This is a genomic window from Methylobacterium litchii (assembly GCF_038442315.1).
Classification (GTDB): domain Bacteria; phylum Pseudomonadota; class Alphaproteobacteria; order Rhizobiales; family Beijerinckiaceae; genus Methylobacterium; species Methylobacterium litchii.
This window is the reverse complement of sequence record NZ_JBBXMY010000010.1, coordinates 57,672-170,786: the sequence shown is the minus strand read 5'-3', so window position 1 is coordinate 170,786 and position 113,115 is coordinate 57,672. Positions and strand designations below refer to the sequence as shown.

Genomic DNA, 113,115 nt, shown 5'->3' with positions numbered 1-113,115 from the left:
ACCTGTCGGGCCTCCACCCGCTGATCGGCGAGGCGAGCGACGCCCGCTTCGTGCCGATGACCGACGCCTACGACCCCGCCCTGCGCGCGCGGCTCGCGCAGGCCGCGCGGGGGGAGGGGATCCCGCTCGCCGAGGGGATCTACGCGTGGTTCTCCGGCCCGAGCTTCGAGACCCCGGCCGAGGTGCGCATGGCCGGAATCCTCGGAGCCGACCTCGTGGGCATGTCGACCGTGCCCGAGACCATCCTCGCCCGTTTCCTCGGCCTGCCGGTCGTGGCCGTCTCGGCGGTCACGAACCTCGCGGCGGGGATCGCGGGCGGAGCGCCCCACCACGCCGAAACCAAGGCGGTGGCCGCCGCCGCCGCCGGAGACCTCACGCGGCTGGTGCGTGCCTTCGCCGCCGCCCTGCCCGAGCCGGGAGAGACCCCATGACGACCGACGAATCCCGCGCCGTCGCCACGCGGGCGCTCGCCCTGCTGGACCTGACCGATCTCAGTGACACCTGCACCGAGACCAAGGTCGATGCCCTGTGCCGGGATGCCCGTGCCGGGGGCGTCGCCGCGATCTGCGTCTGGCCCTCCTTCGTGGCGCAGGGCGCGCAGGCACTGGCCGGCACCGGCATCCGCATCGCGACGGTGATCAACTTCCCCGCCGGGGACGAGGATTCCGCCCGCGCGGCCGACGATGCCGCCGAGGCCTGCCGCGACGGGGCCGGGGAGATCGATCTGGTGCTGCCGTACCGCGCCCTTTTGCGCGGGGACGAGGCCGTGGCGCGGGACGTGATCGAGGCGGTGCGCGAGACCTGCCCCGATTCCCTGCTTAAGGTCATCCTGGAGACCGGCGAGCTGCGCACCCCCGCCGCCATCCGCGCCGCCGCCGATCTGGCGCTCGCGGCCGGGGCCGACTTCCTGAAGACCTCCACCGGCAAGAGCCCGGTCTCGGCGACGCCGGAGGCCGCGCGCATCCTCCTCGACGCGGTGCTGGCCTCCGGGCGGCCGGCGGGGGTGAAGGTCTCCGGGGGCCTGCGCACTCTCGACGATGCCAGGACCTATCTGGCGCTCGCCGACCGGGCGATGGGCCCCGCCTGGGCGCGGCCGGCGACCTTCCGGCTCGGGGCGAGCAGCCTGTTCGGCGTGCTGATGCAGGTGCGGGAGGGCTGAGGATGCGCCTGCCGCAGGAGATCATCCGCGCCAAGCGCGACGGCGGCATCCTCTCCGACGACGAGATCGCCGCCTTCATCCGGGGCCTCACGGACGGGGCCGTCACCGAAGGGCAGGCGGCGGCCTTCGCCATGGCGGTGTTCTTTCGGGGCCTGTCCATGCCGGAGCGGGTCGCCCTGACGCGGGCCATGACTCATTCCGGCGATGTGCTCGCCTGGGACCTGCCGGGGCCCGTCCTCGACAAGCACTCGACCGGGGGCGTCGGCGACACGGTGAGCCTGCCGCTGGCGCCGATGGTGGCGGCCTGCGGCGGCTACGTGCCGATGATCTCCGGCCGGGGCCTCGGCCATACCGGCGGCACCCTCGACAAGCTCGCGAGCCTCCCCGGCTACGACGTCGCCCCCGATCCCGACCTGTTCCGCCGGGTCGTGGCCGAGGTGGGCTGCGCCATCATCGGCCAGACCGCGCGGATGGCGCCGGCCGACAAGCGGCTCTACGCCATCCGCGACGTGACCGGCACGGTCGAATCCCTCGACCTGATCACCGCCTCGATCCTGTCGAAGAAGCTCGCGGCCGGGCTCGGCGGGCTCGTGATGGACGTGAAGCAGGGCTCGGGCGCCTTCATGGAAGGGCTGCCGGAGGCCCGCGCCCTGGGCGAGAGCATCGTGTCCGTGGCGGTCGGCGCCGGTCTGCCGACGACGGCCCTCATCACCGATATGGACGCGCCGCTCGCCTCGGCCGCCGGCAACGCCGTCGAGGTCGCCTACGCCGTCGATTATCTCACCGGCCGGCGGCGGGAGCCGCGCTTCCACGCCGTCACCCTGGCTCTCGGCGCCGAGATGCTGGTGCTGGGGGGCCTCGCCGCGACCCGCGAGGAAGGGGCATCCCGGCTGGAGGACGCCCTCGCCTCGGGCCGGGCGGCGGAGCGCTTCGCCCGCATGGTCGCGGCGTTGGGCGGCCCGTCCGATCTCCTTGACCGGCCGGAGGCCCATCTGCCCGTCGCGCCCGTCCGCCGCCGGGTGGAGGCGCCGAGCACGGTCGCCTCGGTGGCGACACGGGAGATCGGGCTCGCGGTGATCGCCCTCGGGGGCGGGCGCACCCGGCCGCAGGACGACATCGACCCGGCGGTGGGCCTCACCGACCTCGCCCGGCCGGGCGATGCGGGGGGGCTGCTCGGGATCGTCCACGCGGCGGACGAGGCGGGCGCCGACCGGGCCGAGGCGGCCCTGCGCGCCGCCTACCGGATGGGCGAGGCCCCGCCGGAGCGCCCAGCGGTGATCGAGCGGGTCGGCGGCTGACGCGCCCAAACGAAAGGGCAGGCGTCGCTGCCGGCCCCTGATGCCGTTCCGCGTGGCGCGGATTAGCGCTGGACGATGACCTTCGTGCCCACCTTGGCGTGGGTGTAGAGGTCCATCACGTCCTCGTTGGTCATGCGGATGCAGCCCGAGGAGACGGCGGTGCCGATCGTCTCCGGCTCGTTGGAGCCGTGGATGCGGTACATGGTGCCGCCGAGGTACATGGCGCGGGCGCCGAGCGGGTTCTCGACCCCGCCCTTCATGTAGCGCGGCAGGTCGGGCCGGCGGCGGATCATCTCGGCCGGCGGGCGCCAATCCGGCCACTCGCGCTTCATGGTGATGGTCTGGACGCCGCCCCAGGTGAAGCCCGGACGGCCGACGCCGACGCCGTAGCGCAGGGCCTGGCCGCCGCCGAGCACGTAATAGAGGCGCCGCTCGGCCGTGGAGACCACGATGGTCCCGGCGCCGTAGGGGCCATCATAGGCCACCGTCTCGCGCTGGATCGCGGACATCTGCGGGACGGCCGCGCTCTGCTGGAGCGGGTCGGCGGTGGTGAGGGCGGTGTTGACCACCGGCACGGCGGCCGGCTCGGTGGCCTGGGGTCGCACGCGCACCGTCAGTACGTTGTCGATGGGCTGGCGAGTCAGCGGATCGATCTCGTAGGCGAAGGCGGGCGCGGCGAGAACGGCCGCGCCGGCAAGGCCGGCGAGGGCGGGAATAAAGCGACGCATCAAAGCCTCACGAGGGCAGGCGCAAATTGGCGGAGAACGCGGGAACGCTGGCGGACACGATGCCGTGCCGATCCTCACCAAGGCCTAAACGCTCCGGCCCCAAAGCCAAGCCTGAAACCCACGCCCCCGGCCATTCCGCCGCCCCCGTGATGTCATGGCAACACTGTGGCAGCGTGGCCATAAAGTGACGGGTGGGTGTCGGGCTGATGGTGTTTGTTCGGTGTGGGATTGACCGTGCTGTCGGCTGCAAACCCACACCCGTCATTGCGAGCGCAGCGAAGCAATCCAGGGATCCGCGTCGTCCTGAGGCGTCCCGCTGCCCTGGTTTGCTTCGCTGACGCTCGCAATGACGGGGAGGGTGTCACACCTCGTCGGCGGCGGGGATCCACACGGCGGGCTCGCGGGCGGTGGTGCGGGTCGGGCCGGCGGGGATGCCGCGGATTTGGACGAGCTCCGCCAGCTCCGGTGCCTGGGCGGTGTCGTCCGCCGTCAGGAACAGGCCCCGCGCCCGCGCCGCGCGGCCGAGGTCGGAGCGGCTGGTCCAGACGCTCTGGGCTGGGCTGGTGAGGAGCGCCAGGGCGACGGGGGCGAGCCACAGGCCGAGCCAGAGGTTGCCCGCCCAGGCGAGGCCGAGGAGCATCGTGGCCCCCACCACCACCGCATCCACCTGGAGGCGGAACGCCTCGGCCCAGGAGACCTGCCGGTCGTCGCGGGCCTGCGTTTCCCAGCGCACCACCTTGCCGAGGAAGGTCGCGCAGACGGCGCCCGCCGTGAACAGGGTCATCACCGGCCACAGGAACACCCAGACGGCCTGTTCCAGCGCCGCGCTCGCGAGCAGGCGTCCGGTGCCGCCGAAGGCGGCGCGGCGCTCGCGGGAGCCCAGCACGTGGACGAGGCTGAGGAGCTTCGGCGCCGCCAGCACCCCGACGGCAAGCGCCGCCAGGGCGTGGGCCGCCGGGCCCGCGCCGCCGAGCCCGTAGGCCAGGAGGCCGAGATCGCCGCTGCGGGCCGCCTGCCACGCACCGAGGCCGAGGAAGGCGATCCACAGGGGCAGCACGCCGTAGGAGAGGATGCCAACCACGATGTGCCAGCGGCTCGCCCCCCGCAGGCCCTTCCAGGGCAGCACGCGCAGGTGCTGCAGGTTGCCCTGGCACCAGCGACGCTCGCGGCCGAGCAGGTCGATGAGGTTCGTGGGCATCTCCTCCCAGGTGCCGCCGAAGTCCGGCAGGAGGCGCACCTCCCAGCCGGCGCGGACCATCAGCGCGCCTTCCACGATGTCGTGGCACAGGATCTCGCCGCCGAGCGGCGCCCGGCCGGGGAGCACCGGCAGGCCGGCATGGGCGGCGAAGGCCTCGATCCGCAGGATCGCGTTGTGGCCCCAGTAGCTACCCTCCGGCCCCTGCCACGTCTCCAGGCAGCGCAGGGCCAGCGGCGCGTAGAGCCGCACCGCGAATTGCTGCACGCGGGCGAACAGCGTGTCGCGGCCGGCGGCGTAGGAGACGGTCTGGATCAGACCGACCTGCGGGCTCGCCTGGATCAGCCGGACGAGGCGGGTCATCGCCGCGCCGGTCATCAGGCTGTCGGCGTCCAGCACGATCATGAACGCGTAGTCGTGGCCGTGGCTCGCGCAGAACTCCGCGACGTTGCCGGCCTTGCGCCCGACATTCTCCCGGCGCCGCCGGTAGCGGATGCGCGGCAGGGCCGGGTCCGCCGCCGCCCAGGCCTGGATGCGGGCGAATTCGTGCTCCTCCACGGCGGCGATGGCGCCGTCGCGGGTGTCCGAGAGGACGAAGATGTCGATGTCGGCCGTGCCCTCCCGCGCCAGGGACCGGGCCATCACCCGCAGCCGCGCGAACACCGCGACGGCATCCTCCGCATGGATCGCCACGATGGCCGCCGTCCGCCCCGCGCCCTGCGGCAGCGGGCCTGCCGCCTCGGCGGCGCGCTCCAGGGCGGAGATCGTCCGATCACCGAACAGGCCGGCGAGGAAGCCGTAGAGGTACTGCCAGGCGGTGAAGGCCTGCCAGCCCAGCACCAGGGAGAAGGTGACGAGCACTGCTGTCGAGAGCGCATCCACCGCCGGATAGGCGTGCGAGGCGAGCCACGCGATGGCCGCGGCGGTGGCGAGGCTCGGCACGGCCAGGGCGAGGCGCCGCCCCACGAGGGCACGCGGCGCTCCGTGCCACGCCTCGCGCAGGGGCGAGGTGGCGGGCGGGTCGCGGTCAGGAAGGGCGCTGTGGGACATGGGCGCGGATACTCGACCGAGGCGGGCATGCGGCGCACCAACCGGGCGGGCGCCGTGGGACGGAACGATCGGCGCAGGGCGAAGACCCCGCACCCCCGGCGCATCGCCGGAAGCCGACCGATCGATCCCCCCATGCCGCCGCCGCGATGCCTCGCACCGGGCGGCCGGTCAAACTTTGAGTAGCGGCATCGGCCTGAATATCGACAGAACGACGGCGCAAGCTGCCGTTCGGGCGGGACTTTCCGACGCGGGCGGTGGTTTTCAGGCGATCATGTCCTCGATGCGGATCGGAAGGCTGCGCTGGCGGTGCCCGGTGGCGTGGTACACCGCGTTGGCGATGGCCGCGTTCACCCCGATGACACCGAGCTCGCCGAGGCCCTTCACGCCGAGCGGATTCACCTTTTCGTCAGGGTCCGGGACGAGGATGGCCTCCACCGTCTCCGCGTCGGCGCTGGTCGGCACGAGATATTCGGCGAGGTCCGGGTTGCGATAGGCCGCCCCGTCGAGCACCGTCTCCTCCAGCAGGGCCGAGCCGAGGCCCCAGATCATCCCGCCCTTCAACTGGCTGAGGGCGGTGAGCGGGTTCAACACCCGCCCCGCCGCGAAGGCGCCGGTGAGCCGGGGCACCCGGATCTCCCCGGTCTCGGCATGGACATGCACCTCCGCGAATTGCGCGCCGAAGGCCCAGGAGAGGGCATCGTCCGGCAGGGTGAGGCCGATATGGCCCTCGCGCAACGCTTTCAGCGCATCCGGCTTGCTGCCGCGCGGCACGAACGCGGCCACGACCTCCACCGCCTCTCCCTCCGGCGCCCCAGCGAGCTTGTCGCGCAGCTGCGCGCAGCCGAGGGAGAGAGCGTTCATCAGGCTCGTGGTGGTGCTCGATCCGCCGGAGATGCCGGCCGGCGGCAGATCGGTGTCGCCGAGAAGGACGCTCACCCGTTCGACGGGGACGCCGAGCCAGTCGGCGGCGCCCATGGCCAGCAGCGTCGTGATGCCGTTGCCGATCTCATGGTGGGCGGCGGCGACCTCGACCGCGCCGTCGGCGTTGCGCCGGACCCGGATCGTCGCGGCGGCGATCTTCACCGGGCGCACCGAGGTGGCGCAGCCGAGGCCGACCCGCCACGGCCCCTCCGTCATGGCGCCGGGGCGCGGCAGGCGCCGCTCCCAGCCGAAGGCCTTCGCCCCGGCCTCGAAACAGGCCATCAGCGGGCGCGAGGTGAAGGGCTTACCGCTGACGGGATCGCGCGCCGTGTCGTTGCGGCGGCGCAGGTCGATCGGATCGAGGCCGAGACGCCACGCCATCTCGTCCATCGCGCTCTCGAGGGCGAAGAGATACGGCACCTCCGGCGGCGCCCGCATCGGGCCCGGCGTGTTGCGGTCCACCCGCACCGCCCGCTCCTCCGTGCGGATCGCCGGACAGGCATAGAGGCTCGCGGTGACGTCGGTGCCCTCCATGGCGAAGGGATCGAAGCGCGAGGTCACGACCTCCGCCTTGTGCACCAGGGCGGTGAGGCGCCCCTCCGCATCGGCGGCGAGGCAGATGTCGTGGCGCGATTCGGGCCGGTAATTGGCGATGGTGAAGCATTGCCGCCGGGTGGGCACCAGCGAGACAGGCCGTCCGAGGCGCCGCGCGGCGAGCGCCACGAGGGCGGTGTGCTGCGACAGGGCGAATTTCGAGCCGAAATGCCCGCCGATGAGCCCTGAGACCACGCGCACCTTGGCGGGATCGAGCCCGAGTTGGGCCGCAAGCCCGTGCTGGACCGCGCCGACGAAGCGCGTCGGCTCGTGTACGGTGAGCCGGTCGCCCTCCCAGGCGCAGCGGGTGGTGAACAACTCGATGGGGTTATGGTGCTGGATCGGCGTGGCGTAGCGCGCCTCGATCCGATGGGCCGAGGCCCCCAGCGCCGCCTCCGCATCGCCGACCCGGACATCCTCGTGGTAGGCCTTCAGGTCCGCGAGGCGGATGGTCTCGGCGCCGGGCGCATCGAACCCGGCCGAGGCCGGTGCTTCCTGATAGGTGACCCGCACGCCGGCGGCCCCGGCGGCGGCGGCCTCGGAGGTCTCGGCGACCACGAGGGCCACGATCTGCCCGGCATAGGCGACCGCATCGGACTCGAGCGGCCGGTGCGAGGAGTTGACGTAGCCGCCGGCCATCAGGTGCGCCACGGGGGCGACGTGGCCGGCGCACTCGCGATGGGTGAACACGGCGAGCACGCCCGGCACCGCCTGCGCGGCGGCGAGATCGAATCCGACGATCCGCCCCCGGGCGATGGTGCTGGTGACGAGGGCCGCATGGGCCATCGCGGCCCCGGTTTCCCGCCGCGGGGTATCGGAGGCATAGACGGCCGTGCCGGTGACCTTGGCGGCTCCCTCGACTCGGCTGTGGCTCTTGCCCAGCACCGCTTCCATCGCCGCCTCCCGCATCCCGTGCCGGGGGCAACCGGCCAGCCCCGCCGGACGCTCCGCCCTGCGGCGCCGGGACTCGGGACGGAACCCGCGCAGCAACCCCTTGCCCTCGGCGCCCCTGGCGATTATGAGCGCCTATCCGCAGAGTTCGACGGTCGCGCCCCGTGCCGACCCCGTCTCGGTGGCGCACGGTTCCGGTTGAGACACCCTGGTGTCCTGTCCGAGCCGGGCTGGAGAGGTGGCAGAGCGGTTGAATGCACCGCACTCGAAATGCGGCATGGGTGCAAGCCCATCGGGGGTTCGAATCCCCCCCTCTCCGCCAGTTACCCCCTAACTCACTGCAATAACAATATTTTTTGATATCGTGGGCTTGGTTCAGCGTTGCGGCATCTTCTATTTCCGCCGCCAAGATATTCAGCCAAAACCGAAGGGGTACGACATCAAGGGGTTAGACCCGTGATCATCCGTCTTAAATGACATCGGACCCTAGGAATGGACCATTGAAGTGCATCATGGTCAACGCATGGGCCGAGACCTTCTACAACCTGCAGACTTGGCGGCCAGTGAACAGCTTGTGATAACTGGAAACCAGTTGAAAACCTCGAAGCGGACGTTCCGTAGGCGACCCAGGCCGGACTAAGGGATAGGCGCTTGGCCTTCCTCAAAGCGGTCGTCCGCTACTTGCCTATAGAAAGCTCGGATCATCGGCCGCGGCGAGCCTCTGACACGGGATACCTACCGGGCGACGAGCAGCGGCAGCCAGGCCGCCAGCGCCAGAAGGGTGACCAGCAGCACTGGCGGGGTGATGACCAGGCCAACCTTCATGTACTGGCCCCAGGTGATCCTCTGGCCCTTGCTGTCGAGGACGTGGAGCCAGAGCAGGGTAGCGAGGCTGCCGATCGGCGTGAACTTCGGGCCGAGGTCGCAGCCGATGACGTTGGCGTAGACCATCAACTCGCGGGTCAGCGGAGAAAGGTCCGGGGCCTGCTGGATCGAGAGCGCCCCAACCAGCACGCTTGGCATGTTGTTCATGACGGACGACAGGATCGCGGCGGCGAAGCCGGTGCCGACGGTAGCGACCCACGGGCCGTACCCGGCGAGCCAAGTCAGACCCTTCGCCAGCTCGTCGGTCAGGCCGGCATTCCGGAGGCCGTAGACCACCAAGTACATACCCAGGCTGAACAGGACGATCTGCCAGGGGGCGCCGGTCAGCACCTTGCGGATCGGGATGATCCCGCCCCGGTTGGCGAGCAAAAGCAGCACCGCTGCGCCGGCGCAGGTCACGGCCGACACCGGCACCCCGAACGGCGCGGTGACGAAGTAGGCGAGCAGGAGCACGCCGAGCAGAGGGACTGCTACCCGGAACACCAGCGGGTCGCGGATCGCCTCGGCCGGACGTTCGAGGGCAGCGACAGAGTAGGCCGCCGGCACGTCGCGCCGGAAGTAGGCCCACAGCACCAGCAAGGTCGCCGCTAGGGAGACTAGGTTTACTGGCACCATCACAGCCGCATACCGGCCGAACGTGACGTCGAAGAAGTTGGCGGAGACGATGTTGACGAGGTTGGAGATCACCAGCGGCAGAGAGGTGCTGTCCGCGACGAACCCGCAGGCGATTATGAACGCCAGAGCCGCTGCCGGCTTGAAGTCCAGCCGGATCAGGATCGCCAGAACAATCGGGGTCAGCAGCAGCGCGGCGCCGTCGTTGGCGAACACCGCCGCGATGGCCGCGCCCAGCAGGATCACCAGCGGAAACAGCCGCCGGCCCCGGCCGCCCCCCCAGCGGGCGATATGCAGGGCGGCCCAATGGAAGAACCCGGCCTCATCAAGCAGCAGCGAGATGATGATGAGCGCGACGAACGTGAACGTGGCGTCCCAGACGATATGCCAGACCACCGGAATATCGCCCGGGTGGATCACCCCAGTAGCGAGCGCCACGCCCGCGCCGGCTAGGGCGCTCCACCCGATCCCGAGGCCCTTGGGCTGCCAGATGACGAACACGAGGGTGACAAGGAAGATGGCGAGCGCGAGCATCCAGGCGTTTTCTACTTATTGGTTGAGGTGAGGCTTAGGCGGTGGCGACGCGGCGGCCGTGCTCAACCACGACTCGCTCGCCATCTTCCTTGACGAACTCGCCCTGCTGCACCGGCAGAAGATCGAGCACGGATTCGGACGGCCGGCACAGGCGCACGCCCTTGGGCGAGACGACCAGCGGGCGGTTGATGAGGATCGGGTGCGCCTCGATGGCGTCCAGGAGTTGCGCATCGGTCACCGCCGGGTCGCCCAAGCCTAGCTCAGCGAACGGCGTTCCCTTCTCGCGCAGCACGTCGCGGACGCCCAGGCCGGCACGGGCGAGGAGCTGCACCAGCAGCGCCCGGCTCGGTGGGGTCTTCAGGTACTCGACCAAATGCGGTTCGAGGCCGGCGTTGCGGATCATCGCCAGGGTGTTGCGGGACGTGCCGCACTCGGGGTTGTGGTAGATCACAACGTCGAAAGGCTCAGGCACAGGCAGTCTCTCCGTTTGGGGGACAGCAATTGGCCAGTGCGGCCATCGCCGGGGCACAGACTTCCGGGTGACCCTGGCAGCAGTCGCGCATGAGGAAGGCAATCAGGTCGGACAGCACCGGGTAGACGGCGCTGTAGATGATCGAGCGGCCCTCGCGCCGCGAGGCGACCAGCCCGGCGTGGCTCAGTTCCTTGAGGTGATGGGACACGGTGGCAGCGGAAACGCCGACCGCGTCGGCCAGTACGCCCGAGGCCATGCCGTCCGGCCCGGCGGTCACCAGCGACCGCACCAGACGTAAGCGGTGTTCCTGCGCGAGAGCCGCGAACGCTGCGAGAGCTTGCGGTTCGTCCATTCTTGATACAATCTTCAAATTACCGTTTGATAGTACAAGAAAGCTGATCCTTGGACAAGCCCGCCCAGCCCTTCACCGATGGCCTGCCGAACCTGAGCATGGCGCACTTCGTGGTGCCGACCCACGAGAGCGTGCAGGCGGCAGCGCCGTTCACACACGCGCCCCGGTTCCTGATCCTCTACGGCTCCCTGCGCGAGCGCTCGTTCAGCCGTTTCCTGGCCTACGAGACGGCCCGCCTGCTGGAGGCGATGGGCGGCGAGGTGCAGATCTACGACGCGCACGGCCTGCCGCTGCCGGACGACAGCACCGCCGCCCACCCGAAGGTGCAGGAACTGCGGAAGTTGTCGATCTGGTCCGAGGGGCAGGTCTGGGTCAGCCCCGAGCGGCACGGCAACATGACCGGCGTGATGAAGAGCCAGGTCGACTGGCTGCCCCTGTCAGAGGGCTCCGTCCGGCCGACCCAGGGACGAACCCTTGCCGTGATGCAGGTCTCGGGCGGCTCGCAGAGCTTCAACGCGGTGAATAGCCTACGCCTGCTCGGCCGCTGGATGCGGATGATCACCATCCCAAACCAGTCGTCGGTGCCGATGGCCTACAAAGAGTTCGACGACGCCGGTCGGATGAAGCCGGGCCCACTCTACGAGCGCGTCGTGGACGTGTGCGAGGAGCTGATGAAGTTCACGCTCCTGACCCGCGAGCGGGCCGACTACCTGGTCAACCGCTACAGCGAGCGGAAGAAGCGCGAGCCGGAGCGGCTGGGCGCGGTAGCCGCTGACATCGGCTTCGTGAAGCGCTGAGAGAGGACATGGCGAACCGGCTAGTGAGGTCCGCTTCCATGCGCTTACTGTCCAGAAGCGGCTCAGCTGCAATCCACCCGACTGAGACGTTCGTGACGGCGCCGTTGGCAACTGGATTTGGCCGAAAGCAGACTACCTGCTTCGAGGAGAATAACTCAAAAAATCGAAAGAACTCCGCGGCCATGGCGTGCCTCAGTGAACCTCGCGTCGCTACGCGAAGTTCGCATGGATTGATGCACGATTCACATCAATCAATCCAATTTTGGCGTTTGACCGAATACATCTCTCCATTCACGCTCGTCCGAGCAATGGCCGCATCGGGGGAGTCCCTGAAAGAATGGCCAGGCGCGAAATGCGCGATATCGTGGAGAGAAACAGGCGATGATCCAGTGGAGGAACACGCTCAAGGGAGCTCTGCAGGGCGGCGAGCAGCAGATCGGTCTCTGGTGCAGCTTGGCCAACACCATCTCCACTGAGGTGGTCGCGGGGGCGGGCTTCGATTGGCTGCTCCTCGACATGGAGCATTCGCCGAACGACCTGCGGGATGTCTACAGCCAGCTTCAGGTCATGACCGGCGAGAGCACCCAGCCCATGGTGCGGGTGCCGAGCGCCGACCCGATCGTCATCAAGCGAATCCTCGACGCGGGCGCCCAGTCGCTCCTGATCCCGAACATCGACGATGCCGAGCAGGCCCGCATCGCCGTGGCGGCCACCCGCTACGCACCGCGCGGCGTGCGCGGTTTCTCTCAATCGCCCCGGGCCGCCCGGTTCGGGCGTATCCCGGATTACCACGCGACGTGTGAGGCTGAACTCCTCGTGGCCGTTCAGGTCGAGTCGCGCCACGCGCTCGACAATCTCGAGCAGATCGCAGCGGTGGACGGCGTCGACTGCGTCTTCATCGGGCCCGGCGACCTCTCGATGAGCCTCGGCTATCTCGGCCAGCAGAATCACCCCGAGATCGTCCGCATCATCGAAGAAACGATTCAGCGCATCGTGCGCACGGGCAAAATCGCCGGCATCCTGACCGCCAACGAGGATCTGGCCCGGCGTTACATCGCGGCGGGCACGCGCCTCACGGCGATCGGCTCGGATGCAGGTCTCCTGGCCCGCGCCTCGGAGGCCCTGGCGGCCCGGTTCAAGGATGACGCCTGACCCGTCGCAACGAAGAGGACGACGCGCATGAAGATCGGATTTATCGGGCTCGGCATCATGGGCCGCCCCATGGCGGCGAACCTGATGAAAGCTGGCCACGACCTCTTCCTGAAATCCGGATCGAAACCGGTGGCAGAGGATCTGGTCTCGGCCGGCGGCCGCGTCTGCGAGAGCGCCCGCGCCGTGGCCGAGCAGGCCGACGTGATCATCACGATGGTGCCGGACACGCCGCAGGTCGAGGCGGTGCTGTTCGGTCCCGCCGGTGTCGCGGAGGGCCTGAGCCCCGGCCAGCTGGTGATCGACATGAGTTCGATCTCGCCGATCGCCACCAAGGACCTCGCCCGGCGCATCAACGAACGCGGCTGCGACTACCTCGATGCGCCGGTCTCGGGCGGCGAGGTCGGGGCGAGGGCCGCTTCGCTCACCATCATGGTCGGCGGGCCCGAGGCCGCCTTCGCGCGGGCGATGCCGCTGTTCGAGGCAATGGGCAAGACCATCACCCTCGTCGGCGGGAACGGCGACGGCCAGACCACCAAGGTGGCCAACCAAATCATCGTCGCGCTGAACATCGAGGCCGTGGCCGAGGCGCTGGTCTTCGCCGCGAAGGCCGGAGCCGACCCGGCCCGCGTGCGCCAGGCCCTCATGGGGGGGTTCGCCGCGTCTCGCGTCCTCGAGGTGCACGGCGAACGCATGGTCAAGGGCACCTTCGACCCGGGCTTCCGGATCGAACTGCACCAGAAGGACCTGAACCTCGCGCTCCAGGGCGCCCGGACGCTCGGCGTGCCGCTGCCCAACACGGCGACCGCGCAGGAACTCTTCAACACCTGCGCGGCGCAGGGCGGCCAGGGGTGGGACCATTCCGCGATGGTCCGGGCCCTGGAGCTCATGGCGAACCGCACCCTGGCCGGCCCGCCCACGGTCGCCTGACCCCGCCGGGGACCTCAGTGTTCCAGCAGGATGCAATGGTCCGGGTCGGCCGACAGCGAGGCCGCCTGACCCTCCGACCAGGGTTGCATGCCGGTCTGGCGGACGACCAGTTCACGGCCGCCCCACTCCACATGAACCTGGGTGAGGTCGCCCAGGAAGATGGCCCGCTTCACCGTCACCGGCCACACGTTCGTGTCATGCGCCGGGGCCTGCGGCGTCAGCTTGAGATGGACCGTCCGGACGGAGAAGCTCGGCCGGTCGCCGACGGCGCGGCCGTGGGCCGATCCGTGGATGAGGTGGCCGCCCGGGGTCTCCAGGGTGATCGCGTCGCCCCGGGTCAGGTCCGGCCTGATCCGGCCCTGGATGAGGTTGGCTGAACCGACGAAGTCGGCGACGAACTCGGTGCGCGGATAGTTGTAGATCTCGGAGGGCGGGCCGCTCTGCTCGATCTGCCCGGCGCGCATCACGACGATCTTGTCGGACATCGCGAGCGCCTCCTCCAGGTCGTGCGTGACGTAGAGGGAGGTGACGCCGAGGCGGTGCTGGAGCTCGCGCAGCTCGATGCGCATGTCGCCCCGCAGCTTCGCGTCGAGGTTCGACAGTGGCTCGTCGAACAGCAGGACCGAGGGCGAGAAGGCGCAGGCCCGTGCCAGCGCCACCCGCTGCTGCTGCCCGCCCGAGAGCTGCGAGGCGTGGCGGTCGGCGTACGGCCCCATCTGGACGAGGTCGAGGGCGGCGCCCACCCGCTCGCGGATCTCGGCCGCCCCCTTCTTGCGCACGCGCAGGCCGTACGCGACGTTCTCGAAGACCGTCATGTGCGGCCAGATCGCGTAGGACTGGAACACCATCGACAGCCCCCGTGCCTCGGCGGGAACGTCGATGCCGCGCGCGCCGTCGTAGACGGTGCGGCCGCCGATGCGGATCGCGCCCGCGCTCGGCTTCTCCAGCCCCGCGACCGCGCGTAGCGTCGTCGTCTTGCCGCAGCCCGAGGGCCCGAGCAGCGTGAGCTGCTGGCCGGCAGCGACCGTGAAGCTGACCGGACCGACCGCAGCCACCGCGCCGTAGCGGATGACAAGGTCCTCGACCTCGATGTGCTGTCCCGGGTTCATGCTAGGCTCCGATCCGTCCGTAGCGGCGGGTGAGGGCGAGGAAGACGAGCATCGCGACCCCGACGAAGGCAGTCTGGATCAGCGCCATCGCCGCGGTGAGTTCACTCGAGGAGGAGAAGAACGCCTCCACGATGGCGGGGGTCAGCACCTTCGAATCGGGCCCCATCAGCAGGATCGAGGCGCCGAGCTCCCGCACGCTCGCCACGAAGATGAGCAGCCAGGCGGCGAACAGGCCGGGCTTCAGGAGCGGCATGGTGATGGTGCGCAGCCGCTGGCCCCAGCTCGCACCGCACACCTCGCCACATTCCTCCAGGCTCTTGTCGAGCTGGACCAGCACGCCGCTGATCGCCCGCACGCCGAGCGGCAGGAACACGGTGAGATAGGCGATCAGCAGGATCCAGATCGTGCCGTAGACCGGTATCGGGAAGACCAGCCATGCCCACATCATGCCGAAGGCGAAGACCAGCCGTGGCACCGCCTGCGGAAACATGACGATGTATTCGAGCATGCCCCGCCCCGCGAGGCGGGAGCGCTGGATCAGCCATGCGAGCAGCCCGGTCACGACGACACCGATCGTCGCGGTCAGCACGCCGAGGAACAGGCTGTTCCAGATCGCCTGCCGCACGGCGTTGAGCGAGAGCGCGGTGCGGTAATGCTCCAGGGTGAAGTTGTCGGCCGAGGGCAGCGCCACCGCGAGCCGCTGGACCGAAGCGTAGCCCAGCGTTGCGATCGGCAGGACGACCGAGAGGACGACATACGCGATGCACAGCGCGAACAGCGCCCAGCGCAGGCCCCCGACATCCATCGGGCGCGGCCGGAAGGCCTTGCCGGTCACGGTCACGTAGCTGCGGCCGCGGGTGACGCGCCGGTAGGCATAGAGCATCGCGAACATCACGACGAACAGCGACACGCCCATGGCGGCGGCGAGCGGCAGCTTCGGGGGGTATTGGGAGACGAGCTGATAGATCGCCGTGGTGATCACGTAGAAGCGGTTCGGCGTCCCGAGCACCAGCGCCGCCGCGAACGACCCGAGCATCTCGGCGAAGACGAAGAGCGCGGCCCCGAGCACGCCGGGGGCGACGAGCGGCAGGGTCACCTTCAGCATGGTGCGCAGCCGGCTCCCGCCGAGGATCTGGCTCGCCTCCTCCAGCGACGGATCCATCGACTTCATCACGGCGCTGATCATCACGAAGGCGACGGAGCCCTCGAACAGCGCCATCACCCAGGCGATCCCGACGGGCCCCGTGATGTCGACGATCGCCCCACCGCCGCCCAGCGCACGCCAGATCTGGTTGATGAAGCCGCTCTCGGGCGCGCCGAGGAAGTTCCAGGCCAGCGCACCGAGCAGCGGCGTGACGTAATAGGGCACCGCCATCAGCTGCTCCAGCGTGCCGCGGAACGGCACGTTGGTGCGCGTCAGGATCCAGGCGAACAGGAAGCCGAACACCATCGCCATCGCCGTCGCGGCGAAGGCGACGACGAGGGTGTTGAGCATCACCTCCCAGTAGTTCGGAAGCAGCGCGTAATTGTCGAGGCCGTAGGCGGTCGGCGGCCGCACGTTCGGGTCGCCGACGTCCAGGGAGGCCTGGATCAGGTAGTAGATCGGGTAGAGCACACACAGCGCGGCGGTGATCGCCACGGCATAGCCGACGACCTTCTGCGTCGGGAAATGCCGGCGGTGCGCGACCATCGGCAGGGGAGGGGCGTCCGTAAGCGCGGTCATGGCCGGCGGCTCACAGGCCCATCATCCCGTTCCATTCCTTGACGAAGGCGGAATGGGACTGGGCAAGCTTCTCGATGTCGGGAAACAGGAGCTTGTACTGGCGCAGGTTGGCCCCGCCGGGCATCGGCGGCGCGTCCCTGCGCAGGGAGGGATAATAGTAGAACGGGTTGTTCTGGTAGACGGCCTGCCCGCGCGGCGACATGAGCCAATCCAGGAACAGGCGGGCGGCTTGCGGGTGCGGCGCCTTGGTGGCGAGGCCGGTGGCGAGCGTCGCGGTCGGCGCCCCATCCTCCGGCACCACAAACCGCACCGGAGCGCCCTTGTCCTTGGCGAGTTGGTAGCCGGCCCATTCGGCCATGCCGCAAATCTTGTCGTCGCCCTTCGCGAGTCGGTCGAAGATCTGGGCGCGGGAATCGAAGCCGCGCGGGCGCTGCTTGGCGAAGTCCTTCCAGAAGCCGTCGCCGTAGAGCCGCCGCAGCTCGTACCATTGCACGAACTGCGATCCGCTCGTCACCTGCTTGGTGCTGATCGTGCCGCGCCACTTCGGGTCGAGCAGATCCTTCCAGTTCTTGGGCGCCTCGGCCTCGGGCACACGGTCGGTGTTGTAGGCGATACCGATGGGCAGCACGCCGGAATGGAAGAAGTAGCCGGGCGGATTGTCGAGCGCGGTCTCAGGATAGGCCTTCGCCTGCGGCGAGACGTAGAGCTCGAAGCCGTCTTTCTTGCGGAAGTCCATGGCGGTCGGGACTTCCGAAAACTGGATGACGTCGGCAGCGAACCGGCCGGCCGAGCGTTCGGCCAGGAGCTTGCTGTAAAGGGCACCGGTCTGGGCGCGCAGGTAGTTGCCCTTGATCTTCGGGAAATCGGTCGAGAAGGCCTTCATCAACGCCGCCGCCGCAGGATCGCTGTCGTGCGTGTAGAAGAGGATCTCACCCTCCTTCTCGGCGGCCGCGACGTCGGCGCCCGTCTCGAAGCCGTGGACCGTGGTGGTCGCTTGGCCCTGCGCCCAGGCCTGCCGCAGGAGCGCGGGCGCGAGCGGGAGGGCGAGGCCGCCCGCGAGCAGGCCGCGCCGGGACGGCCCGCCCTTCGTCAATTCCGTCATCATGTCCTCCCGTATCGTTGTTGTTTGGACGCCGCCTCCGGTCTTCGCCGGAGTTCGGCCCTTTGGGGTCCGTGCGGCGCGCGGCCTCGCCGACGGCCGACGGGCTCTATGCGGCCGTGCGCCGCCCGGCGGTTTCCGGCACCGGCGTCAGCGGTTCCTTCCCGGCGAACCACGCGACGAGGTTGTCGACGACGAGGCGGGCCATCGCGTCCCGGGTGTGATGCGAGGCGGACCCGATATGGGGGAGCAGCACCGCATTGGCGCAGGCGAGCAAGGCCTCGGGCACCTGCGGCTCGTGCGCGAACACGTCGAGCCCGGCGCCCGCGATGGTGCCGTCGGCGAGCGCCCCGGCCAGGGCCGCCTCGTCGATGATCGAGCCCCGGCCGACATTCACCACGATGCCGTTCGGACCCAGGGCTTCCAGCACCGCACGCCCGACCAGGCCGTCGGTCGCGGCCCCGCCGGGCGCCGCGATGACCAGCGTGTCGACCGCTCCGGCGAGGTCGAGCACATCCGCGTAATAAGGGTAGTCGACCTCGGGCTGGTTGCGGCGGCCGCAATAGCTGACGGGCAGGCCGAACGCCTCGACCCGGCGGGCGATGGCCTTGCCGATCCGGCCGAGCCCAAGGATGCCGACGGAACGCCCGCGCAGGCTCGCCGTGGGGGGAAAGGCGTCCGCGAGCCAAGCGCCGCTCCGCAGGAAGCGCTCGGCCTCGCCCGTCCGGCGCACGGTCGAGAGCAGGAGGGCGAGGGCGATGTCGGCGACGTCGTCGGTGAGGACATCGGGCGTGTGGGTGACGACGATGCCGCGCCGGGCCGCCTCGGCGGCGTCGATGTGGTCGTAGCCGACGCCGAAGCTCGCGACGATCTCGAGATGGGGCAGACGGTCGAAGAAGCGCGCGTCGATCGGGTCATGGCCGCCGCCGGCCGCGATGGCCCGGATCGCCGCCGCCTCGCTTCCGGCCAGCCCGGAATAATCCGTGTCGTTCGGGATCCGGACGGGCGTGAAATGCTGGGAAATCCCCGCATCGATCAGTGGCTTGGAGATGCCGTAATGCAGCACATGAGGCGCCGGCGAATGCATGGCGATAACTCCCCTCCCGGCCTATCCACTTGACGTGAGCGGATATTTGCTTAGATGACCAAGCCAACATTGTTGCTCGATCATGTCCAGTTCAAATCTTGCATCAACTGTTGCGCTTCGAGCATCAATCGCCGAAGACAGAACCCGGATTGCAACCTGGCACTGTCCTGTTCTTTCGCAGCGATCAGTGCAGGCTGCCGAACCCTGCCACGTCCCGCGTCCAGGCCAGCGCCTGTTCGCTGAGGCTGATGCCGAGACCGGGGCGGGTCGGCACGAGCATCCGCCCATCCTGCAATTCCAGGCGCTCGTTGAACAGCGGCTCCAGCCAATCGAAATGCTCCACCCACGGCTCCCGCTGCATCGCGGCGGCGAGGTGGATGTGCAACTCCATCGAGAAGTGCGGGGCGATGGTCATGCCGGCGAATTCGGCGAGCGTCGCGACCTTCAGGTAGGGGGTGATACCGCCGACGCGGGGGGCGTCCGGCATCAGGAAGTCGGCGCCGTTCTGGCGGATGAAGTCCCAGTGCTCGGACACGCTCGTCAGCATCTCACCGGTGGCGATCGGCGTGTCGAGGGCGGCGGCCAGCGCCGCGTGACCGGCGGCGTCGTAGCAATCCAGCGGTTCCTCGATCCAGATCAGGTTGAACCGCTCGAAGATGCGGCCCATCCGCATCGCGGTCGGCCGGTCCCATTGCTGATTGGCGTCGACCATCAGCGGGAAGGTGTCGCCGAGATGTTCGCGAACGCGGGACACGCGCTCGATGTCGAGGGCCCAGTCCGGCTGGCCGACCTTCAGCTTGATGCCGCCGATGCCCTTCTCGCGGGAGCGGTCGGTGTTCACCAGAAGCTCCTCCAGGGGCGTGTGCAGGAAGCCGCCGGAGGTGTTGTAGCAGCGCACCGAGTCGCGCTGCGCCCCGAGGAGCTTGGCGAGCGACAGGCCGGCGCGCTTCGCCTTCAGGTCCCAGAGCGCCACGTCGAAGGCGCCGATCGCCTGTACGGCGAGGCCGCTGCGCCCCACCGAAGCGCCCGCCCAGGCGAGCTTGTCCCAGGCCTTGGCGATGTCGCTCGGGTCCTCCCCGAGGAGCGCCGGGGCGATCTCGCAGGCATGGGCGAACTGCCCCGGCCCGCCGGCCCGCTTCGAGTAGCTGATCCCGAGGCCGCGATGCCCGCCCTCGGTCTCGACCTCGCAGAACAGGATCGCGATTTCCGTCATCGGCTTCTGCCGGCCGGTCAGCACCTTGGCGTCGCTGATCGGGGTCTTGAGCGGCAGGTAGACCGAGCGCAGGCGGATGCCGGAAACGGTGTCCTCGGCCATGGTGTCCTCCTTAGGAGTGGGGTTCGAGGCACTCAGGCCCGGGCGGTGCCGACGTCGCGCGAGAGGACCGGCCCTGCATCCACCGCGCGCCCGTCGCCGCGGATCTCGAGGCGGTTCAGCGGCCCGACGATGTCGAGGCCCGTCTCGTCGCTCACGGAGCAACGGCAGCCTTCGTTCAACGGAATGGGTGGCAAAGGACTGTTTTCGTGTCCAACGTCATTTTTGGATCGATTGTTGCGCAATTGGCATCAATGCAATGAAGCAACTTGGATTTCATGGATCTGAGCTGCTGGCGAACGTCTGGAATGCGCGGTAGCGAGCCAAGATTTGTTGGTCAATTTTGGATACAAAGCAGTCAACTGACCATTGTCAAAAATATTAAACTAGATAAATACAAATATCAATTAACGTACATTCTGCGAGACGTCATCGAATATTTCCGGAATGACTAAGACCGGAACTATCAGTATTTCTAAAGATGGGCGGATGAGGTCATCGCAGCCGGGTCCACGATCCGGTCATACTCGTCCTCGGTCATGTAGCCCAGGGCGACCGCCGCAGCGCGTGGGGTCAGCCCCTCGGCCATGGCCTTGCGGGTGATGGCGGCGACGCGGTCGTAGCCGAGCGTGGGATTGAGCGCCGTCGCGAGCAGCAGCGCGTTCGCCACGTTCTCGGCAAGCTGAGCCCGGTCGACGTCGAGGTCCCGCACCAGCTTCTCGGCGAAGACGTGCGCGGCGTCCGCCAGAAGCCGGATCGACTGCAGCAGGTTGTGGATCAGGACAGGCTTGGCAACGTTCAATTCGAACGTCCCGGACGCACCGGCCGCCGTGATCGTCGCGTGGTTGCCGACGACCTGAAAGGCGGCCTGGATCAGGGCCTCGGCGATGGTCGGGTTGCGCTTGCCGGGCATGATCGAGGACGACAGCCCGTCGTCGGGGATCGCCAACTCGCCAAGGCCGCAGCGCGGCCCCGAGCCGAGCAGGCGGATGTCGTTGGCGATCTTGATGAGGGACACCGCCAGCACGTTGAGCGAGCCCGAGACCTCGACGAGAGCATCGTGCGCACCCATCCCCTCGAACTTGCTCGGATTGGGCGAGACCGGCAGCCCGGTGAGGTCCGCGACCTCCTCGCAGAAGGCCGCGTCGAACCCGGCCGGGGCGTTGAGGCCCGAGCCCACGGCGGTCCCACCCTGGGCGAGTTGATATAGCCGCGGTACCGTGGCCTCGATCCGCTCGACTCCATGGCCGACCTGGCGCGCGAAGGCGTCGAAGGTCTGTCCCATCGTCATGGGCACGGCATCCATGAGATGCGTCCGGCCGATCTTCACGACGTCCTTGAACCCGTCTGCCTTGGCGGCGAGGGTGTCACGCAGCAGCCCCAGCGCCGGCAGCAGCCGGTCGCGCAGTTCCAGCCCGGCACTGAGGTGCATCACGGTCGGGAAGCTGTCGTTCGAGGATTGCGAGCGGTTCACGTGGTCGTTGGGGTGGACCGGCCGGCGCGTGCCCAAGGGCTGCCCCAGGATCTCGTTGGCCCGGTTGGCGATGACCTCGTTCGCGTTCATGTTGGTCTGGGTGCCCGAGCCGGTCTGCCAGACCGGCAGCGGGAAGTGCCCGTCGAAGCGTCCGTCCCAGACCTCCCGGGCCGCCGCCTCGATGGCCCTGGCGACGGGCTCGTCGAGGGTCCCGAGACGGCGGTTGGCACGGGCCGCCGCCAGCTTCTGGAGGCCGAAGGCGCGCACGAGGCAGGTTGGGAAGCGCTCCTCGCCGATCTTGAAGATACCGAGGGCGCGCTGCGTCTGGGCCCCCCAGTAGCGGTCGGCCTGGATCTCGACGGGACCGAACGCGTCGTGTTCGGTCCGAACGTTCGCAGGCTCGGTCATCGGCGTTGTCCTCGTCTGGATCCTGGCATCCCTAACGCCATCGCCTCGCATCGGGGCGATGGTGGCGGGTCACGCCGCCGCTGCGCGCTCCGCACGCAGGCGGGCCATCGCGTCATGGGCCATGCTGGCATCGAACTCCCCGGCGAGCTTGGCGGTCACCACGGTGGCGACGCTGTTGCCGATGACGTTCGTCGTGGCGATGGCGATGGACATGAAGCGGTAGACGCCGAACAGGATCGGCAGGCCCTCCAGCGGCAGCACGCCGGTCGCCGCCACCGTTGCGGCGAAGACCACGAAGCTGCCGCCCGACACCGTCGCCGCGCCCTTCGAGGTCAGCAGCATGATCGCTAGGATGCCGAGCTGCTGACCGAGGTCGAGGGGCACGTGGTAGGCGTTGGCCAGGAAGATCACGCCCATCGCCATGTAGATGGAGGTGCCGTCGAGGTTGAACGCGTAGCCGGTGGGCAGGACGAGGCCGACCGACTGGCGCGAGCAGCCGTAGGTCGGCAGCTTCTCGAGGAGGCGGGGCAGCACGCTTTCCGAGGAGGCGGTGCCCAGCACGATGTAGATCTCCTCGCGGATGAAGTTCAGGAACTGGAACAGGTTGATCTTGAAGATAGCCGAGATCGTCCCGAGCACCACGACGATGAAGATAGCGACCACCGCGTAGAAGCTCAGGATCAGGTAGAGCAGCGACAGGAGCACGTTGGTGCCGCTGGATCCGACCGCGAAGGCCACGGCTCCGAACGTCCCGATGGGCGCCGTCAGCATGATGAGGTGGATGAACTGAAAGAAGGCGTCCGAGATCTTGTTCAGGCCCGCCTCGATGGGCGCGCGCTTCTCGGCCGGGAGGTGGAGCAGCGCCGCCCCGAAGATCAGGGCGATAACCAGCACCTGCAGGAGTTCTCCCTTGGCGAAGGCGCCGATGAAGTTGTCGGGGAAGACGTTCAGGATGAAGTCGAGCGTCGAGTGCGGGGCGGCGGCGCCGGTGGGCGCCTTGCCCTGGGCGAGGTTGGCGCGGGTCGCGTCCGCCATGCCCTGGCCGACCCCGAGCAGGTTGCCCGCGAGGAGGCCGACACCGAGCGCGAGGGTCGAGACGATCTCGAAGTAGAGCATCGCGATCAGGCCGACCTTGCCCACCCGCTTGAAGTCACCCGCCGACGTCACACCGACGACGACGCACAGGAAGACCAGCGGGGCGACGGCGGTCTTGATCAGCCGCAGGAAGATGTCGCCGAGGATCTTCAGCGGGACGGCGACCTCGGGAACGAGAAAGCCGGTGGCGGCGCCGAGCACCATCGCGACGACGATCTGGAAGCCGAGATTGGTCCAGAGCGACTTTTTGTTCTTCACGGGGACCGAAGACGTCGAACTGGGGACGACGTGCGGGTCGGTGCTGGCGGTGGGCATGGCTTCCTCCGGGCAGGTTCGGGCGGCTGCGCACTCTCGTTGTCGTCGGGCGGGCGGTCCCGACGGTTCGGTGCGGTCAGCGGGTGGGGCTGGATCTCGGTGGGGAAACGGACGTGGCTCAAGCGCCGCGGGGGACCGAGGCCAGGACGCGGTCGACCATCTCGGGGGCGGCCCCGAGGTAGTGGGCCGGATCGGTCAGGCGTTCGATGGCGGCGCGGTCGAAGTGCGCCGTGACCTCGGGCACCTGCGCCAACGCCTCGGCCAGGGTGCCGCCCTTCTCGTTGACGACACGGCAGGCGGCGTAGACGAGGTCGTGGGCCTGCTGACGGCCGGTATGGGGGGCGAGCGCCATCATCACAGCCTCGGCGACGATCAGGCCACGGCTGATCCCGAGATTGTCGCGCATCCGCGCTTCATCGACGATCAGGCCGCCCAGAGCGAACTTCGCTTGGTGCAGGGCGCCGGCGGTGAGCACGAAGCTCTCCGGCAGGGCCATCCACTCGGCATGCCAGGGGCCGGTGGCCCGCTCGAAGTCCTGCACCATCGCGTCGAGCATCAGCCCGGCATGCTGGCGAACGCCTTTGGAGGCGGCGAGCATGAGCTCCGAGGAGATCGGGTTGCGCTTCTGCGGCATGGTCGAGGAGGCGCCGCGCCCGGTGACGAAGGGCTCATAGACCTCCGCGAACTCGGTCGAGGCCATGATCATGATGTCGAGCGCGATCTTGCCGAGCGAGCCGGTGATCAGCGCCAGCAGGTTGAGCGTCTCCGCGAACCCGTCGCGGGCCACGTGCCAGGTCGAGGCAGGCTGGCCGAGACCCAGCTCGCGGCAGAACGCCTCCTGCACCGCCAGACCGTCCTCGCCAAGCGAGGCCAGCGTACCCGCCGCACCGGCGAACTCACCGACCAGCACGCGGGGCTTCAGCTGCCCCAGGCGCTCGGCATGACGGTCGAACATCGCGAGCCAGATCGCCGTCTTGTAGCCGAAGGTGACGGGCAGCGCCTGCTGGAGGTGGGTGCGCCCGGCCATCGGCGTGTCGCGGTAGCGCCGCGACAGGTCCGCCAGGATCTTGCGGAGTTCAGCGATGTCGGCTTCCACGATCTCCAGCCCGGCCCGGATCTGGAGGGCGTTGGCCGTGTCCATGATGTCCTGGGTGGTGGCGCCCCAGTGGACGTAGCGGCCGGCCTCGCCGCACTGGTGCACGAGCTGGTGCACGAGCGGTAGGATCGGGTAGCCGACGTTGTCCGTCTCCCGGCGCAGCAGGTCGAAATCGAGGGCGTCGAAGTCACATTGGGCGGCGATGACCTCGGCGGCCTCGGCCGGGATGACGCCGCAGGCCGCCTCGGCTTTCGCCAGGGCGATCTCGGCCTCGATGTAGCGTTGGATTAGGGCATGGTCGGAGAACACCGCACGCATGGCGGGTGTGCCGAAGGCGTCGCGGAACAAGAGGGAGTCGAGGGCGGTGGTGGCGGTTGGGGGGATTTGGCGGCCCACAGTTTCCTCCTGGCGAACGCGCCCGCATCTTTTGTTCGGACATTAAGATTGGTACTCGATGTCCGGACATTATGTCAATCGGCATGGCATAAGGAGAGGACCGGCGGATGGGACGGTGCGATGGGTGAGACGCTTTGGGCGCAGGTGGCGCAGGACCTGACGGCGGGGATCAGCTCGGGGCGCTTCCCGGTCGGCTCACTGCTGCCGACGGAACTCGATCTCTGCGCGCATTACGGGACGAGCCGGCACACGGTGCGCACCGCCATTCGGCAGTTGCAGGAGCAGGGGCTGGTCTCACGAAACAAGAAGGCTGGGACGCGGGTCGAGGCCACCGCACCGACCAGCGGATACCGGCAGGCGTTGGCCTCCCTGGAGGACCTCGTCCAGTTTGGCGAGGCCTACGTCCGCGAGGTCCAGGCTACCGGCCCGGTGACGGCCGACGCCGAGCTCGCGGCAGAACTCGGGTGCGCACCGGGAACGCGATGGTTCCGGATCTCCAGCCTGCGCCTGGATGGCAGGCCGGGCAGCGCCCCGGTCGGCTGGACGGACGTGTACGTCGACCCGGCCTATGCCGATCTCGGCGAGATCGTCCGCGCGGCACCGCACCTTCTGGTCATCACCCTGATCGAACAACGGCACGGCCGAAGCTGCGTCGAGATCCGGCAGGACGTGGATGCCGTCGCCCTACCCCCCGCGCAGGCCGCGACGCTCGGCGCCCAACCCGGGAGCCCCGCGCTCCGAATCGTCCGGCACTACCTGGACCAGGCGGGCAAGGTCATGGAGATCTCATCGACCCTCCACCCGGCGGGCCGTTTTTCCATCTCGCAGCGCATGCGCCGGATGATCGACGCGAACGATGGAGAGCGGTCCGAGGCGACGTAGCCCGCACTGTGACGCCGATCTCAACCTGTTGGCTTGAAACCAATCTGCCAAAGTAGTGCTAGATGTTTGATCCCAGGGTTTGATGGGCCCCCCGAAACGTTGTTCGAAACACGAGCGCGGAGCGAGCAAAAGCCTTACATCTGCAACGGGATAGAGCATGCGGCGGTAAATCCCCCCTCTCCTTCGCCAATCACGCCCTCAGCACACCACCGCCTGTCCATCCCGGCGGGGATCGCTGGCCGCGACGTAGCCGTCCTCAGCCGGATCCCCCATCCGCCAGATGAACTGACCGGCCCCGAAATCCTGGTAGCTGTCGTTGATCACCTCGAGGTGGTGGCCGCGCTCCACGAGGGATTGGACCGTGGCGGCCGGCATCGTGGATTCGGTGTTCACGCTCAGCCCGTCGGCGACCCGCCAGCGCGGGGCGTCGCAGGCCGCCTGCGGGTTCTGGCCGTGGTCGATCATGCGCACCAGGGTCTGGACATGGCCCTGCGGCTGCATGTTGCCGCCCATCACTCCGAAGCTCATCACCGGGGTGCCCCCCTGCGTCAGGAAGCCGGGGATGATCGTGTGGAACGGCCGCTTGCCGGGGGCCACCACGTTCGGGCTCGCCGGGTCGAGGCTGAACCCGTGGCCGCGGTTCTGCATCGAGATGCCCCATTCGGGCACGACGATCCCGGAGCCGAAGCCCATGTAGTTCGACTGGATGAAGCTCACCATCATGCCCGAGGAATCGGCGGTGGTGAGGTAGATCGTGCCCCCGCGCACGGGGTTGCCCGCGCCGAAATCCTGCGCCTTCGTCCGGTCGATCAGCTTGGCGCGGGTGGCGAGATAGGCGGGGTCCAGCATCGCCTCCGGGCTGACGCCCATGCCGCTCGGGTCGGCGACGTAGCGGTAGGTGTCGGCGAAGGCGAGCTTCATCGCCTCGATCTGGATGTGCTGCGCGTCGGGTCCGTCGACGGGCAGGGACGCGAGGTCGAAATTCTCCAGGATGCCCAGGGCGATCTGCGCCGCGATGCCCTGTCCGTTCGGCGGGATCTCGTGAAGCGTGTAGCCCCGGTAATCCTTGGCCAGGGGCTCCACCCATTCCGGCGTGAAGGCGGCGAGGTCGGCCACCGTCATCGCGCCCCCATGCGCCGCCGCATGCCGGGCGATGGCCTGCGCGATCTCCCCCTCGTAGAAGGCCCGGCCCTTGGTCTCGGCGATGGCGCGCAGGGTCCGGGCGGCGTGGGGGATCGTCACCCGTTCCCCGACCTCCGGGGCCCGGCCACGGGGCAGGAAGGTCTCGGCGAAGCCCGGCTGGCCCGCCAGCGAGGGGAGGGCGGCGGCCGCCGCCCATTTCTGCTGCACGACGATGGGGGCGAGGTAGCCGCGCTCGGCGATCTCGATCGCGGGCTCCATCAGGTCGGCGAAGGGCAGGCGGCCGAACCGCTCGGAGAGCGCCGCCCAGGCCGCGACCGCGCCGGGCACGGTCACCGAATCCCAGCCGCGCATCGGGGGCGTGCGCGCCCCGCCGTGCTTGCGCGTGAAGTACTCGGGGGTCCAGGCCGCCGGGGCGGGCCCGGAGGCGTTCAGGCCGTGCAGGCGCTCGCCGTCCCACAGGATGCAGAAGGCGTCCGAGCCGAGGCCGTTGCTGCAGGGCTCGGTGAGCGTCTTGGCGGCGGCGGTGGCGATGGCCGCATCCACGGCGTTGCCCCCCTTCCAGATCATCCGCAGCCCCGCCTGGGCGGCGAGGGGGTGGGACGTCGCCACCACGTTGCGGCCGAAGATCGGCATGCGCACCGTGGGGTAGGCCTGGTTCCAGTTGAAGGCTGTCATGGTTGCGTCCTCATGGCCGCCTCGGCGCGCAGGCGCAGGGTGGCGCGGTCGATCTTGTTGGTCGAGGCGAGGGGCAGCGCCTCGACGAACCACACCCGGCGCGGGTGCTGGTAGGCCGGGGCGTGGGCGAGGGCGTGCGCCTTGATGCCCGCCTCGTCGAGGGTGGCGCCGGGCCGGCGGACGACGAAGGCGACGGGCTTCGTGCCCTTGATCGCGTCCTCCACCGGGACGACGCAGGATTGCAGCACGTCCGCGTGGCGTTCGAGGACGAGTTCGACCTCCCCGGGAAAGATGTTCTCGCCGCCGGAGACGAACATGTCGTCGGTGCGGCCCAGGAAATAATGGAAGCCCTCGGCGTCCCGGCGGAACACGTCCCCCGTGTCGTAGAAGCCGTCCGGAGTGATCGGAACGGGCACGTCCGGCCGGTTGTGGTAGCCGAGCATGATCGCGGGGCTGCGCATCTGGAGCACGCCGGCCCCGGGGGCATCGGGCCCGACGAGCCGGATCGCCACGTCGGGGCGGGGGGCGCCGACGGAGGCGATGGGCGTCGGCAGCCCGTCCGGATGGTCGCCGAACACGATCGGCCCGCCCTCGGTCGTGCCGTAGGCGTTGAGGATGCGGGCGTTCGGCAGCAGGGCGCGGATCTGGTGGGCCAGGGTGTCGTTGACCGGCGCCGAGCCCATCCGCACCGTCCGCACGCCCGTGAGGTCGCAGGAGGCGAGGAGGTCCTTCTCCCGCAGCATCATGGCGATCATCGGCGGCACGGCGGTGAGCCACGTGCACCGGTGGCGGTCGATGGCCGCGATGTAGCTGCGCGCCTCGAACTGGGGCAGCAGCACCATCGTGGCGCCGGCCGCGCAGACGAGCAGCGCCAGGGCCAGCGCGTTCATGTGGTAGAGCGGCGCCGCGACGAGCAGGCGTTCGCCGCGCAGGTCCGTCTCCGCCGCGCGGGTCCGCGCCACCCAGAGGTGGCTGGCATGGCTGAGGCGCACGCCCTTCGGCCGTCCGGTGGAGCCGGACGTGTACAGGAACAGGGCCGCCTCGTCGGGCTCGGGCGTGATCGGCACGAACGGGCCGGGATCGAGCCACGCCGAGAAGCCTTCCGGCCCCTCGCCGTCGAACGCGGCGAGGCCGACACCGGGTGCCAGCGGCGGCAGGGCCGCCCGGCGCGGGCCGTCGCAGAGCACGAGCCGCGCGCCGCAATCGGCCAGCACGGCGGCGACGGTCGCGGGCGGGAACTTGTGGTTCACCGGCACGGGCACCACCCCGGCCCGCATCGCGCCGAGGAGCGCCGCGAGGGTGTCCGGCCGGTTGGCGGAGAGGATCGCGATCCGCTCGCCCCGTGCGATCCCCCCGCGCAGGAGGCCCCGGGCGAAGGCGTCGGCGCGGGCGTCGAGGCCGGCGCGGGTCATCGTCTCGGGCTCCCCCGCCGGGGAGAACCCGACGAGCAGCGGCCTGTCCGGGGGGCCGGAGCGGTCCACGAGGTCGCCGAGATTCGTCGCCGCGCCCGTCATGAGGTCGCCTCGCACCGGAGGTGGAGGCCGAAGGCCGGCAGCGTCAGCGCGCCCGCCCTCTTCCCGCGCCGGGTCCATTCGGCCCCGGGGAGGGCGCGGGCGCGGGCCTCGATCCCGTCGAGGTCGGCGAAGCGCAGGGTCAGGGCGGCGAAGCGCCCGTGGGGGCCCGGCACCACATTGACGGAGGCGTCCCCGAGGCGGATGCGCCACCCGGCCTCGCCGGGCTCGGCCACCGCGCCGCAGGCGGCGGCGTAGAGGCGGGCCTCCGCCTCCGGGGTCGGGCTCTCGACGGTCACGCCGTCGAGCGCCGTGAAGCCGTTCGGATGGGCGAACCATTCGGGGCGCCAGACGAGGTCCGGCGTCAGGTGCTGGCAATGGTAGACGCGGCCCGCCGGGAACAGGCTCGCCGGCAGGCGCACGGTGCGGAACCGTGCTTCGGCCTCGCCCCCGTCCAGGGCGACGGGGCGGGAGAAGGCCACGGGCGATCCGACCTCGAACCCCGCCCCGGCGAGGCGGTCATGGGTCGTGTCCGCGTCGGCGCTCGCCACCACGAGGCCGTTCAGGCCGAATGGACTGTCCTTCAGCTCCTGCCGCTGCGGCCCGGTCTCGGGCAGGCCGACCAGTTCGAGATAGGCCCCCGGCACCATCATCAGGTGGTTGATCGAGCCGAGGGAATGGTGGCCGCGCGGCGTGAGCCGGAAGCCGAGGGCGGCGAACAGGTCCGCCGCCTCGTCCATCCGCCGCAGCACGTTGACCACGACGTGGTCGAGGCCGCCCGGTGCCGCGGCGCCGGTCATTTGGCCGGCGCGGTCATGTAGACGCCCCGGCCGCTCGCCAGCAGCCGGCCCTCGCCGTCGAGGATCTGTGCCTCGGCCACCGAGATCTGGCCGCCGAATTTCACCACCTTGCCCCGGCAGGTCAGGTCGCCCTGCATCGCGGCGCGGTGGTAATCGACCCGCAGGTCCACGGTCGGGACGCCCCGGCCGGTGCGGGAGACCAGCGCCCAGTCGGCGGTGAGGTCGACGAGCGTCGCCAGGATGCCGCCGTGGACGTAGCCGCGCTCGGCGTTGACGACCCATTCCGGCCGCCACGTCGCCTTCAGTTCGATCTCGCCCTCGCCGACGCTGACGACGGAGAGGCCGAGCCATTGGTGGAACGGGCCGCGCAGCAGCAGCGCCTCGACCTGTTCCTTGCTGAGGGGGGTATCGGACATCGTATCGGGGACCCTTCGTGGCCGGGAGCGGGATCAGGGGGTGACGACGATCTTGCCCATCACCTCGCGGTCGCGGATCATCCGCAGGCCCTCGGCGGCCTGTTCGAGGGGCAGGACCTTGTCGATGGTCGGCTTGAGGGTACCGGCCTGGATCATGTCCATCAGCGCCGACAGGTTGTCGTCGTAGAAGCTGTTCGAGCCGATCACCTTCAGCTCGAAGCTCCAGATGTAGCGGAGGTCTTCCTTCGGATCGTGCCCGGCGGTGGCGCCGCAGACGAGGAGCGTGCCGCCTCGCTTCAGGCACTTCAGCGAGGGCACCCAGGTGTCGCCGCCGGTGAAGTTGATCACCACGTCGACGCCGCCCTCGTAGGTCCGGCGCTGGGGCTTCCCGTATTGCTGGATCGCCCATTTCGAGAAGTCGGTCTCGCGGTAGTTCACCACGTGGTCGGCGCCGAGTTCCTTCAGCCGGGCCATCTTGTCCTCGCTGCCGGCGCAGGCGATCACCTCCGCGCCGAGCTGCTTGGCGAGCATCACGCAGCCGGTGCCGACGCCGCCGCTGGCGCCGAGGATCAGCACCGTGTCGCCGGCCTTCACCGTGTTGTGGGTGATCAGCATGCGGTGGGCCGTGCCGTAGGCCACCGGCAGGGAGGCGGCGTCCGCGTAGCTGACGTCCGGCGGCATCGCGATCAGCTGGCCGGTGGAGACGCGGCAATACTCGGCCATGCCGCCGTCGAGCATCTCGCCCATCAGGCCCTTGGCCTTGTTGAGCGGGTTGACCAGCACCCGGTCGCCGACCGTCCAGTCGGAGACACCCTCGCCGAGTTCGACGATCTGCCCGGCCATGTCGAGGCCGATCACCACCGGCATCGGCACCTTGATGCCGGGCATGCCCTTCACCGTGAACACGTCGTGATAGTTGAACGAAGAGGCACCGACGCGGATCAGCACCTCCCCCGGACCCGGCACGGGCTTCGGATAGTCGCTCGTGACCTTGAGCGCATCGATGTCGCCGTGCGCGTCGAGGACGAGGGCCTTCATCGTCTCAGTCATCGTGGGGTGTCCTTTTCCGGTGTGGGGCGGGCTACGGGATCGTCTTCGACCGCGCGTAGGGGCGGGGATCGAGGGCGGTGTCCGGCAGGGAGCCCTGGACGGCGCCGACCGCCTTGAAGACCTCGAACTCCCGCTTCAGCGAGGCGATGTCCGCCGGCTCCAGGCTCACGGTGTAGATGCTGTCCCAGAGGGCGGCGTAGGCGGTGGCATCGGGCCCGCTCAGGTTGGCGGAGGCCTGCAGGATCCTGGCGACCGCCGGCTTGTCGGCTTGGCCGAAGGCGTAGGCCTTGCGCATCGCGGCCACGACCTTGGCCGGCGCGTCCGGGTTCTGCGCCATCCAGGCGTTGCGCATCAGCCCGACCCCGAGGATGGGCGGCGCGTCCTGCTTGGTGAGGGTCTTCCATTCCTGGCGGAACGAGCCGATCCGGCGCAGCTTCGCATCGGGCAGGAGGGCGATCGTCACCGTGCGCAGGGCGGCGGCGTCGATGTCCTTCTGGACAAGGAATTGCGCGAGGCGTGGGTCGTTGCCCGGAACGCCCTGGTAGTCACCCGGCGTGAACTTGTAGTTGGTTTCGAGGATCGCTGAGGTGATCGCCGCCGTGGCGCTGCCGGAGGGCGAGGTGCCGATCTTCTTGCCCTTCAGGTCCGCCATCGCCTTGATCGGCGAATCCTCCGGCACCACGAAGTCGAGGTCGGCGACCTGCGTCGCCAGCACGATGCTCAGGGGCAGGCCGTCGGCGGTGACGCTGAGCGAGGTGCCCGCGCTGGCGGCGATGGCGAAGTCGATGGCGCCGGCGGCCATGGCCTTGGTCGGCGCGTTCACATCCGGGAACTTCACGTATTCGGGCGTCAGGCCCTCCTTCTCCATGAATTTCCCGGCTTCCAGCACGGCGCCGAAGCCGAGGCTGATCCCCGAACTCCAGTAGCCGATGCGAACGCTCTCGGCCTGCGTGGGGCCGGACAGGCCGAGGGCGCAGAGCGCGGCGGCGGCAAGGACACCGATCCGTTTCAAGGGTCTCTCCGTAAGCTTGGGTTGCGAACCGGCGTTTTCCCGAGCGGCGGCGCCGTCACGGCTGCGCCGCCTTCTTCCAGACGAACAGCCGCTGTTCCGCGGGCTTGAGGACGAGGGTTTCGAGCCCGATCATCAGGGCGACGAGGGTCAGGGTCCACGCGAAGACCTGATCGGTCTGGACAAGGTCCGCCGCCTGCCGCAGGCGGTAGCCGATGCCGCTGCTGGCCCCGAGGGATTCGGCCACGAGGACCACCCGCGCCCCGAACCCGATGGCCAGCCGCGCGCCCGCGAAGAACGAGGGCAGGATCGTCGGCAGGTAGATCTTGGTCAGCACCTTGCGGCGCGGCATCCGGAAGGTCCGGGCGAGTTCGAGGTGTTCGGCGCTGACGGTGCGCGTGCCCTGCCAGACATTGGTCAGGATCAGCGGCATCGCCGTCATGAACACCACGAAGATCGTGGTCCAGTTCGACAGGCCGAACCAGATCAGCGCGAAGATCGCCCAGATCGCGGAGGAGACGGTGTTCGTCACCGTGAGGACCGGCTCGAAGAAGCTCCCGAGGCGGCGGCTCGCGCCGAGCAACAGGCCGAGCGGCAGGCCGACCAGCGCGGCGAAGGCGAAGCCCGCGCCGATGCGCCCGAGGGTGATGCCGAGATCCCCGGCGAAGCTCGGCGAGGCGACGAGGTGCAGCCACGTGGCCCAAACCCGCGCGGGGCTCGGCAGCACGAAGGAGGGCGCGCGCAGGGAGGCGACCTGCCACACGGCCAGCGCCAAGCCGATGAGGGCGAGCCGCTGCAGGACGATCCCCGTGCGGCGGCCCGCGCCGGAGGGGCGCGTCCGGGGGACGAGGCGGTCAGGGGTCCGCACTAGCATGCGGCCCTCGCGCCCGAGAGGCCGATCCGCAGGCGGCGGACCTCCTCGGCCACCTCCGGGGAGAGGGGGTCGCGGGGATAGGGCAGGGCGATGTCGCGGACCTCGCCGATCCGGCCGGGGCGCGGCTGCAGGACGACCACGCGGCTCGCCAGCACCACGGCCTCCTCCACGTCGTGCGTGACGAAGACCAGGGTCATCGCCCGCAGGGCGGCGATGCGCAGCAATTCGCCGTGCATCTGCGCGCGGATCTCCGGGTCGAGCTTCGAGAAGGGCTCGTCGAGGAGGAGGATCCGGGGTTCGGTGACGAGGCTGCGCGCCAGGGCCACGCGGCTGCGCATGCCGCCCGACAGTTCGTGCGGATAGGCATCCCGAAACCCGTCGAGGCCCACGAGGCGCAGGGTCTCATCGACCCGCCGCCGCCGCTCCTCCCGCCCCATGCCGCCGGCTTCGAGCCCGAAGGCGACGTTCTGCGCCGCCGTCCGCCAAGGGAGCAGCCGGTCCTCTTGGAACATGTAGGTCATGGCCCGCCAGTCGCGGAAGGCGTGCGAGGGGATCCCGTCGAGCAGGACCGCGCCCTCGTCGGGCTCGATCAACCCGGCGATCATGTTGAGCAGGGTGCTCTTGCCGCAGCCGGAGGCGCCGAGGAGGGCGACGATGGCGTGCTGCGGGATCGCGATGTCGATGGCGTCGAGCACGTGGAGCGGCGCGCCCTCCCGCCGGTCGAACCACTTGCTCACGTGGTCGAGCTGGACGGCGTTCATCGCTCGCCTCCCTCGGCCTGGGACGCGCTGCGGGGCGGTATGACCGCCGTGTCGCGCAGGCTCGCGATGACCTTCTCCATGGTCATCTCGCGGAAGGTCTCCACATGGCGGCGGGCCACAAGCGCGGCGCTCTCGGCGTCTCCCGCCGCAAGGTGCTCGATCATCGCCGTGTGGTCGTTCTCGATGTTCGGCCGCACGCCCTGCACGCCGAAGCCGAGGGCGACGAGGCGCGTCATCTCATCGAGGAGGCCGGACAGCGTCCGGTACAGGCGCCCGTTCCCCGCCGCCGCCGCGATCGCCATGTGGAAGCTGCGGTTGGCTTCGAGGAAGAAGTCGATCTGGTTGCCGACATCCACCGTGATCCGGCGGCGGCAGGCCTGTTCCAGCCGTTCCAACTGCGCCCGGTTCACCCGGCCGGCGGCGCCCCGCGCGGCGAGGGGTTCGAGCTCCATCCTGAGGGCGAAGACCTCATCGACGTCCTTCACGGTGACGGGGCTGACCCGGTAGCCGTGCCGGGGCATCGAGCTGACGAACCCTTCCTGCGCGAGCCGCTGCAGGGCGATGCGGCAGCTCGCCTTCCCGATCTCGAACCGCTCCATCACCTCGGCCTCGGTGAAGCGGGTGCCGGGGAGCAGGCGGCAGGAGACGATTTCCCGCCGCATCAGGTCGTAGGCCTGGTTGGCCTTGCGCGTCGCGTCCGGGACGGCGAGCACGCCGGCCGGCCGGCCGCCCCGTCCGGTTTCCTCGTCGCTCGTCATGGCACCTCGCCATCGCGCTTGAGTTTCCCACAGCGTGCTGTGAGCGGCTCACCAATTGCAGGTCGCGTGCCAACACCGGCCCGGGGGGGCCGTTTTCACGATGGAACGCAGGCCAAGGGACGGATGCCCGACCGGAGTAACCAGAGACGGTCAGCCTCACGGCTTGATCATCTCAGCCCATTCGGTGAGCATCCCATGGCTCATTTATGCGCAAGTGCCACGATGTCTGTAAATAGAACCAGAATTCCAATTCGCCGAGATCGCGAGGACAATACGTCTTCATCATGCCGGGGCCGCAGAACATCCTCGCTGCGGCGGCGGATCGAACGGGCGATGCTGGGCGGAGCACGGGACAATGGATGAGATCGACCGGAAGATTCTGGACGTGCTTCAGGTCGATGCGACGCTGCCGGTGGCGACGATCGCCGAGCGGGTCGGCCTGAGCGCGGCCCCGTGCTGGCGGCGCATCCGCCGGCTGGAAGAGAGCGGCGTCATCACCCGCCGGGTGGCGCTCGTCGACCGCCGCAAGGTCAACGTGCCGATCACAGTTTTCGTGGCCGTGAAGGCGCCCCGGCATACGGCCGAATGGTCGGCGGCGTTCCGCAGGACGGTGGACGACTTTCCGGAGATCGTCGGCGCGTGGCGCCTCACCGGGGAGATCGACTATCTCCTGCGCATCGTCGTGCCGGATATCGAGACCTACGACACCGTGTACCAGCGCCTGACCGCGCGGCTCGAATTCTCGAACCTCTCCGCCTCCATCGCGATGGAAGAGATGAAGTACACGACGGCCGTGCCGACGATCTACATGGCGTGAGGGGCGGCTCAGCCGGCGACGATGCGGTATTCGCGCTCGATCGAGGAGGCGCGGATTTCGGGATCGAAGCCGTAGACGTGGATCGAGATCGCCTCGTCCGGCCCGGCATTGACCATCTGATGCAGGTTCGGTCCGCTCGGCATCATGCAGGCGACGGAACCGGGCTCACGGAGGGCCTCGCCGGTGGCGACGGCGTCGGTCTCATTGAGGGCGCGGAACCAGACCTCCCGCAGGGCACCGCTCCAGACCCCGAAGCAGCAGGAGCAGTGGTGATCATGCACCGAGGTGCGTGAACCCGGGCTCCAGGTGATCGCCCAGACGCTGATCCCGTTCTCGCCGAGCAACAGGGTGCGCGCGTAGCCGCCGGGCTTCCGCTGAAGGGTGATCCCGGCGAGGAGGTCGTCCCGCGCCATCAGGTCTTCCAGAGTCCTGCGCGCGAGACGGAGATAGTCGGAGGAGGAAGTGCCGGCGCCCCTGGCCAGGGCGGTCAGGCAAGCCTTGCGCGGGTCGGCAACCGGGGTGAGCATGGCGATCTCCTGTGCGCTGCGAAAAGTCTATTCGCGCAGCCGCACAAATCGCTCTCAATTTCCAACGGGATGACAGGCAAAGACGGCGGTGCCGTTTGACGAAAGCGCAGTCTCGCGAAATCTCATTTCAACGCACGCGTCGCGACGGCCCCGCCGGGGATCCCGGTTCGCCCGGGCCCGTCCCGGTCGAACCGGCTCTTGGCCAGGGCGTGGACGGCGAAGCCGAATCCAACTCCGATGCTGAGGACGATCACGTCGAAGGCGACCGATATGGTACCGCCCTCGCGCAGGCCGCCGACGAGGGGCACGAGGAGATACGCGACGGCGACCGTCGCCAGGGCGACGATCCAGGCGCGGCGCGGGGCGAGGCCCAGGCCGAGGAGAGCCACCACCACCCACCCGCCGAAGAACGCCTGGATCTCGGCCTCCGCGCGCCCCGGCATCGCAACGGGCAGGAGCCGGTTCGCCAGGAAGTAGCACGCCACCGCGAACGGCAGCCCGGCCACGGTGCCGACGTTGAGGGCGTGGACGAGCCGGTGGGACCACGGCATCCGCGAGGGGGCGGGCCCCTTCGGCAGTCGCGCCACCGACCACAGCACCAGACCCGTCGCGACCATCGCGCAGCCGAGGAGGCCCGACAAGAAGAACAGCACCCGCAGCGCCGAACCGGCGAAATGCGCCTCGTGCAGGCCGACCATCGTGGTGAAGGTCCTGGTCGCGGGGCGGAGGTCGCCCGCGCGGATCTCCGCGATCTCGCCGCTGGACCCGTGGAAGGCGACCTGCGGATGCTGGTGCGACAGGCCGTGGGGCTCCTCGAACACGGCGACCACCACGGAATGCGCATCCCGGGGATTGACGATCGTCAGCCGCTCCAGCGGCTGCGGGACGCGGCTCAGGGCCTGCACCACCATGGGGCCGACCGGGGCCAGCGTGCCGGCCGTGCCGGCGGGCGGGCGCGGCGCGGTGATCTGGCCGGATTCGACGTAATAGCGCTGGGCGTCGCCCCGGTAGGCGGCCTTCACGCCCCACGGCATGTAGAGGGACGCGAGGGTCACGAGCCCCGTGTAGGTGATCATCACGTGGAAGGGCAGGGCGAGGACGCCCGTCACGTTGTGCGCGTCGAGCCAGCCGCGCTGGTCGGCGCGCCGCCGGAACGTGAAGAAGTCCACGAAGAGGCGCCGATGCGTGACGATCCCCGAAACCAGGGCGACCAGCATGATCATCGCGCACAGGCCGACGATCCACCGGCCCCAGAGCGGCGGTAGGCTCAGTTCGAAGTGGAAGCGGTAGAGAAAGTCGCCGCCCCGGGTCTCGCGGACTTCGGCGGGCGCCCCGCTGTCGGGATCGAGCAGGACGTGGCCCGGCGGACGGCCGGGTCCCGTCCGCCAGAACAGCTCCAGCAGCGGCATCTCGGGCCGTGGCAGCGTGATGAACCACGTCCGCGCCCCGCCGGCATGCTCCCGGAGATAGGCCACGCCGCGCTCGGCGGTCGCCGCCATCTCTTCCGGGCCGAAGGACCGGCCATACCGCAGCTCGGGGCGCATCCATTGCGAGATCTCGGCGCGGTAGTAGCTCGCCGTGCCCGTCACGAAGACGGCGAACAGGATCCAGCCGACGACGAGCCCGGACCACGCGTGCAGCCACGCCATCGATTGGCGGAAGGTCTTGCCCACGTCAGAAGTTCACCGACGCCGAGAGGATGAACGTCCGGGGCGAGGCCACCGTCACGAAGGTCCCGGTCGTGAGCCAGTAGCGGTTGTCGGCGATGTTCTCGACGTTGAAGCGCAGCGTGACCGGCTGCTCACCCACGAGCGTCGCGTAGCGAAGGCCGAGATCGAACCGCGTCCAGTCCGGGAAGCGCAGCCGGTTGGCGGTCGTGAGATAGGAGCCGGACGTGTAGATCACCCGGCCGTTCAGGGAGAGGCCGGGAACCCACGGCGTATCCCATTCGAGGCCGGCGGACACGGTCAGATCGGGCACGCCGGGGGCGTCGTTGCCGCGCTCGGCCGGATTGGTCGGCTTGGTCAGTTCGGGGCGCAGGAAGGTGGCGCTGGCGAAGCCGCGCAGGTTCGGCAGCACCGCGCCGAACGCCGACACCTCCAATCCCCGGTTCCGCTGTTCGCCATCGTAGGCGAGGGTGTTCGCGGCTGTCCGGACCTGGCTCGGCCGGCTGATCTGGAACAGGGCCGCCGTCGTCGTGATGGCGCCCCAGTCGATCTTGACGCCGACCTCCTGCTGATCGGACTTGAAGGGGCTGAGGATCGCGCCGGTGTTGGTGTATCCGGGGCCTACGATCGTGCCCGAGGTGAGGCCCTCGGCGTAGTTCGCGTAGACGGCCACGTTCTGCCAGGGCTTCACCACGATGCCGGCCAGCGGCGAGGTGGCGTCGGCATCGTACTCGCTCGTCCGTGCCCCGGTCGTCGTGTTGTAGGCGAGCTGGTTCACCATCTGGTAGCGCACGCCGGCCGTGAGCAGGACGCTCTCGTCGAGGAACGACATCGTGTCCGCCACGGCGACGCTGGTGAGCGTCGTGTCCGCCGAGCGGCGCGGGTCGAGGCGGGCGCCGCGCACCACGGGCAGCGGCGCCGGCCGGTAGATGTTCGACGGGACCGATTCGGCGGCGGTGTTCGCGGTGTAGGCGAAGCCTTCCTCGCGGCTGAACCCCGTGAACACCACGTTCAGGGCGTGATTGATGAACCCGGTGTCGAAGCGCGCCTTCAGCCCGACATTGCCGCTGACGGAGCTGCTGTAGGAATCGTAGTATCCGTTGACGAGCCGGAAGTTGCCCAGGGCATCGGCCCCGCTCGTGAACCCCGCGACGCGCGAATCCGGGAAGGTCTGCCGGTTCGAGCCCGCGCGATAGCCGATCCCGCCGTAGGCCGTGAGCCAATCGGTGAGGTCGTATTCGAGGAAGGTGGCGACGGTGTTGTCCCGTTGCTGGAGCTGCGTTCCGGGATACCAGTTGCCGCGCGCATCCGGTGGGGACGGGATGAACGGGATGTCCGAACGCAGGGTGATCTGCGGGCGGAAGTTCTTCGTATCGTCGTTCTGGGTGATGATATCGAGCGCCCAGCGCAGCCGCTCGCCCTGGTAATCGAGCGCCACCGCGCCGAGGCCGGTCTGCCAGTTGCCGCCGTCGATCGAGGCTTCCCCGGTGCGGCCCAGGCCGTTGAAGCGGATGCCCCATTCCTTGTTCTCGCCGCCGCGGGTGCTGGCATCGACATGAACGCCGAAGTTTCCGGGGCTGATGTATTGCGGCGTGACCTGGAGGAGCGGCAGATCGAGGGCGCGCTTGGTGACGATATTGATGCTGCCGCCGACGCTGCCCCCCGGCGGAATGCCGTACATGAACGCGCCGGGCCCCTTCAGCACCTCGATCCGCTCGATGTACTGGGCCGCGACGCGGTTGGACGAGACCAGACCGTAGAGGCCGTTCAACCCGACGTCCTGCGCCTGGACCGGGAAGCCGCGGATCTGAAACGTGTCGTCGAACCCGTTGCTGCCGGTGGTGAGACGGACGGAGGAATCGTTGACCAGCGTATCGGCGGCGGTTCGCGCCTGCTGATCCCGGATGACCTGCTGGGTGAAGTTCACGGTGCTGAAGGGGGTGTTCAGCGCATCGCGCGTGCCGAGGATCCCGAGCGATCCGCCGCGCGCGAATTGTCCGCCGGCATAGGGCGCCGGCAAGTCCTTCTGAAGTCCAACGCCCTGGCCAGCCCGGCCATTACTGCCCGCCACGCTCGCGACGGACAGTTCATCGAGCACGACGGCCTCCTGCGCGGCCACGTCGAGAGCCAGACCTGCCCAACCCAGCCCCAGTGATGCCACGCCGATCGCGACACGCGTGGAAGTGTCGCCAAGGACAGACTCGAACTTACGCATCACCGTGCCCTGAAGAAATTCTTCGAACATCGCAGCGATCGCCAATTCGCCAGTTTAGAAACTGACTAATGTATCGCGGATATCGATCATCTCCTTCGGCGTTACGGCATCACGGAACCGTGAACAAGGCCAAACATCACGCTCGTGTGAGCAAGTGTTATGCAAGCAACAAAGAGGAATTATTCTAATATCAAACTGTAGTTCGGCCGCCGGGCTCACGGGGCCCGGCGGTGATCAGATGTTTTCGCGGGCCGCCTGTTCGGAGCAGGCCTTCGCCACCTCGGAGATCGGCAGGCTTCCGTGGCCGGTCGTCCTCGACGTGTCGTCGAGGCAGGAGCGCACGCGCTCACGGGCGGCATCCCCGCCGCTCGCCGCGTCCAGCTTGCGCAACAGGGCCTCCTTGTCCGCCGCGGAGGCTCCCGCCCAATCCTGCATCGAATCCCCCGCGCTCAAGGCGAGGGCGGGCGTCGCCATCAGGGCGAGGGTGAACAGGCCGACGGGAAGAATGCGCATGGCGTGAGCCTCGGACGACGAAGGATCGGGCGCCGGCTGGCCGAGAACGGAAGCCGGCCGGCAAACGGGTTTGCGGAGGGAACTAGGTCCGCAGGCGCCTCCGCAGATCGCCGGAGGCTTGGGGCAAAAACGCACAGCGCTTCGCCGCCGCCCGCGCCGTGGGGCCAACTGGCCATTCGTCGCACGGGAGCCCTTCGGCCGAACCCGGCCCGCGATCACCGGTTGCCGCGTGAGAAGAGGGGACCGCGATGGCGTGTCTGTCCCAGGGCGTGAAGACGCCGGCGGCCACGGCCCTCGTGGTGGCCGACATGATCGGCGTCGGGGTGTTCACCAGCCTCGGGTTTCAGGTGACGGACGTCCCGTCCGGCTTCGGGCTGCTGCTCTTGTGGGGCGTCGGCGGGCTCGTCGCGCTCTGCGGGGCGTTCAGCTACGCCGAGTTGGCGACCATGTTTCCCCGCTCCAGCGGCGAGTACAACTTCCTCACCCGCGCCTACGGCCCGGCCCTCGGCTTCATGGCAGGCTGGCTCTCGGGCACCGTCGGCTTCGCGACCCCCGTAGCGCTGGCCGCGATGGCGTTCGGCCAATACGCGAAGGCCTTCCACCCGGCGGCCCCGCCGCTCCCCCTCGGGCTCGCAGTCATCTGGGCCGTCACCGCCATCCGCCTGACGGGCGGGCGCTTCGGGGAGGCGTTCCAGACCGGCGCGACGCTGTTGAAGCTGCTGCTCATCGTGGCCTTCATCGGCGCCGGCTTCGCTGCGGAAGGCGGGGCGCCGATCAGCTTCTCGCCGCGCGCGTTCGATCCGGCGCAGGTCTTCACCGCCGGCTTCGCCGTCAGCCTCGTCTTCGTGATGTACGCCTATTCGGGCTGGAACGCCGCGACCTACATCGCGGGCGATCTGGCCGACCCGTCCTATACCCTGCCGAGGGCTCTGTTCCTCGGGACGGGCCTCGTGATCGTGCTCTACGTCGCCCTGAACGCGGTGTTCCTGCGCACCACCCCACTGCCCGAACTCGCCGGGCAGATCGACGTCGCGATGATCAGCGGGCGGCATGTCTTCGGCCCCGAGGGCGGCCGGGTCGTCGGCGCGGTGATCTGCGTCGGCCTGATCCCGACGATCGGCGCCATGATGTGGATCGGCCCCAGCGTGACGGTCACGATGGGCGAGGATGTGCGGCTGTTGCGCGTCTTCGCCCGCCGCACCCGCCACGGCGTGCCCGTGCGCGCGGTCCTCCTCCAATGCGGCGTGGCGAGCCTCCTGCTGCTGACGCAGAGCTACGCGGCGGTTCTGGCCTTCATCCAGTTCGGCCTCATCCTGTGTTCGTTCCTGGCGGTGCTCGGCCTGATCAAGCTGCGGATCACGCGGCCGGACCTGCCACGGCCCTATCGCGCCTGGGGCTATCCCGTCACGCCGCTCGTCTTCCTCGGCGTGACCGCGTTCATGCTGGCCTACCTCGTCACCGCGCGGCCGATCCAATCGCTCGGCGGCCTCGCCGTGATGCTCCTCGGCCTGGCGCTGTACGGCGTCTCCCGCCGCGCCGAGCGGCGGTGATCGATCAGGCCGGCTTCGTCACCCGCAGCACGTCGAGGCGGTACTCGGCGGTTCGCGATTGCGTCAGGACCCGCGCGAAGCCGCGTGCGCCCGCGATGAAGCCCTCGGCCGCGTCGTCGCCGGAGAGCGGGTAATGGGTGACGCCGAGCCAATGGACCAGCACGATGTCCGCCTCGGGCAGGACCGCGCCCTCGACCCGGGCGACGAGGCGGGCGAGGTCGGGGCGGTCGAGATAATAGGCCACCTCCGAGATCACGATGAGGTCGAAGCGCCCGTCTGGCCATGTGCCCGGAACGGCGGCGAGGCTGAAATGCGCGTTCGGGCAATCGGCACAGCGCGCCCGCGCCTCCGCCAGCACCGAGGGCACCACGTCGAGCCCGATCAGCGCATCGCAGCGCGGGCAGAGCTCATGGGTGAACACGCCGATGGAGCAGCCGACATCCAGGGCGGACGTGTAGTGGGGGCGCGGCAGGGCCTTGAGAGTGGCGGCGTATTTGGCGCGCTCGTAGGGGCTCGTGGCGAACTTCCACGGGTCCGATTCGGTGGCGTACATGCCCTTGAAGTAATCGGGATCGAGAGTCGTCGGCCGCCGACCGGTCGGCGCCTCGCCTGCGGCGCCGCGTATCCCGAGGAGGGTGCCGGTGGCGGCCACGCTCGCGGACTGGAGCAGGACGCGCCGTGAGAGTGGTTCGCGGTCACGCACGAGACACCCCCACGAGACACAAGATGGCGCCAGCCACGGTCCGAGAGGGCAACCCCAGGTGAGGGGGACAGTTCCTGCCGCCCCCCTCGGTGCCTCAGGCCCCCTGCACGGCGGGGGCGCGGGCGGGCAGGACCCAGTTCGGCCGGACGAAATGGCAGGTGTAACCGTCGGGCCGGCGCTCCAGGTAATCCTGATGCTCCGGCTCGGCCTCCCAGAACGGCCCGGCCGGTGCCAGCTCGGTCACGACCTTCCCCGGCCAGAGGCCGGAGGCATCGACGTCGGCGATGGTCTCCTCGGCGACGCGGCGCTGCTCGTCGTCGGTGAAGTAGATCGCCGAGCGGTAGCTCAGGCCCCGGTCGTTGCCCTGGCGGTTCGGCGTCGTGGGATCGTGGATCTGGAAGAAGAATTCCAGCATGCGCCGGAAGCTCGTCCGGGCCGGATCGTAGACGATCTCGATGGCCTCCGCATGGGTGCCGTGGTTGCGGTAGGTCGCGTTCGGCACGTCGCCGCCCGTATACCCGACGCGGGTCGAAACCACGCCCGGCTGGCGCCGGATCAGGTCCTGCATGCCCCAGAAGCACCCACCGGCCAGCACGGCCCTCTCGGTCTGCATGGTCATGTCCTCTCCTCGCTCTGCACGTCCCCGTTATATGGGGTCGCCGGTCAGGCTTTTCCCCGGTCGGAGACGAGGCGGAGCCCGGCCACCGGACGCGCCTCCAGCGCCGTGGCGACCTTGCGTTCGAGCTCGCCCTGCCGGAACGGCTTGAGGACGACCGCGTCGGAGCCGCTGGCGCCGGCCAGCGTCAGGGCCGTCGTGTCTGCGAACCCGGTGACGAACAGCACCGGCATCCCCGGCCAGCGCTTGCGGATCTCGATGGCGACCTCGGCCCCGTTCATGCCCGGCATGGCGAAGTCGAGCACCACGAGGTCGACGCACGGGTCGGCCTCCAGGGCGGCCAGGGCCTGGAGCCCCGAGGCCGCCTCGCGCACCGCGTACCCGACCTCGGTGAGGCGCGTCACGGTGACCTCCCGCACCTCCGCGTCGTCGTCCACGACGAGGAGGGTCGGGCGGCTTCCCGGCGGGTGAGCCAGGGCGCAATCGACGGCCTTGGCCTTCTCGGTGGCGGCCGAGCCGCCGCCTTCGACCCGGGGCAGGTAGACCTTGATCGACGTGCCCTCGCCGAGCACCGTGTCGATGCGGATGCCGCCGCCCGATTGCTTCACGAACCCGAAGACCTGCGCGAGCCCGAGGCCCGAGCCCTTGCCGACCTCCTTGGTGGTGAAGAACGGCTCGAACACCCGCGCGAGCACCTCCGGCCGCATGCCGGTGCCGGTGTCGCTCACCGCCACCATCACGTACTCCCCGGGCTGGGGCTGCTCGGGACGGCTCGGCGCGCCGGTGACGGTCACGTTGGCGGTCTCGATGGTGAGGCGGCCGCCCACCGCCATCGCGTCGCGGGCGTTGATGGCGAGGTTGAGGATGACGAGTTCGATCTGCGTCGCGTCGACCAGGGCCGGCCAGAGGTCGGCCTGCAGCGTCGTCTCGATCTGCACCGCGCCGCCGATCGAGCTCTGCAGCAGGTCGCGCATCGAGGCGACGGTGTCGTTCAGGCCGACCGGGGTCGGCTCCAGCCGCTGGCGCCGGGAGAAGGCGAGAAGCTGCGCCGTGAGCCTCGCGCCCCGGTCCGCCGCCCCCTTCATCATCGCGAGCCGGCGCTTCGACCGGTCGTCGGAGACCGCGCGCTCCAGGAACTCGATGTTCCCGGCGATCACCGTGAGCAGGTTGTTGAAGTCGTGCGCGACGCCGGAGGTCAACTGCCCGACGGCCTCCAGGCGCTGGTTGAGGCGCAGCGCCTCCTCGGCCCGCTCCCGTTCGCCGATCTGGCGCTGAAGCTCGGCGTTCGTCTCGGCCAGTTCGCGGGTGCGCGCGACGATGCGCGCCTCCAGGGTCTCGTTCAGCGCCTGCAGGGCCTCCTCGGCCGCCCGCTTGTCGGCCCTGGCCCGCGCCTCGGCGAGCGCCCGGACAATGGTGCGGGACAACCGGTCGAGGCGCTGCTTGCCCACGTAGTCGGTGGCGCCGTTCTTCAGCGCCTCGACGGCCACGTCCTCGCCGAGGGTGCCGGAGCAGAAGATGAACGGGATGTCGGGGCATTGCTCGCGAGCGATGCCGAGCGCGCTGACGCCGTCGAAGGTCGGCAGGACGTAATCCGCCAGGATGATGTCGTGGCGCCCCGGCCAGGCCGTGGCCGCGAACTCCTCGCGCGTCATCACCCGCTCGATCACGAACGGGTGGCCGAGGTTGTCCAGTTCCGCCTCGATGAGTTCCGCGTCGAGGTCGCTGTCTTCCAGGTGGAGGATACGCAGCGGACCGGCGGAAGGTCCGATTACGCGTTCGATGGCCAGCCTCCCCGGTGCGGCGGCGGCTCGTTCAGGAGCGCCCAGAACACCCCGATATCCTTGATCGCAGCGAAGAACTCATCGAACCCGACCGGCTTCACCACGAAGGCGTTCACCCCGAGGTCGTACGAGCGGACCACGTCGGTCTCCTCCCGCGAGGAGGTGAGCATCACCACCGGGATGCCGCGCGTGGCCGGGTCGCCCTTGATCTTGGCGAGCACTTCCAGCCCGTCGACCTTGGGCAGCTTCAAGTCGAGCAGCACGACCGCCGGATCCTGCGCCTGCCGTCCCTCGTGGGAGCCGCGCCGGTAGATGAAGTCGAGCGCCTCCGCCCCGTCGCGGCAGATGATGATCTCGTTGGCGAGGTTGCTCGATTCCAGCGCGGCGAGCGTCAACTCGATGTCGTTCGGGTTGTCCTCGACGAGGAGGAACGGCTTCAGTCCGGCCATGTCAGTGCGCCTCCTCCCGAAGCGGTAGCGTGAAGTAGAAGGTCGCGCCCCGACCCAGATGGCCCTCGGCCCAGGTCCGGCCACCGTGCCGCTCGACGATGCGGCGCACGTTGGCGAGCCCGATGCCGGTGCCCTCGAACTCCTCGACCCGGTGCAGGCGCTGGAACACGCCGAACAGCTTGTCGACATAGGCCATGTCGAAGCCGGCGCCGTTGTCGCGCACGAAGAACACCGCCTCGCCGTCCTTCGGCGGAAGCCGCCCCACCGCGATGACCGCCTCGGGCTTGCCGCGCGTGTACTTCACCGCGTTCGAGAGCAGGTTCTCGATCACGAGGCGCAGCATCACCGGATCGGCATAGGCCCGGCCCAGGGGTTCGATCTCCCACCGCACGGCCCGGTCCGCCGGGACGTCGCGCAGGACCTTCCGCTGCACCTCCTCGACCAGGGCGTTCATGTCGCCCGTGACCTTCTTCAGGGCGTTGCGACCCATCTGCGAGAACGACAGCAGGTTGTCGACGAGGGTGCCGGCCGAGAAGGCCGCCTCGATGATGGTGTCGACGTAGTGCCGGCCCTTCTCCGAGAGGTTGGCGCCCTCCCGCGTCTTGAGCAGGTTCGAGTAGCCGACGATGTGCCGGAACGGCGCGCGCAGGTCGTGGCTCACCGAGTAGGAGAACGCCTCCAGCTCCTTGTTCGAGCGCTGCAACTCCTCGCTCATCGCCGCGAGTTCTTCGGCCCGGCGCAGCACGATGCCGAGCACCGAGGCGCGCAGGTCCTTGGCGGCCTCGACCTCCGGGATCGACCACGGCAGCGAGCGCCCCTGCACCGTCTCCTTCCAGATCTCGAAGGACTTGCGCGGGTGCAGGCGGTCCGGCCCGCCCGCCGGATCCGGCACGGCGGGCTTGACCGGGTTGCCGCCCCACTTGACCGTGCGCACCACCTCCGGCCTGAACCAGAGGATGTAGCTCGCGTATTTCTTGGAGACCGAGATCGCCAGCAGCCCGCTCGCGTGGTCGGCATAAGACGCCGCGCCGGGGATGGCCTCGGACAGGGACTCGGACACGAAGACGTCGTCGGTGTCGCCGCGGGCCGACAGCCAGTCGTACATCGCGCGCACGTCGCGCTCTTCCGGCGTCGCGCCCATCAGCCGGCACCGGTCGGCGGTGACGACGGCCGCGCCGGAGGCGTTCACCAGGGCCAGGACGTCGTCGGGATGCTTGAGCAGGCCATCGACGAAGCTGTCCTCCTCCGCCATGAATCCGAGGAGACGGGCCTGCACCTGCCCGAGCGCCAGCCTTTGCTCGGCTTGGGCGCCGCGCTCGCGGGCCGAGAGCTGGAGGGCGAAGATCTGGGCGAGCACGTCGCAGGCGTTGCGGGCGTGCAGCGGCACGCGCTTCGGCGCGGCGTTGTGGCAGGAAATCAGGCCCCAGAGCGCGCCGTCGATCAGGATCGACACCGACATGGACGCCATCGTGCCCATGTTGCGCATGTACTCGACATGGACCGGCGAGACGGAGCGCAGGACGGACTGGCTGAGGTCGAGGGGTTTCCCCGAGGGCGTCGCCGCCGGCAGGATCGGCACGGGGGCGTAGCCCGCGTCCGGGATGATCCGCATGCGGTTGCGGCGGTAGAGCTCGCGCGCCTGCGCCGGGATGTCCGAGGCGGGGAAGCGGAGGTCGAGGTAGCTCGGCAGCGCGCCGTTGCCGTCCTCGGCCAGCACCGTGCCGTGCCAGTCCCGGTCGAACCGGTAGACCAGCGCCCGGTCGAGGCCGGTGACGGCGCGGATGTCCTGCGCGACGAGGTGGCAGAGTTCCGCGATGTCGTGGGCGGCGTGCAGGCGCTCGACGAAGGAGCGCAGGCGCGGGGTGAGCACGTCGAGGCCGAGATCCGCCGCGGCGGCATCGACCTCCTCCAGTTCCAGCACCACGAGGCCGTCGACCCGGTGCGCCGCGACCTCGTAGGTCAGGCGGGCGGCATCGGAGGTGAGCGTCACGGTGCGGAGGTAGGACGCGCCCGTCTGCGCGCCGGGCTCGTCCAGATGGCGGCGGACGATGGCGGCGAGGTGCGGGAAGACCGCGTCCAGGGACGTGCCGACGGCCGCCTCGGCCGGGGCGTTGGCGCTGGCCTGCACGACGGTCAGGGACGGCGGTTCGAGGACGAGCAGGAATCCGTGCGGCTGGACGCTGCCGACGATGTGGATGGGCTCACGGTCGCAGGCGGTGAGGTCGATCCTCGGTTCGGCGTCGTGCGATGGCTTCAAACCGACATTCCCATCTCGGATGGGCGCCCAGGGGGCCACGCCATTTAACGGGCATTAACATCGGGCCGGCGGCCTGACCACGCCGAACCGGGCCGGCCGGGCGACGACGCCTAGGCCCAAAGGTCACAGGTCCGTCCGTACCGGCGCAGCCCAGGCGTGCGGGGCCGGCATGTGTCCCCGCTCCCGGCGCGGGGGTTATGATGGCGTCTTCGATCTCACATGGGCCTTATGCACACCGTGTTCGACGTCATCATCGTAGGGGGAGGGGCCGCCGGCATCGGCGCCGCGCGGCGGCTGGCGGACCAGGGCGTGTCGGCCGTGCTGCTCGAGGCGTCGTCGCGCCTCGGGGGCCGCGCCCATACGCAGGATCTCGGCGGGTATCCCCTCGATCTCGGCTGCGAATGGCTCCATTCGGGCGACCGCAACGCCTGGGTCGGCATCGCCGAGGCGGCGGGCTTCCCGGTGGACCGGGGCGATCCGCCCTGGGCCAAGGCCCATCCCAGCATCGCGCAGGACCGGGACGACCAGGAGGCGGCCCAGCGGGCGTACGGCGCGTGGGAGGACCGGCTCCGCGTCGTCGCGGCGGGTAGCGACCGGGCCGCCGATGCCCTGGAGCCCGGCGACCGCTACAACCCCTATGTGCGGTCTATCGCCGGCTTCATGAGCGGCGTCGGGCCCGAGGCGATCTCCGCCGCCGACTACCTCGCCTACGACGACGCCTCGACGGGCCGGAACTGGCACCTGCCCCTCGGTTACGGGACGCTGGTCGCGGCCAGCCTGCCGGCCGCCACGGCCCTGCGCCTCGCCACCCCCGCCGAGGGGATCGACCTCACGGCGGACGGGGTCGCCGTCGCCACGCGCGCCGGCACCCTCCACGCCGGGGCCGCCATCCTGACGGTCTCGACCGCGATCCTGGCCGGCGACGCGATCCGCCTGCCCGCCGGGACAGACCCCTGGCGCGAGGCCGCCGCCGCCCTGCCGCTCGGCCACAACGAGAAGGTGTTTCTTGAGATCGCGCGCGATTCGGCGTTCGCGCCGGATTCGCACGCCTACGGCGACATCCACGATGCGCGGTCGGCCGCCTATTCCATCCGGCCCAACGGATGGCCGGTGATCGAGGCGTTCCTCGGGGGCGAGGGCGCCCGCATGGTGGCGGAGGAGGGCCCGGCCGCCGGCTTCGCGTTCGTCGCGGCCCAGCTCGCCGCCCTGTTCGGCCACGACGTGGCCTCGGCGATCCGGCCGCTGGCGGCGACCGCGTGGAGCCGGATGGGCACCATCGGCGGGGCGTATAGCTGCGCCCTGCCGGGCCGCTCCGGGGCGCGGGCGCAACTCGCCCGTCCCTTCGAGGAGAGGCTGTTCTTCGCGGGCGAGGCGACGCATTTGCACGACTTCACCACCGCCCACGGCGCCCACGACAGCGGGCAGAGGGCCGCCGACGAGGCTATGGCGGCGCTCCGGCCGCGCCGCGCGTTCACGGCTCGGCGATGAGGTCCTTGATGCGGGTGGCGAGGGTTTCCAGCACGAACGGCTTGGTCAGGACCTGCATGCCCGGCCGCAGGTAGCCGTTTCCGAGCACGGCGTTCTCGGCGTAGCCGGTGATGAACAGCACCTTCAGGTCCGGCCGCCGCTCGCGGCCGGCATCCGCCATCTGCCGCCCGTTCATGCCGCCCGGCAGGCCGACATCCGTGACGAGCAGGTCGATGCGCACGTCCGATTGCAGCACCTTCAGGCCGGCGACGCTGTCGGCGGCCTCGATGGCCGTGTAGCCGAGGTCTTCCAGCACCTCCGTGACCAGCATGCGCACGGACGGCTCGTCGTCCACAATCAGCACCGTCTCGCCCTGGCCCGCCAGCTCCACCTCGGCGAGCCGGCGCGCGACCTCGGCCTCGTCGGCCTCGCCGTAATGGCGGGGCAGGTAGAGGCACACCATCGTGCCCTCGCCGACCTCGGAATAGATCCGCACCTGACCGCCCGACTGGCGGGCGAAGCCGTAGACCATGGACAGGCCGAGGCCCGTGCCCTCGCCGGTGGGCTTGGTGGTGAAGAACGGCTCGAACACCTTGTCGATCAGGTCCGGCGTCATGCCGGTGCCGGTGTCGCTCACGCAGACGCTGAGATACTGCCCCGGCGGCAGGTCGTGCTGCCGGCCGCCGACCTCGTCGATCCACCGGTTGGCAGTCTCGATGGTGATGCGCCCGCCCTCCGGCATCGCATCGCGGGCGTTGATGCACAGGTTGAGCAGGGCGTTCTCCAACTGCCCCGGATCGATCAGCGCCGGCCACAGCCCGGCGAGGCCGACGACCTCCAGGTGGACGGAGGGGCCGACCGTGCGCCGGATCAGCTCCTCCATGTCGGTGACGAGGCGGTTCACGTTGGTGGGCTTGGGGTCGAGGGTCTGGCGCCGGGAGAAGGCGAGGAGCCGGTGGGTCAGCGCGGCGGCGCGCTTGGCCGCGCCCTGGGCGACCGCCATGTAGCGGTCGAGGTCGCCCATCCGGCCCTGGCTCATCCGGGTCTGCATCAGCTCCAGCGAGCCGGAGATGCCGGCGAGCAGGTTGTTGAAGTCGTGGGCGAGGCCGCCGGTCAGTTGCCCCACCGCCTCCATCTTCTGCGATTGCCGCAGGGCCTCCTCGGTCCTGGCGAGGGCCTCGGCCTGCCGCTTGATCGCGGTCACGTCGCGCACGGAGGCGTAGATCAGCCCGTCGCGGGGCACGGCGTTCCAGGACAGCCACACATGGCCGCCGTCCTTGTGGAGATAGCGGTTCTCGAAGGTGAGCTGGGCCTCCCCGCGCGCCAGCCCGCCCGCCGCCGCCACGGTCGCCGCGATGTCGTCGGGATGCACGAAGTCGAGGAACGGCCGCGCCTTCATTTCGGCGTCGGTCCACCCGAGGGTCCGGGGCCAGGCCGGGTTGAGGCTGACGAAGTAGCCGTCGAAATTGGCCACGCACAGCAGGTCGGACGACGCCTGCCAGATCTGGTCGCGCTCGGCGGTCCGGGCGGCGACTTGACGGGCGAGGTCGGCCTCGGTCTGCGCGCGGACAGTCACGTCCTGCACGAAGACGTGGAAGCCGTCCACGCGACCGTCGGTGTCCCGGCGCGGCAGGTAGCGGATCTCGGCGATGCGGGGGCGCCCGTCGCGGTGGGGCCAGTCCATCTCGAAGGTGACGGGATCGCCGCCGAGCGCCCGGTCGATGAACGGCCGTCGCGCCGCGTAGCCATCCGGCCCGAGCAGGTCGCGCACGTCCCGGCCGACGATTTCCCGGGCGGGGACGAAGAACCAGTCGTCGTAGGCCTCGTTGGCGAAGCGGTAGACGTGGTCCGCGCCGATGAAGGCGATGAGCACCGGAAGGGCGTCCGCGATCAGGCGGAGTTCCCGTTCCCCCGCCTCGGCGCGCCGCTCGACCTCACGGCGCTCGGTGATGTCCGAGAAGAAGATCGCGACCCGGTGCGCGGACGGCTCGCCGATGCGCAGGGCCCGCACGTCGAACCAGCGGCCGAACACGTCGGCGAAATGCTCGAAATGCGCGGGCTCGCCGGTCAGGGCGACGTGCCCGTAGGTGTCGAACCAGTGCCGTTCGAGATCGGGCGCGAAGTCGCTCACCCATTGTCCGGCGACGTCGGCGCCGGTCTGCCGCACGAAGGCGGGATTGGCCTCGACGATGCGGTAATCGACGGCCCGGTCGCCCTCGAACTTCATCGCGATGATGCAGAACCCGACCTCGATGCTCTCGAACAGGGTGCGGTAGCGCGCCTCGCTCTCGCGCAGCGCGGCCTCGGCGCGGGTGCGCTCGGTGACGTCGTGGCCCTCCACGAAGATGCCCTCGACCCGGCCGTCCGCGCCCGCGACCGGCTGGTAGACGAAGTCGAGGTAGCGCTCTGTGACCGGACCCCCCGGCACGCGCTGGAGATCGAGCCGCGCCCCCATCGCCTGGTGGGGCCGTCCGGTGCGGAACACCTCGTCGAGCAGGGCGACGTAGCCCTGGGCGGCGGCCTCCGGCAGCGCCTCCGCGACGGTGCGCCCGGCCACGTCGCGGTCGTCGACGGCGCGTTGGTAGGCGGCGTTCGTCAGGGTGAAGCGGTGCTCGGGGCCGCTCAGGAGGGCGATGAAGCTGGGGGCCTGCTCGAACATCTGCGCGAGGGAGGTCGAATGCCCCCGCAGGCGCCGAACCTCGGCTTCCAGGTCCGCGCGGGACATCGTTCCCGGGTCGAGTGGGGGTGTGTGCATGATGGCTAGAAAGGAGCGGGCTTCCTCAGCGCGCCCGGCGGGCGACGCACGTCAACGCGCGCGATCCCCGGCGGATGCGCCTTGGCCGGGGCTTTACACCATCAGCCGAAGGTCAGCGCCAACCGCTCCCGCAGGGCCTTGCGCAGGGCCCGGCTGAGGTCGGCCACGGAGTAGGGCTTGCCGAGCAGCGGAAAGCCGTCCGTGCCCTCGGAGGCCAGCACGTGGCTGTACCCGGAGGTGAGCACCACGGGCAGGTAGGGCCAGCGCCGCCGGATCTCCCGGGCGAGGTCGACCCCGTTCATGCCGGGCATCACCACATCGGAGAAGACCACCTCGAACCGCTGGCCGGACGCCTCGATCTCGGCCAGGGCGGCCTGCGCGTCCTTCACCCAGACGGCCTGATAGCCGAGCTCCCCGAGGGCCTGGGTGGCGAAGGCGCCGACCTCCACGTTGTCCTCGACGACGAGGACCGGCGTGCCGTGCCCCTCGGCGAGCGGCCCCGGATCGTCCCGCGCGGGCTCCCGCGCCCCGGCGTCGGCCGAATGGGGAAGGAACAGGGTGAAGGTGGTCCCGACGCCGACCGCGCTGTCGACCGCGACGTCGCCGCCCGATTGCTTGGCGAAGCCGAACACTTGGCTGAGGCCGAGCCCGGTGCCGTGCCCCACGCCCTTCGTCGTGAAGAACGGCTCGAAGATGCGCTCCAGCAGGTCCGCCTCGATGCCGGCGCCGGTATCCGAGACCGACACGGCCACGAAGTCCCCCGGCACGGCCGGGTGCGAGCGCAGGGGCGGGATGCGGTCCGCGCGCCGGACCGCGATGCGCAGGCGTCCCTCGCCCTGCATGGCGTCGCGGGCGTTCACCACGAGGTTCACGAGCGCCGTGTCGAACTGGCTCGGGTCGGCGTCGACGTGGCAGGGCAGCGCGCGCCCGGCCTCGTCCGTCCCGGCATTCGTATCGGTCTCGACGTGGATGCGGGCGCCGGTGAGCGTGCCGACCATGTCGGCGATGGCCGCCACCGACTGGGCGGCGTCGAACACGGCGGGGCGCAGCGCCTGCCGGCGCGCGAAGGCGAGCAACTGGCTGGTGAGCCGGGCCGCACGGTCCACCGTGTCGGAGATGGCGTCGATGTAGCGGGCGCGCCGCTCCTCGCTCAGGCTCGGCCGCTTCAGGAGGTCGGTCGAGGACTTGATGACGGTCAGCAGGTTGTTGAAATCGTGTGCCACGCCCCCGGTGAGCTGCCCGACCGCCTCCATCTTCTGCGACTGGCGCAGCTGCTCCTCCAGGGCCCGGCGCTCAGTCACGTCCCGGCCGGTGGCGTAGTAGCGGTCCCCCTGCAGGATGGCGTTCCACGAGATCCAGCGGTGCGCGCCGTCGGCGGTCCTGAGGCGGATGTCGATGTTGGAGACGTTCCGGCCGGTGCGCACCATCTCGAAGCCCTGGGCGGCGGCGTCCTGCTCGTCCGGGTGCATCACGGCGTCGATGCCGGTGCCGACGAGGCTGCCCGCCGGCCAGCCGAGCAGGTCCGTCCAGGCCGGGTTCACCGCGTGGATGGTCCCGTCGAGGCTGCAGACGACGAGGAGGTCGCGGCTCGTCCGCCAGACCAGATCGCGCTCCACGAGCCGGTCGCGGTCCTGCGCCTCGCGGCGGCGCTCGTTTTCCAGCCGGACGGTGGCATCCTCGAACAGCACCGCGACGCGGTTCTGCGCCTGGCTTCCGATTCGCACGGCGTGGATGTCGAACACGCGCCCCCGCTGCGAGGCCGCGCCCCGGAACCGCGCGTCGCGGCCGGTGCAGGCGACCTGCCCCAGCGTGTCGAACCAGTGCTGCTCGTGCTCCGGTTCGAGCTCGCGCATCCAGCGGCCCTCCGCGTTCGCCAGTCCCGACTGGCGCTCGAAGGCGGCGTTGACCTCGACGAAGCGGTAATCCTCGGCCCGTCCCCGCGCGTCGAATCGCATCTCGACGATGCAGAAGCCGGCCTCGCCGTCCTCCAGCAGGCTGCGGAAGGAAGCGCCCCGCCGCACGGCCATGCCCTCCATCTCCCGGAAGCGCGTCAGATCGAGCTGGCTTCCGAAGAAGTACAGCAATTCGCCGTGCGGGCCGAAGACGGGGCTGACGTAGAGCTCGTTGACGAAGGGGCTGCCGTCACGCCGGTAGTTCAGCAACTCGACGACCACGTCCCGCCGCGCCGCGACGGCGTCGCGGATGCGGGCGACGTGGGCCGGGTCGGTGCCGGGCCCCTGCAGGAAGCGGCAATTGCGGCCGATCAGCTCCTCGGCCGCGTAGCCGGAGAGTTCCAGGAACGCGCGGTTGGCGAAGACGATGGGATTGTCGGGCAGGTTCGGATCGGTGACGATCATCGCCATCCGGGTCTTGTCCGAGGCGGTGAACAGCAGGTCGGACCGGAGGGTCCCGACGCCGGCCTCGCTGGCGGTCGAGGGGGCATCCGGCTCCCGGCCAGCGCGGAGGCGCCCGACCTCCGCCACCAGTTCGCTCTCGCGCTGGCGCAGCCGCTCGACCTCGTGTCGAAGATCTCCGTCGGTCATGCGCCTCTCTACCCGCTGCGGCGGCCGGGACCAACGCCCTCCGGCGCTCGGCGGACAATGTCGGCTGCGGCCATGCGTCCGGCATCGGGGCCGGGCTCCCCGCGCCATGCCGGCCGCGCGGCGTATTCAAGTCTGGAACGCGCCGCGCCGGGACCGCCGCAACCGACTTCGATGCCTCCGAAATAGGTCCGAAGCCGGATAAGTTACTCAAACATCAGCAGCAATTCAATTCACGTCGAAGCACGCAGCGATTAAGTCATCTCAGAGATTTACAACGTTAAGTCGTCAACAAAAATAAATAATGACCGCGGATCGAAAGTAATCTACGTTGCCTCACGTGAGGGACAACATTGAATACAACGATCTCATGGTGTCGTGCCATCCGACCCAATTTCGCGGGCTACCTCGAACATCATTTCGATATGGTGGGGCCGCAGGTCGTCTTGATTCATGCGTGGCTCGTCGCTGACAACAAGGACCACAGCGAGTGGCGGCTGAGCCCTCGGGGAACCGAGCATTTCGAGATCTGGGCCAAGTTCAGGGACACCGGGGCGGTCAACCGGGTGGAGGGGCACATCGCCCGCTTGAAGGCGGCCTGGGGCGCGCCCGAGCATCTCGTGCAGTGGCAGCAACGCGACCGGATCTCCTAACCGCGCGGCCCCCTGCGATCACGCGAAGAGGGGCCGCTCCAGAAACGTCAGCCCGGCGGGAAGCGGGGACTCGACCGGCCGGTAGCGGCCGGTGCCCCCCGAGGCGAGGGCCGCCCTCAGCGGGACGGCTTGGCCGCGACGTCGCCCCAACTCGCGAGGGGGAAGGCGTGGTCGTAGGCCAGATTGAAGACGAAGGCGTAGGCCACGTAGAAGGCCGCGATCGCGAGGTCCATGAAGAAGGCCTCGACCAGGCCGATGCCGAGATACCACGCGATCGGCGGCAGCAGGATCATGAGCAGCCCCGCCTCGAACAGGACGGCGTGCGCCACCCGCAGCACGACGCTCTTGCGCGTGTGCCCGGCGAAGCGCTGCATCGCCTGGTCGAAGCCGAGATTGTAGACGTAGTTCCACGTCGTCGCGACCAGCGCGCTCCCGACGCCGATCACGCCCATGTCGGCGGCGTGCAGGCCGAACACCGCGGTCCCGAGGGGAATGATGAGCAGGAGGCCGATCACCTCGAACAGGATGGCGTGACGGATACGGTCTCGTGTGCTGCGCATGATCTCCTCTGCGGACGCCGAATGGGTTGCCCGGTGTCTATCTGTGATAAGCCGATCCACAAGTTAGGACGTATCTGAGAATCAGATAGATGGCCGTGTCGCTGGATCAGCTTCAAGCCTTCGTGGCGGCGGCGGAGGCCGGCTCCTTCTCCGGTGCGGCGCGGGTTCTGCGGAAGGCGCAATCGGCCGTCAGCACGCAGGTCGCCAACCTGGAGACCGATCTGGGGCTGGCCCTGTTCAACCGGACGGGCCGCAATCCGATCCTCACCCCGGCGGGCGAGCGGCTGTTGCTCGAAGCGCGCGTCGTCCTCGACCGGCGGGAGCACCTGATCGGCGTCGCGAGCAGCCTGGAGCAAGGCGTCGAGAACCGGCTGGTGGTCGCCATCGACGAACTCTACCCGGAGCACGCCCTCGGCGCGCTGTTCGCCGACTTCGCCCGGCGCTTCCCCTTCGTGGAACTGGAACTGCTCTTCCCCCTGATGGAGGACGTCAGCCGCATGGTCCGGTCCGGGGCGGCCGACCTGGGCGTGATGTGGCGCCAGGAGGCGCTTCCCACGGAACTCGGCTTCCAGACCATCGGCTGGGTGCCGCTCAAGCTCGTCTGCGGCCGCGATCACCCTCTCGCGAAGGAGCGGGTGGAGTGGGAGGAACTGAAGCGGCACCGCCAGATCCTCGTGGCCGCACGGGGCGACGGCGCGGAGAAGCGCCGCCTGCGGGTGGCCGCCGAAGTCTGGTGGGTGGAGAGCCACTGGGTCATCCTGGAGATGGTGAAGCACGGGATCGGCTGGGCCTTCGTCACCGACCACGTCATCGCCGCGTCCCTCACGGCGCCGTATCTCGTGACGCCCGAGCTCCATTTCGATCAGGGCGATTGGCCCATCGCCCTCGAACTCGTCTGGCACAAGCAGAGGCCCTGCGGCCCGGCCGCCGCGTGGCTGCGCGCGCGCTTCGCGGCGGAGCGCGTCGGTACGAATGCGCAGATTGCGCAACTGCGTTGACGGAATGCGCGATCTGCGCAAAGTTGTCCGCGAGCACCGGCCTGCGCCAGGGCCATCAACGAAAGTGCTCGCGATAGGCAGGGAGGACGCGGCGATGCAGTTGCCGATCAAACGGACCATTGACCGCGTTCCGGGGGGCATGATGGTCGTGCCGCTGCTGGCGGGCGCGCTGATCGCCACCTTCTTTCCCGGCACGCCGAAGTTCTTCGGCTCCTTCACCGGGGCCCTGTTCTCGGGCGCCCTGACGATCCTCGCGGTCTTCTACGTGTGCATGGGGGCGAGCATCGATTTCCGCGCCACGCCGTACATCGTGAAGAAGGGCGGCACGCTGCTGATCGTGAAGATCGGGACCGCGCTCATCCTTGGATTGATCTTCGGGCGCGTCCTCGGCGAGGCCCCGGTCGCGGCGGGCATGTTCGCCGGCCTGTCGACCCTGGCCGTCGTCGCCAGCATGAACGACACGAACGGCGGCCTCTACATGGCGCTGATGGGCCAGTACGGCCGCCCCCGGGATGTCGGCGCCTACACGGTCATGTCGCTGGAAAGCGGCCCGTTCCTCACCATGGTGACGCTGGGCGTCGCCGGCCTCTCGGCCTTTCCCTGGCAGACCCTGGTGGGCGCCGTCCTGCCCCTCGTCGTCGGGATGATCATCGGGAACCTCGACCGCGAGATGCGCGCCTTCCTGAGCAAGGCGATCCCGGTCATGATTCCGTTCTTCGCCTTCGCCCTGGGCGCGGGCCTCGATCTCACCAAGGTCTGGCAGGCGGGCCTGTTGGGGCTCGCGATGGGGGTCGCGGTGGTGGTGCTGACGGGCATTCCCCTGTTCCTGGCCGACCGCCTCACCGGGGGCACCGGCGTCGCGGGCGTCGCCGCCGCCTCGACGGCCGGAAACGCCGCCGCCGTCCCGGCCATCGTCGCCGCCGCGAACCCGGCCTATGCCGATGCCGCCGGCCCCGCGACGATCCTGGTGGCGGCCTGCGTCGTCGTCACGGCCATCCTCGTCCCGATCGTCACGGCCTGGACGGCGAAGGTCGTCGGCCCCGGCGAGCCCGAGGCGGAGGACGTCGTGGCCGAACCCGCTCCGGTGGGCCGCGCCTGAGATGGACGCGCGCTGGCTCATCCTCGCCGACGACCTGACCGGAGCCGCTGATTGCGCCATCGCATTCCGTCGGCGGGGGCGCGCCGCCGCCGTCATCTGGGGTGAGACGGCCTGGGACGAGGAGGTCCCGGTCCTGTCCTACGATGCGGACAGCCGGGGGCTCTCCGAGGCCGCCGCCGCGCAGCGCCACGCCGCGCTGCTGCAGCGGTTCCACACGGCCGGGCGCCGCCTGTTCAAGAAGATCGACTCGACCCTGCGGGGGCACCCCGCCGCCGAGATCGCGGCGAGCCTGGCCCCGCTGCGGGCCGTCCACGGCCACGCCTTCGGCATCCTGGCGCCGGCATTTCCCGGCACCGGCCGCACGACGGTCGATGGCCGGGTGCGGGTGGGCGGTCGTCCGCTGGAGGACACGGAGGTCTGGCGGCGCGACCACCGCTACGAGACCGCCGAACTCGGCGCGATGCTGGCGACGGCCGGGCTCGCGTCGCGGGTGCTCCCCCTGGAAACCGTGCGCGGCGGCGGGCTGGCCGGGGCGCTGGCGGAGGCCGCCTCCGTTCCCAACCGGATCGCCGTCTGCGACGCCGAGACCGACGACGACCTGTGCCGGATCGCCCAGGCGGGCTTGGCGATGGACGCCGCACCCTTCTTCATCGGCAGCGCCGGGCTGGCCCATGCCCTCGCGGCCTCCGCGCCGCCGCAGGGGCTGGACCCGGTGCGCATCGGGCCGGACGGGCGGGGGGCATTGTTCGTGGTCGGCTCCATGGCCGATATCTCGCGGGTCGGTGCAAGGCGCCTCGTGGCCGACGGTGCCGTCCTGCATCTGCCGGTCACGCCGCACACCCTGCTGGCGGATGCGGACGGGCGGGCGGGTCTCGCGGCCCAGGTCGCGGAGCGGCTGGCGGCGGGGGGCGACGTCCTGGTGGAGATCGTGCTCGCGGGCGAGCCCGACATGAGCCTCGGCCTGCGGCTGGCGCATGCCCTGGCCGACGCGCTGGCCTCCGTCGCCGGGCAGATCGGCGCGCTCGCCGCCACGGGGGGCGAGACCGCCGCCGCCCTCCTGACGCGCCTCGACATCCGGGGCATTCACCTCGCGGACGAGATCGAGCCCGGCGTGTCCCTCGGGCTCACCCTGGGGCGGCTCTCGATCCCCATCGCGACCAAGGCGGGCGCGTTCGGCGATGCCGACAGCCTCGTCCGCATCCGTGACCGCCTGCGCAAGGCGCGAACCGAAGGAAGTCTCACATGACCCGTCCGACCATCGCGATCACCATGGGCGATCCCGCCGGCATCGGGCCGGAGATCATCATGAAGGCCCTGGCCCACCCCGAGGTGAACGACCTCTGCCGGCCCCTGGTGATCGGCGATGCCGAACGCCTACGGCAGGCGGGCCGCATCGTCGGGTCCGGCCTGACGGTCGAGGCCCGCGCCGAGGCGGGCGAGGCGACCTTCGGCACGGGCGCCGTCCAATGCGTGGACCTCGCTTGCGTCCCGGAGGACCTGCCGTTCGGGCGCGTCTCGCCCGTGGCCGGCGAGACCGCGTACCGCTGCATCGCCAAGGCGGTGGAGATCGTGCAGGCGGGGCAGGCGCAGGGCATCTGCACGGCGCCCCTGTCGAAGGAGGCGCTGCACGCCGCCGGCCACAAGTTCCCCGGCCATACCGAGATGCTGGCGCACCTCACCGGCACGCCGGAGGTCTCGATGATGCTGGTCTCGCCCAAGCTGCGGGTGATCCACGTCACGACGCATATCGGCCTGATCGATGCGATCGCGCGGATCGAGCCGGGCCTCGTGGAGCGGGTCATCGGGCGCGGCCACGCCGTCCTCGTGAAGGCCGGGATCGTCAACCCGAAGATCGGCGTCTGCGCCATCAACCCCCATGCCGGCGAGAACGGCCTGTTCGGCCATGGCGAGGAGGCGGAGAAGATCACCCCGGCGGTGGAGGCCTGCCGCGCGAAGGGGTGGGACGTCCGGGGGCCGCTGCCGGCCGACACCCTGTTCTTCCTCGCGGGGCGGGGCGATTACGACATGGTCGTCGCCATGTACCACGATCAGGGCCACGGCCCGATCAAGGTGCTCGGCCTCGAAGCCGGGGTGAACATCACCGTAGGTCTTCCGGTGATCCGCACCTCGGTCGATCACGGCACCGCCTTCGACATCGCCGGCACCGGGGTGGCGGACGAGCGCAGCCTCATCGAGGCGCTGCGGCAGGCAGTGGGTCTGGCGCCGAAATCGCTGGCGGCCTGACGCCTCCCCTTGCATACAGCGCCGGCCCCCTGATCGGGGCGGAGGGAGATGGCACGGGCATGCGGGGGACGGAACGCCGTGCGCGGCTGCTGGCGGCGCTCGAACTCGGGGAGATCGACGTGGACGATCTCGCCCGGCGGTTCGGCGTCTCGGCCTCGACCGTCCGGCGCGACCTCCAGCACCTGTCGGACACCAAGGCCGTGCGCCGGACCTATGGCGGCGCCATCCTGGCCGGAGGGCCGCCCGAGACCACCCTGGACCAACGGCTCGCGATCGACGGCCCGGAGAAGCAGGCCATCGCGCGGGCCGCCCTCGCGCTGATCGCGGACGGCGAAACCCTCATCCTGGATGCCGGCTCGACCGTGACGGCCTTCGGCCGCCTCCTGGTGGACCGCCGGCTGCGGATCATCACCAACAACCTCGCGCTGCTTCCCTGCCTGGCCCGCGCGCCGGACATCGACCTGATCGTCCTCGGCGGCGGGCTGCGGGCGACGAGCATGAGCACCGTCGGCCCCCTGGCCGTGGAGGCGATGCGGCGACTGACGGCGAACCGCCTCGTGACGAGCGCGGACGGCGTCGTCGCCGGGCGGGGCCTGTGCGAGGCGAGCCTCGATCAGGTCGCGCTCAAATCCGCGATGATGGCGCAGGCGGAGGACACGATCGTCCTCGCCACCGCCGGCAAGCTCGGCCGCGCGGAGCAGATGGCCTGGGCCCCTCTACCCCGCCGCTGGACCCTGGTGACGGACGCCCGCGCCGCGCGGGACCAGCGGCAGGCCCTGGCCGAGGCCGGCGCGCAGGTCGTGGTGGCCGAGGCCTGAGCGGCGGCTACGCGATCCGCCGTTCGACGACGACGGTGTCGACGATCTTGCCGTCGTCGTAGAGCCACTTCGCCAGGGTGCCGGCGATCATGGCGCCCGCGATGGGGGCGAGCCAGAACAGCCAGAGCTGCCCCACGTACTCGCCGCCGGCGAACAGGGCGACGCCGGTCGAGCGGGCCGGGTTCACCGAGGTGTTCGTCACCGGGATCGAGACGAGGTGGATCAGCACCAGCGCGAAGCCGATGGGGATGCCGGCGAAGCCGCTGGCGGCGCCCTTCGAGGTCGAACCGATGATGATGAGCAGGAAGAAGAACGTCGTCAGCACCTCGATGGCGAGGCAGGCGCCGAGCCCGTATTGGCCGGGGCTGAGGTCGCCGTAGCCGTTCGATGCGAAGCCCTTCGGCACCCAGCCCGCCTTGCCCGAGGCGATCAGGTAGAGGGCGCCCGCCGCGACGACGGCGCCGACGAGTTGCGCGACGATGTAGGGCCCGACGTGCTTGTTGGCGCAGCGCCCCGAGGCCCACAGACCGAGGGTGACGGCGGGGTTGAAATGCCCGCCCGAGATGTGGCCGACCGCGTAGGCCATGCTGAGGACCGTCAGGCCGAAGGCCAGGGCGACGCCGACGAAGCCGATCCCGAGTTCGGGGAAGGCCGCTGACAGGACGGCGGCCCCGCAGCCGCCGAAGGTGAGCCAGAAGGTGCCGAAGAATTCGGCCGCCGTGCGTCGTTTCATGTCATGGTCCATGGTCGTCCTCTCTCGGGAAATCTCTGAATTCAGGTCATTGTGAGCTTTCGAAATGGGTCCTTGAGGCCCGATCCGGCCTGGAACTACCGAAGAATACCGAATCATTGGGGCCGTTCAGCGCGGACAGCTTAGGCTTCCCCGCGTTCGACGGCGAGCCGTTTCCGGAAACGGCCGATCGGGCGCCTTCCGACAAATTTTGGAACTGCCTTGTGCGCAACCGGTTCATGCGTGCTGCCGACCGGCCGAGGCGAATTGAGCGCATGAATCATCACCACAGGCCGACGCTCCATGTCGTGCTCTCGAACTTCGGCAGTCTCGGCGATGTCATCCCCTTCCTGGATCTCGGCAGGGCGTTGCGCGCGCGCGGCCACGCCGTCACCTTCGCCACGACGTCCAACTTCCGGAAGCGGGTCGAGGAGAGCGGCCTCGCCTTCCGCGCCATCGGCTCGACGCGGCGCATGGAAGCGCTGCACGCCGACCCCGCGCTCTGGCACCCGAAACGCGGCATGAAGCTGATGTTCGACCTCGCGGTCGAACTCGCCGAGCCCAGCCGACGCATCGTCGAGGAGGCCCGGTGCCGGTCCCTGGCGGAGGGAGCGCCCTTCGTGGCGGTCGGCGGAATGCTGAGCTTCGGCTTGCGCCTCGCGCGGGACCTTCAGGACTTTCCGCTGATGACGGTCTTCCTGTCGCCCTTCCTCATGCGCAGCCGCCATTGGCCGCCGGTCCTGCCGGGCCTGCCCCTGCCGGCCTGGATGCCCGGCGCGGCGATCCATCGTCTCCAGCGCCTCGCGGAGCGGTACGTCGTCGATCCCGAGCGCCTTCCGGCCCTCAACGCCCTGCGCGCCGACCTCGGCCTGGGGCCGATTTGCAATCTCTCGGATTGGCTGCCCTCGCCCGACCGGCTGTGCCTGATGGTGCCGCCCTGGTTCGCGCCCCCCCAGCCCGACTGGCTGCCCCAGACCCGGCAGACGGGGTTTCCCCGCGTCGAGACCGGGGGCTTCACGGGCGAATTGAGCGCGGATCTCGCCGCCTTCCTGCGGGCGGGGGCGAAGCCGGTCGTCGTGACCAACGGATCGACGATGCGGCATGGACGCGACTTCTTCCGCACGGCCTCGCGGGTCTGCGCCGAAGCCGGCCGCCGGGCGGTGCTCGTCATGGGGGATGCGGAGCCCGGCGCCGGCCCCCTGCCGCAGGACCAGTTCGCCATCGGCCGCGCGCCGTTCGATGTCCTGCTCCCCCAGGCGGCGGCGCTCGTCCACCATGGCGGGATCGGCACGTGCTTCGAGGCGCTGGAGGTCGGGATTCCGCAGATGGTCGTCCCGAACGCCTTCGATCAACCGGACAACGCCACGCGGGTCGCGCGGCTCGGTCTCGGCGTCCACCTCTCCCGAAAGGCGTTCGCCCGGCACGGCGCCGCCGCGCTGTCGCGGATGATGAGCGATCCGACGATCCTCCAGACCTGCGTGGAGGCACGGCGGCGGTGCGCGCGGGAGAACGGGATCGCTGACGCCTGCGCCCTGGTCGAGGCGATGGCCCATGGCGACGGATCGCCGGCCGGGGCGTACCGGCGGCTCGCTGCCCCGATCGCGTAGGGCGGGCGCTCTACCCTCCGGCAACCTGTCCGGCGATGCGGGGTTGCACCGGCCGGAGGTGTCTCTTGCATGGCCCGTCGCATCCTGATCACCGGTGCCAGCATCGCCGGCAACGTCGCCGCATGGTGGCTCGGCCGCAGCGGATACGACGTCACGGTCGTGGAGCGCGCGCCCGCGTTCCGGGACGGCGGGCAGAACGTCGATGTCCGCGGCGTCGGGCGCGAGGTGCTGCGCCGGATGGGCCTGGAACGCGCCGCCCTCGATGCCGGCACCGGCGAGGAAGGCACGGCCTGGATCGACGGGGAGGGGCGGATCGCCGCCCGGTTCGATCTGGCGGGTTTCGAGAGCGGCGGCCCGACCGCCGAGATGGAGATCCTGCGCGGCGACCTGGCCCGCCTCCTCTACGAACCGGCCCGGGAGAGGGCCCGCTACCGCTTCGGCGAGAGCGTGGTGGGCGTCGCGGAGGAGCGGGACGACGTGGCCGTGACCTTCGCGGGCGGGGGGACGGAGCGCTACGACGCGGTGATCGTCGCCGAGGGCGTCGGCTCATCGACCCGCGAACTCGTCTTTCCCGGCGAGAACGACCCGCGCTGGATGGACCTGACCATCGCGTACTTCACCATCCCCCGCACCCCCGACGACACCCGGATGTGGCGCTGGTTCAACGCGACGGGCGGGCGCGGCATCTCCTTGCGGCCCGACCGGCACGGGACGACGCGGGCGATGCTGACGCTGCGGCAGCGCCCCGGCGCGGAGCAGGATTGGGACGTCGCCCGGCAGAAGGCCCTGCTGCGGGAGCGCTTCGCCGATGCCGGATGGCAGGCCGACCGCGTCCTGGCGGGGCTGGCGCAGGCGGACGATTTCTACTTCGACGTCCTGCGGCAAGTGCGGATGAAGCGCTGGTCGTCCGGCCGCGTGGTGCTGACGGGCGACGCGGCATGGTGCGCCACGCCGCTCGCGGGCATCGGCACGACGCTGGCCGTCGCCGGGGCCTACGTGCTGGCGGCAGAACTGCTGCGGCAGGACGACGTCGCCGCCGCCTTCTCGGCCTATGACCGGGCGATGCGCCCGTTCGTCGAGAGGGGCCAGGGTGTCCCGAAGATCGCCCCGAAGCTGATGAATCCGCTGACACCCCTCGGCATTCGCCTGCTGCACGGGGTGTTGAATGTCGCGAGCCGGCCGGCGGTTCGGCGCCTGGGCACCGCCCTGTCCTTCGGAGGCAGCGCCGAGCCGGATCTGTCGCGCTACGCCGAACGGCCGATTTGAGATCGTATCTCAGAACACGGCGTGGTCCCCACGCTCGGCGGCGGCCTCGCCCCGAATCACGCGGGCGTAATAGTCGAACAGCGTCTCCGACCCGGTCGAGGGGGTAGCCTGCGCGTCGTAGCGCCCGGTCGCCGGGTCCAGGACCAGCATGGATTCGGTCGCGTAGTAGCGGCCGATCCTCGCGAGCTCCGCCTTGGCCGCCAGGGACGGCACCCATCGCCCGAGGGTCGACAGGACGGCGACGATGCCGTCGAGGAGCGCCACCGGAACGTGCCTGAAGCGCGGTTCGCGCCCGAGCAGGGCGAAGAGCCGCTCGCCCTGCGCCCGTGGCGTGATCGCCTCGCCGGGGCCGCCGATCGGCAGCACGCGGTTGCGCCGCCCCTTGGCGTCGAGGCAATCCGCGAGGTAGCGGCCGAGGTCGTCGTCGCTGATCGGCTTGCAGGCCGTCAGGGTCCCGTCGCCGAAGACGAGGAACGGCTTGCCGCGTCTCACCCGCTCGATCTGCCCCGAGAGGGATTTGAAGAACGCCGTCGGCCGGACGATCGTGTAGTCGAGCCCCGACGCGATCAGCTCCGCCTCGAAGGCGAGCTTGGCGTGCTGGAAGGCGAGGAGGGGCTTCTGGACGCAGATCGCCGACAGGAGCACGACATGGGTCACGCCGGCCGCCCGGCCGGCGTGGAGGGCGTTGACCTGCGCCCGGTGATCGATCGCCCAGGCGTCGTCGGGCAGGCCGGTGCGCGACGCGAGGCAGGACACCAGCACGTCGAAGGTCTCGCCCCGCAGGCCGTCGCGCGCCACCGAAGCCGGATCGGTCAGATCCACGATCCGCGTGGCGGTGCCGGTCTCGGCGGGGCGCCTGACGAGGCAGGTGACGTCGTGGCCGCGCGCGGCGAGCGCCCGCACGGTCGCCCGGCCGATCGTGCCCGTCGCCCCCAGGACGAGGACGCGGCGGGGCCTCGCACCGTCCGGCCGATCCGAGATCATGGACGCCTCATCCCAGCGCTCCGCCCGCCCGTAGGGTGATCCGCGTCAGCTCGGAGGGGCGGCCGAGGCGCAGGGCGAAGCCCGGCCACAGGGCGGTCCCGTTGCTGACGTAGAGCACCATGCCCCCGACCCGGTATGCCCCGGAGACGAACCCGGCATTCCCCCGCGCCACCAGCCGGTCGAGGCCCCGTATCATGCCGCCATGGGTGTGCCCCGACAATTGCAGCCGCACTCCCTGCGCGGCCGCCTTCGCGGCGTTGCCGGGCTGGTGATCGAGCAGCACGACCGGCGCCTCGGCCGGGGCGCCCGCCAGCGCGGCGGCGAGGTCGGGCCCCGGATGGCCCGTGGCGGGGGCCGAGCGGTCGGTCACGCCCGCCAGCACGAGCGCCCCGCCCTCCCGTTGCAGGACCGTATGGGCGTTGACGAGCATGCGGATCCCCATCCCGCCGAGGTGGCGCATCCAGGCCTCGTAATCGAAGAAATATTCGTGGTTGCCGGGCACGGCCCAGACCCCGTCCGGGGCCGTCAGGGCGCGCAGCGGCGCGACGTCGTCCCGCCGGGAGGAGAGGGCGCCGTCGATGAAGTCGCCCGTCACCACGATCAGGTCGGTGCGGAGGGCGTTGGCGCGGGTGACGACGGCCTCGGCCCAGGGCGCCGGGAACAGCCGGCTGAGGTGCAGGTCGGAGAGGTGAAGGAGCGTGTAGCCGTCGAAGGCGGGGGGCAGGTCGGGGATCGCCACCGTCACGTCCTTCAGCGGCGGCACGCGCACGGCCTGGGCCACGGCCAATGCCGCCAGGACCAGGGCCGCGAGCACTGCCGCGTAGCGCCAGGCCAGGGGGACGGCCCATCCGCCGCCGGGCACGGCCCAGCCCACCAGCGCCACCGCATCGAGGGCGAGGAGCATCGGCGCCGCCAGCGCCAGGGCGCCGAACGCCCCGTTGAACAGGATCACCACCGGGCGGGGGAATTCCGGCGCGAAGACCGATCCCGACGAGAGGCGGCTCCACAGGTGGTACTGGGACGCCGCGATCAGCAGGACGGTGGCGGCGAGCTTGACCGCGAGGGGCCAGGGGCTCGGCCACACGACCCGCGCGGCGACGTAGAGGGCGGGCAGGCTGGGGATCAAACGGATCATAGGCCGCTACATGGCGGGCGGCCCGTGCAAAGCAAAGCTTGCCGCCCGGCCGTCACTTCCGCAGCGGCACGCCCTTGGTGGTGAAGACCGGGCGACCCGCGTGGCGGCCCCGGCCCCCGGGCTTGCCCAGGCCCGAGCCCGCGCCGGTCCCCGGCGGCTGCGAGAACGGCACCAGCTGGTCCGGCCTCGGGCCGATGAGGTCGGCCCGGCCCATCTCCCGCAGCGCCTCGCGCAGGACCGGCCAGTTCTCGGGGTCATGGTAGCGCAGGAACGCCTTGTGCAGCCGCCGCTGGCGCATCCCCTTGATCGCCTCCACCGGCTCGCTGCCGCCCCGCCGCACGCCGCGCAGCGGGTTGATCTCGGTGTGATACATGGCGGTGGCGGTCGCCATGGGGGAGGGCAGGAAGGTCTGCACCTGGTCGGCGCGGTAATCGTTCTTCTTCAGCCAGAGCGCGAGGTGCATCATGTCCTCGTCGGTCGTGCCGGGATGCGCCGCGATGAAGTACGGGATCAGGTAGTACTTCTTGCCCGCCTCCTTCGCGGCGGCGTCGAACATGGCCTTGAACCGGTCGTAGGTGCCGATCCCCGGCTTCATCATCTTGTCGAGGGGGCCGCGCTCGGTGTGTTCGGGAGCGATCTTGAGGCGCCCGCCGACATGGTGGGTCACGAGTTCCTTGACGTATTCGGGGCTCCTGACGGCGAGGTCGTAGCGCACGCCGGAGGCGACCATCACCTTCTTGACGCCCTCCACCTCGCGGACCTTCCGGTAGAGCCGGATCAGGTCGTCGTGCGAGGTGTTGAGGTTCGGGCAGATGTCCGGGAACACGCAGGAGGGCAGGCGGCAGGCGGACTCGATCTTCGGGTCCTTGCAGGCCATCCGGTACATGTTCGCGGTCGGCCCGCCGACATCCGAGATGACGCCCGTGAAGCCGGGGGTCTTGTCGCGGATGCGCTCGATCTCGCGCAGGATCGAGCCCTCCGAGCGGTTCTGGATCACCCGGCCCTCGTGCTCGGTGATGGAGCAGAAGGTGCAGCCGCCGAAGCAGCCGCGCATGATCGTCACCGAGAACTTGATCATGTCCCAGGCGGGGATCTTCGCATCGCCGTAGGACGGATGGGGGGCGCGGGCGTAGGGCAGGTCGTAGACCGAATCCATCTCCTCGCTGCTCAACGGGATCGGCGGCGGGTTCAGCCACAGGTCGCGGTCGCCGTGGCGCTGGACCAGCGGGCGCGCGTTGCCGGGGTTGGCCTCCCGGTGCAGCACCCGCGAGGCGCGGGCATAGGCTTCCTTGTCGTCCTTCACCTGCTCGTAGGCGGGCAGCCGGATCACGGTCTCGCCGGGCTTGCGCGAGGCGGCCTCATCCGCGGAATCGAGGTCGTCGGCGGGCAGCTCGGTGTAGTGGGCGGGCACCCGGCGGAACAGGGCGACGCCCCGCACGGCGTCGAGCTCGTGCGGCGCCTCGCCGGCCGCGAGGCGGTTCGCCACCTCGATCACGGCGCGCTCGGCGTTGCCGTAGAGAAGCAGGTCGGCCTTCGCGTCCGCCAGGATCGAGCGGCGCACCTTGTCGGACCAGTAATCGTAATGGGCGATCCGGCGCAGCGACGCCTCAATGCCGCCGAGCACGATCGGCACGTCCTTGTAGGCCTCGCGGCAGCGCTGCGTGTAGACGATGGTGCAGCGGTCCGGCCGCCGGCCGCCCTCGCCGCCGGCCGTGTAGGCGTCGTCGTGGCGCAGGCGGCGGTCGGCCGTGTAGCGGTTCACCATCGAATCGAGGTTGCCGCCGGTCACGCCGAAGAACAGACGCGGCTTGCCGAGCGCCTTGAACGGCTCCGCCGACTGCCAATCGGGCTGCGCGATGATGCCGACCCGGAACCCCTGCGATTCGAGCAGCCGGCCGATGATGGCCATGCCGAAGCTCGGATGGTCCACGTAGGCGTCGCCCGTCACCAGAACGATGTCGCAGGCATCCCAGCCGAGGACGGCCATCTCGGCGCGGCTCATCGGCAGGAACGGCGCCGCCTTTCCGGCACGCGGCGGCATGCAGGCGAGGGGCGCCACGGGCCGTTCGGGAGAAATCTGGAGTTCCATCGGCACTGCATAATGCGCCCGGCTCAAGACCTCAACGAATGGCAGACACGCAACACCGGCTCCTTTGCGGCCGGCGCGACACTCAGACTCCCGTTCGAAGGGCGGGCGATAAGCTTTAGCGGAGCTGCCTAAATGGGAAGGTGATGCCACCGCCGCCACAAGTGCCGAGGAAGCTTGGCGGTAGTATGCGCGGAAACCGAACGCGTGAGCTGTGCAGCGATTTTCAATTTACCCTGCACGTTTAATTCCCCGTAAGTCTTCGAACCTACGGTAACCCTTCCCAAAACTGCGCCGTTACCGAGTGGCGCATCATGAAGCGGAAGTCAGGGCTCCCGATGGTACCGGTGCATCCTCGCGAAGCCGCCCGGCTCGAAGCCCTGCTCGATCTCGACATCCTGGATACGGCGCCCGAGGACCACTTCACCGCGATCTGCGAGACGGCCCGCGACCTCTTCCAGGCGCCCATCGCCCTCGTGTCCCTCGTCACCGAGACCGACCAGTGGTTCAAGGGCCGCTGCGGCATCGGCCTGCCGGGCACGGAACGCGGCGAATCCTTCTGCACCCACACGGTTGTGTCGGACGAAGTCCTCGTCGTCGAGGATGCGGCGCGGGATCCGCGCTTCCGCGACAGCCTCCTCGTGGCGGGGGCGGAACGGGTCCGGTTCTATGCGGGCGCCCCGTTGGAGGTCGCCCCCGGCCTTCAGGTCGGCAGCCTGTGCGTGATGGACCGTGTCCCGCGCCGCTTCACGGACCGGCAGCGCGGGCAGTTGCAGAACCTCGCCCGGATCGTCACCGCGCAATTGCGGCTGCACAAGACGGAGCGCCTGCTGCGCGAGCGCGAAGCGCGGCTCGCCCATCTGGCGCGGCACGATCCATTGACCGGCCTGCCGAACCGCCTGCAATTCCGCGAATGCCTGCAGGGCGAGATCGCGCGGGCGCAGCGGGGCCATGACGGCTTCGCCCTGCATTGCCTCGACCTCGACCGGTTCAAGGCGATCAACGACAGCTTCGGCCACCATGCCGGCGACCGCCTGCTCCAATCCGTCGCCGACCGCCTGCGCGGGGCGGTCCGGGACGAGGACGTGGTGGCGCGGCTCGGCGGCGACGAGTTCGTCGTGATCCAGCCGGGGGCGGACCGGGCGAGGGCCATCACCCTGGCGCAACGGCTGATCGCCGCGCTCTCCTCGCCCTTCGACCTCGACGGCCATGAACGGCAGATCGGCGTGAGCATCGGCATCGCCCTCGCCGCCGCCGGGCCGGTCCACGGCGAGGCGCTTCATACGCGGGCCGACAAGGCGCTCTACGCGGCCAAGGCCTCCGGCCGCTGCACCTTCCGGTTCGCGCAAACCGTCGAGGACAGCGCGCGCGAGCCCGTCCTGCGCCGGAGGGGCGCCGCGTGAGCGGCTGATCGCCCTCAGCGCGGCGGCCGGCGGCGCTCGTGCGTCACCCGGTCGACGGTGTATTCCGCCGCGATGCCGATGGCCGCCCCCGCCAGTACGTCCGCGGGGAAATGGGCCCCGCGCAGGACCTGCGCCGCGACGATCCCGGCGGCGACGGCATAGGCGGGCCCCGCGACCTCCGGATAGGCGCGGACGGCGGCGCAGGCGACGGCGGCGCTCAGGGCGGAATGGCCCGATGGGAAGGATTGCCACGGCCCGACATTCGTCCCCGGCCATCCCCGCGCGTAGTAGCCCTCGTCCAGGACGACGTTCGGGCGGGTCCGGTGCACCGTCCGCTTCAGGCTCGACTTCACGAGGCTGGCCAGGATGCCGGCCTCCAGCATGTGCCGCCCCGCCGCCGCGAGCCGGCGGTCCCGCGTCGCGAGGCCCAGGGCGAGGGTGCCGGCGGACAGTGCCAGCAGCGATTTCCAGCTCCCGATCTCGCTCGCGCTCCCGAGCTTGCGCACCACGGGATGATCCTTGCCGCGCGCCAGCCGGAGGCCGGCGGCGACGTCCGCCGCCTCGAACCGGTTGGTGGGGTCGGCGGGGCTGATGTGGGGGGGACGGTCGGGGGTTCGCGCAAGCATGGCCATGAACGCGCAGGGCCAGCATTCGTTCGGTGCGCGCTCGCCGCCCGCGAACCCGAGGGCCCGAACGGCGTTGCCGAACGCAATCGAAGGGCGAAGTTCATGCACCAGCGCTGGCCGAGCCGGCTGTGGATCGTGCGGCACGGTGAGAGCGCCGGGAATGTCGCGGCGGAGGCCGCCCACGGCGCGAGCCTCGCCCGGATCGACATCGCCGAGCGCGACGTCGACGTGCCCCTCAGCGCGCGCGGTACGCATCAGGCCGACAGCGTGGGGCGCTGGTTCGCGGACCAGCCCGAGGGAGCCCGCCCGGAGATCGTGCTGGCTTCGCCCTATCTCCGGGCGCGGCAGACCGCCGACCGCATCCGGGCCGCAGGCGGCCTGTCGCCGGGGGCGCCCGCGTCGCACATCGACGAGCGGCTGCGCGAGCGGGAACTCGGCATCCTCGATCGGCTGACCCGCACCGGCGTCGAGCAATTGCATCCCGAGCAGGCCGCCATGCGCCGCCGCCTCGGCAAGTTCTATCACCGGCCGCCATCCGGCGAGAGCTGGTGCGACGTGATCCTGCGCCTGCGGAGCGCGCTGGACACCGTGTCCCTGCATTACGCCGAGCGACGGGTGCTGATCGTCGCACATCAGGTCGTGGTCCTGTGCCTGCGCTACCTGATCGAGGACATGACCGAGGCGCAGATCCTGGGCATCGACGCCGAGGGCGACGTCGCGAATTGCTCGGTGACCGAATACGCCTTCCGCCCGTCGGGAGACGGCGCCGGCCACCTCGCCCTGGACCGCTACAACTTCGTCGCGCCGATCACCGAAGGCGGCGCGACGGTGACCTCCGAGCCTGACGCGAACGTGGCGGCCCGATGACCCTCAGCATCCTCACCCCCTCCCTGCTCCGGGAGCACCCGCTCCCGGTCCCCCGGGAGGGCAGCAAGGACGCGCGCGGCAGCGTCCTGGTCATCGGCGGCTCGGCCTCGGTTCCGGGGGCGGCCCTGTTGGCCGGCGTCGCGGCCCTGCGCGTGGGCGCCGGCAAGCTCAAGATCGCCACCGTCGCGAGCGCGGCCGCCGGCATGGGGCTGATGGTGCCCGAGGCGATGGTCGTGGGGCTGCCCGAAGACTCCGACGGCGGCGTGGACGCCCCACGCGCCGCCGACGACCTGCTCCGCATGGCGGGGGGCTGTCAGGCCGTCCTGATCGGGCCCGGCATGATGGGCGACGACGCCTCCGCCTCGCTCACGGCCGGGCTGCTCCGCGCGGAGGGATCTCCCGCCTTCGTCCTCGACGCCACCGCCCTGTGCGGCCTCGCCGTCCATGCGGAGGCGGTGAGGGCGGTCGGCGGGCGGGCGGTGATCACGCCCCATGCCGGCGAGATGGCGCAGCTCCTCGACCGCAGCCGGGACGCGGTCGAGGCGGACCCCCTCGACGCGGCGCGGGCGGCCGCCGACCTGCTCGGGACGGTGGTGGTGATGAAGGGCGCCGCGACGACGATCGTGGACCCGCAGGGCGGCCACTGGCTCTACGAGGGCGGCGGCGTCGGGCTGGCGACCTCGGGCTCCGGCGACGTGCTTGCCGGCCTCGTCGTCGGGCTCCTCGCCCGTGGGCTCGAACCCCTCTCCGCCGCCCTGTGGGGGGTGTTCCTGCACGGTGAGGCGGGCCGTCGTCTGGCCGGCTCGATCGGTCCCATCGGCTTCCTGGCGCGGGAGATCTCCGGCGTGGTGCCGGGCCTGCTGCGGGAGACGATGGGCTAGGCCCCCTCCCGCCTGCCAGCATGCCGCACGCATACGCGCCCCCCTTCGGGGGTTGGTGCTAGGCATCGCACCCTCGCGCTCCGTTCCGCTCGCCGAGCCCGCCCGAGGACCCCCATCGCAAAGGCAGAATGTGGCCCCCGACCGTCCGACCCCGCGCCTGCTCGTCGCCGAGAGCGAAACCCCGGAGGCGCGGGACGAGCGCCGCGCCAGCGTGGGCCGCTCCTCCGGCGAGACCTATCTCGACGTCCTGAACCGGCTTATGCCCGGCGCCGTCTGCGACCGGGTCTTCCCCGCCGACGCGGATGCCGCGCTCCCGGCCGGCACCTCGCCCGCCGATTACGACGCGGTGCTGTTCAGTGGATCGCCCCTCCACCTCTACGACGAGACGCCCGAGACCCGGCGCGCCATCGCCTTCATGCGCGCCGTCTTCGACGCCGGCACGCCCTCGTTCGGCTCCTGCGCCGGCCTGCAGGTCGCCACCGTGGCGGCGGGCGGCAGCGTCCGCCCGAACGTCCGCCGGCCTGAGGCGGCCTTCGCGCGGCGGATCACCCCGACCGAGGCGGGCCGCGCGCACCCGCTCCTGGCCGGACGGCCCGCCGCCTTCGACGCGCCGTCGATCCACACGGACGAGGTGGAGGCGCTGCCGCCCGGCGCCGTGCTGCTGGCGGAGAACGGCCTCACCACGGTCCAGGCCGCCGAGATCCGCTTCGGACGGGGCACGTTCTGGGGCGTGCAGTACCATCCCGAGATCGGCCTGGACGAAGTGGCCGGCGCCCTGCGGCGGCAGGCGGACGGCCTCGTGGAGGCGGGGCTCGGCCGCGACCGTGCCGACATCGAGGGCTATGCCGGGCAGATCGACGCGCTCCACCGGGCGCCGGAGCGGCCCGACCTCGCGTGGCGCCTCGGCCTCGACGAGCAGGTGACGGACGAGCGGCGGCGGCTGACGGAGCTGCGCAACTTCCTCGAAAGCCTTCGCCGGGTCGAGAGCCGGAACCCGCACTGATGCCGCGGGCTTGCCCCCCGTGCCGACCTCTCGTCGGCCAGGAGGAGTGTCATGTCGAGCGACACCGAAACGCACCGTCAGTTGCTGAACGCCCTGAAGGTTGCCCAGGACAAGCGTGACGGATCCTTCGAGAAGGCCGTCACGGCGGCCTTCGAGCATGTGTTCGAGCACCTGACGCGGCTGAACGACCACGTCTCCCCCGGCGGCCCCGATGGGGGCGAGCCGCATCTGAAGCCGGGCGAGCCGGCGACCCTGCGGTAAGGTCGGGGCACGCACGATCCAGCGGCGCGAGATCCGATTTGCTGTCGTCAGCCACCGAACGGCTCCGCCGCGCCGCCGCGACACGGATCGGCCCCCTGCGGCACCTGCCGGCCCTGTTCCGGCTCGCATGGTCCACGAGCCGCGCCCTGACGCTTCTGAGCGTCGGGTTGCGGCTCGCCCGCGCGGCGGTGCCGGCACTGATGCTCTACGTCGCCAAACTCGTGGTCGACACGGTCGTGGCCGGGCGGGCCGACCCCGCCGGGGCGGCGGACGCCGGGGCGTGGTTCTCCGCGCCGCTCCAGCGGCACGTCGAACTGCTGATCGGGATCGAGTTCGCCCTGGCCCTCGCCTCCGACCTGCTCGGGCGGGCGACGACCCTCGTGGACGGCGTGCTGGCCGAGAGGACCGGCAACGCCATCACCCTGCGGCTGATGGCCCATGCCGCCACCCTCGACCTCGCGCAGTTCGAGGACCCCGCCGTGCAAGACGGGCTGGAGCGCGCCCGGCGTCAGGTCGCGTGGCGCGCGAACCCGATGGGCCAGCTCCTCGGCCAGCTTCAGGACGGCCTGACCGCCCTCTCCCTGGCCGTGGCCGTCGTGGCGTTCCTGCCCTGGCTCGTCGTCCTGCTCGTCCTCGCCCTGATCCCGGCCTTCCTCAACGAGCTTCACTTCAACCGGCAGGGCTATCGCCTCGCCTACCGGCGCTCGCCGGAGCGGCGGGAGGGCGACTACATGCGCCAGCTCGGAGCCGGGGCGGAGACCGCCAAGGAGATCAAGCTGTTCGGCCTGAGCGGCTACCTCGCCGCGCGCTTCGGCATCCTCGCCGACCGCGCGCTGCGGGAGAACACCCGCCTCGCCCTGCGCCGGGCCGTGGCGGGCGGGCTCTTCGCCAGCCTCGGCACGCTCGCCTACTATCTCGCCTACCTCGTGATCGCCCTGCGCACGGCCACCGGCACGCTCACGCTCGGCGACCTCACCTTCCTGACGGGCGCCTTCCTGCGGCTGCGCGGCCTCGTCGAGGGGCTTCTGCTCGGCCTCTCCCAGCTGTCGGGGCAGGCGCAGTATCTCGACGACCTGTTCACGTTCCTCGCCCTCGCCCCCCGTGTCCGCGCGCCCGCCGAGCCGGCCCCGTTCCCCACGCCGATCCGCGACGGCTTCGTGTTCGAGGCGGTGGGCTACCGCTATCCGGGTGCCGAGCGCTGGGCGGTGCGCGACCTCTCCCTCACGATCCGGGCCGGCGAGGTCGTGGCGCTGGTGGGCGAGAACGGCAGCGGCAAGACCACGATCGTCAAGCTCCTGGCGCGTCTCTATGACCCGACCGAGGGGCGCATCCTGCTCGATGGGCGGGACCTGCGCGACTACGACCCGGACGTCCTGCGCACGCGCATCGGCGTGATCTTCCAGGACTTCGTCCGCTTCGACCTCACGGCGGGGGAGAACATCGCGGTCGGGCGCATCGAGGCGCAGGACGACGCGCCCCGCATCGAGGACGCGGCGGGCCGCGCCCTGGCCGACACCGTGGTGGAGCGGCTGCCGGCGGGCTACGGCCAGCGGCTGGGGCGGCGCTTCGAGGACGGGGTCGATCTCTCCGGGGGCGAGTGGCAGAAGCTCGCCATCGCCCGCGCCTACATGCGCGAGGCCGAGGTGCTGATCCTCGACGAGCCGACCGCCGCCCTGGACGCCCGCGCGGAGGCCGAGGTGTTCGCCCGCCTCCGCGCCCTCGCCCTCGGGCGCACCGCGCTCCTGATCTCGCATCGGTTCTCCAGCGTGCGCCGCGCGGACCGGATCGTCGTGCTCGGGGACGGCCGGGTGCGGGAGGCGGGCACGCACGAGGAGCTGGTCCGCGACGGCGGGCGCTACGCCGAACTGTTCGAGCTGCAGGCGGCGGCCTACCGCTAGGCCGGGGCATCGCCGCAGGCTCGGCCGTTTTCGCGTCTTCACCCCGCCCGTGCTAGCCTCACCCCGACGCCACGGCGTCGTCTCTGGGGGATTCATCATGGAACGGCGTCGGTTCATCGCGGCGGGGATGATGGCGGGTCTGGCGACGAGCGTCGCGGCCCGCGCGGAGGAGGCCGGGCACCATCACGGCCACGACCACGGGGCGGCGGCGGACGGCGCGCACGACCACCCGCCGCTCTACGCGGCGCTCAGCGCGGCGAGCGCCCATTGCGTCGAGACCGGCAACAACTGCATGCGCCATTGCTTCGGCATGGTCGCGATGAAGGACACCAGCATGGTGTCGTGCATGGCCTCGGTCCACGACCTCATCGCGGCCTGCGACGCCCTGCAGGCCATCGCGGCGGTGAACTCGCCCCACACCCGCGTCATGGCCCGCGCCGTCGCCGAGGTCTGCACCGCGTGCGAGACCGAGTGCGGCAAGTTCCCCGACATCGCCGAGTGCCGCGCCTGCCGCGATTCGTGCAAGGCGTGCGCCGCCGAGTGCAGGAAGATCGCGGCCTGAATCAGGGCCGCACGGCCGGCGTCTCCACCGGCAGCGGCGCGGCCCGCGTCGCGAGGTAGAGTTCGAGGGCGACGAAGTCCGGCGCGCCGTAGGCGAAGGGCTCCGCCCGCATGCCGGTGAGGCAGTTGCGCAGGCGCCGCTGCAGGGAGCCGAGCCCCTGCCATTCGAGGCGGTAGAGCGGGTAGCCGGTCGGCTGCCCCTGCGGGATCACCGCCGCGCCGAGGCGGCGGCCCCAATGGTCGTCGTGGCAGATCGCGCAGGACAGGCCGAGCTGCCCCTGGCGGGCCTCGAACAGCGCGCGGCCCTGCCGCCGCGCGGGCGTGAGACGCTCATCGTCCGGCGGGGCGATGGGCAGGCCGCGCGATTGCGCGGCGACGAAGGCCGTCAGCGCCAGCAGGTCGGGGCTCTCGTAGGCGAGGGGCTCCACGCCCTGGTGCTCCCGGCGGCAGGCATTCACCCGGTCCTGCAGGTCGATGGGCCGTTCCGTCCGCGCGTCCCAGGCCGGGTAGCGCGCCGCCACCCCGCGCAGGCTCGACGCGGCCTCGCCGTGGCACCCGGAACAGGCCGGCCGGCCGGAGGGGGGACGCGCCGTCCAGAGTTCGGCCCCGTCCGCGACCGCGAGCAGGCCGGGATTGGCCTCGTCGTCCCGCTGCATGGCCTGGATCGCCGGGCTCATCTGGTCGAAGCCCGAGCGCCGGTCGGCCGGGGCGATGGGTTCCGCCCCCGCCAGGGTGCCGGAGAGCAGGATGGCCAGGAGGGCGGCCGGCGGCGACGTCCCGGAGCGGCGCGGCATGGCCGGCTCAGGCCACGGTGATCGACGCCGACTCGGTCTGGTCGAACCCCCCGTCGCCGCGCCACGTGAAGCTGAAGCGGCCGCTGCGCGTCGCCACCCAGGTGAAGGTCAGGAACGGGTTGGCCGCCGAGGCGGGGAAGAGTTCGGCCCGGAAGATCTCCTCGTCCTCGAAGCGGCAGACGAACTCCGTCACGATGTTGCGCGGCAGGATGCGGCCGTCCGCGCCGGGGCGGAACCCCGTCTCCATCGGATGCGCCATCAGCGTCTTGATCGCGATCACGTCGCCGGCCTTGGCGGTCTTGGGCAGGTTGATCAGGGCGCGGGCCATGCGGGTTCAGCCCTCCAGGCAGGCGGCGAGGGTCACGATGGCGTCCGCGCTCGCCGACCAGTAGGTGCCGTCGCTCATCTCGGCGATGGCGGTGATGCGCTGCGTGTCGGCGAGACGGATCCGGGTCGAGACCTGCGCCCGGCCGGCGCCCGGCCGCAGATGCACCGTGACCACGTTCGGCTGCGGGTTCTTCTCGTTGAACACGCCGATGCGGCGCACATGGTCCTCGGAGGTCATCGGGCTCTCGACGCTCACAGAGAGCGGCACCGTGTTGCCGTTCTCCACCAGCGGCGGCAGGTCCAGCGTCACCCGTCCCGGCCGGATCGGGTTGTCGCCCGCGAAACGCCTGATCGCGGATTCGGTGGTCTCGGTGCGCGGCAACGTCGCCGCCTTGGCGGGGCGCAGGGCCACCGCCAGGGTGGCTCCCGCCGCCCCGGCGAGCACCCGGCGCCGGTCCACCGCGTTCCGTCCGCTCCGCGTGCTCATCGGCTCTCCTCGCGCAGGGTCGCCAGGAAGGCGACGATATCCTCGATCTCGCCCGCGCCGAGGATCGGGCACCCCTGCCACGCCTTGCCCACGCGGGCGAGCCCCGCGAGGCTGTAATAGGATGGCATGATCGTGTCGGGGTTCAACGCCCGCCCGTCCACCAGCCGCAGGCGCAGCTGCGCCGGGCTGCGGCGCGCGCCGACCCCCGCGAGGTCGGGGGCGAGGTTGCCCTGGAAGCGCTCCTCCGGGAAGGGCCCGGCATGGCAGAGCAGGCAGAGCCCCCGGGTCCGGTCCGCGACGATGGCCCGCCCCCGGACGGGATCGCCCGGCGCGCCGGTCAGGGATTCGGGGATCGCGTCGCCGACGACGGTGTAGGGCACCATGCCGTCCCCGGCCCGCGTCGGCGCGGCGGCGAACCCCAGCAGCGCCGCGAGGAGGCGCGCGGCCCGCTCACACCGCCTCACCCGAACACGTCCCGGGTGATCGTCCGGTACCAGCTCTCGCCATAGGCCGCCTCCTGCGCCTGGACGTCCTCCGGCGCGTCGAGGGGGCTGATGCCGCCGGCGCCGGGCACGTCCGCGAGGAGGCCGTCGGCCGGGTGGAAGACGCCCGCGATGGAGATACCGTGGCCCGGCGCGACGAGGCTCCAGCAGGTGTTGATGAGCTTCGGGCTCTCGGGCTCCCGCCCGGCTAGCAGGTCGATCACCGCCTGGGCGCAGACCTTGCCCTGCGAATTCGCGGAGAAGGCGGATTTCGGCATTGCCCCGGCGATGGCCGCGTCGCCGATCACGTGGATGCCCGGCACGAGGCGCGATTCGAAGGTCACGGGGTCGATCGGGCACCAGCCGCTGCGGTCGGCGCAGCCGGCCTGCGCCGCGATGCGCCCGGCCCGCTGGGGCGGGATGATGCAGGCCACATCCGCCTTGTACTCGGCGAAGTCGGTGCGCACGACCATCCCCGCCGGATCCACCTCCGTCACCGCGCCACCTGCGGCGAGGGGCACGTACTCGATCACGTCCGGGTAGAGCTTTGCCCAGGCCGCCTCGAACAGCTTCTGCTTCGAGAACGTGTCCTTGGCGTCGAGCAGGACGAGCTTCGCCCGTGGCTTCCGCGTCTTGAGGAGGTGGGCGATCAGGCTCGCGCGCTCGTAGGGGCCGGGCGGGCAGCGATAGGGGTTGGCGGGCGCCGAGAGCACCACCGTGCCGCCCTCCGGCATGGCGTCGAGCTGGCGGGCGAGGCGCAACGTCTGCTCCCCGGCCTTCCAGGCATGGGGCATCGCCTCGGCGGCCTTCGCGTCGTAGCCGGGTATGGCGTCGAAGCGCAGGTCGATGCCCGGCGAGAGGATCAGGCGGTCGTAGGGTAGCGCCGTCCCGTCGCCGAGGCTCACGCGGCGGGCGGTGGCATCGATTCCCGTCGCGGTGGCGCGGACGAACCGGAGCCCGGCCCGGCCGAGGGACTCGTAGCCGAAGGTCTGGGCGTCGATCCCGCGCAGGCCCACGACGACCGCGTTGCTGCCGGTGCAGGCGATGTAGCGTTCGGACGCCTCGACCAGGGTGACGTCGACGCCCCCGGCGGCGAGGCCGCGCGCCGCCGTGGCGCCGCCGAACCCGGCGCCGATCACCACGACGCGCGGGGGCGTGCCGCCGAGCGCCGGGCGCGCCAGCACGCTCGCGGCGGCGGCGCCGATCACCGCGCGGCGTGTCGGCTTAGGCGAACCCTCGCGCCTCATCGGGGCGCCTGCGCCGCGAACCAGGCGGCGATGGCCTGGGATTCCCCCGCGTCGAACCCCTTGGCGATGCGGTTCATGATCGTCGCCGGGCGGGTGCCGCTGCGGAAGGCGTCGAGGGCGCCGGCGATCTCGGCTTCCGGCCGCCCCGCCAGCACGCCCATCGCCGAACCCTCGGCATGGCAGCCGGTGCAGGACGAGGCGCCCGGCGGCGGGCGCGTCTCGACGGCGCCCGCGCCCGTGGTGAGGACGGCGAGGAGCGCGAGCCCCGGCAGCGGCGCCCTCATGCCCGGCGCAGGTCCGTGTCCTTCAGGGGAAGGTGGCGGACCCGCTTGCCCGTGGCCGCGAAGACGGCGTTCAGCACGGCCGGCGCCGCCACGGCGATGGTCGGCTCGCCGACGCCGCCCCAGAACCCGCCAGAGGGCATCAGGATGGCCTCGACCGCCGGCATCGCGTCCATCTTCATGACGGGATAGCTGTCGAAGTTCGTCTGCTCGATCCGCCCGTCCTTCACGGTGCAGGCGCCGTAGAGGGCCGCCGACAGGCCGTAGACGAAGGAGCCCGCCACCTGCGCATCGATTTGCTGCGGGTTGACCGCGTGGCCGGGATCGGTGGCCGCCACGATGCGGTGGATCTTCAGCTCGCCCTGGTCGGAGACCGAGACCTCGGCCGCACCGGCCACGTAGCTGCCGAACCCCATCGTCTGGCAAAGGCCGCGGAAGACGCCCTCCGGCGGCTTGCTGTCCCAGCCGATCCGCTCGGCCACCGCCTGCAGCACGGCCCGGTGCTTCGGGTGTTTGTCCATCAGCTTCAGCCGGAAGGCGAGGGGATCCTGGCCGGTGGCATGGGCCAGCTCGTCCATGAAGCATTCGAGGTAGATGGCGTTCGGGTTCAGGTTCACGCCCCGCCAGAAGCCCGGCAGGATGTGCGGGTTGCGCATGGCGTGGTCGATCAGGAGGTTCGGGATCGTGTAGCCGATCGCCGCCTCGGGCCCGCCGGGGTTGAGCCCCTGGAAGGTGACGGGATCGCGGCCCTCCACCATGCGCTGGGGGGCGACGGAGGCCAGGATCGACTGGCCGGAGATGCGCATGTGCAGCCCGGTCAGGGTGCCGTCCGCGTCGAGGGCGGCGCGCATCCGGCACTGCGTGACCGGGTGGTACCGGCCATGCGTCATGTCCTCCTCGCGGGTCCAGATCAGCTTGACCGGCGTGCCCGGCATCTCCTTGGCGATCAGCACGGCCTGGCGCACCCAATCGTGCGTGGCGCCGCGCCGGCCGAAGCCGCCGCCGAGATGGATCTTGTAGACCTCGCAGGACGTGGCCGGCAGGCCGGCGGCGTCGGCGGTGGCGGCCAGCGCCGCCTCGCCGTTCTGCGTCGGCGTCCAGACCTCGCAGCGCTCCGGCGTCCAGAGCGCGGTGGCGTTCATCGGCTCCATCGTGGCGTGGTTCTGGAACGGCACGCCGTAGACGGCCTCCACCACCTTGGCGGCGCCCTTCAGCGCGCCTGCCACGTCGCCGGCCTTGTTGCCGACGAAGGCCTCATCGGCGTCGAGCCCGTCGCGCAGGGTCGCCGCGATGGTCTCGCTGGACACCGCCGCGTTCGGCCCCTCGTCCCAGACGATCTGCAGGGCGTCGAGGGCGGTCTTGGCCCGCCAGAACGTGTCGGCCACCACGGCGACGGCGCTGTCGCCGACCGGGATCACCCGCTTCACGCCGGGCATGCCCGCCACCGAGGCCGCATCGAAGCTCTTCACGGTGCCGCCGGTGACGGGGCAATCGCGGATCGCGGCGTTGAGGAGGCCGGGAAGCTTCAGGTCGAGGCCGTAGACCTGGCTGCCGTCGAGCTTGGGCAGGGTGTCGAGCCGCTTCAGCGGCTTGCCGGCGATGGTCCAGTCCTTCGGGTCCTTGAGCACCACGTCCTGGGGCGGGGCGATCTTCGCCGCCTCGGCGCTGACCGCGCCGAAGGTGGTGCTGCGGCCGGACGGGCCGTGGGTGATCACCCCGCGCTCCACCCGGCACTCGGCTTCCGGCACCCCCCAGCCCTTCGCGGCGGCGGCGACGAGCATCATCCGGGCGGCGGCACCGCCCTTGCGCACGTACTCATGGGAATCGCGCACGCCCCGGCTGCCGCCGGTGGAATAGTCGCCCCAGACGCGCTTGCGGGCGAGGTTCTGGCCCGGGCTCGGATATTCGGTGGTGACGCGGGCCCAATCGCAGCCGAGTTCCTCCGCGACGAGCTGGGCGAGGCCGGTGAGGGTGCCCTGGCCCATCTCCGAGCGGGCGATGCGGATCACCACGGTCTCGTCGGGCTTCACCACGACCCAGGCGTTCACCTCCGGGGCCAGGGGCGCCCCGTCGAGGGTCGCGGCCGTGGCCTTGAACGGGATGTGGAAGCCGAGGGTGAACAGGCCGGCACCGGCCAGCATCGCGCGGCGGGAGGGGCGGGGGGCCTTCTGATGGACGCTCATGCGGAAACCCCTCAACCGGACTGGCCGCGCTCGGCGGCGAGCTTGATGCCCGCCAGCACGCGGTTGTAGGTGCCGCAGCGGCAGATGTTGGTGATCTCCTGGCGGATCTGCTCCTCGCTCGGGTGCGGCGTCTGCGCCAGCAGGGCCGCCGAGGCCATGATCATGCCCGGCTGGCAGAAGCCGCATTGCGGCACGTCGAGTTCGGCCCAGGCCTGCTGCACCGGATGGGCGGCGCCCGCCGCCAGCCCCTCGATCGTCACGATCTTCTGCCCCGGCTCTACCGCCGAGAGGGGCATCGAGCAGGAGCGCACCGCCGCCCCGTCGATATGCACGGTGCAGGCACCGCACTGGGCGATGCCGCAGCCATACTTGGTGCCGGTCAATCCGATCTGCTCGCGGATCACCCAGAGGAGCGGCGTGTCGGGCTCGGCATCGACCTCGCGGACGACGCCGTTGACGTTCAGACGCGCCATCGGATTCTCTCTCTGGAACAGGCGTAATGTATACCGTATCCTCAGAGCAGCCTTCGCCTCAAGGGGCAAGGGCGCAAGTAACGGCATGGACACCTTGGCGGACGGGCACCGTTCCAGGGCCGAGCGTACTGGCCATGGAAGGCGCCCGCTGTCTGTCGTTGCTTAGTGGAACACGCCGAAGAACCACAGAAGCAGGATGATCGGCAGCGGTATCCCCAACAACCAAAGCAATCCACCACGCAGCATATTTGCCTCCTCGCTGTCGTTTCATCCCCCCGTGAGCTGATGCTCTGCTTGCGAGAACGCACGATGCGCGGAAAACGATGCGCGGTTTTCGCCCATCATCGCGGATCGCATCTCATGCGCCCCGATCCGCCGCGACAGGCTCCTCTTTTTCCGGGCCCGCAGAGATCATTCGTCCTTGCGGGCGAAGATCTTTGGAATGTCGGGCGGCACCCGGCCGATCTACACAGTCGCCGACGACAACAGCCTGCCAGAGCCTTCCACCGATGCGCCTTCCGAGAGTGTTCGCCGCCGCCCTTCTCACCCTCGGCGCGACGTTGGCCCAGGCCGAGACCCTGAAGGTCGGCACCGTGCCGGGCGCCTACAGCGACGCCGTCAACGCGCTGATCCCGGAGGCCAAGGCGCAGGGAATCGATATCAAGGTCGTGGAGTTCAGCGACTGGACCACGCCCAACGTCGCGCTGGATGCCGGCGACATCGACGTGAACTTCTTCCAGCACCGGCCCTTCATGGAGAACGCCTCCAAGCAGAAGGGCTACGCGTTCGACATCGTCGGCCTCGGCATCCTGCAGAATGTCGGCCTGTATTCCCTGAAGCATAAGAGCTTCGACCAGATCCCCGTGGGCGGGAAGGTCGCCATCGCCAACGATCCGGTGAACCAGGGGCGCGGCCTGCTGCTCCTGCAGAAGGCGGGGCTCGTCAAGCTGAAGGACGGCGTCGGCTTCCTCGGCACGGTCGACGACATCACCGAGAACCCGAAGAAGCTGAAGTTCACCGAGGTCGAGGGGCCGCAGCTCGTGCGGATCACCGGCGATGTCGATCTCGCGCAGGGCTACCCGCACTTCATCGTCGCCGCCGGGACCTTCGACCCGACGAGCGCGCTCATCTATTCCGGCATCGAGGACAAGCTCTTCACGGTGAGCTTCGTCACCAAGGCCGCGCGCAAGGACGATCCGGTCGTCAGGAAGTTCGTGGCGCTGTTCCAGAACTCGCATGCCGTGAAGCAGCAGATCCACAAGTCCTTCGCCGGCAGCGACAAGCTGTACGTGCTGGCGTGGCAGAAGTGACGATGGACGGCTTGGCTTTCGTCGGCCTCCACGACGCGGAGGGCTGGGCGGCCCGCGCCGCCGCCTCCCGCCCCGTCGCGGCCGCCCCGGCGCCCGCCGCGCCCCGGACGGGTGGAACCGTGCGGTTCGAGGGCGTCTCCAAGACCTACCGATCCGCCGGGGGCGAGGTCCGCGCCCTGGAGGACATCTCCCTCGCCGTCCCGGCGGGCGCGATCGTCGGCATCATCGGCCGCTCGGGGGCGGGGAAGTCGAGCCTGCTGCGCACGGTGAACCGGCTGGAGGAGCCGACCTCCGGCCGGGTGCTGATCGACGGCGCGCCCATCGCCGGGCTCGGCACGGCCGGGCTCGTGGCCCTGCGCCGCCGCATCGGCATGATCTTCCAGCACTTCAACCTGCTCTCCGCCAAGACCGTCCGGCAGAACGTGGCGCTGCCCCTGCGGGTCGCGGGGGTGGACCGGGCCGAGACCGCCCGGCGGGTGGAGGAGGCGCTGCGCCTCGTCGGGCTTGAGGGGAAGGCCGAGTCCTATCCGTCGCGCCTGTCGGGCGGGCAGAAGCAGCGGGTCGGCATCGCCCGCGCCCTGGTCAGCGACCCGGAGATCCTGCTCTGCGACGAGGCGACCTCGGCGCTGGACCCCGAGACCACCCTGTCGATCCTCGGCCTGCTGCGGGACATCAACCGGCGGCTCGGTCTCACCATCATCCTCATCACCCACGAGATGAGCGTGATCCGCGAGATCTGCTCCGAGGTCGTGGTGCTGGAAGCGGGGCGGGTCGCCGAGACCGGGCCGGTCTGGCGGGTGTTCGGCGCGCCGGAGCACCCGGCCACGCGGGCGCTGCTCGCGCCGCTCACCCGCGCCCTGCCGGAGGATCTGGCGGGGCGGGTCTCGCCGCATCCCGTGCCCGGCGCGTGGGCCCTGCTGCGGATCGCCCTCGCCGGGCGGGAGGCGCCGGACCTGTCGGCCCTGGTCGCGGCGGCGGGCGGGCCGGTGCGGCTGCTCCAGGCGGAGATCGAGCGCATCCAGGGCCACGCGGTCGGGCGGATGCTCGTCGCCGCCGAACGGCCGGAGGCGGAGGCCCGCCTGCGGGCCATCGGGCTGAACGTCGAGGGGATCGGCCATGTCGCCGCAGATGATTGACCGCCTCTGGCAGGCGGCGTTCGACACGCTGTTCATGGTCGGCGTGTCGGCCTCGGTCGCGGTGGCGGCGGGCATCCCCCTGGCGCTGTTCCTCGTCACCTCCGGGGCGGGCGGCATCTTTCCGGCACCCCGCGCGAACCGCGTGGTGGGCATCGTGGTGAACGGCTTCCGGGCCGTGCCCTTCATCGTGCTGCTCGTGGCGCTCATCCCCTTCACCCGGCTCGTGGTCGGCACCACCATCGGCGTCTGGGCGGCCATCGTGCCGCTGGCGGTGAGCGCCACGCCGTTCTTCGCGCGGATCGCGGAGGTGTCCCTGCGGGAGGTCGATCCGGGGCTGATCGAGGCGGCCCAGTCCATCGGCTGCCGCCGCCGCCACATCCTGCTCCACGTGCTGCTGCCGGAAGCCCTGCCGGGGATCGTCGGCGGCCTCACCATCACCCTCGTCTCGATGATCGGCGCCTCGGCGGTGGCCGGGGCGGTGGGGGCCGGAGGGCTCGGCGACGTCGCGATCCGCTACGGCTACCAGCGCTTCGACACCACCGTGATGACGGTGGTGATCGCCATCCTGATCGCCCTCGTCTGCCTCGTGCAGTGCGCGGGCGACAGCGCGGTGCGGAGGCTGCGCGCGCGATGAAGCCCCCCGCCAAGCAGATCCGGCTCAACGCGTTCAACATGAACTGCGTCGGCCACATCAACCACGGTCTGTGGACCCATCCGCGCGACCGCTCGCCCGAGTACAACACCCTCGCCTACTGGACAGATCAGGCGAAGCTCTTGGAGCGCGGCCTGTTCGACGGCCTGTTCATCGCCGACATCATCGGCGTCTACGACATCTACGGCGGCGGCATCGATGTGACCGCGCGGGAGGCGGTGCAGCTTCCCGTCAACGACCCGACCCTCATCGTCCCGGCCATGGCGGCGGTGACGGAGCATCTCGGCTTCGGCGTCACCGTGAACGTCTTCGCCGAGGCGCCCTACACCTTCGCCCGGCGGATCTCGACCCTCGACCACCTGACCAACGGGCGGATCGGCTGGAACGTCGTCACCGGCTATCTCGACAGCGCCCATCGCGGCCGGGGCGAGGTGCTGCCGCCCCATGACCGCCGCTACGACTACGCGGACGAGTATCTGGAAGTGCTCGGCAAGCTCTGGGAAGAAAGCTGGGACGATGCCGCCGTGCGCCGGGACAGGGAGGCGCGGGTGTTCAGCGATCCGGCGCGGATCCGCAAGATCGCCCATCGCGGGGAGTTCCTGTCGGTGGAGGGCACCCATCTCTGCGAACCTTCGCCCCAGCGCACGCCCGTCCTCTACCAGGCGGGCGCCTCCGGCCGGGGCCGGGCCTTCGCCGGGCGCCACGCGGAATGCGTGTTCATCTCCGCCCGCGACAAGGCGACGGCCCGCGACTCCGTCCGCGCCATCCGCGCCGAGGCGGCGGCCGCCGGGCGCGACCCCCAGGACGTGAAGGTGTTCCTCGGCCTCGCCGCAATCCCCGGCCGCACCCGCGCCGAGGCGGAGGACAAGCGCGACGAGTATCGCCGCTACGCCAGTTCCGAGGCGGGGCTCGCGCATTTCTCCGCCTCCACCGGCATCGACTTCGCCCGCTACGGCCTCGACGAGCCGATCCCCTACGCGCCGGGCAACGCGATCCAGTCGGCCACGGCGGCCGCCGCCCAGCGCGGCCTGACCAAGCGCGATCTCCTGGGCGAACTCGGGCTCGGCGGGCGCTACGCGGTGCTGACCGGCGATGCCGTGTCCATCGCCGACGAGCTGCAATCCTGGGTCGAGGAAGGCGAGGTCGACGGGTTCAACCTCAGCCGCATCGTCGTGCCGGAAAGCTTTTCGGACTTCATCGACATCGTGATCCCCGAATTGCAGGATCGCGGCCTCTACAAGACCGCTTACGCACCGGGCACGCTCCGCAACAAGCTCTTCGGCGCGGGCGACCGCCGCCGCCGGGTCGCCCTGGGCTGAGTGCCGGGGCGCACGCCCTGCGTCCCGACGGGCTTTGCGTGGGTAAAATTCCCACTTATACCGGAGGGCAAGCTTGAGGGCTCGGGCGACGTGATGTCGTGTCCGGGCCAAGTGGGAATTATGCCCACACAGGAGTTGGCCCGATGCGCCGCGCGATCGTTACCCTCGGTTTGCCGCGAACCGGCGCGACTTCGTTCCACGAGGTGCTGACCCGGCTGCGGCCGAGCCTCGGCGAGGTCGGGCTTTGCGCCCCGAAGCTCGCCCCGCCCGTCCTGCACGCCTCGGCCGACGTGACCCAGCACCGTCTCGCCCGCCTCGCCACGATCCTGGCCGAGACCGACGCCGACACGGTGATCGTCGCCTGCGAGGATGTTTCCGTGCAGCGGCCCGATCCCGGCGGCCCCGCGCGCCTCGCCGCTGTGTTCGGCCGGTTCGGCTTCGCCATGGAGGTGGCCCTGGTGGCGACGCCGCAGGCCGAGCGGCTGGCCTGCGCCTATGCCCAGAGGACGCAGGTCCTCGCGGAGGCGCGGACCTTCCGGGGCTTCGTCCGGCGCGAGGGCTTCTCGGATCGCTACGATCCCCTCGCCCTGCTCGACCCCTGGCGTCGCGCCGCCGGGGAGCGGATCCGAATCGTGCCGGTCCGCGACCGGCGCTCGCCCGCGCCGCTGCTCGTGCGCCTCGTCGCGGAACTGGGACTGACGGAACGGCTCGATCCGCTGCTGGCGCCCGGCGACCTGCTGGAGCGGGTCAACCGCAGGTCCGGCCCCTTCGCCGTGGAGGCGTCCCGCCGCCTGCACGCGCTGGGGCTGCATCGGCGCGCCGCCGGCCAGAGGCGGCGGCTCGGGCATCTCCTCGACAACCTCGCCTGGGCGCGGGGCCTCGATGGCGAGGCGTTTAGGGGCGAGGCGCGCGAGGCGGTCGCCGCCGTCGAGGCCTATCACGGAGAGGCGAACGAACGCCTCGCCGCCCTCGCCTGGGGACGCAGCTGGGATGCGGTCGTGGCCCGCAGCCCCGCCCTCCCGCCGAACGAGCTGGCGGGCCGGACCCTGCCGCCGGAGAGCGAGGCGGAGGTCGAGGGGCTGGTCGCGGATGTGATGGCCCATGCGGGCCATCGGGCGCCGCCCCGGTGGCTGCGGCGGGTCGATGCCATCGTCGAGGACGGGATCGAGCGCCTGACCGACCTGATCGGGCGTCCGACCTGGCGGGTGCGCTAGCGCCGGGCCGCCACGGGGCCGCCGGCCGTCGCGGCGATTTCCTGCGGGCCGCCGACGAGGGCGTCGGGGCGGCTGACCGTGCCGAGGTCGCGCTGGCTGTATTCCTTGGCGCTGTAGGGGAGGGCGGCCTCCTCGGCGGGGGGCGCGAAGTTCGTGCTGAAGACCGGGTTCTGCCCGCCGTCCTTGTAGACGAGGCGCTTGGCCGCCACGCCTGCGGCGAGCTCCGCCACGCGGCGCTCGTCGGCCGCCTGCTTGGCGGCCACGGCCGGGTCGATGACGGGGGCGCAGGGGTTGGTCGCGATCTCCGGGCCGCCGAAGCTGTAGCGCAGGCCGCAGACGCCCACCTGCGGCTCCTGGCCCGTCACCTCGAAGATGTCCGAACCCTCCTTCAGGTTCTTCCAGAACGGCATGTTCGGGTCGTTGCGGAAGGTGGCGAGGTTCTGGGCGTTCATGCGGAACGGGAGGGCCTGGAACTGGAAGCTCCGCTGCCCGCCCGCGAAGGCCTCCCGGGCCAGGGCGTAGATCTCGGAGATGGTCTGGTCGGTCATGGCGAAGCAGCCCATGGACGAGCAGGTGCCGTGGACCATCAGGTAGCTGCCCGTGCGGCCGTTGGCGCGGTCGAACTCGTTCGGGAAGCCGGTGTCGAAGGAGAGGTAGTAGGACGAGTTCGGGTTCATCTGCCCCGGCGTGATCGTGTAGAACCCCTCCACCGTCTGGCGGTCGCCCTCCTTCACCTTCGGGCCGAGCTGGCCGGACCAGCGGCAGACCGGATAGGTCTTCAGCAGCGCGTAGCGGCCGTCCGGCCCGCGCTTCCACACCTCCATCTCCGATTCCTTCTTGTAGGCGCGGATCAGGATCGGGTCGGCCGGGCTCATGCCGGCCTTGGCCATCAGCGAGAGCGTCCGGGGCGGGATCGGGTCGAGGTGGCGGGTGGAGGTCTCGTGGCAGCCGGCGAGCCCGGTCAAGCCGATCAGGAGAGCTGCCGTGGCGCGGATGCGGATCATGCCACCTCCTGTGTCCCAAGAGATTGGCCAGACCGGGGCAGCCGACGAACCCCGTGGCCCTGGTCCGAACCGCCGCCAAGCGCTACAGCGCCCGCCTCACGGTGCGGAAGGCGAGGGGGCGAGATGACGTCGGTGAACCAGCTGATCGCCGGGGAACTCGGCGTGCGGGAGGCCCAGGTCGAGGCCGCCGTCGCCCTCCTCGACGGGGGCGCGACCGTCCCCTTCATCGCCCGCTACCGGAAGGAGGCGACGGGCTCGCTGGACGATTCGCAGTTGCGCCTGCTGGAGGAACGCCTCGGCTACCTGCGCGAGCTCCGCGACCGGCGGGCGAGCGTGCTGGAGAGCATCCGCGCCCAGGGCAAGCTCACGCCGCAACTCGCCGCCGCCATCGCCGCCGCCGACACCAAGGCGCGGCTTGAGGACATCTACCTCCCCTACAAGACCAAGCGGCGGACCAAGGCGCAGATCGCCCGCGAGGCCGGTCTCGGCCCGCTGGCCGAGGCCCTGCTCGCCGACCCGACGCAGAGCCCGGCGGGCCTCGCCGCCCGCTACGTCGCCCCGGACAAGGGCGTGCCCGGCGCCGAGGCGGCGCTGGAGGGCGCGCGGCACATCCTCGTGGAGCGCTTCGCGGAGGATGCCGACCTCGTCGGGCGCCTGCGCGAGGATTTCTGGCGCGCCGGGCAGGCGGTCTCTCGCGTCCGCAAGGGCAAGGAGGCGGCGGGCGCCAAGTTCGCGGATTACTTCGATTGGAGCGAGCGGCTGGAGCGCATGCCCTCGCACCGGATCCTCGCCCTGTTCCGGGGTGAGAAGGAAGAGATCCTCGATCTCGACCTCGCCGCCGAGGGCGAGGACATGCCGGCGGGCACCCCCGGCCCGTTCGAGCGGGCGATCTGCCACCGTCACGGCGTCGCCGCCCAGGGCCGCCCCGGCGACGCGTGGCTGCTGGAGACGGTGCGCGGGGCGTGGCGCACCAAGATCCGCACCGGCATCAAGACCGACCTGCGCACCCGCCTGTTCGAGAAGGCCGAGGCCGAGGCAGTGAAGGTCTTCGCCGGCAACCTCAAGGACCTGCTGCTGGCCGCCCCGGCGGGGGGCCGCGCGACGATCGGGCTCGATCCCGGCTACCGCAACGGCGTGAAGGTCGCGGTGGTGGATGCCACCGGCAAGGTCGTAGCCGTGGAGACCACCTATCCGCACGAGCCGCAGCGCCGCTGGCGCGAGACGGTCGAAATCCTCGGCCGGCTCTGCCGCACCCACAAGGTGGACCTCGTCGCCATCGGCAACGGCACCGCCTCGCGGGAGACCGACAAGCTCGCCGCCGAGGTGCTGGCCGCCAACCCCGACCTTCGGATGACCAAGGTCATGGTCTCGGAAGCCGGCGCCTCGGTCTACTCGGCCTCCGAGATCGCGAGCCGGGAACTGCCCGATCTCGACGTCTCCCATCGCGGCGCGGTCTCCATCGCCCGCCGGTTGCAGGATCCGCTGGCCGAACTCGTGAAGATCGACCCGAAATCCATCGGCGTCGGGCAGTACCAGCACGACGTGACCGAGGCGAAACTCTCGCGCTCCCTCTCGGCGGTGGTGGAGGACGCGGTGAACGCGGTGGGCGTCGATGTGAACACCGCCTCGCCCGCCCTGCTGGCGCAGGTCTCGGGGCTCGGCGCGTCGCTCGCCGCCAACATCGTGGCCTATCGCGACGGGAACGGCCCGTTCCGCAGCCGGGTGGCGCTGAAGAAGGTGCCGGGCCTCGGGCCGAAGACCTTCGAACTCTCGGCCGGCTTCCTGCACATCCAGGGCGGCGAGAACCCGCTGGACCGGTCCGGCGTCCACCCGGAGGCCTATCCGGTGGTGCTGCGCATCCTGGAGGCCACGAAGAGCGACATCCGCGCCCTGATCGGCGACGGCGCCAAGCTCAAGGCCCTCCAGCCCGCCGCCTTCGCGGACGAGCGCTTCGGCGTGCCGACCGTGCGCGACATCATCGCCGAACTCGAAAAGCCCGGCCGCGACCCGCGCCCCGCCTTCAAGACGGCGACCTTCCAGGAAGGCGTCGAGACCCTCGGCGACCTGAAGCCCGGCATGCAGCTCGAAGGCGTGGTGACGAACGTCGCCGCCTTCGGGGCGTTCGTGGATATCGGCGTCCATCAGGACGGGCTCGTCCACATCTCGGCCATGGCGCGGCGGCGGATCTCCGCCCCCTCGGAGGTGGTGAAGGCCGGGGACGTGGTGCGCGTCCTCGTCCTGTCGGTGGACGTGCCGCGCAAGCGGATCGCCCTCTCGATGCGCCTCGACGATCCGATCGACCGCGCGGCTCCGAATGCCGGGTCCCGGCCCCCGGCCGCGCGGCCCGCACCTGCGCCCGCCCCCGCCAGCCAGCCGGACGGCGCCCTGGCCGCCGCCCTCCGGCGGGCGACGACCCGGCCCGGCCGCTAGCGCCTGCTTGACAGGCCCGGCCGCGCGGGCCCTCCCTTGGGGTCATCACGAGAGCGGTGACCCATCGGCGCCGCCGAACCAGGGACGCGACGCGCATGGCATTCTCGGCGGCGGAGGCATTGCCGGCGGATTGGCGCGAGGGCCTGTTCCTCGGCCGGGCGCACCTGCCCGAGGGGCCGTCCCCGATCCTGATCGAGGGCGGGCGCGTCTACGACATGGCCGCCGTCGCGCCGACCGTGTCGGCGCTGGTCGAGGCCCGGCACTTCACCGGGGCGGGCGGGCGCCCTCTCGACGGGCCGGACGGCCTCGCCCTGCTCAGCCCCATCGACCTGCAATGCGTGAAGGCCTCCGGCGTCACCTTCGCGGTCTCGGCCCTGGAGCGGGTCATCGAAGAGCGCGCGGACGGCGACCCGGCCGCCGCCGCCGCCATCCGCGCCCGCCTCGAAGTGCAGATCGGGGGAAGCCTGCGCGCCGTCGTGCCCGGCACGGAGGACGCCGCCGCCCTCAAGCGCGCCCTGATGGCGGACGGCCTGTGGTCGCAATATCTCGAAGTCGCCATCGGGCCGGATGCGGAGATCTTCACCAAGTCCCCCGTCCTCTCGACCCTGGGCTGGGGCGCCGAGATCGGCATCCGCTCCGATTCGACGTGGAACAACCCCGAGCCGGAGATCGTGCTGCTCGTCGCCCCGGACGGCACGTCGGTCGGGGCGAGCCTCGGCAATGACGTCAACCTGCGCGATTTCGAGGGCCGCTCGGCCCTGCTCCTCGGCAAGGCCAAGGACAACAACGCCTCCTGCTCCCTCGGCCCGCTGGTGCGGCTGTTCGATGACCGCTTCACCATGGACGACGTGCGCCACGCCGAACTCGAACTCGTGGTGGAGGGCGAGGACGGCTACCGCCTCGCGGGCGCCAGCGCGATGGGCCAGATCAGCCGCGATCCCCTCGATCTCGTCCGCCAGTCCCTCAGCGAGCACCAGTACCCGGACGGGTTCGTGCTGTTCCTCGGCACCCTGTTCGCCCCGATCCAGGACCGCGACGAGCCCGGCCGGGGCTTCACGCACAAGGTCGGGGACCGGGTGACGATCACGAGCCCCCGGCTAGGCCGGCTCGTGAACCGCGTGACCACCTCGAAGGACGCGGCCCCCTGGAGCGAGGGCATCGGCGCCCTGATGCGCAACCTCGCCGGGCGGGGGCTGCTCTCCCGCCCGACATAGCTCGCGGCACGGAGCGCGACGGCCTCTCGGACGCGACCGGCCCAAGGCCGCGCCCCGCCGACCGTTTGGTGCGCTGATAGCGAGGATCGCTTCGCGGAACCGGCCGGTTGATGCAGCGGGATGCCCCGGTACACGCGAGGCTCGGATGGACTCCGACACGTCGATCGCCGCCCTGATCGCGCGCAACGCGGAACTCGAGGCCGACAACGCGCGCCTGCGCCGGCTCTTCGACCGGCGGGACACTGCCGCCGACCTGCGCCAGCGCCTGCGCTCGACCCTCGGCCTGCTGCGCGAGGTCATCCAGCGCTCCGCCGAGGCACGGGAGGAGGCCGCCGAATACGCCGCGCACCTGCGCGACCGGCTCGATTCCATCGTGCGGATGCATGTCGCCATCGACCATACCGGCGACGTCGACCTGCACGCGGTCATCGCCGAGGAATTGCTGACCTACACGGTGCAGGAAGGCGACCGCCTGCATCTGAGCGGGCCCACGATCCGCCTGCGGGCGCGGGCAGCGCAAGTCCTGGGGTTGGCGATCCACGAACTCGCCGTGAATGCGGTGGAGCACGGCGCGGCGATGCAGGCGGGGCGGATCGCCGTGTCCTGGCACGTGGAGCCGGCCGATCCCGATCCGCTCTTCACCCTCGCCTGGACGGAGACCGGGCTCAGAGGGCTCGCCACCCCGGCCCGGCGCGGCTTCGGCGCGGAGGTGCTGAGCCAGATGGTCGGCCACGACCTCGCCGGGCGGACGATCCTCGCCTTCGCGCCGGACGGGCTGCACTGGACCCTCCGCTGCCCGTTCCCGCCCGGCATGGGCTATCTCGCCGGGAGCGACTGAGCCCCGCCTTGCCGAACTATCCGGTCAGATATAACGCTCGCCGGATCGCCGCCGCGAGGATCGCCCGATGAAGCTCGTCACCGTTGCCGCCCTCGCCGGGCTCCTCGCCACGGGCGCGGCCCATGCCGCCGGGACCGGCTGCGGCGGCTTCGCGTGGTCCCTCGACGCCGAGCGGGCGCTGCTCGCCGCGCCGGAAGCCGGGGACACGACCGCGCCGCCCACGTTCCGCCGGCTCGCGATGACGCCGCTGGCGCAGGCGGCCCTGCCCATGCCGCCGGAGCGGGCGCCGCGCGAGCCCGGCAGCGCGCTCGCGGGCGCCACGCGGGTGAGCGTGCCCGAGGCGGGGCTCTACCGGGTGACGCTGCCGGCGGAGGGCTGGATCGACGTCATCCAGGGCGGGGCCTATCGCCGCCCCGAGGCCTTCACCGGGGCGAAGGACTGCCCCGGCCTGCGCAAGAGCGTGCGCGTCCGCCTCGACGCGGGCGAGGCGGTCATCCAGGTCACCGGGACGACGCCCGTACCCGGCCTCGCCTTCACCCGCGAGCCGTGACGGGCGGTTGCCAAGAGCCGGCGGCGCTGCCACTTGCGGGGTGAGCCGGGTGCGCGGGAACGGGAATGGTCACGATGCTTGCCGACCTCGTCGCCCGCGCCGCCACCACGGCCCGCCGCCATGCCCAGCGCTTTCCGGGCGTGCTGGCCAAGGACCGGCTGCCCTGGGCGGTGATCGAGGCCTACGATGCCGACGTGCGCGGCCATCTGGAGCGCGACCCCCGCATCGAGGACGAGCGCGACCGGGTGCTCATCGCCGCCGTCAAGCTCGCGGAGACGCCGCTCGACGAGGAAGACGAGATCGACACCGCCCGCGCCGGCCTCGTGGACGCGATCGACTATCTGGAACAGGCGGTGCTGCGCTTCGGCCTCGCCAACCGGCAGGCGGTGAAGCTCGGTCTCGGCGAGGCGGGCCGCCGGGTCGGGGATGTCGCCCCGGCGCCCGGCGCCCCGCATTAGCGCTCAGCGCGCGGCGGCCTTCACGGCGGCGGGCAGGATCACCTGCCCGTTGGCGATCTTGGACGGCCAGATGGCGACCTGCTTGCCGCCCTGCCACTGCGCCAGGAGCCCGGTGACGTAGCCCTCGCCGTACTTGATCGAGTGGGTGAAGGGATCGTCCTTGCCCTGGAACTGGATGCGGCCGGCGACGCCGGTCCAGTCGGTCTTCTCCAGGGCGTCCACGAGCTTGTCGGCCTCGCTCGATCCGGCCCGCTTGATCGCGTCGGCGATGTAATAGACCTGATCGTAGGCCATGTAGCCCGCGTAGGACGGGGCGCCGTTGAAGCGCTTCTTGAACGCCTCGCCGAAGGGCACGGTCTTGTCGGTCATGGCTGCGCCGGGCACCGCGAGGCTCTGGAAGATCACCCCGTCCGTGCCGCCGTTCGTGTCGTTCCAGAAGGTCGAGGCGGTGGCCTGCGAGTTCATGCCGGTCATGGCGAGCGGCACCTGCTGGTTCTTCCACTGCACCGTCGGCTGCACCCCGACATGCGAGATGCCGGTGACGATCAGGTCGGGCTTGGCCGCCTCGATCCGGTTGTAGATCGGCGTGAAATCCCCCGTGTCGGGCGAGAAGCGGATGTGTTCCACCACCTTCAGCCCGATCTTCGGCAGGCATTCCTCGTAGCCGACGTCCAGCGGCCGGGTCCACGCGGCGTCCTCGCTCATGATCGCGGCCGTCTTCGCCTTGAGCAGGTCGGTGAGCACCGCCTTGCTGCCGTCGCAGATCGATTGCGCCAGGGCGGCCGAGGTCAGGTATCCGTGGAACGTGTACTTGTTGCGGGCATAGTCCTTGTGGACCGCGAGGCTGATCTCGTTCGAGGCGGCGCCCGGCGTGATCATCGGCGTCTTCAGCCGCGCCGCCCAGGGCATCAGCGCCAGCACGACTTCCGAGACATAGCTCGCGATGACGACCTGGACCTTGTCCTCGCTCACCGCCCGCTGGAAGGCGCGCACCGCGTCGGCCGCTGAGGACTTGTCGTCGTAGGTGACGACCTGGATCATCCGGCCCTCGACCCCGCCCTTGGCGTTGATCTCGTCGGCGGCGAGCTGCGCCGCCTGCGGGATCGAGGCGCCGACCACCGCCTGCGCTTCCGCGATGACGCCGATCTTGATCGGGTCCGCTGCCCGCGCCGGGCCTGAGAGGGCGAGGGCGGCGATTGTGGCGAGGGCGGTACTGTTCAGAAAAAATCGGCGGCCGGCGGCGTTGGACATGACGCTTCCTCCTGACGCCGTGCCGATTCTCTTGAAGTTCGGCTTCGGTCGTCTTGGCGAATTCTGTATCCAATACGGGCGCATGGCAATGCGCCGCCCGGCTTAATTTGGAGCCGGGGCGAAAACATCGCGCAAAGCTTGTCTCATGATCTTGCCGGCGGGGTTGCGCGGCAGCATCCCGTCCCAGATCCGCACCCGGACGGGCACCTTGTAGGCGGCGAGCCGCCCGGCCGCGAAGGCGCGGATCGCCTCGGGCGTGGCGTCGGAGCCCGCCGCGAGGGTCACGACGGCGCCGGGCTCCTCGCCGAGGGTCGGGTGCGGCACCGGCAGGACGACGGCGTCGATCACGTCGGGATGGGCGAACAGGACGTCCTCCACCTCGATGCAATGGATGTTCTCGCCGCCCCGGATCAGCATGTCCTTCATCCGGTCGACGACGGTGACGAAGCCCTCCGCGTCGGCGACCGCAAGGTCGCCGGTATGGAGCCAGCCCTCGCGAAAAGTCTCGGCCGTAGCCTCGGGGTCGTCCCAGTAGCCGCGCACGATGCCGGGCCCCCGCACGCAGAGTTCCCCGACCTCCCCCGGCGGCAGGTCGCGGCCGAGGAGATCGCGGATGCGGATCTCGCAGACCGGCAGGGGCGTGCCGCAGGAGCCGGGATGGGCGATGTAATCCTCGCCCTGGTGGTGGGTGAAGGTGGCGGAGGTCTCGGTCATGCCCCAGCCCGTCGCGGGCACGACCTTCGGGAAGGCGTCGCCGAGACTGCGCACGAGGTCGGCGGCGGCGGGGGCGCCGCCGTAGGAGACGGTCTCCAGGCTCGGCAGGGGGCGCCCGGCGGCGCGGGCGGCCTCCGCCAATTGCCACGCGATGGTCGGCACGCCGCCCGCCGTGGTGCAGCCCTCCGCCTCCACGAGGTCGAGGGCGTCCTGTGGGTCCCAGCGATGCATCATCACCAGCCGGTGGCCGCCGAACAGGGCGCTGCCGAGGGAGGCGTGGCAGGCGGTGACGTGGAACAGCGGGATCGCCAGCAGGGCCGCCCGCTGGGGGGCGTTCGGATCGGGCCGGGGCGGCTCGGCGCCCTTGCGCAGGGCCGTGCGCGCCGCCGAATAGGGATAGGCCATCACCGTCGAGGCGGCGGCCCGGTGGGTGCCGATGGCGCCCTTCGGCTTGCCCGTCGTGCCGGAGGTGTAGAACAGGGTGGCGTCGTCCTCGGGGTCGAGGGCGAGGCCCGGTACGGGGCGCTCGGGCAGGGACGCCCATGCCCCCGTGGGGCCGATGATCTCGGCGAGCGCCGGGGCGGCGCCCGGCTCGGCGCGGGTGGCGATGACCTCCGCGAGCGCCGGGCATTCGGTCAGGTGGGGGGCGAGCCGGGCGAGACGGTCGCCGTCGGCGATCAGCACCCGCGCGCCGGAATGCGCCAGCGCGTAGGCGAGTTCCGGCCCGGTCCACCACGCGTTGAGCGGCGTCGCGACGGCGCCCGCGAGCAGCGCGCCGTAATAGCAGACGGGCCATTCCGGCAGGTTGCGCATGGCGATGGCGACCCGGTCGCCCTTCGTGACGCCGAGGCCGATCAGGTGATGGGCCAGGGTGATCGCCGCCCTGGCGAAGCCCGTGAAGCTCGTCCGCTCGTCGCGGTAGACGAGGAAGGTCCGCTCCCCGTGGCCCTGCGCGCGGAGGAACAGGTCGCGCAGCGTCCCCGGCGCGTTCACCCAGATCCGGGTCGGCACGCCCCGGATCGTCCGGGTCTCGACGGCGTAGGGCGAGCCCGGCGCGGTCAGCCGCGCCTCGGCCTCCGCGAAGGGCATCGCCGGCCAGCCGTTTGGGAGGCGGGGGCCGGTCATCGTGCGATGGTCACGCCGCCATCGGCGACGAGGGCCTGTCCGGTCACGAACCGTCCCGCCGGGGAGGCGAGGAACACGGCGGCCCCTGCGATGTCGTCCGGCTCGCCGATCCGGCGCAGCGGCGCGGCGCCCTCGGTCTGGGCCAGCATGGCGGGGTCCTCCCAGAGGGCGCGGGCGAAATCGGTGCGGACCAGCCCCGGGCAGAGGCAGTTCACCCGCACATTGTGGGGGCCGTACTCGACCGCGTAGTTCCGCGCGAGTTGCAGGTCGGCCGCCTTCGAGACGTTGTAGGCGCCGGTCACCGGAGAGCCCTTCAGGGCGCCGATGGACGAGACGATCACGACGGCCCCGTCCCGCCGCGCGACCATCCCCGGCGCGCAGAGCTGGATCAGCCAGTGGTTCGACAGCACGTTGTTGTCGAGGATCTTGCGGAACTGCGCGTCGGAGATGCCGGCCAGGGGCCCGTAATACGGGTTGCTCGCCGCGTTGCAGACGAGGATGTCCACCGGGCCGAGGCTCCGCTCGGTCTCGGCGACGAGGGCCTGCAACTCCTCCTTCACGGAAATGCTCGCCGGGATCGCCACCGCCCGGCCGGGGCCGTGGGCTCCCTCGATCTCGCGGACCACCGCCTCGCAGGCCTCGCGCCTGCGGGAGGAGATCACCACCCGCGCGCCCTGCTCGGCCATGCGCAGGGCGATGGCCCGGCCGATGCCCTTCGAGGAGCCGGTGATGAGGGCGACCTTGCCGGTCAGGTCGAACAGCGACATCGATCCTCCCTCACGCCCCCGCCCGCTCGGCGAAGGCCCACGCGGCGGCGGCGAGCGTCGGCACCCGCGCGGCCATGGCGGCGGCGTGTTCGCTCGCGGCGTTGCCGGCCCGGGCGCGGGCCACCACGCCCTGCAGGATGCCCACGAGCCGGAACAGGTTGTAGGCGAAGTACCAGTCGAGGGCGGGCATGTCGGCCCGGCCCGCCGCCCGGCAATAGATCGCCACCGCCTCGTCCCGGTCGGGGATGCCGAGCGCCTTCAGGTCGAGCCCGCCCAGCGGGCTGCGGCCGTCGGCGGGGAGTTCCCACTGCATCAGCAGGTAGCTGAAGTCGGCGAGCGGGTCGCCGAGCGTCGAGAGTTCCCAGTCGAGCACGGCGGCCACCGTGCCGTCCGGGCGATAGACGAGGTTGTCGAGGCGATAGTCGCCGTGGACGATGGCCGTGCCCGCCTGCTCCGGCACGGTGCGGGGCAGCCAGTCGATCAGCCGCTCGACATCTTCGAGCCGCCCGTCCTCGGCGGCGCGGTACTGCTTCGTCCAGCGGTCCACCTGCCGGGCGAAATAGTTGCCGGCCTTGCCGTAATCCGAGAGCCCGGCCGAATCCGGATCGATGCCGTGGAGCCGCGCGAGCGTCCCGATCATCGCCGCGTAATGCCGGTGGCGGCTGTGCGGGTCGAGGCCGGGCAGCGCCCCGTCCCAGTGGACCGCCCCCTCCACCGCCTCCATCACGTAGAAGGTCGCGCCGATGAGGCCCGCGTCCTCGCACAGGGCGAAGGGGCGGGGCACGGGGAAATCCTCCGCGTAGAGGGCGCCGATCACCCGGAACTCGCGCTCCACCGCATGGGCCGAGGGCAGCAGCGTCCCGAAGGGTTTCCGACGCAGCACGTAGGCCGCGCCCGGCGTCTCCAGCCGGTAGGTCGGGTTCGATTGGCCGCCCCGGAACTGCATCACGGTCAGCGGGCCGGCGAAGCCCTTCACATGCTCGGCCATCCACCCGGCGAGGCGGGCCTCGTCGATCCGGTGGCGGGGCTCGACCGGCTTCACCCCCGTGAAGTCGAGGGCCGCGCTCACGCCCCCGCCCTCGCATTGGTGTGGCGGGCGAATTCGAGCCTTGCGATGGAGCGGTTGTGGACCTCGTCCGGCCCGTCCGCGAGGCGGAGCGTACGGATATGGGCGTAGGCGTGGGCGAGGCCGAAATCCTCGCTGACGCCCGCCGCGCCGTGGGCCTGGATCGCGTCGTCGATGACCTTCAGCGCCATGCGCGGGGCGGCGACCTTGATCATCGCGATTTCGAGCTTGGCGCCCTTGTTGCCGACCTTGTCCATCATGTCCGCCGCCTTGAGGCAGAGGAGGCGGGTCATCTCGATCTCGGTGCGGGCCTCGGCGACCCGCTGCTCCCAGACCGACTGGTCGCTGATCCGCTTGCCGAAGGCGACCCGCGACACGAGCCGCCGGGCCATGGCCTCCAGCGCCGCCTCGGCCACGCCGATGGTGCGCATGCAATGGTGGATGCGCCCCGGCCCCAGGCGCCCCTGCGCCACCTCGAAGCCGCGCCCCTCACCGAGGATGAGGTTGTCGGCGCTCACCCGCACGCCGTCCAGCACCACCTCGCCGTGGCCCTTGGGCGCGTCCTCGTAGCCGAAGACCGGCAGCAGGCGCGCCACCCGCAGGCCGGGCGTGTCGAGGGGCACGAGGATCTGCGATTGCTGCGCGTGGCGCGGGGCCTCCGGGTCGGTCTTGCCCATCAGGATCGCAATTTGGCAGCGGGGATCGCCGACGCCGGTCGACCACCATTTGCGGCCGTCGATGACGTACTCGTCGCCCTCCCGGCGGATCGACGTGGCGATGTTGGTGGCGTCGGAGGAGGCGACGTCCGGCTCGGTCATCAGGAAGGCCGAGCGGATCTTGCCGGCCATCAGCGGCTTCAGCCAGCGCGCCTTCTGGGCGTCGGTGCCGTAGCGGTGCAGCACCTCCATGTTGCCGGTGTCGGGCGCCGCGCAGTTGAACACCTCGGAGGCGATGCCGATCCGGCCCATCGCCTCGGCGCACAGCGCGTAATCGAGGTTGGTGAGCCCGGCGCCGCGATACTCCGGGGTGTCGTGTTCCGGGGACGGCGGCAGGAATAGGTTCCACAGCCCCTCGCCGCGGGCCTTGTCCTTCAGCCGCTCCATCGTGGGGGAGGGGCCTGTCGCCCGCTCCACCGCCACGGCGCTCTGGGCCGGCTCGATCTCGCGGGCGATGAAGGCCTGCACGCGGTCGAGCCAATGGCGCTGGGTGGGCGAGGGGGTGAAGTCCAAGCGAGTGCTCCCTGATCCAGATTGGCGCCCCCCTCTCCCCGCCTGCGGGGGGCGTTGTGAAACTCGTCCCGCCCTCCACCTCATCCTGAGGCGCCCGCGCCAGCGGGCCTCGAAGGAGGGCTCCAGAAGGCTCCGCGATCCCTGGAGCGCTCCTTCGAGGCTGCTTCGCAGCACCTCAGGATGAGGTGGAGGGTGGGATCGGCAGGGGCACCTGAATCTCAGATGCCCTCACAAGTAGGCCGCCCCCATCTCCGTGGCGAACCGGTCCGGCGGGCCTTCCCAGACGATGTTCGCCTGTTCCAGCACGTAGACCCGGTCGGCATGGGGCAGGGCGAAGGTTACGTTCTGCTCGCCGAGGAGCACGGTGATCGGCGTGGTCTGCCGCAGCCGTTCCAGCGCCTTCGACAATTGCTCCAGGATGACGGGCGCGAGGCCGAGCGTCGGCTCGTCGAGGATGAGGAGGCGCGGACGCATCATCAGGGCGCGGGCGATGGTCAGCATCTGCTGCTCGCCGCCCGACAGCGTGCGCGCGCTCTGCCCCTCGCGGGCCTTCAGGATCGGAAACAGGTCGTAGAGCTTCTCCCGCTCCTTGGCGGCGTCGGCCTTCGACAGGTGATGGCCGCCGAGGTCGAGGTTTTCCAGCACGCTGAGGTCGCCGAACAGCTCGCGGGTCTCGGGCACCTGCACGATGCCGGCCCGCGCGATGGCGGCGGGCGTCATGCGGGCGAGGTCCTGGCCGCCGAAGCGGATCGTGCCCGCATGGGGCACGAGGTTGGAGATGGCGTTGAACAGGGTGGTCTTGCCTGCGCCGTTGAGGCCGACCACCGAGACGAACTCGCCCTCGTGGACGTGGATCGACACGCCGCGCAGGGCCTGCGCCTTGCCGTAGAGCACGTCCACGCCCTCGACCGTGAGGAGCGATTCCCTCTTGAAGGCCGCCTCGGGCCGGGCCGCCGTCTCGATGCTGCCGCCGAGATAGACCCGCCGCACGGTCGGGTCGGCCATCACGGATTCGGCGCTGCCCTCCGCGATGCGCTCGCCGAGATACAGGGCGAAGACCCGGTCCACGAGGGCCGCGACGCTCTTCACGTTGTGATCGACGAGGAGCACCGCCTTGCCCTCATCGCGAAAGCCCCGGATCAGCGCCGAGAAGGTCGCGACCTCCGGGCCGGTGAGCCCGGCGAAGGGCTCGTCCACCAGCACGACCTTGGGATCGCGGGCGATGGCCTTGGCGAGTTCGAGCCGCCGCAGGTCGGCGAAGGCCAGCGTCCCCGGCCGCCGGTCGATGACGGCGCCGAGGCCGACCCGCTCGGCGATGGCCCGCGCCCTGTCCGTGACGGATGAGTCGGGGGCCAGCCGCAGGAGGCTGTCGGGCAGCAGGGCGAGAACGATGTTCTCCAGCACCGTCTGGCGCATCAGCGGCCTCGCGTGCTGGAAGACGAGGCCGATCCCGGCGCGGGCGACCTTGTGGGCGGGCCAGCCGGCGATCTCGGTGCCGTCGAGGCGGATCGAGCCGGCGCTGGGCTTTTCCAGCCCCATCACCAGCTTCATCACCGTGGACTTGCCCGAGCCGTTCGGGCCAATCAGCCCCAGGATCTCGCCGGGGCGCAGGTCGAGATCGACGTTCTTGGCCGCGACGAGGCCGCCATAGCGCTTCGTCAGGCCGCGCACGGTCAGGCAGGGCTCGGCCCTGACGGTCGCGGCGGCGGGCGGTTTCACGGCCACCGTCATGACGCCCTCCGGAACGAGGCGAGGCCCAGGAGCCCGGTGGGCACGAACAGGATCACCGCGAGCGCCGCCGCCGAGACGACGAAGGTCGAGAGCGAGCCCAGCGGGCGCAGCAATTCGCCCGCCGCGATCAGGAACACCGCGCCGACCGCCCCGCCGACGATGGTGCGCCGTCCGCCGAGCACGGCGGCGATGATGATCTGCACGCCGACCGCCGTGTCGATCAGCGTGCCGACCGAGGCGGTGCCCATGTAGAAGACGATGAGCCCGCCCGCGAGGCCGGAGAAGGCCGCGCTCACGGCGAAGGCCGCGATCTTGTGCTTGGCGACGTTGAAGCCGAGCGCCCCGGCCACCACCGGATCCTGCCCCGCCGCCTGCAGGATCAGCCCGGCGGGCGAGCGGGAGATGGCGGTGAGGATCAGGCCGGAGACGGTCATGAAGCCGAGCGCGATCCAGTAGTTCGTGTCGGCGTCGATGGAGATGACGTCGGGCACGGTGAGGCCGATCTCGCCCCCCGTCAGGTCCGAGAAGACGACGATCAGGTTCTGCAGCAGCAGCACGGCGACCAGCGTCACGAGGCCGAAATACGGCCCGCTGAGCTTCAGGGCCGGCACCGCCAGGGCGAGGCCGCCGATGACGGCGAGCGCCGTGCCCGCGAGCAGGCAGAGGGGGATGTCGAGCCCGTAGCGGTTGTTGAGGATGCCGGCCCCGTAGGCGCCGAGACCGATCAGGAAGGTCGGCCCGAAATTCACCTCGCCCGCGAAGCCGAACAGCAGGTCCCAGGCCATGGAGAACACGGCGAAGTAATAGGCGATGGTGAGCAGGCCGAGGATGTAGCCGGAGACGCCGAGCGGCAGCAAAGCCGCCGCGACGAGGATCGGCAGGGCGATCAGGATGAAGCGGGCCGGGATCAGGCTCATCAGCGCCTCCCCAGGAAGCCCTGCGGACGCAGGTACATGACGGCCACCAGGAGCAGGAGCGCCGGGATCACCCGGTAGGCGGGCGAGACGAGGTAGGCGGTGGCGGTTTCGAGGTAGCCCACCACGTAGGCCGCGATCAGCGAGCCGGTGACGCTGCCGAGGCCGCCCAGCACCACGATGGAGAAGGCGCTCGCGGTCAGCGGCCCGACCGAATAGGACGAGACGCCGAGGAACATGCCCAGCAGCACCCCGGCGATGCCCGCGAGCAACCCGTAGATCGCCCAGACCGCGATATAGATGCGGCCCATGTCGTGGCCGAGCAGCGTCACGCCGCGCGGGTTCATGGAGGCGGCGAGCAGCACCTTACCCGCCCGCGCCTTGTTCACGAAGGCCCAGAGCAGGGCGATCACCACCCAGCAGACCAGCGCCGTGAACCACTCGTTGCGCGGGGTCCGCACGCCCGCGAACTCCACCACGCCCTCGATCAGCGGCAGCACGGTCTTGGGGTTGTCGGTGTAGAAATAGGCGACCAGCTGCTGGATCATGATCCCCCAGAGCAGCGTGCCGGTGAGGATGAAGATCTCCTTCTCGGCGCGGGGGATCGCCTTGCTGCGCTCGATGGGCGCGACGACCGCGAAGTACGTGACGAGCGCCCCAAGCAGGCCGCAGACCACGCCGATGGCCGCGCCGGCATAGGAGCCGAAGCCGTATTGCGCGGACGCCGCCCAGGCGGCCACCGCCGCCGTGACCATGAGCGCCCCGTGGGAGAGGTTCAGCACCCCCGAGACGCCGAAGATGAGGGTGAAGCCCATCGCGCCGAGCGCGTAGAGCGCCGAGATCGCGAAGCCGTCGACGAGGATCTGAAGGCCGATCATCGGTGCGGGCCCGCTACTGGACCGCCGGCTTGACGGCGGGCGGCAGGACGATCTTGCCCGTGGCGACGTTCGCCGGCCAGATCGCCACCTGCTTGCCCGATTGCCACTGCCCGAGGACGCTGGTCATCAGGCCCGGCCCGTACTGGATCGAGTGGGTGAAGGGCTCGTCCTTGCCGTAGAAGGTGATGCGGCCGACCGTGCCGGTGTAATCGGTCTTCTCCAGGGCCTCGATGAGCTTGTCGGCCTCCGTGGAGCCCGCCCGCTTGACCGCTTCCGCCGTGTAGTAGGTCGCGTCGTAGGCCATGTAGCCCGCGTAGGAGGGCGCCCCGCCGAACCGCTTGGTGAAGGTCTGCGTGAAGGGGATGGTCTTCGGCGTCAGCGCCACGTCGGGCAGGGCCACGCTGTCGAACAGCACGCCCTGCGTGCCGCCGTTGGTGTTGGCCCAGAAGGTCGAGGAGGTCGCCTGCCCGCTGATGCCCGTCATGGCGATGGGCACCTGCTGGTTCTGCCATTGCACCGTGGGCTGCACGCCGACATGGGCGATGCCGGTGACGATGAGATCGGGCTTGGCCGCCTCGATCTTGTTGTAGATCGGGGTGAAATCGCCGGTATCCGGCGAGAAGCGGACATGCTCCACCACCTTCAGCCCGGCCTTCGGCAGGCATTCCTGGTAGGCGGCGTCGAGCGGCCGGGTCCAGGCCGCGTCCTCGCTCATGATCGCCGCCGATTTCGCCTTCAGGAGCCCGACCAGGGTCTCCTTGGCGGAATCGCACACGGCCTGTGCCAGGGCATGCGAGGTCAGGTATCCGTGGAAGGTATACTTGTTGCGCGCATAGTCCTTGTGGACGTTCACGCTGATCTCGTTCGAGGCCGCGCCCGGCGTGATGAGCGGGGTCTTCAGCCGCGCGGCCCAGGGCATCAGCGCGAGGACCACCTCGGAGATGTAGCTCGCGATGACGAGCTGAACCTTGTCCTCGCTCACCGCCCGCTGGAAGGCGCGCACCGCGTCGGCCGCCGAGCTCTTGTCGTCGTAGGTGACGACCTGGATCATCCGCCCGTCGACGCCGCCCTTGGCGTTGATCTCGTCGGCGGCGAGTTGCACCGCCTGCGGGATCGAGGCGCCCGCCACCGATTGCGCCTCGGCGATGACGCCGATCTTGATCGGATCGGCCGCCTGCGCGGACGCGTTGAGAACGAGCGTCCCCGTCACCGCAGCGGACAGTATCCGCCCGACCTTGTCGAACATGGCGTTTCCTCTCGACTATGTCGTCATTCTTTATTTTGTCTCGTTGTGTGAAACCCTCCGTTGCCGGATGCAAGAGCCCGCCCGCGATTTCACTGACGTTTCCCGATCTCTCGTTCTGGACTTTGTTTCTCTTCGCAACTGCGAGACAATACCGCTCTCGCGAAGTCTCGCCGCCCGCATTGCTTTGCCGCACGGGCGGTGGCAGCGAGGGATCGAAACAGGTTGAGAGGGATCCATGACGGCCCATCGTCCCCGCACCGGCGCCCGCATCCTCGTGGACCAGCTCGTCGCGCAGGGGGTCGAGCGGCTGACCTGCGTGCCGGGCGAGAGCTACCTCGCGGTACTCGACGCCCTGCACGACGCCGCTGTGGACGTGATGGTCTGCCGCCAGGAGGGGGGCGCGGCGATCATGGCCGAGGCCGCCGGCAAGCTCACCGGACGGCCGGGCATCTGCTTCGTGACACGCGGACCCGGTGCCACCAACGCGGCGTCGGGGGTGCACATCGCCCGGCAGGATTCGACGCCGATGATCCTGTTCGTCGGGCAGATCGCCCGGTCGATGCGCGGGCGCGAGGCGTTCCAGGAGGTCGATTACCGCCGCACCTTCGGCGACCTCGCCAAATGGGCGGTGGAGATCGACGAGGCCGCGCGCATCCCCGAGATCGTCGCCCGCGCCTTCCGGGTGGCGATGCAGGGACGGCCCGGTCCCGTCGTCGTCGCCCTGCCGGAGGACATGCTGGACGAGATGGTCGAGGTCGGCGACGCCCCCCGCGTCGAGCCCGCCGCGCCGGCGCCGTCCACCGCCGACATGGAACGGCTCGCCGCCCTCCTGGCTCAGGCCCGCGCGCCGCTGGTGCTGGTCGGCGGCTCCCGCTGGACGGCCGCCGATAGCGCGGCGCTCGCTTCCTTCGCAGAGCGCTTCGACCTGCCGGTCGCCAACTCCTTCCGCCGCGCCGGCCTGTTCCCGGCCGATCACCCGAACTACGCGGGCGAACTCGGCATCGGCCCGAACCCCGCACTTCTGGAGCGCATCCGGCAATCGGACCTGCTGCTGATGGTCGGCGGGCGGCTCTCCGAGATGCCCGCGCAGGGCTACACATTGCTCGGCATCCCCGAGCCCGGCGTGCCCCTCGTCCATGTCCATCCCGATGCGGAGGAGTTGGGGCGGGTCTACCAGCCGCTGCTGGCCATCCAGTCGGCCCCCGGCCCGTTCTGCGCGGCGCTCGCCGGCCTCGCCGCGCCTGAGGGTGGCGGCGGGCGGGCGGCGCAGGCCCATGCCGCCTATCGCGCGTGGTCCGAGACACCCGCGCCCCAGCCCGGCGCGTTCCAGTACGGTGAGGCGATCCTGTGGCTGCGTGGGCGCCTGCCGCCCGAGGCGATCATCTGCAACGGCGCGGGCAATTTCGCGACCTGGGTCCACCGCTACCACCGCTTCCGCGCCTTCGGGACCCAGCTCGCCCCGACCTCCGGCTCGATGGGCTACGGCCTGCCGGCCGCCGTGATGGCCAAGCGCATGAACCCGGAGCGGATCGTCGTGGCCTTCGCGGGCGACGGCGACGTGATGATGTGCGTGCAGGAATTCGCCACCGCCGTGCAATACGGCGCGGCCATCGTGGTCGTGGTGCTCGATAACGGCATGTACGGCACGATCCGCATGCATCAGGAGCGCGAGTATCCCGGCCGCGTCTCGGCGACGAGCCTCAGGAACCCCGATTTCCGCGCCCTGGCGACGGCCTTCGGCGGGCACGGCGAGCGTGTCGAGCGCACCGAGGATTTCGCCCCCGCCTTCGAGCGGGCCCTCGCCTCCGGCCTGCCCGCGATGCTCCACTGCCTCGTGGACCCGCAGGCCCTCACCCCGACCCGGACCCTCGACGCCATCCGCAACGACGCCCTGGCGCGCGGGCGTTGATGCAACCGCAGATACGCTCTGAAAGAGAGGATTAACTTTCGGTCGATTAACTCAATGCGCCAAGCCGCCGGGAGGGAGTGTCGTGCAAGCCGAAAAGCCCGCTCCGACATCCTCCGCCCGCAGCCTGACGCTGCCGGAGATGCTGCTCCTCGTGCTCGCAATCTCGGTCTGCATCTATCCGGCCTTCGCGCCGTTCGGTTCGTCGCGGATCACGATGGGGTCCGCCGCCGCCGCGCCCCCTGTGGTGCCGGCGCGATAGGCAAGGGTCCCGGCGCGCGCTAAAGCTCTTCCCCATGGAACGGGGCGAGGGTGTCGTCATGCCCATCCGGCGCGGCGCGCGCGGATCCGGTCGGGTCTCCCTCGTCGGCGGCGTCCTCGGGCTCTGCCTCCTCGGCGCCGGCTCGCTTCGGGCGGAACAGAGCCGCCCCGTCTACGAGGGGGCCGGCGGCGACCCGCGCATCTCCGTCTCGCAGCCCGAGACGACGAGCCAGGCCTCCGGCGGCTACAGCCGCTCCATCGAGCCCTCCCTCGGTCCGTTCGGGGACCCGCTCGGCCTGCGCCCGATCCTGAAGGAAAAGGGCATCGAGTACAGCGTGACCTACGTCGCGGACGTCCTCGGCAATCCGGTCGGGGGTGTCCGCCGGGGCGCGGCGGTGGAGGACCGGCTGAACCTGCGGCTCAACCTCGATCTGGAGCGGCTGGCGGGCTGGGAGGGGGCCACCATCCACGCCAACGCCTACTTCATCCACGGCACCGGCCTGTCGCGCTACTATGTGGGCAACCTGCTGCCGGTCAGCGTGATCGAGGCGCTGCCGTCGAGCCGCCTCTACGTGCTGTGGCTCGATCAGCAATTGTTCGACAACACCCTCGGCCTGCGTATCGGCCAGCAGGCCGCCGACACCGAGTTCTTCGTCAGCCAGACCGCGACGCTGTTCGTAAACTCGACCTTCGGCTGGCCCGCCATCACCGGCCTCGACCTGCCGAGCGGCGGGCCGGCCTATCCCCTCGCGACCCCGGCGATCCGGGCGAAATACGTGCCGGGCAACGGCTTCTCCCTGCAGGTCGGCCTCTATGACGGCGACCCCGCCGGGGCCAGCCGCCCCGGCGACGACCCGGAGGCCCAGCGCCTCAACCGCACCGGCACCAATTTCCGCCTGGGAGACCCCGCCCTCGTCGTGGCGGAGGCGACCTACGCCTACAACACCGAGGCGGGATCGCGGGAGCTGCCGGGGGACATCACCCTCGGCGGCTGGCAGCATTTCGGCCGGTTCGATTCCCTGCGCACCGACATCACCGGGTTGTCGCTCGCCGATCCTAACGCCACCGGCATCGGCCGCCCGCTGCGCGGCAATGCGGGGATCTACGTCGTCTACGACCAGACCCTCTACCGGGAAACCGGCAAGGACGACGAGGGCCTCGGCTTCTTCGTGCGCGCCGCCTACTCGCCCACCCGGTCGAGCCTCGTGAGCGCGTATCTCGACGCCGGCCTCGCCTACAAGGGCCTGATCCCCGACCGCGACGACGACACCGTCGGCCTCAGCGTCGCCTATGCCCGGCTCAGTGACGACGCCCGCCGCGCCGACACGGACATGATCCGCTTCACCGGGCAGGCGATGCCCCGCCGCCGCGCGGAGAGCATCGTGGAGGCGACCTATCAGGCGGTGGTGGTCCCCGGCTTCACCCTCCAGCCGGACGCGCAGCTCGTGCTCCATCCCGGCGGCGGCATCGCCAACCCGCGCGATCCCAATGCCGGCCGGGTGAAGAACGCCGTGGTGCTCGGGATGCGCGCGACGGTGCAATACTGACCGCCGCGACTCAGTCGAGTCGGGGAGGGGATCGTGGCGAAGAACATCGTCGTATTCTCCGATGGGACCGGGCAGGGCGGCGGGCTTCTGCCCGACGAGACCCGGAGCAACGTCTACAAGCTGTTCCGCGCGGCCCGCGTCGGCCCGGAGACGGGCATCGATCCGGCCCGGCAGGTCGCCTTCTACGATCCCGGCCTGGGGTCGCAGGCCGCGAGCCTCGGGATCAAGCTCGCGTGGTGGCGGCGGATCTACTCCGTCCTCAGCCAGGCGACCGGGCTGGGCATCACCCGCAACATCATCGAGTGCTACGCGGCGATCCTGCGCGTCTGGGAGCCGGGGGACCGGATCTATCTCGTCGGGTTCAGCCGGGGCGCCTACACGGTGCGGTGCGTCGCGGGGGTGCTCAAGCTCTGCGGCATCCCGACCCGGAGCGGCGATGGCGGGCCGCTGAAGCGCGATCCGGCCTCCGCCGAGGCGCTGGCCAAGGAGGCGGTGAAGGACGTCTACCAGTTCGGCGCCTCGCTGAAGGGCGACCGGTTGCAGCCGGTGCGCCTCGATCTCGCCCGCCGGTTCCGGGAACGCTACGCCTCGGCCGCGCCGGGCGACCTCGAACGGTCGAACGCCTATCCGTACTTCATCGGGGTGTGGGACACGGTGGCGGCGCTTGGCCTCAATACGAAGCGCACCCTCCGGCTCGGCTTCATCCTTGCGGTGGTGGTGGCTCTCATCGCCCTCGTCGGCAACCTGCTCCGCGCGCTCGCCGTGCCGGAGGACCGGTTCACGGCCGAGTCATACTGGCTCGCGTGCCTGTTCGTCCTGCTGGCGGGCGCCGCCGTGGCGGCCGTCGCGTGGTTCCGCACCTACGTGAAGTGGACGACGAAGACGGCGCGGCCCTGGTGGGAGACCCTGCACGTCACCGGCTGGCAGATGCAGTTCTACGACACCGCGCTCGATCCCCATGTCCAGCACGCCCGCCACGCCCTCGCGATCGACGAGAACCGCAAGGATTTCGACCGGGTACCCTGGACGGTGAACGCCGACCTCGCTGCCGTCGAGCGGAAGGACGGCCGGATCTGGCTGAAGCAACTCTGGTTCGCGGGGGTCCATTCCGACGTGGGCGGCGGCTATGGCGAGACCGAGGCGCGCCTGTCCGACATCGCGCTGCGCTGGATGGTCGACGAGGCCGCCGACCTGCCGGAGCCGATGCTGATCGACCGGTCGGTGCTGAGCCTCTGGCCGGCGGCGAACGGGATGCAGCACGACGAGCGCAAGGCGACCGTCGCCCGCTGGCCCCGCTGGTTCGTCGGCCTGCTCACCCTCGTGTGGCCGCGCGAAAGCCTCGGCTGGAAGCCCTGGGTGCGGCACATCCCCCACGACGCGCCCCTGCACCCCTCCGTCCTCGACCGCCTCGCCCTGCCGCCGCCCGGCGTGCAGCATTACGACGTCACGAAGGCGTACCGGCCGGAGGCCCTGCGCGGGCATCGGGCGACGGGAGCCTCTGGTCCCGACGCCTGACCGGCCTCACAGCACGAGGCCGGGGTGGAAGGTTCCGTCGCAGAAAGGCAGGCGGAACTGCACGGCGACGGCGTCGCGCTGGAGCCGCACGACGGTGGCGTAGCGCTTGCCCAGCGTCACGCCCGCGCCGACGCGCAGGGGCACGGGGGCTGCGAGGGTGACGAGGGCGCCGGATTTCGACAGGTTGTCGATCCGGCCCTCCGCCGCCGATCCGTCGGGGAGTCGCACCGTCACCTGCCTGTGCAGGGGGACGATACGCGGGTTGGCGCGCTGCTCCACGGGGCGCCCACGCTGCTCCGCCTGCCACAGGAGCCGCGCCGCCACCCGCGCCGCCCGCGCCCGGGTCAGGCTCAGGTGCAGCACGAACCCATCCTCGCGCCGGCCGCCGATCCGGCCGGGGAGGGCGCCGATGGCGTCGAGGTAGCAGATCGCATCCTGCCCCGCCCTGCCCGCCGCCGCCGTGACGACGAGCGCTTCGTCCGGCGCCAGGAACAGCGCCCGGCAGGCCTCCTCGGCTTGCCCCGCGATGGACACGCGCCCGTCGATGGCGGTGTCGGCGGCGAGGGGGCTGTCGAACGGCGCGTGTGCCATCGGCGGGTCGTCTCGTCAGGCCGCGCGGGCGGCGCGGTTGGCCACGAAGGCGCGGGCCTCCGCCGCCGGAAGGGGCTTGCTGAAGAGGAAGCCCTGGACCTCGTTGCAGCCCTCGCGCCGCACCGCCTCCAACTGTTCCACGGTCTCGACCCCCTCGGCGACGATGCTCATGCCGAGGCTCTGGCCGATGCCGACGACGGCCCGGATGATCGCGGCGGCGTCCGGCTCAGTGATGTCGCGGATGAAGGCCCGGTCGATCTTCAGCTTGTCGAAGGGGAAGCGGCGCAGGTAGCTCAGGCTCGAATAGCCGGTGCCGAAATCGTCCAGCGCGATGCGCACCCCCAGCGCCCGCAGCCGGTGCAGGCAGGCGATCGCCCCGTCCGCGTCCTGCATCAGCACGCCTTCGGTCACTTCGAGCTTCAGCCGCCTGGCCGGGAGGCCCGTGGTCGCGAGGGCGGTCAGCACCGCCTGTTCCAGGCCGCAGCGGAACTGCACCGGCGAGACGTTGACGCCGATCCACAGATCCTCGTCCCAGGTCAGGGCCTCGCGGCAGGCCTCCACGAGGGCCCAGGCGCCGAGCTGGGCGATCATCCCGGTCTCCTCGGCGACGGGGATGAAGTCGACGGGGGAGATCATGCCGCGCGTCGGGTGCTGCCAGCGCATCAGTGCCTCGAAGCTCACCACCGCGCCGGAGTCCACGTCGATGACCGGCTGGTAGACGAGGAAGAAGTCGCCCCGCCGGATCGCGTCCTTCATGTCGAGGGCGAGCAAGCCGCGCGTCGAGTTGCGGGTGAGCACGGTGGCCTCGAACAGGCAGTAGGTGTTCCGCCCGGCCGCCTTCGCCTGATACATCGCCATGTCGGCCTGCCGGAACACCTCCTCGGCCGTGGCCTCGCTCCCCGAGACGAGGGCGACGCCGATGCTCACCGCGATGTCGATCGTGCCGCCGTGATGCGGGATCGGCGCGCCGATCGCCGCGATGATCCGCTCGCAGGCCGCATGGATCGCCTCGTCGTCCGGGATTTCGCCCAGGATTACCGCGAACTCGTCGCCGCCGAGCCGGGCCACGGTGTCCTGCGGGCTCAACACCGCGCAGATGCGTTCCGCCACGGTGCAGAGCAGCCGGTCGCCCTCCGCGTGGCCGAACGTGTCGTTGACGGCCTTGAACCGGTCGAGGTCGCAGGCGAGCACCGCGTAGCGCGCGGAGCCGCGGCGGCTGCGCTCCAGCACCTCGCTCAGGCGGTGGTGGAACAGGGCGCGGTTGCCGAGGCCGGTCAGGGCATCGTGATGCGCCAGATGGATCACGTGCAGCTCGGCCTCCTTGCGGCGCGAGATGTCCATGAGCGTCCCGACGATCCGCAGGGCGAGCCCGGCCGCGTCGCGCTCTACAACGCGGGCGCGCAGGAGCACCCAGAGGTAGTGTCCGTCCGCGCAGCGGCGGCGGTACTCGGCCTCGATGGCAGGGCTCGTGCCGGCCAGATGCGCCTGCATCAGGGCGGCCAGTTCCTCGCGGTCGTCGGGGTGGACCGCCTCCGCGTAGAAGACGCCGGGCCGGGTCGGTGCGTCGGCGGGATAGCCGAGCTTGGCCGACCATCGGGGCGAGAGCCACACCGCATCGGTGGTGCGGTCCCAGTCGAACAGGCCGTCGTCGCCGCTGTCGAGGGCGAGGGCGAGGCGCTCCTCGCTGGTGCGCAGGCGGCCCTGCGTCTCGGCCACCGCCCGCTGGAAGGCGATCCGCTGGCGGACCAGGGGTACGAGGAGCAGGATCGCGACGAGGACGATCAGCGCGCAGATCGCCGCGAGCCATTGGATGGAGTGGATGAGGGGCGCGCGGAACGCCTCCTCGGTCATGCCGACGCTGACCATCCAGCCGGCCTC

At 70.7% G+C, this 113,115-nt stretch carries 100 protein-coding genes and 1 tRNA gene (2 of these 101 running past the window's edge); 40 read left to right on the top strand and 61 right to left on the bottom strand.

The genetic code is table 11. From position 1 onward, the window contains the following. The 3 genes in view from AAHF99_RS18430 to deoA are tightly spaced (at most 2 nt apart) and all read left to right on the top strand, a layout consistent with a single transcriptional unit that may run on beyond the window. Window positions 1-431 carry the 3' portion of a purine-nucleoside phosphorylase gene (locus tag AAHF99_RS18430; RefSeq protein ID WP_342165953.1) on the top strand. The gene continues 388 nt to the left of window position 1, outside the view, so only the last 431 of its 819 coding nucleotides appear in the window; the start codon falls outside the window, past its left edge; it ends in the stop codon at window positions 429-431. Next, entirely contained in the window at window positions 428-1,159 is a 732-nt protein-coding gene (deoC, locus tag AAHF99_RS18425; protein ID WP_342165952.1) for a deoxyribose-phosphate aldolase, read from the top strand. Before AAHF99_RS18430 ends, deoC begins: the two co-directional genes overlap by 4 nt. 2 nt (window positions 1,160-1,161) lie before the next feature. Further along, window positions 1,162-2,457 carry a thymidine phosphorylase gene (deoA, locus tag AAHF99_RS18420; RefSeq protein ID WP_342165951.1) on the top strand — a complete coding sequence of 432 codons (1,296 nt, stop codon included), beginning with the start codon at window positions 1,162-1,164 and terminating at the stop codon, window positions 2,455-2,457. Between the two features lie 62 nt (window positions 2,458-2,519). Here deoA and AAHF99_RS18415 read toward each other — a convergent pair whose 3' ends face one another. The 3 genes from AAHF99_RS18415 to AAHF99_RS18405 all read right to left on the bottom strand — a co-directional run bounded on the left by AAHF99_RS18415 (window position 2,520) and on the right by AAHF99_RS18405 (window position 7,839). Beyond that, a complete protein-coding gene (locus AAHF99_RS18415) occupies window positions 2,520-3,185 on the bottom strand; it encodes a L,D-transpeptidase (RefSeq protein ID WP_342165950.1) in 666 nt (221 codons plus the stop codon). A 361-nt stretch (window positions 3,186-3,546) separates the two neighbouring features. Beyond that, complete coding sequence (gene mdoH / locus AAHF99_RS18410) at window positions 3,547-5,430, bottom strand: glucans biosynthesis glucosyltransferase MdoH (RefSeq protein WP_342165949.1); 1,884 nt, start codon at window positions 5,428-5,430, stop codon at window positions 3,547-3,549. 261 nt (window positions 5,431-5,691) lie between these two features. Beyond that, complete coding sequence (locus AAHF99_RS18405; RefSeq protein ID WP_412759912.1) at window positions 5,692-7,839, bottom strand: xanthine dehydrogenase family protein molybdopterin-binding subunit; 2,148 nt, start codon at window positions 7,837-7,839, stop codon at window positions 5,692-5,694. Window positions 7,840-8,068: 229 nt separating this feature from the next. On the opposite strand from AAHF99_RS18405, the gene AAHF99_RS18400 reads away from it, so the two are divergent. Then, window positions 8,069-8,158: transfer RNA gene (locus AAHF99_RS18400), tRNA-Ser, on the top strand. A gap of 413 nt (window positions 8,159-8,571) precedes the next feature. On the opposite strand, the gene AAHF99_RS18395 is transcribed toward AAHF99_RS18400, so the two are convergent. From AAHF99_RS18395 to AAHF99_RS18385, 3 genes are read right to left on the bottom strand one after another with little or no spacing between them, the layout of a single operon-like run. After that, window positions 8,572-9,867 (bottom strand): arsenic transporter, encoded by a 1,296-nt coding sequence (locus AAHF99_RS18395; protein ID WP_342165948.1) that lies wholly within the window; start codon window positions 9,865-9,867, stop codon window positions 8,572-8,574. Between the two features lie 34 nt (window positions 9,868-9,901). Further along, window positions 9,902-10,339: an arsenate reductase (glutaredoxin) gene (arsC, locus tag AAHF99_RS18390; protein ID WP_342165947.1), complete on the bottom strand. Its 438-nt coding sequence runs from the start codon at window positions 10,337-10,339 to the stop codon at window positions 9,902-9,904. Next, the gene (locus AAHF99_RS18385; protein ID WP_342165946.1) at window positions 10,332-10,691 is read right to left on the bottom strand and encodes an ArsR/SmtB family transcription factor; all 360 of its coding nucleotides are present in this window, start codon (window positions 10,689-10,691) and stop codon (window positions 10,332-10,334) included. Before AAHF99_RS18385 ends, arsC begins: the two co-directional genes overlap by 8 nt. Window positions 10,692-10,741: 50 nt before the next feature. On the opposite strand from AAHF99_RS18385, the gene arsH reads away from it, so the two are divergent. The 3 genes from arsH (at window position 10,742) to glxR (ending at window position 13,567) form a co-directional block, all read left to right on the top strand. After that, window positions 10,742-11,488 carry an arsenical resistance protein ArsH gene (arsH, locus tag AAHF99_RS18380; RefSeq protein ID WP_342165945.1) on the top strand — a complete coding sequence of 249 codons (747 nt, stop codon included), beginning with the start codon at window positions 10,742-10,744 and terminating at the stop codon, window positions 11,486-11,488. A 381-nt stretch (window positions 11,489-11,869) separates the two neighbouring features. Next, on the top strand, window positions 11,870-12,640 hold the full coding sequence (locus AAHF99_RS18375; RefSeq protein WP_342165944.1) for an HpcH/HpaI aldolase family protein: 771 nt from the start codon (window positions 11,870-11,872) through the stop codon (window positions 12,638-12,640). A gap of 27 nt (window positions 12,641-12,667) precedes the next feature. Further along, entirely contained in the window at window positions 12,668-13,567 is a 900-nt protein-coding gene (gene glxR, locus AAHF99_RS18370) for a 2-hydroxy-3-oxopropionate reductase (protein ID WP_342165943.1), read from the top strand. A 14-nt stretch (window positions 13,568-13,581) separates the two neighbouring features. Here the strand turns inward: glxR and AAHF99_RS18365 are convergent, their stop codons facing one another. From AAHF99_RS18365 to AAHF99_RS18325, 9 genes are all read right to left on the bottom strand, one after another. Continuing rightward, entirely contained in the window at window positions 13,582-14,676 is a 1,095-nt protein-coding gene (locus AAHF99_RS18365) for an ABC transporter ATP-binding protein (RefSeq protein WP_342165942.1), read from the bottom strand. A gap of 1 nt (window position 14,677) precedes the next feature. Beyond that, window positions 14,678-16,399 (bottom strand): ABC transporter permease, encoded by a 1,722-nt coding sequence (locus AAHF99_RS18360; RefSeq protein ID WP_342165941.1) that lies wholly within the window; start codon window positions 16,397-16,399, stop codon window positions 14,678-14,680. Between the two features lie 10 nt (window positions 16,400-16,409). Beyond that, window positions 16,410-17,501, bottom strand: a complete 1,092-nt coding sequence (locus AAHF99_RS18355) for an ABC transporter substrate-binding protein (RefSeq protein WP_342165940.1) — start codon at window positions 17,499-17,501, stop codon at window positions 16,410-16,412. Between the two features lie 106 nt (window positions 17,502-17,607). Next, complete coding sequence (locus AAHF99_RS18350; protein WP_342165939.1) at window positions 17,608-18,585, bottom strand: 2-hydroxyacid dehydrogenase; 978 nt, start codon at window positions 18,583-18,585, stop codon at window positions 17,608-17,610. Between the two features lie 184 nt (window positions 18,586-18,769). Beyond that, the gene (locus AAHF99_RS18345; protein ID WP_342165938.1) at window positions 18,770-19,900 is read right to left on the bottom strand and encodes an L-talarate/galactarate dehydratase; all 1,131 of its coding nucleotides are present in this window, start codon (window positions 19,898-19,900) and stop codon (window positions 18,770-18,772) included. Window positions 19,901-19,932: 32 nt separating this feature from the next. Continuing rightward, window positions 19,933-20,055: a hypothetical protein gene (locus tag AAHF99_RS18340; RefSeq protein WP_342165937.1), complete on the bottom strand. Its 123-nt coding sequence runs from the start codon at window positions 20,053-20,055 to the stop codon at window positions 19,933-19,935. 317 nt (window positions 20,056-20,372) lie between these two features. Next, the gene (locus AAHF99_RS18335; RefSeq protein WP_342165936.1) at window positions 20,373-21,779 is read right to left on the bottom strand and encodes a class II fumarate hydratase; all 1,407 of its coding nucleotides are present in this window, start codon (window positions 21,777-21,779) and stop codon (window positions 20,373-20,375) included. Window positions 21,780-21,848: 69 nt separating this feature from the next. Further along, a complete protein-coding gene (locus tag AAHF99_RS18330) occupies window positions 21,849-23,189 on the bottom strand; it encodes a cation:dicarboxylate symporter family transporter (protein ID WP_342165935.1) in 1,341 nt (446 codons plus the stop codon). 118 nt (window positions 23,190-23,307) lie between these two features. Next, window positions 23,308-24,603 carry a class-II fumarase/aspartase family protein gene (locus AAHF99_RS18325; RefSeq protein WP_412759915.1) on the bottom strand — a complete coding sequence of 432 codons (1,296 nt, stop codon included), beginning with the start codon at window positions 24,601-24,603 and terminating at the stop codon, window positions 23,308-23,310. A 198-nt stretch (window positions 24,604-24,801) separates the two neighbouring features. Between AAHF99_RS18325 and AAHF99_RS18320 the strand changes: the two genes are divergently transcribed. Beyond that, window positions 24,802-25,563: a GntR family transcriptional regulator gene (locus tag AAHF99_RS18320; RefSeq protein ID WP_342165934.1), complete on the top strand. Its 762-nt coding sequence runs from the start codon at window positions 24,802-24,804 to the stop codon at window positions 25,561-25,563. 198 nt (window positions 25,564-25,761) lie between these two features. Here the strand turns inward: AAHF99_RS18320 and AAHF99_RS18315 are convergent, their stop codons facing one another. Genes AAHF99_RS18315 through AAHF99_RS18275 form a run of 9 tightly spaced genes read right to left on the bottom strand, consistent with a single transcriptional unit; the run spans window position 25,762 to window position 34,560 of the window. Further along, the gene (locus tag AAHF99_RS18315; RefSeq protein WP_342165933.1) at window positions 25,762-27,381 is read right to left on the bottom strand and encodes a gamma-glutamyltransferase family protein; all 1,620 of its coding nucleotides are present in this window, start codon (window positions 27,379-27,381) and stop codon (window positions 25,762-25,764) included. Next, on the bottom strand, window positions 27,378-28,895 hold the full coding sequence (locus AAHF99_RS18310) for a class I adenylate-forming enzyme family protein (protein ID WP_342165932.1): 1,518 nt from the start codon (window positions 28,893-28,895) through the stop codon (window positions 27,378-27,380). Before AAHF99_RS18310 ends, AAHF99_RS18315 begins: the two co-directional genes overlap by 4 nt. Continuing rightward, entirely contained in the window at window positions 28,892-29,692 is an 801-nt protein-coding gene (locus tag AAHF99_RS18305) for a VOC family protein (protein WP_342165931.1), read from the bottom strand. Before AAHF99_RS18305 ends, AAHF99_RS18310 begins: the two co-directional genes overlap by 4 nt. Beyond that, on the bottom strand, window positions 29,689-30,108 hold the full coding sequence (locus AAHF99_RS18300; RefSeq protein WP_243956516.1) for a PaaI family thioesterase: 420 nt from the start codon (window positions 30,106-30,108) through the stop codon (window positions 29,689-29,691). Before AAHF99_RS18300 ends, AAHF99_RS18305 begins: the two co-directional genes overlap by 4 nt. 33 nt (window positions 30,109-30,141) lie before the next feature. After that, entirely contained in the window at window positions 30,142-31,158 is a 1,017-nt protein-coding gene (locus AAHF99_RS18295; RefSeq protein WP_243956517.1) for an SDR family NAD(P)-dependent oxidoreductase, read from the bottom strand. A gap of 31 nt (window positions 31,159-31,189) precedes the next feature. Continuing rightward, entirely contained in the window at window positions 31,190-32,170 is a 981-nt protein-coding gene (locus AAHF99_RS18290; protein WP_342165930.1) for an ABC transporter substrate-binding protein, read from the bottom strand. 55 nt (window positions 32,171-32,225) lie between these two features. Further along, window positions 32,226-33,041 carry an ABC transporter permease gene (locus tag AAHF99_RS18285; protein WP_342165929.1) on the bottom strand — a complete coding sequence of 272 codons (816 nt, stop codon included), beginning with the start codon at window positions 33,039-33,041 and terminating at the stop codon, window positions 32,226-32,228. Next, on the bottom strand, window positions 33,035-33,802 hold the full coding sequence (locus tag AAHF99_RS18280; protein ID WP_342165928.1) for an ABC transporter ATP-binding protein: 768 nt from the start codon (window positions 33,800-33,802) through the stop codon (window positions 33,035-33,037). The genes AAHF99_RS18285 and AAHF99_RS18280 overlap by 7 nt, the downstream gene beginning before the upstream one ends. Further along, the gene (locus AAHF99_RS18275) at window positions 33,799-34,560 is read right to left on the bottom strand and encodes a GntR family transcriptional regulator (protein ID WP_342165927.1); all 762 of its coding nucleotides are present in this window, start codon (window positions 34,558-34,560) and stop codon (window positions 33,799-33,801) included. Before AAHF99_RS18275 ends, AAHF99_RS18280 begins: the two co-directional genes overlap by 4 nt. A gap of 355 nt (window positions 34,561-34,915) precedes the next feature. On the opposite strand from AAHF99_RS18275, the gene AAHF99_RS18270 reads away from it, so the two are divergent. After that, entirely contained in the window at window positions 34,916-35,377 is a 462-nt protein-coding gene (locus AAHF99_RS18270; protein WP_243956526.1) for an Lrp/AsnC family transcriptional regulator, read from the top strand. Window positions 35,378-35,385: 8 nt separating this feature from the next. On the opposite strand, the gene AAHF99_RS18265 is transcribed toward AAHF99_RS18270, so the two are convergent. The 4 genes from AAHF99_RS18265 to AAHF99_RS18250 form a co-directional block, all read right to left on the bottom strand. Continuing rightward, window positions 35,386-35,904: a cysteine dioxygenase gene (locus tag AAHF99_RS18265; protein ID WP_243956528.1), complete on the bottom strand. Its 519-nt coding sequence runs from the start codon at window positions 35,902-35,904 to the stop codon at window positions 35,386-35,388. A 122-nt stretch (window positions 35,905-36,026) separates the two neighbouring features. Continuing rightward, window positions 36,027-37,577 carry a PepSY-associated TM helix domain-containing protein gene (locus AAHF99_RS18260; protein WP_342165926.1) on the bottom strand — a complete coding sequence of 517 codons (1,551 nt, stop codon included), beginning with the start codon at window positions 37,575-37,577 and terminating at the stop codon, window positions 36,027-36,029. Window position 37,578: 1 nt separating this feature from the next. Continuing rightward, entirely contained in the window at window positions 37,579-39,732 is a 2,154-nt protein-coding gene (locus AAHF99_RS18255) for a TonB-dependent receptor (protein ID WP_342165925.1), read from the bottom strand. 288 nt (window positions 39,733-40,020) lie between these two features. Next, a complete protein-coding gene (locus AAHF99_RS18250; RefSeq protein WP_342165924.1) occupies window positions 40,021-40,299 on the bottom strand; it encodes a hypothetical protein in 279 nt (92 codons plus the stop codon). 248 nt (window positions 40,300-40,547) lie between these two features. Between AAHF99_RS18250 and AAHF99_RS18245 the strand changes: the two genes are divergently transcribed. Further along, entirely contained in the window at window positions 40,548-41,849 is a 1,302-nt protein-coding gene (locus AAHF99_RS18245; protein WP_342165923.1) for an APC family permease, read from the top strand. Window positions 41,850-41,853: 4 nt separating this feature from the next. Here AAHF99_RS18245 and AAHF99_RS18240 read toward each other — a convergent pair whose 3' ends face one another. The 5 genes from AAHF99_RS18240 to AAHF99_RS18220 all read right to left on the bottom strand — a co-directional run bounded on the left by AAHF99_RS18240 (window position 41,854) and on the right by AAHF99_RS18220 (window position 47,655). After that, a complete protein-coding gene (locus AAHF99_RS18240; RefSeq protein ID WP_342165991.1) occupies window positions 41,854-42,402 on the bottom strand; it encodes an SAM-dependent methyltransferase in 549 nt (182 codons plus the stop codon). A 244-nt stretch (window positions 42,403-42,646) separates the two neighbouring features. Continuing rightward, window positions 42,647-43,171, bottom strand: coding sequence for a peptide-methionine (S)-S-oxide reductase MsrA (gene msrA, locus AAHF99_RS18235; protein WP_459558954.1), 525 nt, complete (start codon window positions 43,169-43,171; stop codon window positions 42,647-42,649). A gap of 44 nt (window positions 43,172-43,215) precedes the next feature. Continuing rightward, entirely contained in the window at window positions 43,216-44,955 is a 1,740-nt protein-coding gene (locus AAHF99_RS18230; RefSeq protein WP_243956715.1) for a hybrid sensor histidine kinase/response regulator, read from the bottom strand. Then, a complete protein-coding gene (locus AAHF99_RS18225; RefSeq protein ID WP_342165922.1) occupies window positions 44,937-45,398 on the bottom strand; it encodes a response regulator in 462 nt (153 codons plus the stop codon). Before AAHF99_RS18225 ends, AAHF99_RS18230 begins: the two co-directional genes overlap by 19 nt. A 1-nt stretch (window position 45,399) precedes the next feature. After that, the gene (locus AAHF99_RS18220) at window positions 45,400-47,655 is read right to left on the bottom strand and encodes an ATP-binding protein (protein WP_342165921.1); all 2,256 of its coding nucleotides are present in this window, start codon (window positions 47,653-47,655) and stop codon (window positions 45,400-45,402) included. Window positions 47,656-47,883: 228 nt separating this feature from the next. Here AAHF99_RS18220 and AAHF99_RS18215 point away from each other — a divergent pair, with 228 nt between their 5' ends. Continuing rightward, window positions 47,884-49,143, top strand: coding sequence for a flavin monoamine oxidase family protein (locus AAHF99_RS18215; protein WP_342165989.1), 1,260 nt, complete (start codon window positions 47,884-47,886; stop codon window positions 49,141-49,143). Here AAHF99_RS18215 and AAHF99_RS18210 read toward each other — a convergent pair. Then, complete coding sequence (locus AAHF99_RS18210) at window positions 49,127-51,847, bottom strand: hybrid sensor histidine kinase/response regulator (protein WP_342165920.1); 2,721 nt, start codon at window positions 51,845-51,847, stop codon at window positions 49,127-49,129. The two genes, AAHF99_RS18215 and AAHF99_RS18210, sit on opposite strands and share 17 nt — an antisense overlap. Before the next feature lie 131 nt (window positions 51,848-51,978). Further along, window positions 51,979-54,420 (bottom strand): PAS domain S-box protein, encoded by a 2,442-nt coding sequence (locus tag AAHF99_RS18205; protein WP_342165919.1) that lies wholly within the window; start codon window positions 54,418-54,420, stop codon window positions 51,979-51,981. 350 nt (window positions 54,421-54,770) lie between these two features. On the opposite strand from AAHF99_RS18205, the gene AAHF99_RS18200 reads away from it, so the two are divergent. Further along, window positions 54,771-55,070: a hypothetical protein gene (locus AAHF99_RS18200; RefSeq protein WP_342165918.1), complete on the top strand. Its 300-nt coding sequence runs from the start codon at window positions 54,771-54,773 to the stop codon at window positions 55,068-55,070. A gap of 116 nt (window positions 55,071-55,186) precedes the next feature. Here the strand turns inward: AAHF99_RS18200 and AAHF99_RS18195 are convergent, their stop codons facing one another. Then, on the bottom strand, window positions 55,187-55,630 hold the full coding sequence (locus AAHF99_RS18195; RefSeq protein ID WP_342165917.1) for a PACE efflux transporter: 444 nt from the start codon (window positions 55,628-55,630) through the stop codon (window positions 55,187-55,189). An 89-nt stretch (window positions 55,631-55,719) separates the two neighbouring features. Here AAHF99_RS18195 and AAHF99_RS18190 point away from each other — a divergent pair, with 89 nt between their 5' ends. The 5 genes from AAHF99_RS18190 to AAHF99_RS18170 all read left to right on the top strand — a co-directional run bounded on the left by AAHF99_RS18190 (window position 55,720) and on the right by AAHF99_RS18170 (window position 60,789). Next, window positions 55,720-56,628 carry a LysR family transcriptional regulator gene (locus AAHF99_RS18190; RefSeq protein WP_342165916.1) on the top strand — a complete coding sequence of 303 codons (909 nt, stop codon included), beginning with the start codon at window positions 55,720-55,722 and terminating at the stop codon, window positions 56,626-56,628. A 94-nt stretch (window positions 56,629-56,722) separates the two neighbouring features. Continuing rightward, entirely contained in the window at window positions 56,723-57,727 is a 1,005-nt protein-coding gene (locus tag AAHF99_RS18185) for a 2-keto-3-deoxygluconate permease (protein ID WP_342165915.1), read from the top strand. A 1-nt stretch (window position 57,728) separates the two neighbouring features. After that, window positions 57,729-58,973 carry a four-carbon acid sugar kinase family protein gene (locus AAHF99_RS18180; protein ID WP_342165914.1) on the top strand — a complete coding sequence of 415 codons (1,245 nt, stop codon included), beginning with the start codon at window positions 57,729-57,731 and terminating at the stop codon, window positions 58,971-58,973. Further along, on the top strand, window positions 58,970-59,971 hold the full coding sequence (gene pdxA, locus AAHF99_RS18175) for a 4-hydroxythreonine-4-phosphate dehydrogenase PdxA (RefSeq protein ID WP_342165913.1): 1,002 nt from the start codon (window positions 58,970-58,972) through the stop codon (window positions 59,969-59,971). The genes AAHF99_RS18180 and pdxA overlap by 4 nt, the downstream gene beginning before the upstream one ends. A 59-nt stretch (window positions 59,972-60,030) precedes the next feature. Next, window positions 60,031-60,789 (top strand): DeoR/GlpR family DNA-binding transcription regulator, encoded by a 759-nt coding sequence (locus AAHF99_RS18170; RefSeq protein WP_342165912.1) that lies wholly within the window; start codon window positions 60,031-60,033, stop codon window positions 60,787-60,789. Window positions 60,790-60,796: 7 nt separating this feature from the next. Here AAHF99_RS18170 and aqpZ read toward each other — a convergent pair whose 3' ends face one another. Further along, on the bottom strand, window positions 60,797-61,534 hold the full coding sequence (gene aqpZ, locus AAHF99_RS18165) for an aquaporin Z (RefSeq protein ID WP_243956558.1): 738 nt from the start codon (window positions 61,532-61,534) through the stop codon (window positions 60,797-60,799). Window positions 61,535-61,794: 260 nt separating this feature from the next. Here aqpZ and AAHF99_RS18160 point away from each other — a divergent pair, with 260 nt between their 5' ends. Together AAHF99_RS18160 and AAHF99_RS18155 are read left to right on the top strand one after the other, a co-directional pair. Next, window positions 61,795-63,126: a glycosyltransferase gene (locus AAHF99_RS18160; protein WP_342165911.1), complete on the top strand. Its 1,332-nt coding sequence runs from the start codon at window positions 61,795-61,797 to the stop codon at window positions 63,124-63,126. Window positions 63,127-63,195: 69 nt separating this feature from the next. Further along, the gene (locus AAHF99_RS18155) at window positions 63,196-64,392 is read left to right on the top strand and encodes an FAD-dependent monooxygenase (protein WP_342165910.1); all 1,197 of its coding nucleotides are present in this window, start codon (window positions 63,196-63,198) and stop codon (window positions 64,390-64,392) included. Window positions 64,393-64,401: 9 nt separating this feature from the next. Here the strand turns inward: AAHF99_RS18155 and AAHF99_RS18150 are convergent, their stop codons facing one another. Genes AAHF99_RS18150 through AAHF99_RS18140 form a run of 3 tightly spaced genes read right to left on the bottom strand, consistent with a single transcriptional unit; the run spans window position 64,402 to window position 68,600 of the window. Beyond that, the gene (locus AAHF99_RS18150; RefSeq protein ID WP_342165909.1) at window positions 64,402-65,376 is read right to left on the bottom strand and encodes an NAD(P)H-binding protein; all 975 of its coding nucleotides are present in this window, start codon (window positions 65,374-65,376) and stop codon (window positions 64,402-64,404) included. Window positions 65,377-65,383: 7 nt separating this feature from the next. Then, a complete protein-coding gene (locus AAHF99_RS18145; RefSeq protein WP_342165908.1) occupies window positions 65,384-66,511 on the bottom strand; it encodes a metallophosphoesterase in 1,128 nt (375 codons plus the stop codon). Window positions 66,512-66,563: 52 nt separating this feature from the next. After that, on the bottom strand, window positions 66,564-68,600 hold the full coding sequence (locus AAHF99_RS18140) for a YgiQ family radical SAM protein (protein ID WP_342165907.1): 2,037 nt from the start codon (window positions 68,598-68,600) through the stop codon (window positions 66,564-66,566). Between the two features lie 344 nt (window positions 68,601-68,944). Between AAHF99_RS18140 and AAHF99_RS18135 the strand changes: the two genes are divergently transcribed. Then, window positions 68,945-70,000: a sensor domain-containing diguanylate cyclase gene (locus tag AAHF99_RS18135; protein WP_342165906.1), complete on the top strand. Its 1,056-nt coding sequence runs from the start codon at window positions 68,945-68,947 to the stop codon at window positions 69,998-70,000. Window positions 70,001-70,014: 14 nt separating this feature from the next. Here the strand turns inward: AAHF99_RS18135 and AAHF99_RS18130 are convergent, their stop codons facing one another. Further along, on the bottom strand, window positions 70,015-70,626 hold the full coding sequence (locus AAHF99_RS18130; protein WP_342165905.1) for a phosphatase PAP2 family protein: 612 nt from the start codon (window positions 70,624-70,626) through the stop codon (window positions 70,015-70,017). 102 nt (window positions 70,627-70,728) lie between these two features. On the opposite strand from AAHF99_RS18130, the gene AAHF99_RS18125 reads away from it, so the two are divergent. The 6 genes from AAHF99_RS18125 (at window position 70,729) to AAHF99_RS18100 (ending at window position 76,098) form a co-directional block, all read left to right on the top strand. Beyond that, window positions 70,729-71,493 (top strand): histidine phosphatase family protein, encoded by a 765-nt coding sequence (locus tag AAHF99_RS18125; RefSeq protein ID WP_342165904.1) that lies wholly within the window; start codon window positions 70,729-70,731, stop codon window positions 71,491-71,493. Beyond that, window positions 71,490-72,374: an NAD(P)H-hydrate dehydratase gene (locus AAHF99_RS18120; RefSeq protein WP_342165903.1), complete on the top strand. Its 885-nt coding sequence runs from the start codon at window positions 71,490-71,492 to the stop codon at window positions 72,372-72,374. The genes AAHF99_RS18125 and AAHF99_RS18120 overlap by 4 nt, the downstream gene beginning before the upstream one ends. 130 nt (window positions 72,375-72,504) lie before the next feature. Beyond that, window positions 72,505-73,377 carry a type 1 glutamine amidotransferase gene (locus AAHF99_RS18115; protein WP_342165902.1) on the top strand — a complete coding sequence of 291 codons (873 nt, stop codon included), beginning with the start codon at window positions 72,505-72,507 and terminating at the stop codon, window positions 73,375-73,377. 51 nt (window positions 73,378-73,428) lie between these two features. Beyond that, window positions 73,429-73,638, top strand: coding sequence for a hypothetical protein (locus AAHF99_RS18110; protein ID WP_243956580.1), 210 nt, complete (start codon window positions 73,429-73,431; stop codon window positions 73,636-73,638). Window positions 73,639-73,679: 41 nt separating this feature from the next. Further along, on the top strand, window positions 73,680-75,536 hold the full coding sequence (locus AAHF99_RS18105; RefSeq protein WP_412759914.1) for an ABC transporter ATP-binding protein: 1,857 nt from the start codon (window positions 73,680-73,682) through the stop codon (window positions 75,534-75,536). Between the two features lie 97 nt (window positions 75,537-75,633). Then, window positions 75,634-76,098 carry a four-helix bundle copper-binding protein gene (locus AAHF99_RS18100; protein WP_342165900.1) on the top strand — a complete coding sequence of 155 codons (465 nt, stop codon included), beginning with the start codon at window positions 75,634-75,636 and terminating at the stop codon, window positions 76,096-76,098. 1 nt (window position 76,099) lies between these two features. On the opposite strand, the gene soxA is transcribed toward AAHF99_RS18100, so the two are convergent. The 8 genes from soxA to AAHF99_RS18060 are packed head-to-tail and all read right to left on the bottom strand — an operon-like array spanning window position 76,100 to window position 82,371. Continuing rightward, window positions 76,100-76,891, bottom strand: a complete 792-nt coding sequence (gene soxA / locus AAHF99_RS18095; protein WP_342165899.1) for a sulfur oxidation c-type cytochrome SoxA — start codon at window positions 76,889-76,891, stop codon at window positions 76,100-76,102. Window positions 76,892-76,898: 7 nt separating this feature from the next. Continuing rightward, the gene (locus tag AAHF99_RS18090) at window positions 76,899-77,219 is read right to left on the bottom strand and encodes a thiosulfate oxidation carrier complex protein SoxZ (RefSeq protein WP_342165898.1); all 321 of its coding nucleotides are present in this window, start codon (window positions 77,217-77,219) and stop codon (window positions 76,899-76,901) included. Between the two features lie 6 nt (window positions 77,220-77,225). Then, on the bottom strand, window positions 77,226-77,705 hold the full coding sequence (locus tag AAHF99_RS18085) for a SoxY-related AACIE arm protein (protein ID WP_342165897.1): 480 nt from the start codon (window positions 77,703-77,705) through the stop codon (window positions 77,226-77,228). After that, complete coding sequence (soxX, locus tag AAHF99_RS18080) at window positions 77,702-78,169, bottom strand: sulfur oxidation c-type cytochrome SoxX (RefSeq protein WP_412759911.1); 468 nt, start codon at window positions 78,167-78,169, stop codon at window positions 77,702-77,704. The genes AAHF99_RS18085 and soxX overlap by 4 nt, the downstream gene beginning before the upstream one ends. After that, entirely contained in the window at window positions 78,166-79,434 is a 1,269-nt protein-coding gene (locus AAHF99_RS18075; protein ID WP_342165896.1) for an NAD(P)/FAD-dependent oxidoreductase, read from the bottom strand. The genes soxX and AAHF99_RS18075 overlap by 4 nt, the downstream gene beginning before the upstream one ends. Then, window positions 79,431-79,718 (bottom strand): c-type cytochrome, encoded by a 288-nt coding sequence (locus AAHF99_RS18070; protein WP_342165895.1) that lies wholly within the window; start codon window positions 79,716-79,718, stop codon window positions 79,431-79,433. Before AAHF99_RS18070 ends, AAHF99_RS18075 begins: the two co-directional genes overlap by 4 nt. Next, the gene (locus AAHF99_RS18065) at window positions 79,715-81,898 is read right to left on the bottom strand and encodes a xanthine dehydrogenase family protein molybdopterin-binding subunit (RefSeq protein WP_342165894.1); all 2,184 of its coding nucleotides are present in this window, start codon (window positions 81,896-81,898) and stop codon (window positions 79,715-79,717) included. Before AAHF99_RS18065 ends, AAHF99_RS18070 begins: the two co-directional genes overlap by 4 nt. 11 nt (window positions 81,899-81,909) lie before the next feature. Further along, a complete protein-coding gene (locus AAHF99_RS18060; RefSeq protein ID WP_342165893.1) occupies window positions 81,910-82,371 on the bottom strand; it encodes a (2Fe-2S)-binding protein in 462 nt (153 codons plus the stop codon). Window positions 82,372-82,880: 509 nt separating this feature from the next. Between AAHF99_RS18060 and AAHF99_RS18055 the strand changes: the two genes are divergently transcribed. The 5 genes from AAHF99_RS18055 to AAHF99_RS18035 all read left to right on the top strand — a co-directional run bounded on the left by AAHF99_RS18055 (window position 82,881) and on the right by AAHF99_RS18035 (window position 88,002). Beyond that, window positions 82,881-83,681 (top strand): MetQ/NlpA family ABC transporter substrate-binding protein, encoded by an 801-nt coding sequence (locus AAHF99_RS18055; RefSeq protein WP_342165892.1) that lies wholly within the window; start codon window positions 82,881-82,883, stop codon window positions 83,679-83,681. Between the two features lie 2 nt (window positions 83,682-83,683). After that, window positions 83,684-84,817: a methionine ABC transporter ATP-binding protein gene (locus AAHF99_RS18050; protein WP_342165891.1), complete on the top strand. Its 1,134-nt coding sequence runs from the start codon at window positions 83,684-83,686 to the stop codon at window positions 84,815-84,817. After that, a complete protein-coding gene (locus tag AAHF99_RS18045; protein WP_342165890.1) occupies window positions 84,798-85,451 on the top strand; it encodes a methionine ABC transporter permease in 654 nt (217 codons plus the stop codon). Before AAHF99_RS18050 ends, AAHF99_RS18045 begins: the two co-directional genes overlap by 20 nt. Further along, window positions 85,448-86,788: an LLM class flavin-dependent oxidoreductase gene (locus AAHF99_RS18040; protein ID WP_342165889.1), complete on the top strand. Its 1,341-nt coding sequence runs from the start codon at window positions 85,448-85,450 to the stop codon at window positions 86,786-86,788. The genes AAHF99_RS18045 and AAHF99_RS18040 overlap by 4 nt, the downstream gene beginning before the upstream one ends. Window positions 86,789-86,931: 143 nt before the next feature. Next, on the top strand, window positions 86,932-88,002 hold the full coding sequence (locus tag AAHF99_RS18035; RefSeq protein ID WP_342165888.1) for a hypothetical protein: 1,071 nt from the start codon (window positions 86,932-86,934) through the stop codon (window positions 88,000-88,002). On the opposite strand, the gene AAHF99_RS18030 is transcribed toward AAHF99_RS18035, so the two are convergent. Further along, window positions 87,999-89,006: a L,D-transpeptidase family protein gene (locus AAHF99_RS18030; protein WP_412759910.1), complete on the bottom strand. Its 1,008-nt coding sequence runs from the start codon at window positions 89,004-89,006 to the stop codon at window positions 87,999-88,001. The genes AAHF99_RS18035 and AAHF99_RS18030 overlap by 4 nt on opposite strands. A 123-nt stretch (window positions 89,007-89,129) precedes the next feature. Here AAHF99_RS18030 and AAHF99_RS18025 point away from each other — a divergent pair, with 123 nt between their 5' ends. The 5 genes from AAHF99_RS18025 (at window position 89,130) to AAHF99_RS18005 (ending at window position 94,496) form a co-directional block, all read left to right on the top strand. After that, on the top strand, window positions 89,130-91,436 hold the full coding sequence (locus AAHF99_RS18025) for a Tex family protein (RefSeq protein ID WP_342165887.1): 2,307 nt from the start codon (window positions 89,130-89,132) through the stop codon (window positions 91,434-91,436). A gap of 95 nt (window positions 91,437-91,531) precedes the next feature. Beyond that, window positions 91,532-92,650: a fumarylacetoacetate hydrolase family protein gene (locus AAHF99_RS18020; RefSeq protein ID WP_342165886.1), complete on the top strand. Its 1,119-nt coding sequence runs from the start codon at window positions 91,532-91,534 to the stop codon at window positions 92,648-92,650. Between the two features lie 145 nt (window positions 92,651-92,795). Beyond that, the gene (locus tag AAHF99_RS18015; RefSeq protein ID WP_342165885.1) at window positions 92,796-93,488 is read left to right on the top strand and encodes an HWE histidine kinase domain-containing protein; all 693 of its coding nucleotides are present in this window, start codon (window positions 92,796-92,798) and stop codon (window positions 93,486-93,488) included. A gap of 67 nt (window positions 93,489-93,555) precedes the next feature. Continuing rightward, window positions 93,556-94,038, top strand: a complete 483-nt coding sequence (locus AAHF99_RS18010) for a hypothetical protein (RefSeq protein ID WP_342165884.1) — start codon at window positions 93,556-93,558, stop codon at window positions 94,036-94,038. Window positions 94,039-94,103: 65 nt separating this feature from the next. Next, window positions 94,104-94,496: a hypothetical protein gene (locus AAHF99_RS18005; RefSeq protein ID WP_342165883.1), complete on the top strand. Its 393-nt coding sequence runs from the start codon at window positions 94,104-94,106 to the stop codon at window positions 94,494-94,496. Window positions 94,497-94,499: 3 nt separating this feature from the next. Here AAHF99_RS18005 and AAHF99_RS18000 read toward each other — a convergent pair whose 3' ends face one another. From AAHF99_RS18000 to AAHF99_RS17960, 9 genes are all read right to left on the bottom strand, one after another. Continuing rightward, window positions 94,500-95,747 (bottom strand): ABC transporter substrate-binding protein, encoded by a 1,248-nt coding sequence (locus AAHF99_RS18000; protein ID WP_342165882.1) that lies wholly within the window; start codon window positions 95,745-95,747, stop codon window positions 94,500-94,502. A 102-nt stretch (window positions 95,748-95,849) separates the two neighbouring features. Then, on the bottom strand, window positions 95,850-97,586 hold the full coding sequence (locus AAHF99_RS17995; protein ID WP_342165881.1) for a class I adenylate-forming enzyme family protein: 1,737 nt from the start codon (window positions 97,584-97,586) through the stop codon (window positions 95,850-95,852). Beyond that, window positions 97,583-98,353 carry an SDR family NAD(P)-dependent oxidoreductase gene (locus tag AAHF99_RS17990; RefSeq protein ID WP_342165880.1) on the bottom strand — a complete coding sequence of 257 codons (771 nt, stop codon included), beginning with the start codon at window positions 98,351-98,353 and terminating at the stop codon, window positions 97,583-97,585. The genes AAHF99_RS17995 and AAHF99_RS17990 overlap by 4 nt, the downstream gene beginning before the upstream one ends. Before the next feature lie 10 nt (window positions 98,354-98,363). Further along, window positions 98,364-99,422: a phosphotransferase family protein gene (locus AAHF99_RS17985; protein WP_342165879.1), complete on the bottom strand. Its 1,059-nt coding sequence runs from the start codon at window positions 99,420-99,422 to the stop codon at window positions 98,364-98,366. After that, a complete protein-coding gene (locus AAHF99_RS17980) occupies window positions 99,419-100,648 on the bottom strand; it encodes an acyl-CoA dehydrogenase family protein (protein WP_342165878.1) in 1,230 nt (409 codons plus the stop codon). Before AAHF99_RS17980 ends, AAHF99_RS17985 begins: the two co-directional genes overlap by 4 nt. A 228-nt stretch (window positions 100,649-100,876) precedes the next feature. Then, complete coding sequence (locus AAHF99_RS17975; protein WP_342165877.1) at window positions 100,877-102,379, bottom strand: ATP-binding cassette domain-containing protein; 1,503 nt, start codon at window positions 102,377-102,379, stop codon at window positions 100,877-100,879. Then, a complete protein-coding gene (locus AAHF99_RS17970) occupies window positions 102,376-103,296 on the bottom strand; it encodes a branched-chain amino acid ABC transporter permease (protein WP_342165876.1) in 921 nt (306 codons plus the stop codon). The genes AAHF99_RS17975 and AAHF99_RS17970 overlap by 4 nt, the downstream gene beginning before the upstream one ends. Beyond that, entirely contained in the window at window positions 103,296-104,171 is an 876-nt protein-coding gene (locus tag AAHF99_RS17965) for a branched-chain amino acid ABC transporter permease (RefSeq protein ID WP_243956639.1), read from the bottom strand. Before AAHF99_RS17965 ends, AAHF99_RS17970 begins: the two co-directional genes overlap by 1 nt. Before the next feature lie 13 nt (window positions 104,172-104,184). Next, entirely contained in the window at window positions 104,185-105,417 is a 1,233-nt protein-coding gene (locus AAHF99_RS17960) for an ABC transporter substrate-binding protein (RefSeq protein ID WP_342165875.1), read from the bottom strand. A gap of 235 nt (window positions 105,418-105,652) precedes the next feature. On the opposite strand from AAHF99_RS17960, the gene AAHF99_RS17955 reads away from it, so the two are divergent. The 4 genes from AAHF99_RS17955 (at window position 105,653) to AAHF99_RS17940 (ending at window position 110,646) form a co-directional block, all read left to right on the top strand. Beyond that, complete coding sequence (locus AAHF99_RS17955) at window positions 105,653-107,326, top strand: thiamine pyrophosphate-binding protein (RefSeq protein WP_342165874.1); 1,674 nt, start codon at window positions 105,653-105,655, stop codon at window positions 107,324-107,326. A gap of 82 nt (window positions 107,327-107,408) precedes the next feature. After that, a complete protein-coding gene (locus AAHF99_RS17950; RefSeq protein WP_342165873.1) occupies window positions 107,409-107,585 on the top strand; it encodes a hypothetical protein in 177 nt (58 codons plus the stop codon). A gap of 58 nt (window positions 107,586-107,643) precedes the next feature. Then, on the top strand, window positions 107,644-109,131 hold the full coding sequence (locus tag AAHF99_RS17945; RefSeq protein WP_342165872.1) for a carbohydrate porin: 1,488 nt from the start codon (window positions 107,644-107,646) through the stop codon (window positions 109,129-109,131). A gap of 33 nt (window positions 109,132-109,164) precedes the next feature. Further along, window positions 109,165-110,646 (top strand): DUF2235 domain-containing protein, encoded by a 1,482-nt coding sequence (locus AAHF99_RS17940; RefSeq protein ID WP_342165871.1) that lies wholly within the window; start codon window positions 109,165-109,167, stop codon window positions 110,644-110,646. Between the two features lie 6 nt (window positions 110,647-110,652). Here the strand turns inward: AAHF99_RS17940 and AAHF99_RS17935 are convergent, their stop codons facing one another. Continuing rightward, window positions 110,653-111,237: a PilZ domain-containing protein gene (locus tag AAHF99_RS17935; protein WP_342165870.1), complete on the bottom strand. Its 585-nt coding sequence runs from the start codon at window positions 111,235-111,237 to the stop codon at window positions 110,653-110,655. Window positions 111,238-111,252: 15 nt separating this feature from the next. Further along, a protein-coding gene (locus tag AAHF99_RS17930) for a bifunctional diguanylate cyclase/phosphodiesterase (RefSeq protein WP_342165869.1) crosses the window boundary here: on the bottom strand, window positions 111,253-113,115 show its 3' portion. The gene runs 822 nt beyond the window's last position; 1,863 of the gene's 2,685 nt are visible here — the last part of the coding sequence; its start codon lies off the right edge, out of view — the gene reads right to left on this strand; the stop codon is at window positions 111,253-111,255.

Coding starts and splice junctions, on each gene's coding strand:
- deoC (WP_342165952.1), top strand. CDS start 428: ATGACGACCGACGAATCCCGCGCCGTCGCCACGCGGGCGCTCGCCCTG.
- deoA (WP_342165951.1), top strand. CDS start 1,162: ATGCGCCTGCCGCAGGAGATCATCCGCGCCAAGCGCGACGGCGGCATC.
- AAHF99_RS18415 (WP_342165950.1), bottom strand. CDS start 3,185: ATGCGTCGCTTTATTCCCGCCCTCGCCGGCCTTGCCGGCGCGGCCGTT.
- mdoH (WP_342165949.1), bottom strand. CDS start 5,430: ATGTCCCACAGCGCCCTTCCTGACCGCGACCCGCCCGCCACCTCGCCC.
- AAHF99_RS18405 (WP_412759912.1), bottom strand. CDS start 7,839: ATGGAAGCGGTGCTGGGCAAGAGCCACAGCCGAGTCGAGGGAGCCGCC.
- AAHF99_RS18395 (WP_342165948.1), bottom strand. CDS start 9,867: ATGCTCGCGCTCGCCATCTTCCTTGTCACCCTCGTGTTCGTCATCTGG.
- AAHF99_RS18385 (WP_342165946.1), bottom strand. CDS start 10,691: ATGGACGAACCGCAAGCTCTCGCAGCGTTCGCGGCTCTCGCGCAGGAA.
- AAHF99_RS18375 (WP_342165944.1), top strand. CDS start 11,870: ATGATCCAGTGGAGGAACACGCTCAAGGGAGCTCTGCAGGGCGGCGAG.
- glxR (WP_342165943.1), top strand. CDS start 12,668: ATGAAGATCGGATTTATCGGGCTCGGCATCATGGGCCGCCCCATGGCG.
- AAHF99_RS18365 (WP_342165942.1), bottom strand. CDS start 14,676: ATGAACCCGGGACAGCACATCGAGGTCGAGGACCTTGTCATCCGCTAC.
- AAHF99_RS18360 (WP_342165941.1), bottom strand. CDS start 16,399: ATGACCGCGCTTACGGACGCCCCTCCCCTGCCGATGGTCGCGCACCGC.
- AAHF99_RS18355 (WP_342165940.1), bottom strand. CDS start 17,501: ATGACGGAATTGACGAAGGGCGGGCCGTCCCGGCGCGGCCTGCTCGCG.
- AAHF99_RS18350 (WP_342165939.1), bottom strand. CDS start 18,585: ATGCATTCGCCGGCGCCTCATGTGCTGCATTACGGCATCTCCAAGCCA.
- AAHF99_RS18345 (WP_342165938.1), bottom strand. CDS start 19,900: ATGGCCGAGGACACCGTTTCCGGCATCCGCCTGCGCTCGGTCTACCTG.
- AAHF99_RS18335 (WP_342165936.1), bottom strand. CDS start 21,779: ATGACCGAGCCTGCGAACGTTCGGACCGAACACGACGCGTTCGGTCCC.
- AAHF99_RS18330 (WP_342165935.1), bottom strand. CDS start 23,189: ATGCCCACCGCCAGCACCGACCCGCACGTCGTCCCCAGTTCGACGTCT.
- AAHF99_RS18325 (WP_412759915.1), bottom strand. CDS start 24,603: ATGCGTGCGGTGTTCTCCGACCATGCCCTAATCCAACGCTACATCGAG.
- AAHF99_RS18320 (WP_342165934.1), top strand. CDS start 24,802: ATGGGTGAGACGCTTTGGGCGCAGGTGGCGCAGGACCTGACGGCGGGG.
- AAHF99_RS18315 (WP_342165933.1), bottom strand. CDS start 27,381: ATGACAGCCTTCAACTGGAACCAGGCCTACCCCACGGTGCGCATGCCG.
- AAHF99_RS18310 (WP_342165932.1), bottom strand. CDS start 28,895: ATGACGGGCGCGGCGACGAATCTCGGCGACCTCGTGGACCGCTCCGGC.
- AAHF99_RS18305 (WP_342165931.1), bottom strand. CDS start 29,692: ATGACCGGCGCCGCGGCACCGGGCGGCCTCGACCACGTCGTGGTCAAC.
- AAHF99_RS18300 (WP_243956516.1), bottom strand. CDS start 30,108: ATGTCCGATACCCCCCTCAGCAAGGAACAGGTCGAGGCGCTGCTGCTG.
- AAHF99_RS18295 (WP_243956517.1), bottom strand. CDS start 31,158: ATGACTGAGACGATGAAGGCCCTCGTCCTCGACGCGCACGGCGACATC.
- AAHF99_RS18285 (WP_342165929.1), bottom strand. CDS start 33,041: ATGCTAGTGCGGACCCCTGACCGCCTCGTCCCCCGGACGCGCCCCTCC.
- AAHF99_RS18280 (WP_342165928.1), bottom strand. CDS start 33,802: ATGAACGCCGTCCAGCTCGACCACGTGAGCAAGTGGTTCGACCGGCGG.
- AAHF99_RS18275 (WP_342165927.1), bottom strand. CDS start 34,560: ATGACGAGCGACGAGGAAACCGGACGGGGCGGCCGGCCGGCCGGCGTG.
- AAHF99_RS18270 (WP_243956526.1), top strand. CDS start 34,916: ATGGATGAGATCGACCGGAAGATTCTGGACGTGCTTCAGGTCGATGCG.
- AAHF99_RS18265 (WP_243956528.1), bottom strand. CDS start 35,904: ATGCTCACCCCGGTTGCCGACCCGCGCAAGGCTTGCCTGACCGCCCTG.
- AAHF99_RS18250 (WP_342165924.1), bottom strand. CDS start 40,299: ATGCGCATTCTTCCCGTCGGCCTGTTCACCCTCGCCCTGATGGCGACG.
- AAHF99_RS18245 (WP_342165923.1), top strand. CDS start 40,548: ATGGCGTGTCTGTCCCAGGGCGTGAAGACGCCGGCGGCCACGGCCCTC.
- AAHF99_RS18240 (WP_342165991.1), bottom strand. CDS start 42,402: ATGTACGCCACCGAATCGGACCCGTGGAAGTTCGCCACGAGCCCCTAC.
- msrA (WP_459558954.1), bottom strand. CDS start 43,171: ATGACCATGCAGACCGAGAGGGCCGTGCTGGCCGGTGGGTGCTTCTGG.
- AAHF99_RS18225 (WP_342165922.1), bottom strand. CDS start 45,398: ATGGCCGGACTGAAGCCGTTCCTCCTCGTCGAGGACAACCCGAACGAC.
- AAHF99_RS18215 (WP_342165989.1), top strand. CDS start 47,884: ATGCACACCGTGTTCGACGTCATCATCGTAGGGGGAGGGGCCGCCGGC.
- AAHF99_RS18210 (WP_342165920.1), bottom strand. CDS start 51,847: ATGTCCCGCGCGGACCTGGAAGCCGAGGTTCGGCGCCTGCGGGGGCAT.
- AAHF99_RS18205 (WP_342165919.1), bottom strand. CDS start 54,420: ATGACCGACGGAGATCTTCGACACGAGGTCGAGCGGCTGCGCCAGCGC.
- AAHF99_RS18195 (WP_342165917.1), bottom strand. CDS start 55,630: ATGCGCAGCACACGAGACCGTATCCGTCACGCCATCCTGTTCGAGGTG.
- AAHF99_RS18190 (WP_342165916.1), top strand. CDS start 55,720: ATGGCCGTGTCGCTGGATCAGCTTCAAGCCTTCGTGGCGGCGGCGGAG.
- AAHF99_RS18185 (WP_342165915.1), top strand. CDS start 56,723: ATGCAGTTGCCGATCAAACGGACCATTGACCGCGTTCCGGGGGGCATG.
- AAHF99_RS18180 (WP_342165914.1), top strand. CDS start 57,729: ATGGACGCGCGCTGGCTCATCCTCGCCGACGACCTGACCGGAGCCGCT.
- pdxA (WP_342165913.1), top strand. CDS start 58,970: ATGACCCGTCCGACCATCGCGATCACCATGGGCGATCCCGCCGGCATC.
- AAHF99_RS18170 (WP_342165912.1), top strand. CDS start 60,031: ATGCGGGGGACGGAACGCCGTGCGCGGCTGCTGGCGGCGCTCGAACTC.
- aqpZ (WP_243956558.1), bottom strand. CDS start 61,534: ATGGACCATGACATGAAACGACGCACGGCGGCCGAATTCTTCGGCACC.
- AAHF99_RS18160 (WP_342165911.1), top strand. CDS start 61,795: ATGAATCATCACCACAGGCCGACGCTCCATGTCGTGCTCTCGAACTTC.
- AAHF99_RS18155 (WP_342165910.1), top strand. CDS start 63,196: ATGGCCCGTCGCATCCTGATCACCGGTGCCAGCATCGCCGGCAACGTC.
- AAHF99_RS18150 (WP_342165909.1), bottom strand. CDS start 65,376: ATGATCTCGGATCGGCCGGACGGTGCGAGGCCCCGCCGCGTCCTCGTC.
- AAHF99_RS18145 (WP_342165908.1), bottom strand. CDS start 66,511: ATGATCCGTTTGATCCCCAGCCTGCCCGCCCTCTACGTCGCCGCGCGG.
- AAHF99_RS18140 (WP_342165907.1), bottom strand. CDS start 68,600: ATGGAACTCCAGATTTCTCCCGAACGGCCCGTGGCGCCCCTCGCCTGC.
- AAHF99_RS18130 (WP_342165905.1), bottom strand. CDS start 70,626: ATGCTTGCGCGAACCCCCGACCGTCCCCCCCACATCAGCCCCGCCGAC.
- AAHF99_RS18125 (WP_342165904.1), top strand. CDS start 70,729: ATGCACCAGCGCTGGCCGAGCCGGCTGTGGATCGTGCGGCACGGTGAG.
- AAHF99_RS18120 (WP_342165903.1), top strand. CDS start 71,490: ATGACCCTCAGCATCCTCACCCCCTCCCTGCTCCGGGAGCACCCGCTC.
- AAHF99_RS18110 (WP_243956580.1), top strand. CDS start 73,429: ATGTCGAGCGACACCGAAACGCACCGTCAGTTGCTGAACGCCCTGAAG.
- AAHF99_RS18100 (WP_342165900.1), top strand. CDS start 75,634: ATGGAACGGCGTCGGTTCATCGCGGCGGGGATGATGGCGGGTCTGGCG.
- soxA (WP_342165899.1), bottom strand. CDS start 76,891: ATGCCGCGCCGCTCCGGGACGTCGCCGCCGGCCGCCCTCCTGGCCATC.
- AAHF99_RS18090 (WP_342165898.1), bottom strand. CDS start 77,219: ATGGCCCGCGCCCTGATCAACCTGCCCAAGACCGCCAAGGCCGGCGAC.
- AAHF99_RS18085 (WP_342165897.1), bottom strand. CDS start 77,705: ATGAGCACGCGGAGCGGACGGAACGCGGTGGACCGGCGCCGGGTGCTC.
- AAHF99_RS18075 (WP_342165896.1), bottom strand. CDS start 79,434: ATGAGGCGCGAGGGTTCGCCTAAGCCGACACGCCGCGCGGTGATCGGC.
- AAHF99_RS18070 (WP_342165895.1), bottom strand. CDS start 79,718: ATGAGGGCGCCGCTGCCGGGGCTCGCGCTCCTCGCCGTCCTCACCACG.
- AAHF99_RS18065 (WP_342165894.1), bottom strand. CDS start 81,898: ATGAGCGTCCATCAGAAGGCCCCCCGCCCCTCCCGCCGCGCGATGCTG.
- AAHF99_RS18060 (WP_342165893.1), bottom strand. CDS start 82,371: ATGGCGCGTCTGAACGTCAACGGCGTCGTCCGCGAGGTCGATGCCGAG.
- AAHF99_RS18055 (WP_342165892.1), top strand. CDS start 82,881: ATGCGCCTTCCGAGAGTGTTCGCCGCCGCCCTTCTCACCCTCGGCGCG.
- AAHF99_RS18050 (WP_342165891.1), top strand. CDS start 83,684: ATGGACGGCTTGGCTTTCGTCGGCCTCCACGACGCGGAGGGCTGGGCG.
- AAHF99_RS18045 (WP_342165890.1), top strand. CDS start 84,798: ATGTCGCCGCAGATGATTGACCGCCTCTGGCAGGCGGCGTTCGACACG.
- AAHF99_RS18040 (WP_342165889.1), top strand. CDS start 85,448: ATGAAGCCCCCCGCCAAGCAGATCCGGCTCAACGCGTTCAACATGAAC.
- AAHF99_RS18035 (WP_342165888.1), top strand. CDS start 86,932: ATGCGCCGCGCGATCGTTACCCTCGGTTTGCCGCGAACCGGCGCGACT.
- AAHF99_RS18030 (WP_412759910.1), bottom strand. CDS start 89,006: ATGATCCGCATCCGCGCCACGGCAGCTCTCCTGATCGGCTTGACCGGG.
- AAHF99_RS18025 (WP_342165887.1), top strand. CDS start 89,130: ATGACGTCGGTGAACCAGCTGATCGCCGGGGAACTCGGCGTGCGGGAG.
- AAHF99_RS18020 (WP_342165886.1), top strand. CDS start 91,532: ATGGCATTCTCGGCGGCGGAGGCATTGCCGGCGGATTGGCGCGAGGGC.
- AAHF99_RS18015 (WP_342165885.1), top strand. CDS start 92,796: ATGGACTCCGACACGTCGATCGCCGCCCTGATCGCGCGCAACGCGGAA.
- AAHF99_RS18010 (WP_342165884.1), top strand. CDS start 93,556: ATGAAGCTCGTCACCGTTGCCGCCCTCGCCGGGCTCCTCGCCACGGGC.
- AAHF99_RS18005 (WP_342165883.1), top strand. CDS start 94,104: ATGGTCACGATGCTTGCCGACCTCGTCGCCCGCGCCGCCACCACGGCC.
- AAHF99_RS18000 (WP_342165882.1), bottom strand. CDS start 95,747: ATGTCCAACGCCGCCGGCCGCCGATTTTTTCTGAACAGTACCGCCCTC.
- AAHF99_RS17995 (WP_342165881.1), bottom strand. CDS start 97,586: ATGACCGGCCCCCGCCTCCCAAACGGCTGGCCGGCGATGCCCTTCGCG.
- AAHF99_RS17990 (WP_342165880.1), bottom strand. CDS start 98,353: ATGTCGCTGTTCGACCTGACCGGCAAGGTCGCCCTCATCACCGGCTCC.
- AAHF99_RS17975 (WP_342165877.1), bottom strand. CDS start 102,379: ATGACGGTGGCCGTGAAACCGCCCGCCGCCGCGACCGTCAGGGCCGAG.
- AAHF99_RS17970 (WP_342165876.1), bottom strand. CDS start 103,296: ATGAGCCTGATCCCGGCCCGCTTCATCCTGATCGCCCTGCCGATCCTC.
- AAHF99_RS17965 (WP_243956639.1), bottom strand. CDS start 104,171: ATGATCGGCCTTCAGATCCTCGTCGACGGCTTCGCGATCTCGGCGCTC.
- AAHF99_RS17960 (WP_342165875.1), bottom strand. CDS start 105,417: ATGTTCGACAAGGTCGGGCGGATACTGTCCGCTGCGGTGACGGGGACG.
- AAHF99_RS17955 (WP_342165874.1), top strand. CDS start 105,653: ATGACGGCCCATCGTCCCCGCACCGGCGCCCGCATCCTCGTGGACCAG.
- AAHF99_RS17945 (WP_342165872.1), top strand. CDS start 107,644: ATGCCCATCCGGCGCGGCGCGCGCGGATCCGGTCGGGTCTCCCTCGTC.
- AAHF99_RS17935 (WP_342165870.1), bottom strand. CDS start 111,237: ATGGCACACGCGCCGTTCGACAGCCCCCTCGCCGCCGACACCGCCATC.